At 52.5% G+C, this 115,343-nt stretch carries 85 protein-coding genes, 2 tRNA genes and 2 pseudogenes; 61 read left to right on the top strand and 28 right to left on the bottom strand.

Features of this window, described 5'->3' with window-relative positions:
• Positions 1-98: 98 nt before the first annotated feature.
• A complete protein-coding gene (trhO, locus tag FJM65_RS17545; protein ID WP_140623093.1) occupies positions 99-1,067 on the top strand; it encodes an oxygen-dependent tRNA uridine(34) hydroxylase TrhO in 969 nt (322 codons plus the stop codon).
• Positions 1,068-1,228: 161 nt separating this feature from the next.
• The gene (locus FJM65_RS17540) at positions 1,229-2,083 is read left to right on the top strand and encodes a nucleoside phosphorylase (protein WP_140623090.1); all 855 of its coding nucleotides are present in this window, start codon (positions 1,229-1,231) and stop codon (positions 2,081-2,083) included.
• Between the two features lie 111 nt (positions 2,084-2,194).
• On the opposite strand, the gene FJM65_RS17535 is transcribed toward FJM65_RS17540, so the two are convergent.
• The 3 genes from FJM65_RS17535 to FJM65_RS17525 form a co-directional block, all read right to left on the bottom strand.
• Positions 2,195-2,494, bottom strand: a complete 300-nt coding sequence (locus tag FJM65_RS17535) for a hypothetical protein (protein ID WP_140623088.1) — start codon at positions 2,492-2,494, stop codon at positions 2,195-2,197.
• Positions 2,495-2,622: 128 nt separating this feature from the next.
• Positions 2,623-2,922: a hypothetical protein gene (locus FJM65_RS17530; RefSeq protein WP_140623086.1), complete on the bottom strand. Its 300-nt coding sequence runs from the start codon at positions 2,920-2,922 to the stop codon at positions 2,623-2,625.
• Between the two features lie 82 nt (positions 2,923-3,004).
• Positions 3,005-4,015 carry an acyl-CoA reductase gene (locus FJM65_RS17525; RefSeq protein ID WP_140623084.1) on the bottom strand — a complete coding sequence of 337 codons (1,011 nt, stop codon included), beginning with the start codon at positions 4,013-4,015 and terminating at the stop codon, positions 3,005-3,007.
• Positions 4,016-4,134: 119 nt separating this feature from the next.
• Between FJM65_RS17525 and FJM65_RS17520 the strand changes: the two genes are divergently transcribed.
• The 6 genes from FJM65_RS17520 to FJM65_RS17495 all read left to right on the top strand — a co-directional run bounded on the left by FJM65_RS17520 (position 4,135) and on the right by FJM65_RS17495 (position 9,614).
• Positions 4,135-4,485, top strand: a complete 351-nt coding sequence (locus FJM65_RS17520) for a 4Fe-4S dicluster domain-containing protein (RefSeq protein ID WP_140623082.1) — start codon at positions 4,135-4,137, stop codon at positions 4,483-4,485.
• 338 nt (positions 4,486-4,823) lie between these two features.
• Positions 4,824-7,457 carry a valine--tRNA ligase gene (locus tag FJM65_RS17515; protein ID WP_140623080.1) on the top strand — a complete coding sequence of 878 codons (2,634 nt, stop codon included), beginning with the start codon at positions 4,824-4,826 and terminating at the stop codon, positions 7,455-7,457.
• 158 nt (positions 7,458-7,615) lie between these two features.
• Entirely contained in the window at positions 7,616-8,062 is a 447-nt protein-coding gene (locus tag FJM65_RS17510) for a hypothetical protein (RefSeq protein WP_140623078.1), read from the top strand.
• Positions 8,063-8,067: 5 nt separating this feature from the next.
• Complete coding sequence (locus FJM65_RS17505) at positions 8,068-8,538, top strand: hypothetical protein (protein ID WP_140623076.1); 471 nt, start codon at positions 8,068-8,070, stop codon at positions 8,536-8,538.
• 20 nt (positions 8,539-8,558) lie between these two features.
• Entirely contained in the window at positions 8,559-9,380 is an 822-nt protein-coding gene (locus FJM65_RS17500) for a carboxypeptidase-like regulatory domain-containing protein (RefSeq protein ID WP_140623074.1), read from the top strand.
• Positions 9,381-9,529: 149 nt separating this feature from the next.
• Positions 9,530-9,614, top strand: a tRNA-Leu gene (locus tag FJM65_RS17495).
• 119 nt (positions 9,615-9,733) lie between these two features.
• Here FJM65_RS17495 and FJM65_RS17490 read toward each other — a convergent pair.
• Complete coding sequence (locus FJM65_RS17490) at positions 9,734-11,170, bottom strand: dicarboxylate/amino acid:cation symporter (RefSeq protein WP_140623072.1); 1,437 nt, start codon at positions 11,168-11,170, stop codon at positions 9,734-9,736.
• A gap of 286 nt (positions 11,171-11,456) precedes the next feature.
• Here FJM65_RS17490 and FJM65_RS17485 point away from each other — a divergent pair, with 286 nt between their 5' ends.
• The 5 genes from FJM65_RS17485 to FJM65_RS17465 all read left to right on the top strand — a co-directional run bounded on the left by FJM65_RS17485 (position 11,457) and on the right by FJM65_RS17465 (position 15,369).
• Positions 11,457-12,446, top strand: a complete 990-nt coding sequence (locus FJM65_RS17485) for an enolase C-terminal domain-like protein (RefSeq protein ID WP_140623070.1) — start codon at positions 11,457-11,459, stop codon at positions 12,444-12,446.
• 147 nt (positions 12,447-12,593) lie between these two features.
• On the top strand, positions 12,594-13,046 hold the full coding sequence (locus tag FJM65_RS17480) for a MarR family winged helix-turn-helix transcriptional regulator (protein ID WP_140623068.1): 453 nt from the start codon (positions 12,594-12,596) through the stop codon (positions 13,044-13,046).
• Between the two features lie 33 nt (positions 13,047-13,079).
• Positions 13,080-13,736: a YceI family protein gene (locus FJM65_RS17475; protein WP_140623066.1), complete on the top strand. Its 657-nt coding sequence runs from the start codon at positions 13,080-13,082 to the stop codon at positions 13,734-13,736.
• Between the two features lie 82 nt (positions 13,737-13,818).
• Positions 13,819-14,487: a YceI family protein gene (locus FJM65_RS17470; RefSeq protein WP_140623064.1), complete on the top strand. Its 669-nt coding sequence runs from the start codon at positions 13,819-13,821 to the stop codon at positions 14,485-14,487.
• A gap of 111 nt (positions 14,488-14,598) precedes the next feature.
• On the top strand, positions 14,599-15,369 hold the full coding sequence (locus FJM65_RS17465) for a DUF6503 family protein (RefSeq protein ID WP_140623062.1): 771 nt from the start codon (positions 14,599-14,601) through the stop codon (positions 15,367-15,369).
• Positions 15,370-15,600: 231 nt separating this feature from the next.
• Here FJM65_RS17465 and FJM65_RS17460 read toward each other — a convergent pair whose 3' ends face one another.
• Entirely contained in the window at positions 15,601-16,146 is a 546-nt protein-coding gene (locus tag FJM65_RS17460; RefSeq protein ID WP_140623060.1) for a hypothetical protein, read from the bottom strand.
• 131 nt (positions 16,147-16,277) lie between these two features.
• Complete coding sequence (locus tag FJM65_RS17455) at positions 16,278-18,440, bottom strand: S9 family peptidase (protein ID WP_140623058.1); 2,163 nt, start codon at positions 18,438-18,440, stop codon at positions 16,278-16,280.
• A gap of 231 nt (positions 18,441-18,671) precedes the next feature.
• Between FJM65_RS17455 and FJM65_RS17450 the strand changes: the two genes are divergently transcribed.
• The 7 genes from FJM65_RS17450 (at position 18,672) to FJM65_RS17420 (ending at position 27,206) form a co-directional block, all read left to right on the top strand.
• Positions 18,672-18,959, top strand: coding sequence for an ATP-dependent Clp protease adaptor ClpS (locus FJM65_RS17450; RefSeq protein WP_140623056.1), 288 nt, complete (start codon positions 18,672-18,674; stop codon positions 18,957-18,959).
• A gap of 16 nt (positions 18,960-18,975) precedes the next feature.
• Positions 18,976-19,584 (top strand): recombination mediator RecR, encoded by a 609-nt coding sequence (gene recR, locus FJM65_RS17445; RefSeq protein WP_140623054.1) that lies wholly within the window; start codon positions 18,976-18,978, stop codon positions 19,582-19,584.
• Between the two features lie 271 nt (positions 19,585-19,855).
• A complete protein-coding gene (locus FJM65_RS17440; RefSeq protein ID WP_181163768.1) occupies positions 19,856-21,847 on the top strand; it encodes a gliding motility-associated C-terminal domain-containing protein in 1,992 nt (663 codons plus the stop codon).
• Between the two features lie 18 nt (positions 21,848-21,865).
• Positions 21,866-22,867, top strand: coding sequence for a PorP/SprF family type IX secretion system membrane protein (locus FJM65_RS17435; RefSeq protein ID WP_140623049.1), 1,002 nt, complete (start codon positions 21,866-21,868; stop codon positions 22,865-22,867).
• A 164-nt stretch (positions 22,868-23,031) separates the two neighbouring features.
• Positions 23,032-24,246 (top strand): pyridoxal phosphate-dependent aminotransferase, encoded by a 1,215-nt coding sequence (locus FJM65_RS17430; RefSeq protein WP_140623047.1) that lies wholly within the window; start codon positions 23,032-23,034, stop codon positions 24,244-24,246.
• Complete coding sequence (locus FJM65_RS17425) at positions 24,246-25,265, top strand: bifunctional heptose 7-phosphate kinase/heptose 1-phosphate adenyltransferase (protein ID WP_140623045.1); 1,020 nt, start codon at positions 24,246-24,248, stop codon at positions 25,263-25,265. Before FJM65_RS17430 ends, FJM65_RS17425 begins: the two co-directional genes overlap by 1 nt.
• A 141-nt stretch (positions 25,266-25,406) precedes the next feature.
• On the top strand, positions 25,407-27,206 hold the full coding sequence (locus FJM65_RS17420; RefSeq protein ID WP_140623043.1) for a TrkH family potassium uptake protein: 1,800 nt from the start codon (positions 25,407-25,409) through the stop codon (positions 27,204-27,206).
• A gap of 125 nt (positions 27,207-27,331) precedes the next feature.
• Here the strand turns inward: FJM65_RS17420 and hemE are convergent, their stop codons facing one another.
• The 3 genes from hemE to FJM65_RS17405 all read right to left on the bottom strand — a co-directional run bounded on the left by hemE (position 27,332) and on the right by FJM65_RS17405 (position 30,116).
• Positions 27,332-28,372, bottom strand: coding sequence for a uroporphyrinogen decarboxylase (gene hemE, locus FJM65_RS17415; protein ID WP_140623169.1), 1,041 nt, complete (start codon positions 28,370-28,372; stop codon positions 27,332-27,334).
• Positions 28,373-28,539: 167 nt separating this feature from the next.
• Positions 28,540-29,166: a MarC family protein gene (locus tag FJM65_RS17410; RefSeq protein WP_140623041.1), complete on the bottom strand. Its 627-nt coding sequence runs from the start codon at positions 29,164-29,166 to the stop codon at positions 28,540-28,542.
• Between the two features lie 143 nt (positions 29,167-29,309).
• Entirely contained in the window at positions 29,310-30,116 is an 807-nt protein-coding gene (locus FJM65_RS17405; protein ID WP_140623039.1) for an NYN domain-containing protein, read from the bottom strand.
• A gap of 284 nt (positions 30,117-30,400) precedes the next feature.
• On the opposite strand from FJM65_RS17405, the gene FJM65_RS17400 reads away from it, so the two are divergent.
• The 3 genes from FJM65_RS17400 (at position 30,401) to FJM65_RS17390 (ending at position 34,006) form a co-directional block, all read left to right on the top strand.
• A complete protein-coding gene (locus FJM65_RS17400; protein ID WP_394348144.1) occupies positions 30,401-31,366 on the top strand; it encodes a DUF1028 domain-containing protein in 966 nt (321 codons plus the stop codon).
• 24 nt (positions 31,367-31,390) lie between these two features.
• On the top strand, positions 31,391-31,903 hold the full coding sequence (locus FJM65_RS17395) for a hypothetical protein (RefSeq protein ID WP_181163767.1): 513 nt from the start codon (positions 31,391-31,393) through the stop codon (positions 31,901-31,903).
• A gap of 675 nt (positions 31,904-32,578) precedes the next feature.
• Complete coding sequence (locus FJM65_RS17390; RefSeq protein ID WP_181163766.1) at positions 32,579-34,006, top strand: M20/M25/M40 family metallo-hydrolase; 1,428 nt, start codon at positions 32,579-32,581, stop codon at positions 34,004-34,006.
• An 85-nt stretch (positions 34,007-34,091) separates the two neighbouring features.
• On the opposite strand, the gene FJM65_RS17385 is transcribed toward FJM65_RS17390, so the two are convergent.
• From FJM65_RS17385 to FJM65_RS17375, 3 genes are read right to left on the bottom strand one after another with little or no spacing between them, the layout of a single operon-like run.
• Positions 34,092-35,303, bottom strand: coding sequence for an S-adenosylmethionine:tRNA ribosyltransferase-isomerase (locus tag FJM65_RS17385; protein WP_140623033.1), 1,212 nt, complete (start codon positions 35,301-35,303; stop codon positions 34,092-34,094).
• Positions 35,304-35,359: 56 nt separating this feature from the next.
• Entirely contained in the window at positions 35,360-35,761 is a 402-nt protein-coding gene (locus FJM65_RS17380; RefSeq protein WP_140623031.1) for a DUF2721 domain-containing protein, read from the bottom strand.
• A 14-nt stretch (positions 35,762-35,775) separates the two neighbouring features.
• Positions 35,776-36,318, bottom strand: a complete 543-nt coding sequence (locus FJM65_RS17375; RefSeq protein ID WP_140623029.1) for a hypothetical protein — start codon at positions 36,316-36,318, stop codon at positions 35,776-35,778.
• Positions 36,319-37,258: 940 nt separating this feature from the next.
• On the opposite strand from FJM65_RS17375, the gene FJM65_RS17370 reads away from it, so the two are divergent.
• From FJM65_RS17370 to FJM65_RS21750, 5 genes and pseudogenes are all read left to right on the top strand, one after another.
• On the top strand, positions 37,259-50,521 hold the full coding sequence (locus FJM65_RS17370) for a T9SS type B sorting domain-containing protein (protein WP_140623026.1): 13,263 nt from the start codon (positions 37,259-37,261) through the stop codon (positions 50,519-50,521).
• A gap of 27 nt (positions 50,522-50,548) precedes the next feature.
• The gene (locus FJM65_RS17365) at positions 50,549-51,502 is read left to right on the top strand and encodes a PorP/SprF family type IX secretion system membrane protein (protein WP_140623024.1); all 954 of its coding nucleotides are present in this window, start codon (positions 50,549-50,551) and stop codon (positions 51,500-51,502) included.
• Positions 51,503-52,178: 676 nt separating this feature from the next.
• Positions 52,179-53,246: pseudogene (locus FJM65_RS21755) on the top strand (immunoglobulin domain-containing protein); the annotation flags it as partial.
• Positions 53,247-53,291: 45 nt separating this feature from the next.
• On the top strand, positions 53,292-58,688 hold the full coding sequence (locus tag FJM65_RS17360; protein WP_181163764.1) for a T9SS type A sorting domain-containing protein: 5,397 nt from the start codon (positions 53,292-53,294) through the stop codon (positions 58,686-58,688).
• Positions 58,689-59,205: 517 nt separating this feature from the next.
• Positions 59,206-59,781: pseudogene (locus FJM65_RS21750) on the top strand (immunoglobulin domain-containing protein); the annotation flags it as partial.
• Here the strand turns inward: FJM65_RS21750 and FJM65_RS21555 are convergent.
• Positions 59,772-60,074 (bottom strand): hypothetical protein, encoded by a 303-nt coding sequence (locus tag FJM65_RS21555; protein WP_181163763.1) that lies wholly within the window; start codon positions 60,072-60,074, stop codon positions 59,772-59,774. The pseudogene FJM65_RS21750 and the gene FJM65_RS21555 overlap by 10 nt on opposite strands.
• Before the next feature lie 73 nt (positions 60,075-60,147).
• Here FJM65_RS21555 and FJM65_RS21550 point away from each other — a divergent pair, with 73 nt between their 5' ends.
• Positions 60,148-60,693: a T9SS type A sorting domain-containing protein gene (locus FJM65_RS21550; RefSeq protein ID WP_181163762.1), complete on the top strand. Its 546-nt coding sequence runs from the start codon at positions 60,148-60,150 to the stop codon at positions 60,691-60,693.
• A gap of 444 nt (positions 60,694-61,137) precedes the next feature.
• On the opposite strand, the gene FJM65_RS17350 is transcribed toward FJM65_RS21550, so the two are convergent.
• Positions 61,138-63,027, bottom strand: a complete 1,890-nt coding sequence (locus FJM65_RS17350; RefSeq protein WP_140623017.1) for a CocE/NonD family hydrolase — start codon at positions 63,025-63,027, stop codon at positions 61,138-61,140.
• A gap of 188 nt (positions 63,028-63,215) precedes the next feature.
• On the opposite strand from FJM65_RS17350, the gene FJM65_RS17345 reads away from it, so the two are divergent.
• From FJM65_RS17345 to FJM65_RS17340, 4 genes are all read left to right on the top strand, one after another.
• Positions 63,216-63,470, top strand: coding sequence for a hypothetical protein (locus tag FJM65_RS17345; protein ID WP_140623015.1), 255 nt, complete (start codon positions 63,216-63,218; stop codon positions 63,468-63,470).
• Between the two features lie 17 nt (positions 63,471-63,487).
• Positions 63,488-63,616 (top strand): hypothetical protein, encoded by a 129-nt coding sequence (locus FJM65_RS21655; protein WP_262710950.1) that lies wholly within the window; start codon positions 63,488-63,490, stop codon positions 63,614-63,616.
• A gap of 174 nt (positions 63,617-63,790) precedes the next feature.
• Entirely contained in the window at positions 63,791-63,943 is a 153-nt protein-coding gene (locus FJM65_RS21340; protein WP_181163761.1) for a hypothetical protein, read from the top strand.
• A gap of 83 nt (positions 63,944-64,026) precedes the next feature.
• Positions 64,027-64,818: a TerB family tellurite resistance protein gene (locus tag FJM65_RS17340; protein WP_140623013.1), complete on the top strand. Its 792-nt coding sequence runs from the start codon at positions 64,027-64,029 to the stop codon at positions 64,816-64,818.
• Positions 64,819-65,095: 277 nt separating this feature from the next.
• On the opposite strand, the gene FJM65_RS17335 is transcribed toward FJM65_RS17340, so the two are convergent.
• From FJM65_RS17335 to rpsF, 6 genes are all read right to left on the bottom strand, one after another.
• Entirely contained in the window at positions 65,096-68,398 is a 3,303-nt protein-coding gene (locus FJM65_RS17335) for an amidohydrolase family protein (RefSeq protein WP_239023004.1), read from the bottom strand.
• Between the two features lie 106 nt (positions 68,399-68,504).
• Entirely contained in the window at positions 68,505-70,574 is a 2,070-nt protein-coding gene (locus FJM65_RS17330) for a thioredoxin domain-containing protein (RefSeq protein WP_140623011.1), read from the bottom strand.
• 138 nt (positions 70,575-70,712) lie between these two features.
• Positions 70,713-71,699 (bottom strand): GSCFA domain-containing protein, encoded by a 987-nt coding sequence (locus FJM65_RS17325; protein ID WP_140623009.1) that lies wholly within the window; start codon positions 71,697-71,699, stop codon positions 70,713-70,715.
• Between the two features lie 99 nt (positions 71,700-71,798).
• Positions 71,799-72,242, bottom strand: coding sequence for a 50S ribosomal protein L9 (rplI, locus tag FJM65_RS17320; RefSeq protein WP_140623007.1), 444 nt, complete (start codon positions 72,240-72,242; stop codon positions 71,799-71,801).
• A 12-nt stretch (positions 72,243-72,254) separates the two neighbouring features.
• Positions 72,255-72,506: a 30S ribosomal protein S18 gene (gene rpsR / locus FJM65_RS17315; protein WP_007652662.1), complete on the bottom strand. Its 252-nt coding sequence runs from the start codon at positions 72,504-72,506 to the stop codon at positions 72,255-72,257.
• On the bottom strand, positions 72,506-72,874 hold the full coding sequence (gene rpsF / locus FJM65_RS17310; protein WP_140623005.1) for a 30S ribosomal protein S6: 369 nt from the start codon (positions 72,872-72,874) through the stop codon (positions 72,506-72,508). The genes rpsR and rpsF overlap by 1 nt, the downstream gene beginning before the upstream one ends.
• Positions 72,875-73,431: 557 nt before the next feature.
• Between rpsF and FJM65_RS17305 the strand changes: the two genes are divergently transcribed.
• From FJM65_RS17305 to FJM65_RS17220, 18 genes are all read left to right on the top strand, one after another.
• The gene (locus tag FJM65_RS17305; protein WP_140623003.1) at positions 73,432-74,751 is read left to right on the top strand and encodes a c-type cytochrome; all 1,320 of its coding nucleotides are present in this window, start codon (positions 73,432-73,434) and stop codon (positions 74,749-74,751) included.
• Between the two features lie 42 nt (positions 74,752-74,793).
• Positions 74,794-77,787, top strand: a complete 2,994-nt coding sequence (locus FJM65_RS17300) for a TAT-variant-translocated molybdopterin oxidoreductase (RefSeq protein WP_140623001.1) — start codon at positions 74,794-74,796, stop codon at positions 77,785-77,787.
• 20 nt (positions 77,788-77,807) lie between these two features.
• On the top strand, positions 77,808-79,235 hold the full coding sequence (gene nrfD / locus FJM65_RS17295; RefSeq protein ID WP_140622999.1) for an NrfD/PsrC family molybdoenzyme membrane anchor subunit: 1,428 nt from the start codon (positions 77,808-77,810) through the stop codon (positions 79,233-79,235).
• Complete coding sequence (locus FJM65_RS17290; RefSeq protein WP_140622997.1) at positions 79,228-79,752, top strand: DUF3341 domain-containing protein; 525 nt, start codon at positions 79,228-79,230, stop codon at positions 79,750-79,752. The genes nrfD and FJM65_RS17290 overlap by 8 nt, the downstream gene beginning before the upstream one ends.
• Positions 79,752-80,417: a c-type cytochrome gene (locus tag FJM65_RS17285; RefSeq protein WP_140622995.1), complete on the top strand. Its 666-nt coding sequence runs from the start codon at positions 79,752-79,754 to the stop codon at positions 80,415-80,417. Before FJM65_RS17290 ends, FJM65_RS17285 begins: the two co-directional genes overlap by 1 nt.
• A 25-nt stretch (positions 80,418-80,442) precedes the next feature.
• Complete coding sequence (locus FJM65_RS17280; RefSeq protein WP_140622993.1) at positions 80,443-81,714, top strand: quinol:cytochrome C oxidoreductase; 1,272 nt, start codon at positions 80,443-80,445, stop codon at positions 81,712-81,714.
• Positions 81,715-81,738: 24 nt separating this feature from the next.
• A complete protein-coding gene (locus tag FJM65_RS17275; RefSeq protein ID WP_140622991.1) occupies positions 81,739-82,812 on the top strand; it encodes a cytochrome c oxidase subunit II in 1,074 nt (357 codons plus the stop codon).
• Positions 82,813-82,831: 19 nt separating this feature from the next.
• On the top strand, positions 82,832-84,658 hold the full coding sequence (locus tag FJM65_RS17270; protein WP_140622989.1) for a cytochrome c oxidase subunit I: 1,827 nt from the start codon (positions 82,832-82,834) through the stop codon (positions 84,656-84,658).
• 8 nt (positions 84,659-84,666) lie between these two features.
• Positions 84,667-85,740 carry a COX15/CtaA family protein gene (locus tag FJM65_RS17265; protein WP_140622987.1) on the top strand — a complete coding sequence of 358 codons (1,074 nt, stop codon included), beginning with the start codon at positions 84,667-84,669 and terminating at the stop codon, positions 85,738-85,740.
• Between the two features lie 41 nt (positions 85,741-85,781).
• On the top strand, positions 85,782-86,636 hold the full coding sequence (gene cyoE, locus FJM65_RS17260; RefSeq protein ID WP_394348143.1) for a heme o synthase: 855 nt from the start codon (positions 85,782-85,784) through the stop codon (positions 86,634-86,636).
• A gap of 3 nt (positions 86,637-86,639) precedes the next feature.
• Positions 86,640-87,230, top strand: coding sequence for a cytochrome c oxidase subunit 3 (locus FJM65_RS17255; protein ID WP_140622983.1), 591 nt, complete (start codon positions 86,640-86,642; stop codon positions 87,228-87,230).
• Positions 87,231-87,253: 23 nt separating this feature from the next.
• A complete protein-coding gene (locus tag FJM65_RS17250; protein ID WP_140622981.1) occupies positions 87,254-88,000 on the top strand; it encodes a cytochrome c oxidase subunit 3 in 747 nt (248 codons plus the stop codon).
• A gap of 68 nt (positions 88,001-88,068) precedes the next feature.
• Positions 88,069-88,413 (top strand): cytochrome C oxidase subunit IV family protein, encoded by a 345-nt coding sequence (locus FJM65_RS17245; protein ID WP_140622979.1) that lies wholly within the window; start codon positions 88,069-88,071, stop codon positions 88,411-88,413.
• Between the two features lie 13 nt (positions 88,414-88,426).
• The gene (locus FJM65_RS17240) at positions 88,427-89,086 is read left to right on the top strand and encodes an SCO family protein (RefSeq protein WP_181163760.1); all 660 of its coding nucleotides are present in this window, start codon (positions 88,427-88,429) and stop codon (positions 89,084-89,086) included.
• The gene (locus tag FJM65_RS17235) at positions 89,064-89,618 is read left to right on the top strand and encodes a DUF420 domain-containing protein (protein WP_140622975.1); all 555 of its coding nucleotides are present in this window, start codon (positions 89,064-89,066) and stop codon (positions 89,616-89,618) included. The genes FJM65_RS17240 and FJM65_RS17235 overlap by 23 nt, the downstream gene beginning before the upstream one ends.
• A 30-nt stretch (positions 89,619-89,648) precedes the next feature.
• Positions 89,649-89,915, top strand: coding sequence for a hypothetical protein (locus FJM65_RS17230; RefSeq protein ID WP_239023003.1), 267 nt, complete (start codon positions 89,649-89,651; stop codon positions 89,913-89,915).
• A gap of 253 nt (positions 89,916-90,168) precedes the next feature.
• Positions 90,169-93,873, top strand: coding sequence for a sensor histidine kinase (locus tag FJM65_RS17225; protein WP_239023002.1), 3,705 nt, complete (start codon positions 90,169-90,171; stop codon positions 93,871-93,873).
• Complete coding sequence (locus FJM65_RS17220) at positions 93,863-97,351, top strand: TonB-dependent receptor (protein WP_140622973.1); 3,489 nt, start codon at positions 93,863-93,865, stop codon at positions 97,349-97,351. The genes FJM65_RS17225 and FJM65_RS17220 overlap by 11 nt, the downstream gene beginning before the upstream one ends.
• Here FJM65_RS17220 and FJM65_RS17215 read toward each other — a convergent pair.
• A complete protein-coding gene (locus FJM65_RS17215) occupies positions 97,348-98,085 on the bottom strand; it encodes a LytR/AlgR family response regulator transcription factor (RefSeq protein WP_140622971.1) in 738 nt (245 codons plus the stop codon). The genes FJM65_RS17220 and FJM65_RS17215 overlap by 4 nt on opposite strands.
• Entirely contained in the window at positions 98,082-98,873 is a 792-nt protein-coding gene (locus FJM65_RS17210; protein WP_181163759.1) for a sensor histidine kinase, read from the bottom strand. The genes FJM65_RS17215 and FJM65_RS17210 overlap by 4 nt, the downstream gene beginning before the upstream one ends.
• A 96-nt stretch (positions 98,874-98,969) precedes the next feature.
• Here FJM65_RS17210 and FJM65_RS21335 point away from each other — a divergent pair, with 96 nt between their 5' ends.
• Complete coding sequence (locus tag FJM65_RS21335; protein WP_181163758.1) at positions 98,970-99,125, top strand: hypothetical protein; 156 nt, start codon at positions 98,970-98,972, stop codon at positions 99,123-99,125.
• A 302-nt stretch (positions 99,126-99,427) separates the two neighbouring features.
• Positions 99,428-100,108, top strand: coding sequence for a hypothetical protein (locus tag FJM65_RS17205; RefSeq protein WP_140622967.1), 681 nt, complete (start codon positions 99,428-99,430; stop codon positions 100,106-100,108).
• A 104-nt stretch (positions 100,109-100,212) separates the two neighbouring features.
• Here FJM65_RS17205 and FJM65_RS17200 read toward each other — a convergent pair whose 3' ends face one another.
• Positions 100,213-100,665, bottom strand: a complete 453-nt coding sequence (locus tag FJM65_RS17200) for a YciI family protein (RefSeq protein ID WP_140622965.1) — start codon at positions 100,663-100,665, stop codon at positions 100,213-100,215.
• Positions 100,666-100,953: 288 nt separating this feature from the next.
• Positions 100,954-101,919: an ADP-glyceromanno-heptose 6-epimerase gene (gene rfaD, locus FJM65_RS17195; protein WP_140622963.1), complete on the bottom strand. Its 966-nt coding sequence runs from the start codon at positions 101,917-101,919 to the stop codon at positions 100,954-100,956.
• A gap of 75 nt (positions 101,920-101,994) precedes the next feature.
• On the opposite strand from rfaD, the gene FJM65_RS17190 reads away from it, so the two are divergent.
• From FJM65_RS17190 to lpxB, 4 genes are all read left to right on the top strand, one after another.
• Positions 101,995-102,885: an ABC transporter substrate-binding protein gene (locus FJM65_RS17190; RefSeq protein WP_239023001.1), complete on the top strand. Its 891-nt coding sequence runs from the start codon at positions 101,995-101,997 to the stop codon at positions 102,883-102,885.
• A complete protein-coding gene (locus tag FJM65_RS17185; RefSeq protein WP_239023000.1) occupies positions 102,882-103,892 on the top strand; it encodes a FecCD family ABC transporter permease in 1,011 nt (336 codons plus the stop codon). Before FJM65_RS17190 ends, FJM65_RS17185 begins: the two co-directional genes overlap by 4 nt.
• On the top strand, positions 103,893-104,315 hold the full coding sequence (locus tag FJM65_RS17180; protein WP_140622961.1) for a 6-pyruvoyl trahydropterin synthase family protein: 423 nt from the start codon (positions 103,893-103,895) through the stop codon (positions 104,313-104,315).
• 69 nt (positions 104,316-104,384) lie between these two features.
• Positions 104,385-105,506: a lipid-A-disaccharide synthase gene (gene lpxB, locus FJM65_RS17175; protein WP_140622959.1), complete on the top strand. Its 1,122-nt coding sequence runs from the start codon at positions 104,385-104,387 to the stop codon at positions 105,504-105,506.
• Positions 105,507-106,072: 566 nt separating this feature from the next.
• On the opposite strand, the gene clpX is transcribed toward lpxB, so the two are convergent.
• The 4 genes from clpX to FJM65_RS17155 form a co-directional block, all read right to left on the bottom strand.
• On the bottom strand, positions 106,073-107,296 hold the full coding sequence (gene clpX, locus FJM65_RS17170) for an ATP-dependent Clp protease ATP-binding subunit ClpX (RefSeq protein ID WP_140622957.1): 1,224 nt from the start codon (positions 107,294-107,296) through the stop codon (positions 106,073-106,075).
• A gap of 351 nt (positions 107,297-107,647) precedes the next feature.
• Entirely contained in the window at positions 107,648-108,346 is a 699-nt protein-coding gene (locus FJM65_RS17165) for a ClpP family protease (protein WP_262710951.1), read from the bottom strand.
• Between the two features lie 91 nt (positions 108,347-108,437).
• On the bottom strand, positions 108,438-109,760 hold the full coding sequence (tig, locus tag FJM65_RS17160; protein WP_140622953.1) for a trigger factor: 1,323 nt from the start codon (positions 109,758-109,760) through the stop codon (positions 108,438-108,440).
• Between the two features lie 81 nt (positions 109,761-109,841).
• Positions 109,842-109,923 (bottom strand) — tRNA-Leu (locus tag FJM65_RS17155).
• A gap of 236 nt (positions 109,924-110,159) precedes the next feature.
• Between FJM65_RS17155 and FJM65_RS17150 the strand changes: the two genes are divergently transcribed.
• Genes FJM65_RS17150 through FJM65_RS17135 form a run of 4 tightly spaced genes read left to right on the top strand, consistent with a single transcriptional unit; the run spans position 110,160 to position 114,502 of the window.
• Positions 110,160-112,352, top strand: coding sequence for a RelA/SpoT family protein (locus FJM65_RS17150; protein WP_140622951.1), 2,193 nt, complete (start codon positions 110,160-110,162; stop codon positions 112,350-112,352).
• A gap of 35 nt (positions 112,353-112,387) precedes the next feature.
• A complete protein-coding gene (locus FJM65_RS17145; RefSeq protein ID WP_140622949.1) occupies positions 112,388-112,888 on the top strand; it encodes a Fur family transcriptional regulator in 501 nt (166 codons plus the stop codon).
• Positions 112,860-113,210 (top strand): STAS domain-containing protein, encoded by a 351-nt coding sequence (locus FJM65_RS17140; protein WP_140622947.1) that lies wholly within the window; start codon positions 112,860-112,862, stop codon positions 113,208-113,210. Before FJM65_RS17145 ends, FJM65_RS17140 begins: the two co-directional genes overlap by 29 nt.
• Before the next feature lie 8 nt (positions 113,211-113,218).
• Positions 113,219-114,502: an adenylosuccinate synthase gene (locus tag FJM65_RS17135; protein ID WP_140622945.1), complete on the top strand. Its 1,284-nt coding sequence runs from the start codon at positions 113,219-113,221 to the stop codon at positions 114,500-114,502.
• Positions 114,503-115,343 lie beyond the last annotated feature (841 nt).

Here is a 115,343-nt window from a genome sequence, read left to right as displayed (position 1 = left end):
TAAAACTGCAGTGCAGCCAAATAACAATTAAACAGTAGCTCCGAAGGAGCAAACAATTCAACAATCAATTTTAACACTTAGCGAGAAACTAAGCAGTTATGAACAAACCCTACAGCATATTACTGTACTATTGCTACACGCCGATCGAGGATCCGGAGGCGTTTCGTGAGCAGCATCATTTACTGTGCCTGGAGCTGAATCTGCTCGGCCGCATTATTATTTCCAAAGAGGGCCTGAACGGCACCGTGTCCGGCCTGAAAGAAGACTGCGACAAGTATATGGCGGCCCTGCACGCCGACCCGCGCTTCGCCAAGATCGACTTTAAGGTGGACGAGTCGGACAAGCACGCGTTTGCCAAGCTGCATGTGCGCATCAAAGCCGAGATCGTGCACTCCGGCTTACTGCACCTCGACCCGAACGTGCGCACTGGCAAGCACCTGGCCCCGAAGGAGTTCAGGGAAATGAAAGACCGCGAGGACGTGGTGGTAGTGGATATGCGCTCCGACTATGAGTACACCGTGGGCCGCTTCAAGAACGCCGTCACGCTGGATATCGAGAACTTCCGGGAGTTTCCGGAGAAGATCGATGAGCTGAAGGAGAAGTTCAAGGACAAGAAGATACTGACCTACTGCACCGGCGGCATCAAGTGCGAGAAGGCAAGCGCCTTTTTGCTGGAGCAAGGTTTTGAGGACGTGTACCAGCTGCACGGCGGCATTATAAAGTATGGCAAAGAGGCCGGCGGCGAGGATTTTGAGGGCAAGTGCTACGTGTTTGATAACCGCGTGGCCGTAGACGTGAACAGCGTGAACCCGACCGTAATCTCTACCTGCCACGTATGCGGCACCCCGAACGACCGTATGGTGAACTGCGCCAACCCGGTGTGCAACCTGCACGTGGCCATCTGCGAGAAGTGCGGCTGGGAACTGGACGGCGCCTGCTCTACGGAGTGCAAGGAGCACCCGGAGAAACGCCCCTACGACGGCACTGGCTACTACCAGAAAGAGATGAACGGCTACAATCCGCTCAAAGGGTTCAACCGCAAAAAGAAAACTGACGTACAAGTGTAAGTATTCTCTAAAGCTCAGAAAAGCGTGTGCTCAAACAGCCACGCTTTTCGTGTTTTTAATAATCTGGATGTTAGATTTTAGATGCTAGATAATAGATTACGTTTTCTATTTATCACTTCAGGAGTCTAAAATCTAATGTCTAGAGTCTATCATCTATAGAAATGGCAATCCCAGAATCAGAACTGATCATAAACCCGAACGGCACGGTATACCACCTCAACCTGCTGCCCGAGCACATTTCCGACACCATTATAACCGTAGGCGACCCGGAGCGCGTGGCTAAGGTGAGCAAGTATTTTGATGAGATGGAAGTGCAGGTGGCCAAGCGCGAGTTCGTGACCCACACCGGCTACTACAAAGGCAAGCGCCTCACGGTGATCTCCACAGGTATGGGCACCGACAACATTGATATTCTGATGAACGAGCTGGACGCGCTGGTGAACATCGACTTCCGCAGCCGCGAGGTAAACGAGGAGAAGATCAAGCTGAGCATCGTGCGTATTGGTACCTCCGGCTCGTTGCAGGAAACAGTGCCGCTGGGCAGCCACCTGGCCTCGCACACAAGTATAGGCCTGGATACGCTGATGCAGTTCTACCCGCTGGAGCAGACGGAGGAGGAGCAAATCATCACGGCTAAGCTGCAGCAGGAGCTAGGGCTGGGCTTTCGGCCATACTGCGTTTCAGGCGCACAACGCCTCATCCAAAAGATCGCTTATGACATGGTGCCCGGCAATACCCTGACTTGCCCCGGCTTTTACGCGCCGCAGGGCCGCGTGCTGCGCGGCGGCCTGCGCAACCAAGCTTTGCTGCAGACCTACCAGGATTTCCGCCACAATGCGTACATGCTCACCAACTTTGAGATGGAGACAGCCGGTTACTACAGCATGGGCCGCATCCTGGGCCACGACATGTTATCCCTCAACGCCATTGTGGCCAACCGCGTCACGCAGCAGTTCGCCGAAAATGCGGAGGAGGTGATCGATAGCCTCATCGTAAAAGTGCTGGACCGGATATAAGCCTTATAGCATTGCCCTAAAACAAAAACAGCTTGCTCAGGTGGTCTGGGCAAGCTGTTATACTTTATACTTAATAAAATGTATCCGGGGCGATGGTTTGGGTTTCATATACTAACAGTAATTGATCTCAAGAATCGACCTGATCGGCAAGAACATACCTGATCGTAGCAGTACAAAGTCTTTGTCGAGGCCCCACAGCGCTGCTTCTACGCGCTTCAGCTCACCGGTATCCGTCTTAAACGTGATCATGGACTTCGTGCGGAAGGTGTTGCTCAGGATAGTGGCGCGGTTGGCGGCGTAATAGCGTCGGCTTTTGGCATCAGGGTCCTGCAGCACGTCTGTTTTGCTGAATTTAAGGGTGGCAATACGTTCTTTGTTAATGAGTTGGGTGTTTTTCTTTAGTTCTTGCATATTGTGTATTAGTTGGTTCTGTATATATAGTGCATATATTATGCCAAAAATGCTGTTTAAACACAGGTGAGGCATGGGGATAAAAAAAGCAAGTAGAGTATACTTACCTGCAAAAGGAGGGTGGCTTTTTAGAAAAACTCTATGCCGATAATGGAGGTAACGGGTATGGCGCAGCCGGCCTTCAGGGTCATGTATTTGTCGTCTACGGCCCAAACGGTGGTATCCACGCGGTGCAGCTCGCCATCAGCTGTCTGGAAGGTGATTTCTACTTTGCCGTGGTACACGTTGCCCAGGGAGGTGGCGCGGTTCAGGTCCCACATGCGTTTCTTGCGGGCTTCGGGGTCTGTGAGTACGTCAGTTTGCCCGAAGCGGAGAGTCGGAATCTGCTCCTTCTCCATCATCGGGATAGTGTTGATATAAGTTTCCATGTGCGGTTGGTTTATTTAACTAAGACCTAATATAGGAAACCGCTATCTAAAATGCAATGTTTTAACGCTGGTTTTTAAGGAACTACAGGCGCTGCAGAAAAGCCAGCGTGTCCACGCCGTCAGCATAGTCCCATACCATCGGGCGCTGAGCCTCGCCGAAAGGTATACTTCCCTCCAGCCAGCCGTGCGCCGACACCACCACCTGCGTCTTGTCCTTCACCTCGTGCAGCTTGTGGCGCAGGTCTGCCAGCGAGGTAAAGGTGTCGTAGAACAGCACCGAGATAGGGGACACTAGCTTCTCGCTCTGCTGCACCAGCATAAAGCCGTTGTCAAAGTGCGGCACGCGGTTTACCAAAAGTATAGATTTGTTGTAGTCGTAGTTGTTCTGGTACTTGTGGTGATCCAGTATGTTGGCGCGGTGCTGGTTGGCTTCAAAAAACTTATCGAATGTATACCCTACGGGCACAAATACCTTAGACACGTTGCGGCAGCCCAGGCCGTAGTAGCGGAAAATGTCCTCGCCTAAAGCGCGCAGGTCGTCCGGCTCCTCGTGGCCAGTCAGTATACCGATGCTTGTGCGGTTCTTGCGGATGATGTGCGGGCGCTTGGCAAAGTAGTACTCAAAGTAGCGGGCCGTGTTGTCGGAGCCGGTGGCGATAATGGCGTCTGCCTCCTTCAGCAAATCAACAAACTCGATGCGGTTGCCGAAGGCTGGCTCTATGGCAATGAGCATGTTGGCAATGCGCTTCATCAGCATATCGTCGCTGGAGCTGAGCTTGCCCAGCAGGAAGTGCCCGCTGATCAGCACCGACAGGAAATCGTGGAAACCCACCATCGGAATATTGCCCGCCATCACTACGCCAACCTTCTTTGGTGTAACCTGTTTGAGGTGGTAGGGGTAAAGCCACTCACGGAGGTATTGCTCCTGCAACATGACAATGATGCCATCCAGAGCACTGGATACGTTTTCCTCTGTAAACCAAGGGTTACGCGAGGCTGCCGAGAAGGCCCAGGCCTGTCGCTCATCCGGCGTCAGGTGCTGCAGCTGTTTCCCCAGTTCTACAAAGGCTTCTATCCTGTTCTCTAATGTCATGGCAAATTGCGTGGCTCGTAAAAAATAACTTGATAGGGATACTGTTTGTTCCTAATTTTGTTCGTTTAAAAAAAGAAACAGAAGTACAAAAGTATAAAAAATATACAGGAGATACGACTATGGCTATAATGATAACCGATGAGTGTATAAACTGCGGAGCCTGCGAACCAGAGTGCCCGAACACCGCTATTTACGAAGGCGGCGCGGAGTGGACCTGGGGCGGTGGCACGGCGCTGAAAGAGGTGGAGATTGACGGTGGCGAGGTTGTGCCTGGCGATGCCCCGCAGACCCCTATTTCAGATGAGTTTTACTACATCGTTTCTGATAAGTGTACCGAGTGCATGGGCTTCCATGAGGAGCCGCAGTGCGCCGCCGTTTGCCCCGTGGATTGCTGCGTAGACGACCCCGACTACCGCGAGACAGAGGAAGAGCTGCTGGCCAAGAAAAGCTGGCTGCACCAGGAGGCGTAAGTATAAAGCAACATCAAAGTATAAAACCTGCCCCGCAAAGGCAGGTTTTTTTGTTACCAGCATCAGGATTTACAAGATTTTAGGAGGGACGGGATGCTTTGTTTATACTTTAACAACTATGAAGATTCAGGATGGAGAAGATTATGAGAGTGGTGGAAGGCGATACCTACTGTAGAGACGCAATACCTTGCGTCTCCAACTTTGCCACGGGCAATCCCGTGCATCCTGAAATCCAGAAAATCCTGATCCTGACAACAATCTGCAATTCGCAATTAACAATCAGCAAAATTCCCTAATTTTGCGAATTAAGCTTACACAGTAGCCTAACTAAGTACAAGATGTCGATTTCAACGAAATATAACCCCAAGGAAGTAGAGAAGAAGTGGTACGACAGCTGGATGCAGCGCGGCTTCTTCCACTCAGAGCCTAACCCGAGCAAAGAGCCATACACCATCGTGATTCCGCCGCCAAACGTAACCGGCGTGCTGCACATGGGCCACATGCTCAACAACACCATCCAGGATGTGCTCATCCGCCGTGCGCGCATGCAGGGCAAGGAGGCTTGCTGGGTGCCGGGCACCGACCACGCCTCAATCGCCACGGAGGCCAAGGTGGTGGCCATGCTCAAGGAAAAAGGCATCAACAAAAAAGACCTTACCCGCGAGGAGTTCCTCAAGTATGCCTGGGAGTGGAAAGAGAAGTATGGCGGCATTATTCTGGAGCAGCTCAAAAAGCTGGGCGCCTCCTGCGATTGGGACCGCACCCGCTTTACCATGGAAGACGACATGAGCGCCGCCGTGATCGAGGTGTTCGTGGACCTGTACCGCAAAGGCCAAATTTACCGCGGTATTCGTATGGTAAACTGGGACCCGCAGGGCAAAACGGCTCTCTCTGACGAGGAGGTGGTGCCGAAAGACACCATGGCCAAAATGTACCACCTGAACTACGAAGTAGTGGCGGATGGTGCAGCAGAGCCAACCTATATTACCGTAGCCACTTCGCGCCCGGAAACCATTATGGCCGACGTGGCCGTAGCCGTGAACCCGAACGACGAGCGCTATACCCACCTACACGGAAAATCGGTGCGCATTCCGTTGCTGGGCAAAGTAATTCCGATCATCCTGGATGAGTATGTAAGTATAGATTTTGGTACGGGTGCGCTGAAAGTAACGCCGGCCCACGACCTGAACGACTACGAACTGGGCCAGAAGCACAAGCTGCCGACCATCGACATCCTGAACGACGACGGCTCCCTGAACGAGCAGGCGCAGCTGTACGTGGGGCAGGATCGCTTTGAGGCCCGCCGCAATATTGTGAAGGACCTGAAAGAAGCCGGCCTGCTGGTGAAGGTGGAGGAGTATGCCTCTGTGCTGCAGACCTCGGAGCGTACCGGCGCCGTTATTGAGCCGCGCCTGTCGATGCAGTGGTTCTGCAAGATGGACAAGATGGCCAAGCCCGCGCTGGAGGCCGTGATGAACGATGAGATCCGCCTGCACCCGCCCAAGTTCAAGAACATGTACCGCTCCTGGATGGAGAACGTGCGCGACTGGTGCGTATCGCGCCAGCTGTGGTGGGGCCAGCAGATACCTGCCTACTATTTGCCAGACGGCTCCTTTGTGGTGGCTACTACGGCAGAGGAAGCGCTGAAACTGGCCCGCAAAGAAAGCGGCAACGAAAACCTTCAGCCTGAGGACCTGCGCCAGGACGAGGACGTGCTGGATACCTGGTTCTCTTCGTGGCTGTGGCCAATCTCGGTGTTTGATGGCTTTAAGGACCCGGACAACAAGGACATCTTATACTATTACCCGACCAACGACCTGGTAACTGCCCCTGAGATCCTGTTTTTCTGGGTGGCGCGTATGATCATGGCCGGTTACGAGTTCCGCAACGAGCTGCCGTTCAAAAACGTGTACCTGACTGGTATCGTGCGCGACGCGCAGGGCCGTAAAATGTCGAAGTCCTTGGGCAACTCGCCTGATCCGCTGGACCTGATTGACCAGTACGGTGCCGACGGTGTGCGTGCGGGTATGCTTTTCAGCTCACCGGCCGGCAACGACTTGCTGTTCGACGAGAAACTGGTGGAGCAGGGCCGTAACTTCAGCAACAAGATCTGGAATGCCTATCGCCTGATAAAAGGATGGGAGGTGGACGAGAGCCTACCGTTCCCGAACGAAACGGCGGTGAAGTGGTTCGACTCGCGCTTTAACGAGGCCTTTGTGCAGATAGAGGACCACTTCAGCAAGTTCCGTATTTCGGATGCGCTGCTGGCGGTGTACAAGCTGGTATGGGACGACTTCTGCTCTAACTACCTGGAGATGATCAAGCCGGCCTACCAGCAGCCGATCGACAAGCAGACGCTGGACAAGACAGTGAAACTCCTGGAGAAGGTACTGAAGGTGCTGCATCCGTTCATGCCGTTCATTACCGAAGAGATCTGGCAAGACCTGAAGGTGCGCAAGGATAAGGAATTCCTGATCGTGGCGCCGTGGCCTAAGAAGGATAAGTTCGATAAGCAGATCATCGAGACGATGGAGGTGGTGCTGAACGTGGTGGGTTCTGTCCGCAACATCCGTAACTCCAAGAATATCCCGAACAACAAGCAGCTGGACCTGTATATCAAGGTGATGAAGCACGACCATTACCAACCGTTTTTAGGCGTGATGCGCAAGCTGGCTAACCTGAATGAGGTTCAGTTTGTGAAGGAAAGTATAGACGGCGCGATCAGCTTTATCGTGGCAGGCGATGAGTTCTTCATCCCAATGGAAGGCAACATTGACGTGGCCGCCGAGCGCGAGCGCCTGACCAAGGAGCTGGAGTACACCAAAGGCTTCCTGGCCTCAGTGGATAAAAAGCTGAGCAACGAGCGTTTCGTGAGCGGTGCCCCGGAAGCCGTGATCGCCAACGAGCGTAAGAAAAAAGCCGATGCCGAGGCGAAGATACATGCCATCGAGCAAAGTTTGGCAGCGCTTTAACACGCCTTTAAAAGTATAAAACAGCGGCGGCTGCTCTTGCAAAGGGGCAGCCGCCGCTGTTTTTGCGCCTGGTTTTTCGTCGACTAAAGTATAAAAATCAGAAGCCGTGCAACCCTTGGCCGTGCTTTTGGGCTCTGCAAAGTATAACCCCTATAACTATGGCGAATTATTTCCTGTCTATTTTGATGCTCTTGGCCCTCGGGCAGTGCCACGATGAAATACTGCCAGAACTGGTGCCGCAGAAACCTGCTTACGGCAAACCCTTTACCATGGAGCCGGATGAGCGGGTAGAACTGATAAACGGCGATAGCCTGTACCTGGAGCTGGAGCGGGTGGAGGATTCGCGCTGCCCGCAGGATGTTGTCTGTGTATGGATGGGCAATGCCTCGGTTGAGCTGCGGGTGGGCCAAATAGGGCGCAAAGGGCAAAAGCTAAACTTCTGCATCGGCGACTGCCGCCCCGAGCCTGCCAGAAGTAAACACCCGATTGAGGTGCTGGTGGACGGGAAAGCGTATGAGGTTACGCTGCTGGAAGTACTGCCATATCCCTCCGAGGCAAACACGGATACCGAGAAGCAGGTGAAACTGATCGTCACTAAAAAATAATATACATGCTTTATTCGCTGATCCTCGCCCTGAACCTGTTGCTGATGTCCGAAGCCCCTCTGCAACGGCAGGTGCCGGTTGGGCAAACCTTTACCATAAGCCTGCACGAGCAGGTGCAGGTAGTAGACAGCCTGTCCGGAAGTATAGCTACCATCACGCTGACCGAGCTGAACGATAGCCGCTGCCCCAAAGATGTGCTTTGTGTGCAGGCAGGAGAGGTAACGCTGCAACTGGAGGCAAGTATGGCAGGAAACGCTGCGCCAACAGCCTGGCGGCTGACCAAACCCGCCATGCCCTCCGAAGCGACAGCTACCACAACGCAACCTAGCAAATTGACGCTCTTCGCGCCAGCCATTGCCTTCGGAGACAAGTATAAGCTGTTTTTTCTGCAGGCCCTGCCTTATCCTGAGGCTGAAAAACAAATCTCGGCCAACCTGGTGGAACTGCGGATCGAGCGAACGGAAAACAAATCTTAAAGACTTAAACCCTCCTACAAATGAAGCAAACTTTCACAGTCATACTTCTACTGCTCTCTCTGCTGGCAGAGGCGCAGCACTTAAACCTGCAGGGAACTGTGCTGTCCAGCAGCAGCGAGCCTTTGCCATACGTCAACATCGGCATCCGGAACAAAAACGTCGGGACGGCCTCGGATGAGCACGGTAAGTTTACACTGGAGCTGCCGGCCACCCACGCCACAGACACGCTAACCTTTTCCGCCATTGGCTACCAGGAGCGCAGCGTGCCCGTGTCGGAACTGGTAGGGATGCAGCCGCTGGAGGTGAAGCTACAGGAAAAGACGGAGCGACTGCAGGAGGTGGTGGTGCAAAGCCGCAAGCTAAAAACCAGAAAGCTGGGAGTAACCGGCCGCCTGCCCATGGTGTGGGGCAACCCCGACCAGAGAGAAAGCAAAGACATCTATGAGTTTGCCAACTTCATTCAGGTAAAGGACAGGCCCACCGAGCTGCTTTCCGCACACTTTTACCTGACCAGTTCCAAACTTGACTCCGCCTTGTTCCGCATCAACCTGTACCGCAACCGCGACGGCAAGCCGGGAGAGCGCCTGTTGGAGGAGAGAGTGGTGCAGCGGCTGTCTACCAGCGAGGGGTGGGTAAGTATAGATTTGCAGCCTTTCGCGGTTTATACGGACGAAGACTTTTTCCTGGGCATTGAGTACCTGCCGGCCACAGGGGCCGACAGACGGTCCATTATGCTAGGCGCAAAGCTCGGAGGAAGTAGCTTTTCACGCAAAGCCAGCCTAGGCAACTGGGAAGAGTTTGTGGGGGCAAGCCTGAGCGGCTATGTTTTGGTGCGGCAGTAAAAAATATTCTACCTGAAAGTCAGTGGCTTGAGCGTGTGGAGAGCCCAGTCATACTTTAGAAGAAAAATATCCGGCCGTAGAGGTGTTGCAAATAAGAATATGCGTTGTATATTTGCAGTACCAATCCTTGACCGCGGTTGAGGGGAAATGCGCAAGTGGCGAAATTGGTAGACGCGCTGTCTTCAGGCGGCAGTTCCGTAAGGTGTGAAGGTTCGAGTCCTTTCTTGCGCACCAAAAGAGGCTATCCGGAAACGGGTTGCCTCTTTTTTTATGTAGCCATACCTTTCAGGTATAAATTAAAAGTCCCCTTCTGCCGCACACGGAAGGGGACTTTTAATTTAGAGTAACCAGCTTTACACCAGCTCAGTTTCCCTGTTATCCGCCTCTTGTTGCGGTGCTAGTTCCGGGATAGACGTTTCTACCAGCCCTGTTTCCGGCTGTGGGTTAAATTCACCCTCCCAACGCGCCACCACGGCGGTGGCCAGGCAGTTGCCCGTCACGTTGATAGAGGTGCGGGCCATGTCCATCAGCTCATCTATGCCTAAAATGGCGAAAACAGGCCATACCGGCAAGTTAAATGAGGCCACCGTTCCCAGAAGTATAACCAGTGAGGCACGCGGCACGCCGGCCACGCCTTTAGAGGTGAGCATCAGCGTGAACACCATGACCAGCTGCTGTTTCCAGGAAAGGTCGATGCCGGCGGCCTGGGCCACAAATACCGACGCCAGCGCCAGGTATAAGGTGGTGCCGTCCAGGTTAAAGCTGTAGCCGGTGGGCATCACGAAGGCCACGATGCGCCGCGGCACGCCCAGCTTCTCCATCTCCTCCATGGCGCGGGGCAGCGCGGCCTCCGAGCTGGTGGTGGCAAAGGCGATGGAAACAGGCCCGGAAACGGCCTGCAGAAAGCGCCTTACCGGCACCCGCGCCACCAGGGCCACGGGCAGCAGCACCAGCAGCGAGAAGAGCAGCAGCGCCACATAAAGCGTAGCCAACAGCTGGAACAGGTTGACCAGGATGCCAAAGCCCATGTGCCCCACCGTGTAGGCAATGGCAGCGCCCACGCCCACCGGGGCGAAGTACATGATGATGTTGGTGAACTTGAACATCGTTTCGGAGAGGCTCTCGCAGAAGTCGAGCATGGGCTTGCGCTTCTTCTCGCTCACCATGGCCAGGCCAATGGCAAACAGCACGCTGAACACCACGATCTGCAGCACCTGCCCCTCCGCCACGGACTTGGCGATGTTCTCTGGGAAAACGTGCAGGATGATGTCGGCGGTTGACTGCGGGGGCATGGCCTGTATCTCTTCGTGCGCCTGCGCCAGCCCTGCGTCAATTCCCTCGCCTGCCTTGGTAAAGTTGATAACAGCCAACCCGATGAACAGCGCCAGCGTGGTCACCACCTCAAAGTACACGAGCGCCTTCCAGCCCATGCTGCCCACCTGCTTTAGGTTGGCGTGTCCGGCAATGCCCACCACCAGGGTGGCAAAAATAAGCGGGGCGATGATGGTTTTGATGAGCTTGAGGAACACCTTGCTCAGTACGCTCAGCTCCACCGCAAAGCCCGGGAAGTCGTAGCCGATCTCGGCGCCCAGCACCATGCTTATCAGAATCCAGGCGGTGAGGGAGCGCTTCTGCAGGCCGTAGAGCAGCAGGCTGCCGATGCAGGCCCAGCGAACGGCCGTCAGCACCTCCGCCGGCAGCGCCACGATGCCGTACTGCTGCAGCACGGTGAGAATGGCAGCCACCGTAATGCCCAGCAGCGTGACCAGCGGCAAAAAAGATTTTTTCATATAGAAATTCACAACATGTATGGCCGCAGCCGGTAAAACAAAAAGCCTTGAAGTGAATGCGGCTGAAAAGTCCCTAATGACGTTATTTGCTGACAGGGCACACCTACAAAAGCTTAGCAAATATATACTCTGGAAGCAAAGCTGCAAACACTTGGTGCTGCGGCTGTAAACTATTTTTTCGTGTCCTATTTTTAAGGTAACCGTGTGCTGCCAGCGCAGCAGGTATTGGCTAAATGCGGATAAAAATGCAATTTTAGAACTACAGAAGATAAAGCTAACGCACCCTATGTTAAAATGGCAAATAGAAGTACTGCACCTGAAGCTAAAGCGCTCCTCGGTTAGTGCGCCCGGTACCCAGGCTACAAAGGTTAATTTCCTGGTGCAGGTGTCGGATGGCACGTTCAGTGGCTTTGGAGAGGCTGCCCCCAACCTGCGCTATGGCGAAACGCCGGAACTGCTGCTGCAGCAGTATAAAGTGCTGCTGATGGCGGGGCTGCCGCATGTGCCAAGTATGGAAGAGCTGCTGCAGCTGCTGGAGCAGCACCCACCTATCAACGCCCTGCGCTTTGCCATCGAGGCGGCCTACCTTCACTACTTCTGCCAGCACAAAGGCATACCCGTGCACCAGCTGCTTGGCCAGCCGGCGCCAGAGCCGCAGGCAACCTGTTATACCCTGGCGGTGACCGACCCGGCGCAGGTGGAGGAGTACCTGAGGCAGGAGCGGCTGGAGCGCTTCCGGTATCTAAAATTGAGGGTTAGCCCGGAGCAGGGCGATGAACTGGTGCGGGAAGTGCAGCGTTACACAGACCAGCCACTGGTGCTGGAGGGGCACGAAAGCTGGCAGAACCCGGAGGAGCTGCTGCGCTTTTTGCATGGCCTGGAGCGGGAGCAGGTGCTGTTTATGGAGCAGCCTTTGCCAGCATCTAAAGCCGCCATGTATGCCCAGATCAAAAACATTAGCCCCGTGCCGCTTGTTGCGGATGAGTCGGTAACCGACCTGGCCGACTTTGAGCTGCTGCGCACGCAGTTTCATGGGGTAAGCATCACGCCGATGAAGGCGGGCGGCTACCTGAACACGGTAAGGTTGCTGCAGGAAGCCAAAAAGGCCGGAATGATCACTGTACTGGGCTCAGGACTCGAGACCAGCCTTGGCGCCTGGAGCTCAATGCAACTTAGCAGCGCCTTCAACTTTTTAGCCCTGGATGGGTTTCTAATGCTGGAAGAAGAGCCTTTTGGGCTGGTGCTGGAGCAGGAGGGAATGCTATTCCTGAAATAAAGCCATCAAACACAAAACCCTGCTTACCTGTTTTTTAAAGTATAATCATCTGCAAAAGAAACTTTTTAGAATTATTTCTGTTGATGTGTTTGTACATTAAATGTATGTACATATATTTGTACCAACTTAAGAGGACCAAAGGCAACCATGAAGATAGAAGAAGAGATAAAGCAGAGCGTTTTCAAGAGCGAGTACCAGAAAGCCTACATCAATGTGGTGTATACTTCGGGTTATCTGCAACAGGCACAGTCGACGCTTTTTAAGCCTTTCGGCGTTACGCTCCCGCAGTATAATATCCTGCGCATCCTGCGCGGGCAGTACCCGAAGCCGGCCACCATCAGCCTGTTGATCGAGCGCATGCTGGACAAAACCTCCAATGCCTCGCGCATTGTGGACAAGCTGGAAGCCAAAGGCCTTGTAACGCGCAAGCAGTGCCCCTCCGACCGCCGCACCGTGGATGTGCTGATAACAGAAAAAGGGCTGCAGCTGCTGGAGCAGATGGATAGCCTGGAAGGCGGGAAAGGCACCGGCATCACCAATCTATCGGAAGATGAGGCTGCCCAGCTTAACCTTCTGCTGGATAAGATCAGAAATAAGTAATTCCAAAAATAGAAGCCTAATCCAATAAACCAGATGAAAAAGTACGTTATTCTTGCCTCGCTTGCCAGTGCGCTGCTATTTACAGCCCAGGCCGGCAACACCGACAAAGTGGCTGCTGCAAACGCTACTGAAGTAGCCGCTCCTGCCAAGGCGCGTGCTTACAAAGTAGACGTGGCCAAAAGCAACCTGAAGTGGCACGCCAAAAAAGTTACCGGAGAGCATTTCGGCGACATCCAGCTGCAAAGCGGGGAACTGCAGGTAAACAGCAACAAGATCGTGGGCGGCACCTTCGTGATCGACATGAACAGCATCTCCAACACCGACATCAAAGACGAAGGCTATAACGCCAAACTGGTGAACCACCTGAAGTCGGATGATTTCTTTGGCGTGGAGAAGCACCCCACCGCTACTTTTAAGATCAGCAGCGTGAAGCCTCTTGCCAACGCGGCAGCCGGCCAGCCAAACGCCACCGTTACCGGCGACCTGACCATCAAAGGCATCACCAACCAGGTATCCTTCCCGGCTACTGTATCGGTTAAAAACGGCGTGGCCTCTGCCAAAGCGGAAGTTACCGTGGACCGCTCCAAGTATGACGTGCGCTACGGCTCTAAAAGCTTCTTCGATAACCTGGGCGATAAAGTGATCTATGATGACTTCGTGGTAACGCTGGACGTGACGGCCAAGCAGTAAGCTTCGGTTTATACTTTACTTCCCCGGGATAAACGGGGACCTAATTTTTGTAATCAACTTTTTCATACATAATTAATTACCCATGAAAAGAACAGCCATTTATGCCTCATTTGTAGCCGCCATGTTTTTGGCAGCGTGCAGCAGCGAAGCCGAAAACACCGCTGAAGAGACAACCACGGTAACCTCCGAGGCTGCCGCAGCAACCGGTGAGGGAGAAATCTACCAGATAGCGCAGGAAGAAAGCAGCGTGAAGTGGCACGGCACCAAAGTTACCGGAGAGCACCGTGGAGAGATTAAAGTGCAGAGCGGCGAGCTTACCGTAAACGGTGACCAACTGACCGGCGGCACGATCGTGATCGACATGAACTCGCTTACCAACACTGACCTGGAGGCGGAAGAAGACAATGCCAAGCTAGTAGGACACCTGAAGTCCGACGACTTCTTTGGCGTGGAGAAATTTCCTACGGCCACATTTGAGATCACAGGGGCTTCGCCGATTGCGGACGCGGCTGCCGGTGAGGAGAATTACAACGTAGAGGGCAACCTGACGATAAAGGAGAAGACGGAGAAGGTAAGCTTCCCGGCCACCGTAAACGTGAACGAGGGTACCGTAACGGCTAAAGCCGACATGGTGGTAGACCGCTCTAAGTTTGACGTGCGCTACGGTTCCGAGACGTTTTTCGGTAACCTGGGCGACAAAGCCATCCACGATGAGTTTACCGTTTCTTTTGACGTGACCGCAAAGAAGTAAGCCACAGCGCTGGCAATTATACAAACCGCTCTGGCTCCGGCCGGGGCGGTTTTTCGTTTTATACTTGCCTGCCAATTTTATACCTTTGGAAGCATAACGATGACCTGCCGCATGAAAAACCATACTTATACTTTTGCCTGGCTGTTGGGGCTGCTGTTGCTTGTAACCGCCTGCACCGAAAGTAAAACCCCGGATTCTGAGGCGCAGGAAATTGTGGATGCGGCACTGGCCGCGCACGGCGCGGACAACCTGGACAGAAGCGTGGTGAGTTTCCGGTTCCGGGAGATGCAGTACCGGGCGCTGCGCGACAACGGCGCCTTTGTATACAGCCGCACCTTTACCGACTCTACTGGCCGGCGCGTGCACGATGTGCTGAGCAACAGCGGCTTTAAGCGCACCCTAAACGATGCAGAAGAGCAGCTGGCGGAGGAGGAGCAGCAAAAGTATAGTGCCTCGGTAAACGGCGTTATCTATTTTGCGCTGCTGCCATACTTCCTCAACGATGCTGCCGTGCAGAAAACATACCTAGGCGAGGCCACTGTAAAAGGAGAGCCTTACCACAAAGTGAAAGTAACCTTTGCGCAGGAGGGAGGCGGCGATGATTTTAAGGATGAGTATGTGTACTGGTTTCACAAAGACCGCCATACCATGGATTACCTGGCCTATAACTTCGAGGAGAATGGCGGCGGCTCCCGCTTCCGGGAGGCCATTAACCCCAGAACGGTGGGCAACTTCCGCTTCCAGGACTACAACAACTATAAAATATCAGACAAGGACTTCCCGATAGACAACTATGACAGGGCTTTTGAGGCTGGCAAACTAGAGAAGGTCTCTGAGATCAACCTGGAGGAGGTGCAGGTAGGAACGCTGGAGGAGGAGTAGCGTAGCGCTGATTACGTGGAATTTATACTTGCAGGGGCTGCCGAAAAAGGCAGCCCCTGTCTTTTAGACGCGGGTAAGGTTAGCTTTAGCCGCCATTGTTCCCCCTAAATGCTCTACCTCTTCCTGTATTCCCGTGGCTTAACGTGGCGATAGAGCTACTTCAAGAAACTGTAAGGTTGATGAGGGCAAGCAAGCTTTTAACTCACCCATTCACTCATTCAGAATTGAGCACTACTCTATCTCAAACTCCTGTGGCAAAGCCACAGTCAGGTGCTTTGGGCGGCTGTGGATCTGCTGCAGAAAATCGTCTAGCTCCTGCTTATACTCCAGGTGGTAGTCTTCGTGCAGCTTTTTCTGGATAAGTTGGATAGTGCGCAGCAGCAGGCGGGCGGTGGCAGTATAAAACCCTTTGTAGTAGCTGTCGAACTGGCCGGTAAAGTTTTCGAAGATCAGGCGCAGCGTGTACAGGTGCAGGTCAATCTCGGCCTTTGGCTCTTTGGTGATGCGTTTGAAGCGCGCGATCTCCTTCATGGCCTTGCGCAGCGCTTTGGTAAGGGCCTTGCTCAGGCTGCGGCCGCTGGCGTTTATCAGCAGCTCGTGTATTTTGTCGGCGGCCTCCTCGTATACTTCCTCCAGCGTTACCTCTTCCAATAGCTCATACCGCAGGATGTCGTACAGTTCGGCGTCGCGCCGGGCGGCTTTCAGGATGATGGCTTCTTTCTCTTTATCGCCCAGGTTTTTTACTGCTTGGCGGAAGGCTGGTGAAATGGCAGGCATAAACGCTAAAGTATAAATCTGTTACAAAGGTACGCAATTCAGCGGTTTAGGCTACGGCAACAGCCAGGACAGGCACAAAAAAGGCGCTGAGGGTGTCAGCGCCTTTTCCGGGAAGTATAGCTTGGTGTTTGCTACAGGTAATCCTCAAAGTACTGCGTTACCTTGCGCATCAGGTGCACCCGGTCTTTGCCCCGTACGTTGTGTGGGTGGCCCGGGTAAACAAAGTAGTCCAGTTGTATGCCTTCGTCCACGGCTTTCTTCAGAAACTGCAGGCTGTGCTGCCACACCACCACATCATCCACCGTGCCGTGTATCAGCAGCAGCTTGCCTTTCAGGTCCTGCACATGGTTCAGCAGGCTGGCATCTTCGTAGCCTTTCGGGTTCTGCTCCGGCGAGTCCATGTAGCGCTCGGTGTACATCACCTCGTAATATTTCCAGTCGATAACCGGGCCGCCAGCCACACCTACTTTAAACACGCCCGGATGACGCGTCATCAGGGAGGTGGTCATAAAGCCGCCGAAGCTCCAGCCATGCACGCCCAGGCGGTTGGAATCTACGTAAGACAATGACTTTAGGTACTCCACACCACGCAGCTGGTCCTGCATCTCCACGTTGCCTAGCTGGCGGAAGGTGGCCTGCTCAAATGCCAGGCCCCGGTTACCAGAGCCGCGCGAGTCTACCGTGAACATGATGTAGCCTTGCTGCGCCATCAGGTGCATCCAGAGGTTGGCGCCGCCCAGCCAGCTGTTGGTTACCAGCTGCACGTGCGGGCCGCCGTACACATACACCACCACCGGGTATTTCTTGCTCTTGTCCATGTTCGGTGGCGTGATCATGCGGGCATACAGGTCGGTGCCGTCCTCTGCCTTTATCGGAAAGATGGTCGTTTCGCCCAGGCTGTACTCCGTCAGCGGGTTTTTAGCCGTTAACAGCGTGTGCAGCACCTTGCCGTTGGGGTTCAATACCCAAATCTTGCGCGGCGTTACCTGGCTGCTGTAGTTATCGATGATATACCTGCTGTCGGGGCTTAGCATGGCGTTGTGCGTGCCGCTGCCCTGCGAGATACGGCGGGTCTTGCCATGGCGCAGGCTCACGGCGTAAATGTGGCGCTCCAGCGGACTCTCTGCCGTAGACATATAGTATACTTCGTCTCCCTTTCTGCTGAAGCCCAGAATATCGGTCACCATCCAGTCACCGCTGGTTAGCTGGCGCAGCTGCTTGCCGCTGGTGTTGTACAGGTACAGGTGGTCGAAGCCGGTGCGCTCGCTTACCCACACAAACTGGTCGGGCTTGCCCGGCACAAAGTATAAGCCATGCTCCGGCTCCACATACTTCTCCTGCTTTTCCTCAAACAGGGTTTGCTCAAACTCCCCCGTCGTGGCATTGTAGCGGTTCAGCTTCATGTGGTTTTGGTCACGGTTCAGCACGGCGATGTAGAGGTGCTTTTCGTCGGGGCTCCAGGTCACGTTGGTGAGGTACTGCTCGGCTGGCTCGCCGGTTTTCAGATAAACCGTTTCACCGGATTTTACATCATACACGCCTACGGTAACGTGGTGACTCTTGCCGCCGGCCATGGGGTACTTAATGTTGTTCTGCTGTGCCGGCAGGGGGGCAATATCTACCAGCGGGTAGTCGGTCACCATGGTCTGGTCCATGCGGTAAAAGGCCAGCTTCGTTCCCTTCGGCGACCAGAACGTGCCCTTGGTGATGCCGAACTCCGAGCGGTGGGCCGCCTGCCCGTTTACAATGGCCTCGTTCGGTTCTTTGGTGATGGCCTTTTCGTCCTCGCCGGGCTGCGCCAAGTATAAATTGTTGCCTTTGGTGTAGGCCAGGCGCTGCAGGGTCGGGTCCAGCTCCTTGTTCTCCGCCTCATCGGCATAGTCCATTATCACACGGGCCTTACCCGATTTCAGGTCATAGCCCAGGATTTTTCCCTGCGCATCCATCAGGAAGTTGCTGCCATCGCGCCAGTACAAGGCCGGAAAGCCACCGAGCTTCTCGGCGCCTGCCGCCTCTACCGCTGCGCTCAGCTGCTCCAGCGTCAGGATGCCGTGCTGCCTGCCGGAGGTGGCGGTGCCGCGCACCAGGTTTTGGCTGCCGTTATCGTCCCTTAAAAAGACAAAATCGTTGGTATTGGCTATCCATTGCAGCTGCCGCAGGTCTTCGGGTTGCAGGTTTGGGTTTAGGATAGCATCCTCCATGGTCAGAAGCTTGTTCTGAGCCTGTAGGGGCAGCACAAAAACAAGTAGCAAAAGCAGCGGGGTCAGCTGCCTCTTAATAAGTTCGAGGGTCATTTTTATAGAAGTATAATTCCAGAAATTGATACTACTGCAAGAAACGCTTTATATTCTGATTTAGCAAAATCCCGCTTTCAGGGCGGCGGCAGTAAACTTCGGGGCGGGGAATCATACCTTGCCGGGGATTGTTAAAAACCATACGGCCGTTGGGTTTGCAGCCGTGCCGGAGGCGGCGTTTATACTTTGTGCAAACTTCGTTTAGTGCTTATATTTTAGTAAATTTGCAGTATGAATTGGGATACAGATATTTTTCATAAAGAGGAAGTTGACGTTGAGTTGCTGGAAGAAACCACTGACCTGCGCCACCTTGTAGTGTACAATGATGACGTAAACACCTTTGACCATGTGATAGACACGCTGATCAAGGTTTGCGGCCACACCTCGGAGCAGGCAGAGCAGTGCACGCTCCTCATTCACTACAAAGGCAAGTGCACCGTTAAGGTAGGGGCTTTTGAGGAACTGAAGGGCATGTGCACGGCCCTGCACGACAAAGAGCTGTCAGCCAACATAGAGTAGGGGGAGACGCAATTTGATGAATTTTCCGTCGAAACTGATTGAGAACGCCGTAGAGGAGCTGGCGAAGCTGCCTGGCGTTGGCAGAAAAACTGCGCTCCGGCTGGCGCTGCACATGCTCAAGCAGGAGTCAGAAGACACCTTGTCGCTGGCAGAGGCGCTGGTGAAGATGCGCACCGAGGTGAAGCACTGCAAAGAGTGCCATAACATATCCGATACGGAAGTATGCTCTATCTGCGCCAATCCGCTGCGCGACCGCAGCATGCTGTGCATCGTGAGCGACATCCGTGACGTGATTGCCATTGAGAACACCTCGCAATACAAGGGCCTGTACCACGTGCTGGGGGGCGTTATCTCCCCGATAGAGGGAATCGGCCCGTCGGATTTGCACATTGAGTCGCTGTTGGAGCGCCTGCCGGCATCCGAGGTAAAGGAGATCCTGCTGGCCATCAGCCCCACCATGGAGGGAGACACCACTGCGTTCTACCTGACCCGCAAGCTCCGCGACTTTGATGTTCGGATTACCACCATTGCCCGTGGCGTGCCCGTGGGCGGCGAACTGGAATATACCGACGAAGTAACGCTGGGCAGAAGTATCGTGGAGAGAACTGCTTACGGGAAAGTATAAAATTTAACCAGCGTATACAACCAAGAGGCTTCAGTATCTACTGAAGCCTCTTTTGTGTTTATACTATCTCTTATTTTGTTTGTTTTTAATTATAAATTGAATCAATTTAATTTTTAGTGTAACTAAAAATAAGAAAAGTAGTAATGATTGATTGTGTTTTGATTAATTGCTGCTGCCTATGCATGCATCATTTTTAGCGTTTAGCTGGCAAAAGTACGTACTGTTATCTTTTGTGCACCTTATTTTCTCTTTCATCTATGCTTTAACAGCTGTGCCGGCTTTTAGCCAGGGGACGGGCAGTTCAACTTATGCCACCCAAAGTACCGCTTGCAGCGCCGCTCCCAAACCTAAAATCACGTTAAACGGGCCAGCCACCATCTGTGCCGGTGGCAGCGTATTGCTTACCGCCTCAGAAGGTAAAAGCTACCAATGGAGCAACGGAGCCACCGCCAGGTCCATCACTGTTACCCAGTCTGGCTTGTATGCCGTGGAGGTGACCTATGCGGATGGCTGTGTAAGTAAGTCGGATGAGGTGGAGATACAGGTGGCAGGCAAGTTGAAAGCACCTAAAATTGAGTATACAGACCCCTTGGTGGTATGCGGAGAGGGAAGTATAAAAATGTGGGTGCAGGAGCAGGAGGGGGCGGCCTATGTCTGGAAGAAAGACGGCAAACTGGTCTATGACAGGTCGAACGAGTACACAGCCACCGAGCCTGGGGTATATACCGTGGAGCTTTCCAACTTCTGCGGCTACGTCAGGAGCTCTAATAAGGTGGATTTTCGGGTGCAGCAGCCGATCCCGGACTTTCAGGTGGAGGCAAAGGGGGCGCTGGAGTTTTGCAAAGGCGGCAGTGTGCAGCTGTCGGTTCCGGAGTATAGGGATGTTACTTACGCTTGGTTCCGCGACGGGCATTCAGTTGCAGGCAGCGGCCATACTTTGAGCGCGGAAGAAGCTGGTACTTATACAGCTACTATCACCAGCGAGTGCGGCACTTTTAAAAGCAGTGCCGGCCAAACCGTAGAGTTGTTGAGCCTGCCTTCGCCCCCCACGGTAGTCGATGCCGTAGGCTGCAACAAAGCCTCCCTGACGCTGGAGGCATCCGGGGGGAAGCCGGGTATGTACAGGTGGTACACCAAGGCAAAGGGCGGCGCGGCCATTTCCGGCGCCAGCAACTCTACCTTTACCACGCCCATGCTTACAGGCTCGGCTACCTATTATGTGGCTGTCACGAATGGGCAGTGCGAGAGCGAACGCGTGCCTGTAAAGGCGATTATTCAGTCGCTGCCGCCTGTGCCCACTGTTGCCAGTGCCGGAGAGCTGTCTTTTTGCGAGGGCGGGGCTGTGGAGATCAGTGCCACAGCGTACGCAGATGTAGAGTATGTGTGGCTGCGGGATGGGCAGGAGTTTGCCAGCGGGGCCAACATGGTGCAGGCCACCGAAAGTGGCACCTATACGCTAAAGCTCCAAAATAACTGCGGCAGTACGCTCTCATCCAACAGTATCACTGTTAAAGTATGGCCTTTGCCGCAGGCCCCGGTGGCGCAGCACGGCAGCTCCTGCGGGCCCGGCGAGATTATACTTTCTGCTACCGGCGGAGTGGAGGGCGAGTACCGTTGGTATAGCGATGGCAGCACTCTTAGCCCTATCGCAGGGGCAACAGACAGTTCCTTTAAAACCCCGCACCTAAAAGATTCTCGGAACTACTACGTGTCGCTGGTACGGAATGGCTGCGAGACGGAGCGCGTGCCTGTGGAGGCACAGGTATACGCGGTGCCCCTTGCCTCGGCTACTGTGGAGGGCATGGAGATTGACGCCGGGGAGAGCACAGTGCTGCACGGCAGCGGCGGCGCCTACTTCAGCTGGAGCCCCGCGCAGGGCCTGGACGACCCAACAAGCGCCAACCCGGTGGCCACACCCGCGCAAACTACCCGCTATACCCTTACCGTCACGAACGAGGAGGGCTGCCAGGACACCGCCAGCGTAGTGGTGGAAGTGCGGCAGCTGCTGGAAATCCCGAACGCTTTCTCGCCAAACGGAGACGGCCTTAACGACACCTGGCAGATACGGAACATCGAGTACTTCCCGGAGGCGAAAGTAGCGGTATACAACCGCTGGGGCAGCCTTGTGTATGAGCAGGCAAACTACCGCGGCGACTGGAACGGCACGTACCGTGGCGCCGCATTACCTGTCAGCACCTACTTCTATGTCGTTTCCATACCGGGCAAGGAGACCTACACCGGTTACCTGAACATTGTGAACTAAGCTTAACCTGCCTCGCCTATGAAACTACTTCTACCGCTCCTTTCTCTGCTCATGGTCCCGTTCCTGGCGCTGGCGCAGCAAAAACCGCAGTACAGTCAGTACTCCATCAACAACTATCTTCTAAACCCAGCCATAGCAGGCATAGAGCGCTATGCGGATGTAAAACTGGGCAGCAGGTCGGCCATGTCGGGGGTGGAGGGCGAGCCGACCACTTTTTACCTCAGCGCCCATGCTCCTCTTGGCTATGGGGCAGGTGGTAACAGAGGCCGGTACAGTAAAAATGCACCGTCGTTTGGCGGCAGCGACCGGGGAGGCAGGCAGAGTGAGCGGTTCAGGGCGCACCACGGCCTTGGCTTGCTGGTGGTGCACGACAGGCTGGGAGCCTTTGCCCGGACGGAGGCAAGTATGGCCTATGCCTATCACCTGGCCTTGTCGGGGGAGGTGCGCTTATCGGGTGGCGTAAGCGGGGGATTGATACAACAGCGGCTACGGCCCGAAGAGCTGACGTTCGCTGACCCTGGCGATGCGGCCGGCTCTAGCTGGAGCATGGTGAAACCGAACTTGTCGGCGGGCCTGTGGCTGTACGGCAGCCAGTTTTATTTTGGAGCCTCGGCTACGCAGCTCCTGGGCAACAGCGTAAGCTTCGATAACTCTGTGGAGGACCATAGCCTGCTGTATGAGCACTACTTCCTAACAGGAGCCGTTAAGCTTAACGTGACCGAGGAGGTCAGCCTGGTGCCTTCTATTATGCTGATGTGGCTGCATCCGCTGCCCGGCTCCGTAGACTTTAACCTTCGCGCTGTGTACCAGAACCGCCTGTGGGTAGGGGGCTCCTACCGCCAGAACGGCAATTACGCCCTGCTGGCCGGCGTGACGATAAACCACATCTTCGACCTGGGCTACGCCTACGACAGAGGGGTGCCCGCTAACTACGGCATGGGCAACGGGAACCACGAAGTAGTGCTTGGCATGCGCGTGTTTAACAAAGCCAAAGTGCTATGCCCTAGTAACCTGTGGTAGCGGCCGGGTATAGCTTGGGCAAAGTATGAGCAGGCCATTTAAAGCTTGCGGCAGTAGCCAGTGCCATAAACCCTGTGCAGGTAAAATCCAAAGGCTGATAAACCCCAGCAACTACTGGAAAGTCTGTGGCTTTATAAGTAACTTGCCAGCTTAACCTTAAGCCCATGCAAGATACAGAACAAGTAAAAGCTACCCTCTCTGACAGAATCCTCACCCTGGCGGAGTCGCAGACAATTGCCATGGCCAAAAAAGCACGCGAGCTGGCTGCGCAAGGCTATGATGTGATCAACTTGAGCTTTGGAGAACCTGATTTCCAGACCCCTCAATATATAAAAGACGCTGCAAAACGCGCTATAGACGAAGGGTATACCTTCTATACCCCGGTGCCCGGCTATCCGGAGCTGCGCCAGGAGATCGTGAAAAAATTTAAGCGCGACAACAACCTGGACTTTACGCCCGACCAGATCGTGGTATCTACGGGCGCCAAGCAAAGTATAGCCAACGCGGTGCTTTGCCTGGTAAACCCCGGCGACGAGGTAATTATCTTTTCCCCATACTGGGTTTCTTACGAGGAGATCGTGAAGCTGGCCGAGGGCGTGCCGGTGCCGGTAATGGGTCGCCTGGAGAACGATTACAAGGTAACGGCAGAGCAGTTGGAGAAAGCCATCACCAGCAACACCAAACTCGTGATGTATTCATCGCCGTGCAACCCCACCGGAGCCGTGTTTGACGAGGAGGAGCTGGAGGCCATCGCGCGCGTGCTGGAGAAGCATCCGCAGGTATACATCATAGCCGATGAGATCTACGAGTACATCAACTTTGGCGACAAACACCATAGTATGGCTAGCTTCGATTTCATACGCGACCGGGTGATTACCGTGAACGGCTTCTCGAAAGGCTATGCCATGACGGGCTGGCGCGTAGGCTACCTGGCCGCCAGCCGCGAAATTGCCGCTGCCTGCGACAAAATGCAAAGCCAGATCACGTCCGGCACCTGCTCTATCTCTCAGAAAGCAGCCACTGCTGCCTTGCAGGGCGGCAATGCCAGCGCCCTGGAGATGACCGAGGCCTACCGCCGCCGCCGCGACCTGGTGCTTAGCCTGATGAACGGGATACCGGGCTTTAGAACATACTTGCCGCACGGCGCTTTCTACATCTTCCCGGACATCAGCGCCTATTTCGGGAAGCAGTATGAAGGCAAAACGATAGAGAGTGCATTGGACCTGAGCATGTTTATACTTAGCGATGCCCATGTGGCCGTGGTAAGCGGTGAGGCGTTCGGGGCGCCGCAGTGCATTCGCTTCTCTTTTGCCACCTCCGACGATAAACTGACCGAGGCGCTGGACCGCATTAAAAACAGCCTGGCTAAACTGCAGTAATGAAGCACTATACAAGCCTGGAGGAGATCTTCGGGGCCTTTAGCAACCTGAAAGTGCTGGTGGTGGGCGATGTGATGATAGACTCCTACCTGTGGGGCAAAACCTCGCGTATATCGCCGGAGGCGCCGGTGCCTATTGTAAACGTAGTAAAGCGCGAGAAGCGCCTGGGCGGGGCTGCCAACGTGGCCCTGAACGTGCAGGCGATGGGCGCAACGCCGTTGCTATGCTCTGTTATCGGCGATGACCAGGATGGGGCCGATTATTTGCGCCTGATGGAGGAGAAAGGCCTGCCGACAGAAGGCATTGTGCAAAGCCCGGAGCGCGTAACCACCATCAAGCACCGCATTATTGCCGGGGCACAGCAGCTGCTGCGCGTAGATTCCGAGATTGAGCACAACCTAACGGATTATGAGGAGCGCCACCTGGAAGAGCGCTTTGTGCAGCTGCTGGAGCAGGCCGACGTGGTGATCTTTGAGGACTATGACAAAGGCGTTTTTTCGGAGAGGAACATCAGGCGCTTTCTGGGTCTGGCCAATGCGCGCCAGGTGCCAAGTGTCATCGACCCGAAGAAGAAGAATTTCCTGAGCTATGTAGGCTGCACGCTGTTTAAACCCAACCTGAAGGAGCTGAAAGAAGGGCTGAAAGCTGACTTTGCAGACGAGAACCTGCCTGCCTTTGAGGATGCGGTGGAGGAACTGCAGGAGCGCCTGCAGGTAAAGCAGGTGCTGGTCACGCTGTCGGAGCGGGGGGTGTTTGTAGCCAACGGCCGAGAGAAAACTTATATTGAGGCACACCGCCGCGCTATTTCCGACGTGTCGGGAGCCGGCGACACGGTGATAAGTATAGCGGCTCTGTGCATGGCACTGGGCACGTCGGTAGCTTTTATGGCTGGCCTCAGCAACCTGGGCGGCGGCCTGGTGTGCGAGCAGGTAGGCGTGGTGCCCGTGGATAAGGAGCGGCTTCTGGAAGAGGCTGGCCGCCTCCGGCTGTATGGCCTGCAAGAAAATAAAGTAGCCTAAGCTATAGTGCGTTAGGCCCTCGCGGGCAGCAGGTGCAGGCCTTAAAGTGGCGGGCTTCGTATGCACAACGTTGAAACCGCGCGTGGCTATACTTCAGAATAAATTACAACTTAGCAGCACAGGGTAAACCTGATAATTTGCATGAACACAGAATCGCTGAACAGGTTTTTGTACGATAGTAAACTGAGAGCCTACAGTATCATGCGCCGAACGACGTATGTGCTGACCCTTACGGCCATTGCACTGCTTGTGCTGGGGCACGGAGTGGTGAAAGACCCGGTGATGCTGCGCATGCTCTTCCGCGCTATCGACGGCATCTTCTCTATCTTCGTTCTGATCTACCTGCTGCGCATACTTTATACTTTTGAGCGTCGCAAGTTTCTCCGGCGGACCTGGTTTGAGGGTGTTCTGATGCTGATCGTGTTCATTAACCAGGTCTTTACCTATGGCCTGGACATCCCGATCATCTATGATCTTTTCGATAGGATAGGGATCCCGCTGTCCGTGGAGTGGTACCGGGTGCTGGTGTCTATGTTCATGCTGGTGTTTCTGGTAGTGGAGCTGCTCGAAACGCGGGTACACCTGCTTACGCTGCAGCTAAAGCCTGCGCTTACCTTCCTGCTGAGCTTTGTGCTGCTGGTGCTGCTGGGTTCGGGCCTGCTCATGCTGCCCAAAATGACCAACTCACCGGATGGTATGCGGTTCATAGATGCGCTGTTTATGGCCACGAGCGCCTCCTGCGTAACAGGTTTGGCGGTTGTGGACCCAGGCTCATACTTTACGCTGGCAGGACAGGTAGTGCTGTTGCTGCTTATCCAGATGGGCGGCTTGGGCATTCTTACGTTTGCCTCTTTCTTTGCCTCGCTGATGCGGCAGGGCGTGGGGGTAAAGCAGCACGTAGCCTTGCACGAGTTGCTGGAAAGCGAGTCGCTGTTTACGGCCAAAAGCCTGCTCCGAAATCTCATTCTGCTCACCCTTACCATAGAGGCAATCGGTGCTGTCATGGTTTTTCTGACCTGGGGGCCAGATGTGCGCTTTACAGATTTGGGTAGCAAGATTTTCTATTCTCTTTTTCATGCCGTCTCAGCCTTTTGTAATGCCGGGTTCTCTCTGTATCCGCAAGGGCTTTACACAGAGCCGGTGCGGTTCTCCTACTTACTGCACCTAACGCTGTCACTGCTCATTATCTTTGGGGGCCTGGGCTTTCCGGCCATTATCGACCTGTTTTCGCCGCAGGCCATGCGCAGCCGCATGAGGGCACCCTGGCGTAACTGGAAAATGCTGACGCGGGTTACAGTTTATACTACCGCCACTTTGCTGGCAGTGGGCACCATAGGCTTTTTTCTGCTGGAGTACTTTAACACCCTCTCGCAAATGAACTTTGCCGAGGCCTTGGTCACGTCGTTCTTTCAGTCTGTAACCACGCGTACGGCAGGTTTCAACACCGTAGATATCTCAGCGCTGACAGTACCCACACTGATGATGTTTATCTTCCTGATGTTTATCGGCGGCTCGCCGGGTTCAACGGCTGGAGGCATCAAGACTACCACTTTTGCAGTTATACTTATTGCGGTTTCGGCCACGGTGCGCAACAAGCGCAACATGGAGATCGGGCGCCGCACCATACCGCACTCTGTGGCTTACAAAGCTTTTTCGGTGTTCACTTTTGCCGCGGTGCTCAACATCATTTTCATCTTCATACTTTCCATCTCCGATTCGCAGTTCGACATCATGAAACTGGCCTTTGAGCAGGTGTCGGCCTTTGCCACGGTTGGCCTTAGCACAGGCATTACGGCCGGTTTATCGGATGTGGGCAAATCAGTCATCATCCTATCGATGTACCTGGGCAGGGTGGGTACTCTGACCCTTGCACTGGCCCTGAGTACCCGTGCCAGTTCTGTGGCATACAAGTACCCTGCCACGCACCTGGTGGTGGGGTAAGAGAAATATGGAAGTTATACAGTCCTTCTGAAAAGCAAAAAGGTCCGGTTGTGTTCTACAGCCGGACCTTTCTTTTTTGATATGGGTAAGTATAAAGTCAAAAATTATACTTCACTTTCTAATTTTTAACCCTCTATGATCGGGCTGAACTCCTTCACCGTCTGCACAAAGCATTTCACTTTCTCCGGGTCGGTGTCGGGGTAAACGCCGTGGCCCAGGTTGGCGATGTGGCGCTGCGGGCCAAACTCCTTCAGCATTTTAATTGTCTCCTCCTGGATGGTCTCAAAAGAGCTGTAGAGCAGGCATGGGTCCATGTTGCCCTGCAAGGTTTTGTTCGGGCCAACCTGCTGGCGGGCCTTGCCCACCTCCATGTTCCAGTCCAGGCCAATGGTTTCGCAGTTGAGCTTGCTGAAATCCTCCAGGGCAAAAAATGCGCCTTTGGCAAACACCGTTACCGGCACGTTGCGGATGGCGTTGCAGATCTCTGAGATGTAGGGCAGCGCAAACTCACGGTAGTGCGCCGGCGAAAGTATGCCCGCCCACGAGTCAAACACCTGGATGAGGTTGGCACCTGCCTCCACCTGCGCCTTCAGGTAAGCAATGGTGGTGTCGGTGATCATGCGGAGCAGCTGATGCGCCAGCTTAGGGTTGGTATACAGCATGCCACGTGCATGCGAGAACGTTTTGGAGCCGCTGCCTTCCACCATGTAGGCCAGGATTGTCCAGGGGGCGCCGGCAAAACCGATGAGCGGCACACGGCCGTTCAGGGCTCTTTTGGTCACCTTGATGGCATCCAGCACATAGTGCAGGTGCTCGTGCGGGTCGGCCACGCGCAGCTTCTTCAGATCCTCTTCGGTGCGCACCGTTTTCGGGAAGATGGGGCCGCGCTTCTCTATCATTTCATAGGTGCAGCCCATGGCCTCGGGCACTACCAGAATATCCGAGAAAATAATGGCGGCGTCCACGTCCAGAATGTCCACGGGCTGTATGGTCACCTCGGCGGCTAGCTCCGGTGTCTCTACCAGTTCCTTAAAGCCGCTCAGGCTCTCGCGCACGGCGCGGTATTCCGGCAAAATGCGGCCAGCCTGGCGCATCAGCCAAACAGGGGTTCGCTCCACGGCTTCACCCCGCGCAGCTCTCAAAAGCAGGTCGTTCTTCAGTTGCATGGCACAAAGATACGTTAAAAATACCGACTCCCGGAAGATGATTGTTATCATCAACAAGGCAGCGGTTAAAGTTGTAAATGGCGTTAAAGGACTTGTACTGTGCTTTGCGCTATGTGGTTGGGTTTGGCATGGAAGGCACCTGGCATTGCGAAGCAAGAGCGTATACCTTACCTGCCTCCGAAAAACAAGGCAAGAATCCCCGTGCTCACAAAATTTACCCCGATGGAAAGTACGATAAAGCCCATGATGCGCGAAAGCGCCGAAAGACCGGCTTTGCCCAGGTAACTCACCAGTTGGTGCGAAAAAACAAGTATGACAAAGGTAACCCCTGCTACCAGGGAGATAGAGGCAAGTATAAGGCTGATATCGGAGTAGGAGAGGGCAGAGGTGAACATGCCGATACTGACGGCAATGGAGCCCGGACCCGAGAGCATGGGCATCGCCAGCGGCGTGAAAGAGATGTCATCCTTCTCCAGCCCCTCTTTCAGTACCCCTTTGGATACTTTCTTGCCCCGGTGCGCTTTGCTGGTGAGCAACCCGAAGCCCGCCCGCATGATCATCAAGCCACCGGCAATGCGAATGTCTGCCAGGCCTATCCCGAAGAAGTTGAGCACGTACTGCCCCGCCAGGAAAAAGACTGAAAGGATAAGCGCCATGTAGATGCAGGCCCGCAAAGCCTGCTGATTCCGGTTGCCGGCCGAGTCGTCCTGGGTGAGGGTGATAAACACAGGCATCGCGCCAAAGGGATTCACGACCGTGAAAAGCGCTGTAAAAGTAGCCAGTACCAATTCCATAGGTTGCTGTAGTAGTGGCCACAAAAGTACAGGGCAAAGATTACCGCAGCGTTACAGCTATGTTGTATATAGGTTAAGAGGGGGAACTACAGCCTGAGGTAAAGCTGCTGCACCTCAGGCCATTTTTATACTTTCAGCTTTGCTCAGCCTTTTTCCGGGGCGGCCTCTGCAGCGGTTTTTTTGCGGGCGGGGCGGCGGCGCTTTTCCTTTCGCTTGATGTAAACGGCTGAGCGGCCCTTGTCTTCTTCTTTGCGGATGGTGAAAATCTCCTTGTAGGCGTTGATGAGCTGCAGCAGCTGCCCATAGCCAAAGGTGCGCGGGTCGAAGCTGGGGTCCAGCTGGCGCAGGTTGCTGCCCATCAGGCCTAAATGTGCCCATCCATCCTCATCAGCCGACATGGCAAAGGCTTCTTTAAGCAGCGGCAGGGGGTTGGGGCGCTGATGACTGCTGCCGTTTTCGCCGGATTTCTCTGCCTGGTCTATTTTTTCGTCTATGTCGTCGGTCAGGTTCTCAGTGAAGATGAACACGTTGCAGGCGTTTACAAAAGGCTTGGGCGTTTTGCGCTGGCCAATGCCCATCACAAAAATACCCTCTTCCCGGATGCGGGTGGCCAGGCGGGTGTAGTCGCTGTCGGAGGAGACGATGCAGAAGCCATCCACCAGGCCGGAGTGGAGCAGGTCCATGGCGTCGATGATAAGGGCGCTGTCGGTGGCGTTTTTCCCGACGGTGTAGCGGAACTGCTGGATGGGCTGTATGGCGTGGTTGTTCAGGCAGTCTTTCCAGCCGTTCATTTGCGGGGTAGTCCAGTCGCCGTAGATGCGGCGGATGGTGGGGGCACCATACTTGCCGGCTTCGGCCATCAGCTTCACAATCAGGCTGGGCTGCGCGTTGTCGCCGTCAATGAGCATGGCCATTTTCTCAATCTTATTGTTCTTTGGTAAATTCTTCATGTATAAAAAAGGGTTAAAAGCGGCGGGCAGTTGCATCCGCAGAAGGTAAGCGTGGCTTCATACATAGTTATACTACTATTCTTTACGGAAGTTGTGGCGGAAGAAAGTCGGCGCCTAAACGTATAAAAAGCTATATTTGCTTTAGGCTGATTATCAGGCTGGAGCGTGCCGCTTAGGAAGTAGGTTTAATCGCCTCCTGCCAATAGGCCGTTGCCAGTGCAAACGCATATTCGACAACTAAAGTATAAAGCTGCATGAAGAAGTATAAAATCACACTTTTAACAATGGGACTATCCTTACTGGCGGCATTAGGCCCGGCCAAGGCACAGGTTTTTAAAGCTGAGGAGCCGCTGGCGCATACTTACTCTATTGTAGCCCTCGACCCAAAAACCGGTGAGATGGCGGTTGGCGTGCAGAGCCACTGGTTCTCGGTGGGAACGGCGGTGCCATGGGCAGAGGCAGGCGTGGGCGTGGTGGCTACCCAGTCGTTCACGAACAAATCGTTTGGCCCGCGCGGGCTGGCGCTGTTAAAAGAAGGCAAAAGCCCGGAAGAGGCGCTGAAGATACTACTGGCGGAAGATGAGGCCCGGGAGATGCGGCAGGTAGCGATACTGGATGCCAAAGGCAACGTGGCCACCCATACCGGCGACAAGTGCATCCGCTACGCTGGGCATATTACCGGCAAAAACTTTTCGGTGCAGGCCAACATGATGCTGACCGACAAAGTATGGCCGGCCATGGCCAAAGCCTTTGAAAAGAGCGAGGGGCAGCCGCTGGCCGAGCGGGTACTGCTGGCCCTGAAGGCCGCTGAGCGCGAGGGCGGCGATATACGGGGGCGGCAGTCGGCGGCGCTGGTAGTGGTGCCGGGGCAGAAAACAGAGCCCTGGGAGGGCAGAACAATAGACCTACGCGTAGACGACAGCGAGCAGCCGCTGGAGGAACTGGAGCGCCTGCTAAAGGTTTTTCGGGCATACGAGCACATGAACGCCGGTGACCTGGCCATCGAGAAAGGGCAGATGCAGCAGGCGATGGAAGAGTATGGCAAGGCAGAGGCTATGTTCCCGAACAACCTGGAGATGAAGTACTGGCACGCCATTGGGCTGGCCAACAGCGGCAAAACCGACGAAGCTGCCAAAATCCTGAGTGAAGTATACAAGAAAGACCCGAACTGGCGCGAGCTCACCAGCCGCCTACCAGAGGTTGGCCTACTGGATGTAAGCAAGCAGCAGATGCAAAAGCTGCTGAAGTAAGTCTCTTCACCACTCAAATTAAGTTTGATGTCTGTAATTTTGCGGCTAAAGCACTGGCAGGTCTTTCTTATTCTGTTGTTTATCCAGCTTCTGAATAACTTTTCCTACACGGATAACCCTGCCGTGACCCAGGCATGTGTGACAGCAGGATATCTGCTGTTTTTATCGATGCTGCTTCTCTATGGCCACCAGCTCTATGATTACCTCCCTCGGAAAGTAGAATTAAGTTATACTCTGTTTGTGCTTAACTGCTTCTTGTTGGCCGCGGTTGCTTTGGTTGCCCTGGTGCTAACAGGTAAACCGGATGTTCATTTTACAGGGATTTACGCGTTGCCAGCTCTATACTTGTTGTATGCGATGGTACACGTTGTCGCTTTTCCCGCTAAGGTGCTGTGCTCCGCTGAGCTAAAAAGAGAGGCAAAAGCTGCAGAATATGTTGGTACCTTCTTTATGATTGTCTTTTGGCCTTTCTGTATCTGGGTTCTCCAGCCAAGAGTCAATAAGTTAGTTTATTATAGCCAGCCGGTGCTTGAGTAAAGTTTATGCTACAGCAAGACGCTGATGAAGTAAAGCTGATCGAAGTATAAAGAGAAAGGAGCAATGGCAGAAAAGCTGTTGCTCCTTTTTGTTGAATAGTAGTACTGGTCGAGGGGAATTAACTCCTACTCAGCCCTGTCAAACCACCCCTGGCCCCTCCTTGCCTAAGGAGGCAAATTTCTGAAGACGATTAACCCACCCCTACCCCTCCGAGGAGGGGAATTATACTCTGTCATCTCGAGCAGCGCGAGAGATCTATCGGGGATACTAAGAAATCTCTCCTGAAGGTCGAGATGATAAAACGGTAGCTATCGAACCTGATCCCAGCCTTTCCGTGGGGGTAGGGGCCCTCGAAAAAGAGCGCCTTCTAGATTTCCGGTGCCGAAGGCATTGCGACGCAGGAGCAAAGGAAATGTAGACAGCGCGATGCGGGAAGACGAGGCCTCCCGGCCTTGGAGGGAGCCGAGTATGAGATGAAACTTTAGATTTGTAAGACTATGGATGAACAGCGGCCAGAAAAGATAGCTTGGCTCTAGTTGCAGGAAGCGGCGGCAAAGCACAAGCGGACGCTTGCGCTAGAGAAGGTTATCTGTTACGCCTTAACCAAGCATCTCTGAAATAAAATCCTTAAATTAAAGCCCGCTAACTATACCTTATTTCACCTAAGTTATAAAGATGTTTAACACAAGGAACTTACGCTGCCTGCTAACGGCGGCGGCTGCAGCGCTTACCCTGCCGGCCATGGCCCAGCAGCAGTATGCGCAAGACTCAGCCACTATCAAAAAGATTTACGACAACGCTCTCACCAGCTTCGAGAGCTATGAGAACCTGCGCTACCTGACCAAGCAGATAGGCGCTCGCCTGAGCGGATCACCGCAGGCCGCGGCAGCCGTGGAGTGGAGCCGCCAGCTGATGGAGAAAATGGACCTGGACACGGTATACCTGCAGGAGGTGATGGTGCCGCATTGGGTGCGTGGCGAGAAAGAGATCGGCCGCGTTACCAACTCCAGGCTTCTGGGCAACGTGGACATGCACATTGTGGCCCTGGGTGGCTCGGTGGGCACAGGCAAGCAGGGCCTTAGCGCAGAAGTGGTAGAAGTAAAGAGCTTTGAAGAGCTGGAGAAGCTGGGCAAGAAAAAGGTGAAGGGCAAGATCGTGTTCTTCAACCGGCCTTTTGATAATACCCTGATCCAGACAGGATCTGCGTATGGCGGGGCTGTGGACCAGCGTGGCGGCGGCCCGGTGGCAGCGGCTAAGCTGGGTGCGGTGGGTGTACTGGTGCGCTCCATGACGAACGATTACCAGACAATAGCCCACACGGGCAGCACCCGCTACCAGGATGACGTGGAAAAGATACCGGCGGCGGCCATCAGTACGGTAGATGCAGAACAGCTAAGCAGCCTGCTGAAGGAAGATTCTGAGCTGAAGTTCTACATGCGCATGACATCCGAAACCCTGCCGGACGTGCTTTCTTACAACGTGATCGGCGAAATTAAAGGCTCTGAAAAGCCCGACGAAATTGTGGTAGTGGGTGGCCACCTGGATTCCTGGGATTTAGGCGAGGGCGCACACGACGACGGCACAGGCTGTATGCAGTCGGTGGAGGTGCTGCGGCTGTTTAACGAGCTGGGCATAAAGCCGAAGCGCACGGTGCGCGCTGTTTTGTTTATGAACGAGGAGAACGGCTTGCGCGGCGGAACGAAGTATGCAGAGCTGGCCAAAGCCAGAGGCGAGAAACACGTTGCCGCCATTGAGTCTGATGCCGGTGGGTTCACGCCGCGCGGCTTCGGGCTGGATGGCTCTAAAGAGCAGCTGCAGGCAGTGCTTGCCTGGAAGCCGCTGCTGGCGCCCTACGGCCTGCACGAGATCGGTCCGGGCTATGGAGGCGCCGATATTGGTCCGCTGAAAGGCCAGGGCTCTGTTGCCCTGATCGGCTTTAAGCCAGACTCACAGCGCTACTTCGACTACCACCACACTGAAATTGATACATTTGAGCAGGTGAACCGCCGTGAGATGCAGCTGGGTGCCGCTTCTATCGCCTCATTGGTATATCTGCTGACAGAGCATGGACTGGATGGCGGAGGAGCAAAGGCTTCCAAATAAAAATTTTGGCAAGCGGTTCGCGCAGCTATATCAAGTATAAAAAGAAAGGCCTCCGCAACCGGAGGCCTTTCTTTTTATAGTTATGCTAGGGCAGCAATAGCGAACTGTCGCCGTAGCTCAGGAAGCGGTAATCGTGAGCCAGGGCGTGCTGGTATACGTTGCGCCAGTTCTCCCCGATCAGGGCTGAGACCAGCAAAAGCAGCGTGCTTTCCGGCTGGTGAAAATTGGTTACCAGTCCCTGGCACATCCTGAAAGTATAACCTGGCGCAATGATGATTTGCGTGGAGGCGTGCAGGTGGTCGGTGTTCATGTTGTCCATAAACTGCAATAGCGCTTGCAGGGCCTCTGCGGCAGCCGGCGGATTTATACTTTCATACGCTTGCCACTGGCTTACGTGCAGCTCCTGCAAGGGCAGGTCCGGGTGGGCCAGTACTTTCGCGCCCAGCCAGTAAATGCTCTCCAGACTGCGCATGCTGGTGGTGCCAACCGGTATTACCGGGTCGCCTTGCTGCTGCAAAAGCCTCTCCAGTACACTTCTGGTGATGTACAGCTGCTCGGCGTGCATTTCGTGCGCCTCCATGGTGTCGGCTTTTACCGGTTTAAAGGTGCCGGCGCCTACGTGCAGCGTCAGGTAAGCGGTATCTATACTTTGTGCCTTCAGTGCTTCCATCACGCGGTCGGTAAAGTGCAGGCCAGCAGTTGGGGCGGCCACAGCGCCTTTCTGGTTGGCGTAGATGGTCTGGTAGCGGGTATGGTCGTCGGGGGTGAGGTCGCGGTTGAGGTAAGGGGGCAGGGGCAGGCGACCGCAGCGCTCCAGCACCTCGGCAAAGGTCAGCCCGGCAGGCTCCCACGTGAAACGTATCAGAAAATGGCCTTCCTGCTGCGCCTCGCGCTCTGCCTGCAGCATGCCGCCTTCAAAGTATAGTTTTACCGGACCGCTCTTCCAACGCTTATTGTTGCCTACCAGGCATTTCCAGGTGCTGCAGCCGGTCTGCTGCATGGCTAGCTGCACCTCGCGGTGCGGCGCCACAGGCTCCAGGCAAAAGATCTCTACCAGGCCGCCTGTCTCTTTCTGCATCAGCAGCCTTGCCTGCACCACCTTGGTATCGTTAAAAACCAGCAGCGTGTGCGGGGGCAGCAGCTGCGGCAGTTCGGTAAACGTATGATCCGCTATCTGGCCATGGCGGTAGAGCAGCAGTTGAGACTGGTCGCGCTCCGGCAGCGGAAACTTGGCAATGCGCTCCTCGGGCAGGTCATACACAAAATCCTTTATCGCCAGCTTCTTCGGGTCGGTCATGTAATCAGGTAAGGGTTAAGAGTGATGAGTAGTTGCAGGTGATGGTTTGCCGGGCGCTACTTTTCTGCTGTTCCCTGCAAATCGTTTAGCTCCAGTTCCAGCGCCTTCACCGAGATCTGTATCTCGCGGATGGCCAGCGCCAGGGAAATCAGCATCATGATCAGGCTGAAGGCAAAAACATACTTGCCGGCCTCGGTATAATCAGCAAAAAGAAGAAACATACAAAGTACGCACCCAAACATGCTCAGGCTGCCGAATATCTGCATGTTCCGGATCAGGAGCAGGCGCTCGCGCAGGTTCTCTATCTGGCCGTATACCTGCTGATTTGGGTAACTGGCATAGCGGTCCTTGAGGCTGCGGATAAGTGTGGCTAGCCCCAGAAAACGGTTGGTGAAGGCCAGCAACAGCAGCGAGAGCGCCGGGAACAGCAGGGCAGGCGTCGTCAGGGTGATTTCCATACTTTATACTTCTGTCACAGGTTCTTCAGAAACTCCTCGTCCAGCGGCTCTTCGTCATCGTCGTCTTCCTGGTTGTGCGGCGCGTCCCAGTCTACCTCGTGCAGCAGCTCCAGTCCGTCCAGTATCAGCTCGTCCAGCTCCTCTTTGGTGCCGGCGTCCAGGGTCTGCTCAAACAAGTGCAGGATCTCCTCGCGCTGCGGGTTCACAAAAATCTCGTGGTACAGGTTATCGAACGTGGCGATGCGCTTTTGCACGATCTTATCGATTTCGCGGGTGTTCTTTGCCTGCACGGCTTCCTGCAGCACCTCCAGCACCTCTTTGCTTTTCTCGTTGTCGGCCAGGCGCAGAAAAGCCTTTACAAACGCAATGGCCACCCCCAGGCGCAGGCGCTCAAACCGGTAGCTCAGCTGCTCGCGGGCAGGGCCGTTGGAGAATTTTGCCTCGCGCAGGGCGCGTTCCAGGTCGGTGTACACGGTAGTGGCTCCTTCCGCAAACACTTCCGGCGAAGGGCTATCGAAGGCGGTCTCTAGTAACAGTTCAAAGCTTCTGGCACTCATGTATAGTATGGTTTAGCATCCGCAAGTATACCTGCAAAGGTAATGGTTTATACTTTCTTACACTACGCCTGGTTAAGCTCAGTGTGCTGCAACTAAAGCAGTCTGGTTATAATTGTACTTTGGCCTAGCCAAAAAAGGAGGGATGAAAGCTGTGAAACGCAAGGCAGAGTAGAGGTGGACGAGAGGCTTGTTAGCGTAAGTTGCCTGCCAGGTTCGGAAAGTGACAGCGAAGGGATATTGAATTTTGCTAAGTGTCTTTTTAGTAGAAGGAACGCGCTTTGCCTGTTGTTGCGCAAAATCAATTATCAGAAAAGTTATAGTTACGTTTAGGTGCAGTTTTGGATTGCAACAAACTTAGTAATTGCATTGCTTGCTAAGGCAATTACCGCTTACTTTGATTCTGCAAGTATAAAACGTCAATAATATTGCATTGTTGCTGTTGCTTTGATTTTTATTTTTGGATTGGCTTTTGGCTTACCAGGTGAGCTTTATGCCAAATTAGTTTCCTTAAGTGCTTGATAAGTTCAAATGATTTAGGAATGTGGGTGCTGCGATGGGCTTTGGGTTGTGTGGTGGAAGAATAGTATAAAAAGCCATTAAGCTAATTGAAAGTCAAGTGCCGCAAAGCCTGGGGTTACGAGGCATTAGACCAGAGTGAACAGCGCTTATCCCGCTAATTGCCAATGTGATGTAGCCAGCGGAGCTAAAGAAAAACAAAGGCAAAAATAGAAATAAAGTGACTTTGCAAGTGCCAGCTATAGCAATTGAAATAGTTTTAACCGGTAGTGTATGCGCATAACCTTTACCCGAAAGATCTCCCTAGCATTTGCCATTTCCCCAACAGGGCTGCTGCAGCGTGTGGCATCCCTTTCACGCGTTTGCGGAAAATAAACAGCTTCTCCGCTTTATAAAATCTCAACTCCACCCTACTAGCTACTATATGAATAGACTTTTATCCACTCTCACAATCTTCTTCCTTTTATCCTTGTATTGCTCCAAAGCATTGGGGCAGGATATAAACTGGGTAGAAACCGCAGGAGGTGTCAGCAACGACCATGGGCGGGCGATACAGACGGACGGAGCAGGTAACCTATACGTGCTCGGTCATTTTTCAGCTCCATCGGCCACATTCGGCTCTACTAGCCTGACGACCGCTGGCACAGGTACCTACCTTGCCAAGTATAGCAATACCGGTAAGGTTTTGTGGGTGAACAAGATATCTGACACGAATGTGCTGGATGCGGGTGACCTGAAAATCGATGCATCCGGTAACAGCTATGTTGTTACAACCTTTGCAGGAACTACTGCCTTGGGCGGGAAAAGCCTGACAAGCAGTGGCGCGAGCGATATTGTAGTAGCTAAGTATAATACGAACGGCGGAGTAGTATGGGCTACGCTCGCGGGAGGAGCCGCCTCCGAAACAGGTTTTGGGATAGCCATAGACGCAGCAGGTAACAGCTTTATAACAGGCAGCTTTTCAGGGGCCTCCTCGTTTGGCAGTGCCAACCTGAGCAGTGCCGGAAGCACAGACGGCTTCGTGGCGAAGTTGAACGCAGACGGCAGCTTTGCCTGGGCCAAAAACGTGGGCGGCAGCGGTGAGGATAATGGGAGAAGTATCGTAGCCGATGCAAGCGGCACGGTATACGTGGCAGGCAACTTCAACGGTGATTTTTCGCTGGGCACTACTACGCTCACGCATTCCGGCAAACAAGACATCTTTCTGGTAGCTTACAGCAGCGCCGGTGTGCTGCGCTGGGCAAAAAAGGCGGGCGATAGCAACGCAGACGAAGTAACCAGCCTGGCGATAGACGGAGCCGGCAATTTATACTTAGGCGGTAACTTTACCAGGTCAACCTCTTTTGGAGGTATCTCTATTTCAGGCAATGGTAATAGCCAGGACATCTTTTTGGCAAAGTATACCAGCACGGGCACAAGTGTTTGGGCCAAGGCGGCAGGTGGCAAGAACCTTGACGAGTTAGGCGATATACATGCCGACACCAATGGGAATTTATACCTGACAGGAAGCTACAGCGGAGCAGTTACGCTTGCAGGGATGCCTTTAAAAGAATTCGGAGGGCTCGATATTTTCGCAGCGCATTATTTAAGCGACGGCACCGCGCAATGGGCGATAGGTGCAGGAAGCGCCGTAGACGACCGCGGGCTAGGCATTTCGTCGGATGCAGGCCGGAATGTATACGTAACGGGCTATTTTCAGGGAAACACGACCAATTTTGGTGGCATCGTCATCCCGAACAGGGGCGGAGAGGAGATTTTTGTCTCCAAGTTAATACCGGCTTTGGTAACCACAAATGTTACTCCAGGGCCATATTGCGCAGGACAAGCCATTACGGTTAGCTATAAGGCCTCGCAAAATTTTAACACTTACTCCGTTCAATTGTCTGATGCAAACGGAAGCTTTGCCAACCCGGTGCCCATAGGCGCAACGGTTAGCAATAACACGACCGGCACTATCGCGGCCACAATTCCTGCCGATACCCCGGCGGGCAGCAAGTACCGTATCCGTGTGGTGGCATCCGCATATGGCCTTGCCGGCACCGACAACGGCACCGACCTAACCGTAAACCCGGTGCCTGCGCCACCTGTGGTTTCCGCGAGCAGCCCTGGCGTAGGAGGAAACCTTTTTCTGACAGCATCGGGCGTTCCCGGTGCCACCTACAGTTGGACAGGCCCGAACGGGTTTACCTCGAACGAGCAGAACCCTACCCGCCCTGGCATGACCGCTGGTGATGCGGGCACTTATACCGTCACCATGAGTGTGAACGGCTGCACCAGCACTGCCTCCGTAACGGTTGTGCTGGCGGATGTGCCGACCTTTGATGTGGACCTCCGGGGTAACCCGAATGGCTTTTGGGACTCGCCTGCGGTAAAAAGGGCCGGATCGGTGTGCGGAGACGACAACTGCGTTGTGTTTAACGTGCTTCTGGATCCCGCTTCAGCCGGTTTGGAACTAGAGATTCCCGATGGTTCTATTCCTCCAGGCTCTATGTTCTATGAGATCAACTGTGATATGCAGGCACCGGTAGGTGAGCCTATTTGTATCGAAAACACCGGCATTATTCAGCTCTCGCTCTGCAAGCCCGGTAACAATAAGAATGTTTTCCGCATCAAATCCATCTCTCCTTATGATCCGCAGGGCGATATTTCGGTAACGGCAGGGTGCTCCGCTTCTTTAACGGCCCCGCTGGCTTTCAATGAAGCATCCATTGTATGGAAAGATGTAACAGGCGGAGGGGAGTACCTGAAGTACCTGGATTATACTTCCGGCAAACGGACTGTAACGGTAAGCCCCGACGATAACGCCCCAGCCTATGTAGACTACGCCGTTTCAGGCACTTCTATGCAGTCGCCTTGCTCCAGCACACCTTACGAAGATACCATCAGGGTGTACTTCTATCCGCCGCCAACCATTACCATCGGGCCTGAGCCCGCCATTCTTTGTCCGGATGGTAGCGGTGTAACGCTGGTGAGCGAAGTGACCGGCGGCGACGGCAACTGGGACTACATCTGGACGGACCCTTTTGGCAATGTAGTAGGCACCCAACCTGATTACACGGCCACGAATGTTGGTACTTATAAGCTGGAAGTCAGAAATTCAAACTACCCTAACTGTCGGGAGTTTTCGGCTTCGGTAGAAGTGGTGTCAAACCTGGCGGCAGATGCCGGTCCGGACCAATTGGTGTGCTCCCAAAATGGGGTGCAGCTAAACGGAGTGGTAACTGCTGCGCTGGGCGGTGTGTGGAGTGGGGGAGGCGGCTCCTTTAGCCCAAGCAATACCGACCTGAACGCGGTTTATACCCCAACGGCGGCAGAGCTTGCCGCAGGCTCTGTGAACCTGACCCTTACCTCTACCGGCAACGGCTCGTGTTCGGCTGTGTTAGATGATGTGCTCATCACCTTCTATCCGATAGATGTGGAACTGACCGGAACGCCTGTGATCTGTAGCGGCACGCTGGGCACGGTTACCGCAAATGTTACTGGCGGAAACGGCACCATCTCCTATAAATGGAGCTCCGGCGAAACAACCCCGACCATTACTGGCAAGGCAGCCGGTACCTATACTGTAAGCATTACGGATGGGCAGAGCTGCGCTGTGGAAAAATCATTTACCGTAACAGAAGTAACAGGTCCTAGTGGCTTTACCGCTGCGGCTGCCTCTTCTACCTGCGGCGCCAGCAACGGCAGCGTATCCGTCAGCAGCATCACTGATGGCACCGCGCCTTATACCTATAGTATAGACGGAGCTACCTATCAAGCCCAAGCCACTCTTTCTGGCCTGGCCGCAGGCAATTATACTGTTTATGTAAAAGATGCCAACGGCTGTAGTGTTGCCCAGAGCGTTACCATAACCGACATCGCCGGACCAACAGCAGTGGCGGCCACTTCGGTAGCTGCATCCTGCGCCAACAACGACGGCAGCATTACGGTCGGAACTGTAACGGGTGGCACTTCAAGCTATACCTATAGTATAAACGGCACCAGCTTCCAGAGCGCCGCCAGCTTTACCGGGCTGGCCGCCGGAACGTATACTTTAACTGCCAAGGATGCCAACGGCTGTACCGTTACCACATCTGTAACAGTTAGCCAAAACGTACTTTCCAGCTTTGCCAGCACCACCGCCCCCTCTACCTGCGGCAGCGACAACGGCAGCGTTACCCTCGGGAAAGTGACGGGCGGTTTCGCTCCCTATACCTACAGCAGGGACGGCGTGAACTTCCAGGCCTCTGCCACGCTCACGGGCTTTGTGGCCGGCTCCCACACTATCACGGTGAAGGATGCCAAAGGCTGTACTTTCTCCAAATCGATCACGATAACGGATGTGGCTGGCCCTACGGATCTGGCGGCCACAGCCAAGGCCTCAACCTGCGGTGATAGCAACGCTGAAATTACAGTAACAGGCGTAACCGGAGGCACAGGTACTTATACTTATAGTATAGACGGCACAGCATTTCAGAGCTCGGCTACCTTTACAGGCCTTGCTGCCGGCAACTATACCGTTTACGTGCAAGACGGCAACGGCTGTACCTACTCAGAAGTCATCCGTGTAACCAACATTGCCGGCCCTGCATTTACGGCGACAGCCCAGGCCTCTACCTGCGGCGCGAGCAACGGAAACATAACCGTGAACAGCCCAACTGCCGGCACGGCTCCATTTAAGTATAGCAAGGATGGCTCCACTTTCCAGGATGCAGCTACCTTTACTAATTTGGCAGCCGGCACTTACAACATCACGGTAAAAGATGCCAATGGCTGCACGCTGACCCAAGCTGTGGAGGTTACGGACATTGAAGGTCCAAGCGATGTTGCTTTAACGTCTGAGTCCTCTACCTGTGGCGCGAGCAATGCAAGTATAACCGTAGGTGCCGTAACAGGAGGAACACCTACCTATACTTATAGTATAGATGGCAAAACCTTTCAGGCATCAGCTTCTTTTGGCTCACTTGCCGCAGGCGATTACACCATCACGGTAAAGGATGCCAACAGCTGTACTTTCTCCAAAACCATCACGGTAACAGATATTGCCGGGCCGACTGACTTGACAGCCACCACTCAGGCCACCACCTGCGGCAGCAATAACGGCGAGATTACCATAACAGGCGTGACTGGAGGAACAGGAGACTATACTTACAGCAAGGACGGCGTGAACTTCCAGGCAACTGCCACGCTCACGGGTTTTGTAGCCGGCTCCCACATGATCTTTGTGAAGGACGCCAACGGCTGTACTTTCTCGAAAAGCTTCACCGTTGCTGACATTGCCGGACCGACGGCGGTGGCGGCTACCTCGCAACCGGCCAGCTGTAACAACAATGATGGCTCCATATCAGTTGGAAAAGTAACGGGTGGCACTTCAGGCTATACTTACTCGATTGACGGCACCAACTTCCAGAGCGGCACCAGCTTTACAGGACTTGCCTCCGGAAACTACACCGTAACGGCCAAGGACGCCAACGGCTGTGCTGTCACTACTTCTGTAACGGTTACAAAACAAACCCTCACGAGCTTTAACCTTACGGCGCAGCCTTCTACCTGCGGCGCGAGCAACGCAAGTATAACTGTGAGCAATGTGTTGGGTGGTTTCGCTCCTTATACTTATAGTACAGACGGGGTGAACTTCCAGGCTTCAGGCACACTTTCCGGCCTGGCTGCCGGGGCGCACACGGTTACCGTGAAAGACGCCAGAGGCTGTACCTTAACCAAGAACATCATTATAAGCAACATTCCGGGGCCAGCGGATCTGCGGGTAACAACCAAAGCTTCTACTTGTGGCGCGAGCAACGCTGAAATCACTGTAGCGAACGTAACCGGAGGGTCAGGCGCTTATACTTATAGTATAGACGGTGTTAATTTCCAGGCTTCAGCCAGCTTTACCGGCTTGGCCGCAGGCAACTATACCGTGTCTGTAAAAGACGGAAACGGCTGCGTATACGCAGAAGCAGTTGACCTGACCAACATCGCCGGGCCTGAATTTACGGCTACGGCCACGGCCTCTACCTGCGGCGCCAGCAATGGCAGCATCAGCGTGAACGACATAACGGGCGGCACGGCACCTTATACCTATAGTGTAGACGGCTCAACATATCAGACATCAAATACTTTCGGTCAGCTGCTTGCCGGCACTTACAACATCACGGTAAAAGACGCGAATGGCTGTACCTTGGTAAAAGCCGTAACCGTGTCTGATGTGGCGGGGCCAAGCGACGTTGCGCTCACAAGCCAGTCCTCTACCTGCGGCGATAGCAACGGCAGCATTTCGGTAGGAGCGGTAACAGGCGGAACATCCACTTATACTTATAGTATAGATGGCAAAGCCTTCCAAACCTCATCCACCTTCGGGAACCTTCTTGCAGGAGACTACACTGTAACAGTGAAAGATGCGAATGGGTGTACGATCACCAAAACGATTGCTGTAACAGATGTGGCTGGGCCATCAAGCCTCACTGCAAATGCTACGTCCTCTACCTGCGGCGCCAGCAACGGCGAGTTGACCGTAACCGGCGTAACCGGCGGCACGGCGCCTTATACCTATAGCAAGGATGGTACTGCCTTCTCCGCCTCAGTTACGCTAACTGGCTTTGCGGCGGGTACGCATACGATCTATGCCAAGGATGCCAACGGCTGTGTGGTGTCAGGTGCGTTTACCGTTACTGATATTGCCGGACCAACGGCTGTAGCGGCTACTTCGCAGCCTGCCAGCTGTAACGACAATGATGGCTCCATATTAGTTGGAAAAGTAACAGGTGGCACCTCAGCGTATACTTATAGTATAGACGGCGCCAGCTTCCAGAGCGCGACCAGCTTTACCGGGCTGGCCGCCGGAACGTATACTTTAACAGCCAAGGACGCGAACGGATGTACGGTTACGACTACCGTCACGGTCAGAACCAACAAACCAACAAACTTTGCCAGCACCACCGCCCCCTCTACCTGCGGCAGCGACAATGGCAGCGTTACCCTCGGGAAAGTGACGGGCGGTTTTGCGCCTTATACTTACAGCAGGGACGGCGTAAACTTTCAGGCCTCAGCCACGCTCACAGGCTTTGTGGCCGGCACGCACACCATCACGGTGAAGGATGCTAAAGGCTGTACTTTCTCCAAAGCGATTACGGTAACGGACATCGCTGGCCCTTCTGATCTGGCAACAGCTGCCACGGCCTCTACCTGCGGCAACAGCAACGGTGAGTTTAAGGTGAGCGGCGTAACAGGAGGCACTATGCCTTACGCCTATAGTATAGACGGCACGAACTTCCAGGAATCCGATACCTTCGCGGCACTGGGTGAAGGCATTTACATAGTTACCGTAAAAGACGCCAACGGCTGTACTTACGCTGAGGAGGTGGCCGTGAGCAACATTGCAGGTCCATCGTTTACACTTTCTGCCCAGGCCTCCACCTGCGGCGCCAGCAACGGAAGTATAACCGTGAACAGCCCAACCGGCGGCACGGCTCCTTATAGCTACGCCATTAACAACGGCAGTTTTCAGAGCTCCGCTACCTTCTCCGGCTTGGTTGCAGATGATTACAACATCACGGTAAAAGACGCTAACGGCTGCACGCTGACCCAAGCTGTGGCGGTAACGGACATTGCCGGCCCGAGCGGGCTGGAGCTGGCCAGTGCTTCCTCTACCTGCGGCGCTGCCAACGGTAGCATCACAGTAGGAAAAGTAACCGGCGGCACGGCTCCTTATACATACAGTTTAGCGGGGGCTGCCTTCCAGAGCTCCCAGGAATTTGAGAACGTGCTGGCCGGAACCTATACTATAACAGTGAAAGACGCCAACGGCTGTACCTTCTCGGCAAGTATAACGGTTACAGACATCGCCGGGCCAACTGACTTGACAGCTACATCGCGGGCCTCTACCTGTGGTAGCAACAACGGCGAACTGACGGTTTCCGGGGTTACTGGCGGTGTGGCTCCTTATACTTACAGCAAGGACGGCGTGAACTATCAAGCCTCTGCCACCCTAACTGGTTTTGTAGCCGGCTCGCACACGATCTTCGTGAAGGACGCCAACGGCTGTACCTTCTCGAAAAGCTTCACGGTGACGGATATTGCCGGACCTACGGCGGTGGCGGCCACTTCTCAGCCAGCCAGCTGTCAGGACAACGACGGCAGCATCACGGTAGGAGCTGTGACGGGCGGAACATCAGGCTATACTTACTCCATCAACGGCACAGATTTCCAGAGCGCGACCAGCTTTACTGGACTGGCATCCGGAACGTATACTTTAACGTCCAAAGATGCCAATGGCTGTATTATCACTACTTCTGTAAAAGTAAACCAGAACGTGCCGAAAGCCTTCGCCAGCACTTCGGTGGCGGCAACTTGCGGTCGTCCGGATGGTGAGCTGACAATTGGCAACGTGACAGGCGGAACCGCTCCTTATACTTATAGTATAAATGGCGGCAGCTTCCAGGTTTCGGCAACCTTTACCGACCTGGCTGCCGGGTCTTACAGCATCACCGTAAAAGATGCCAAAGGCTGTACGTTTACCGATGAGGTGGGCGTAAGCAACGTGGCCGGTCCTGTTATCACAGCCAAAACCGTGGCTTCTACCTGTAGCGCCGCCAATGGCAGCATCCGGGTGAGCAACACAAGCGGTGGCGTTTCGCCTTATACTTATAGTATAGACGGAGAGAACTTCCAGTCATCTACCACATTTGCAAACCTGCAGGCAGGCACTTACACGGTTACCGTAAAAGATGCGAATGGCTGTGCAGGCACCGTTTCTGTAGTGCTAGAAGACATTGCCGGCCCAAGTGATTTCGCGCTGGCCGGAGCCTCTTCTACCTGTGGCGCGAGCAACGCGACTATATCAGTAAGCGATGTAGATGGTGGCACGGCTCCTTATACTTACAGCAAGGATGGATCAAACTTCCAGAGTTCGGCCACTTTCGCTAGCCTGGCAGCCGGAGAATATACCATCACGGTGAAGGACGCCAACGGCTGTACTATTACCAAAGACATTGAGGTTGAAGATATCGCTGGTCCGGATAACCTGGCTTTAGCATCTACAGCCTCTACCTGCGGCGACAGCAACGGTAAGATTGAAGTTGCCGGCGTTACCGGTGGCACGGCTCCTTATGTGTTTAGCCTGGATGGCGGCAGCTTCCAGAGCGAACTTGCCTTTGAAAATGTGCTGGCCGGGGAGTATACCGTTACGGTGAAAGATGCCAACAGCTGTACCTTCGCGACAAGTATAACAGTAGGCAACCTTCCAGGGCCAACCAGTCTTACCGCCAGCGCCACCGCCTCTACCTGCGGCGCCGCAAACGGCACCCTGACAATTACAGAAATTTCCGGGGGACAAGGCCCTTATACGTACGCACTGGATGGCGGTAATTTCGGGGAGGAGTTGGTGTTTGAGTACCTGATGGCCGGAAGCCACACCATCACCGTAAAAGATGTGAATGGCTGTGTGCTCTCCAAATCCTTCACGGTGACGGACATTGCCGGCCCTTCAGCGGTGGCGGCTACCTCGCAACCGGCCAGCTGCCAGAACAACGACGGCTCTATCTCAGTTGGCAAAGTAACCGGCGGAACATCAGCTTATACCTACTCCATCAACGGCACTACGTTCCAAAGCTCAACCAGCTTTACAGGTCTGGCTTCCGGGGATTACACCGTAACGGTGAAGGATGCGAACGGCTGTACCGTGACCACCTCTGTAAAAGTTAACCAGAACGTACCAACGAACTTTGCCAGCACCACGGTAGCCTCTACCTGCGGCGCGAGCAATGCAAGTATAACGGTAGGTTCTGTAACGGGTGGCACAGCACCTTATACGTACAGCACCGACGGTAAGAACTTTCAGGCATCCGCCACACTCGATAACCTGGCGGCTGGTACGCACCGGATCACGGTAAAAGATGCCAAAGGCTGTACCTTCAGCAAAGAGGTGTCGGTAGAGGATATCGCCGGACCATCTGCACTGGCACTGGCTGGCAAGGCCTCTACCTGCGGAAGCACCAACGCCACCATCACGGTAAGCGGCGTAACCGGCGGCACGGCTCCTTATACTTTCAGCATCGATGGCTCGAACTTCCAGAGCGGCACCAGCTTCGGCTCGCTGCTGGCCGGAGACTATACCGTGACGGTGAAAGACGCGAACGGCTGTACTTATGTGCAAGCTATTACTTTAGAAGATATCCCGGGTCCATCTGCTTTCACTGCCTCAGCCACAGCCTCCAGCTGCGGTCGCGCGAACGGAAGTATAACCGTAACTGCCGTGACCGACGGCACCGCTCCGTATACGTACAGCGCAGACGGTACGAACTTCCAGGAAGCCTCCACACTGACCGGTCTGCTGGCCGGCGAGCACATCATCACGGTGAAAGACGCCAACGGCTGTACCGTAACAATGGCGGTGACTGTTGAAGACGTGGCCGGACCTTCAGGACTAGAGCTGGCAAGTACGGCCTCTACCTGCGGTGCGGCTAATGGCAGCATCACAGTGGGCAAGGTAACGGGTGGTACGGCTCCTTATACCTATAGTATGGATGGATCAGCTTTCCAGAGCGGGCTTGCCTTTAGCGAGGTGCTGGCCGGAGAGTATACCGTAACGGTGAAAGATACCAACGGCTGTACATTCTCAGCCAAGGTCACGGTAGAAGACATCGCCGGACCAACGAACCTGACTGCCTCCACTACTTCTACTACCTGCGGTGCCAGCAACGGCGCGATAAGTATAACCGGTGTAACCGGAGGAACAGCGCCTTATACCTATAGTATAGACGGCACAAACTTCCAGGCTGCCGCTGCCTTTGCAGAACTGGCTGCCGGTACGCACAACATCACCGTAAAAGATGCCAACGGTTGTACCTATGTTAAAGCCATCGAGGTAACGAACCTGGAAGGCCCAAGTGCCATAGCGGCTACCACCAGAGCGGCCAGCTGCGCCGACAACGACGGCAGCATCACGGTAGGTAACATCACCGGCGGCACGGCTCCTTATACTTACAGCATCAACGGAAAAGACTTCCAGAGCGCAACCAGCTTTACAGGTCTGGCCTCCGGAGAGTATACTATCACCGTAAAAGATGCCAACGGCTGCGAGACGACAGAAACTATGAAGGTGAGCAAGGAGGGTCCGGCAGACTTTGCCGCCTCTACCGCTGCCTCTACCTGCGGTGGCGAGAACGGACGTATCTCGGTGGTGTCTGTGGAGGGTGGCGTCGCTCCTTATACCTATAGTATAAACGGCGGCAGCTTCCAGAGCTCAGCCAGCTTCGTTTCACTACTTGCCGGTACTTACAGCATTACGGTTAAAGACGCCAACGGCTGTACTTACACCGATGAGGTGGAGCTGACGAACATCGAAGGCCCGTCTGACCTGACAGCCTCTGCCACTACGGCGACCTGCGGCAACAGCAATGGCCAGATCAACGTGTCTGCTGTAACCGGCGGCACGGCTCCTTATACCTACAGTAAGGATGGTGTAAACTTCCAGGCCTCTGCCACTATCTCTGGTCTTGCCGCCGGCGAGTACCAGGTAACGGTGAAAGATGCCAACGGCTGTACGGTGGTGAAAGCGGTAACAGTGGCCAACGCCTCCGGTCCGGAAGGATTTACGGTGGCAGGCAAAGCTACTACTTGCGGTGCTGCTAACGGCGAGGCTACGGTAAGCGCAGTAGTGGGAGGTAAGACGCCTTATACATACAGCAAGGACGGCACAAACTTCCAGCCGGAAACTACACTGACAGGATTAGCCGCCGGCTCCCACACCATCACGGTAAAAGATGCCAACGGCTGTACTTTCATCAAACAAGTAGTCATAGAGAACATCGCCGGACCAGCCAACTACGAACTGGCTACTGTGGCCACTACCTGCGGCGCGGCCAACGGTTCTATCACGGTAAGCAACGTAAGCGGCGGCACGGCTCCTTATTCTTACGCCCTGAACGAGGGTAGCTTCCAGACTTCAGCTGCCTTTGCAGAAGTAAGTGCCGGCGAGCATACCATCACGGTAAAGGATGCCAATGGCTGTACCTTGGTGAAGCAAGTGACGGTAACCGATGTCGCTGGTCCTGCTGAGATTGCGGCGGCTACCACGCCAACTGCCTGCACGGCCAATAACGGTACTATTACCGTGAACGGCGTAACGGGCGGCACGGCACCTTACTCTTACTCATTGGATGGCAACAGCTATCAGGCAGCGGCCAACTTTGGCTCGCTGGCGGCAGGGGAGTACGAGGTATACGTGAAGGATGCGAACGGCTGCAGCTTTTCAATAAAAGTAACGGTAGGCGTGAAAGGTCCGAAAGAGGCGGCCGTGGCTGCCACAGACGCTACCTGCGGCGAGGAGAACGGTTCGATCACCATCACATCGGTAACGGACGGCACCAAGCCACTGGCCTATAGTATAGACGGCACCACCTATCAGGCTTCGGCTACTTTTGCCAGCCTGGCGGCAGGTGTATACACCATCACGGTGAAAGATGCCGAGGGATGTACGCTGGAAGTAACGCAGGAAATAAGCAACAGCGGCGGTGCCACCTTTGTCGCAACCGGCACCGATGCCAGCTGCGGAACTACAAACGGCCGCATCGTGATCAGCGACGTGAGTGGCAGCGTGAGCCCTTATACGTACAGCGTGGACGGAATCACCTTCCAGAACTCGCCTGAGTTTACTGGCCTGGCCGAGGGCGAGTACCAGGTAACGGTGAAAGATGCCGCCGGCTGCATGAACTTCGAAGCAGTAACCATCGGCAACACACCGCCCATCACCGATCTGAAGGCTACAGTTTCCGCACCAACATGCGACCAGCCAAGCGGCCAGATTAAGGTTGATGAAGTAGTGGGCGGCACGGCTCCTTATACTTATAGTATAGACGGCACCAACTTTACAGCCTCCACTACCCTGGCCGATGTAGCGCCGGGCGCTTATACCCTGACCGTGAAAGACGCTAGCGGCTGTACTTATAGTATAGAGGTGCAGGTGGAAGAGGGCGTGAGCAGCGAACTGGACTACGTGCATCACCTGGCTTGCTCCGGCGGCAACACCGGCGAGATCGCCTTCAAATCTACAGGCGCCAACGACCAGACGCAGTACAGCATCGACAACGGCAAGACTTTCCAGAAAGACGCTGTGTTCAAAGAACTGGCGGCCGGCACATACCAACTCATTGCCAAATTCTCGGCCTCGTGCACCATTCAGGTGGGCACAGTAGAGGTGAAAGAGGCAGAGCAGATGGATGTGGAGGTAATGCCGCTCACCAAAGCGATCGGTTTTGAGAAGTCAGGCAGCGCAGCCGTAACGAAGATCAGCGGCGGCGTTGGGCCTTATACTTACTCCCTGGATGGCGGCAGTTTCTCTTCCGACTCTGTGTTCACGAACCTGGGTGCCCAGGAGTATACGGTGCGGGTAAGAGACAGCAGAGGCTGCGAAGCAGAAGCCACCTTCGTGATAGAAGGCATAGACGACATCGACATCCCGAACGGCTTTACGCCAAACGGCGACGGCAGAAACGATACCTGGGTGCTCAAGAACCTGGCGAGGCTATACCCTAACTGCAGCGTGTCGGTGTACAACCGCTGGGGCAGCCCGGTGTTCACTTCCAAAGGCTACGCCAAACCATGGGACGGCACCTACAACGGCAAGCGCCTGCCCGATGGCACCTACTACTGCATCATTGAGTTGGGCGACGGTTCTGCGCCAATTAAATCATCTATTACCATTATGCGATAATCGCCCAATTGCCTAACAAAGAGCGTTATGAAGAATTACATCCTGATATTTTGCTTTATGCTTGTAGGTTCGGTAGCTGTGGCGCAGCAGAAGGCGCTTTACAGCCAATACATGACGAACTACTTTCTCCTGAACCCGGCGGTGGCCGGGGCAGAGAAAGACCTGAACGTGAAGGCGGGTTACCGTAACCAGTGGACCGGCTTTGAAGGGGCGCCCAAAACCTACTACCTGAGTGCCGAAATGGCCCTGGACCGGGGACCGTCGCGCAGCCGCAGGCTGAGAGCTTACCATGGCGGCGGCGGCTACGTCTACAGCGACCAGGTGGGGCCTATTACACAAACCGGGCTGCAGCTGTCGTATGCCTATCACGTGCCGATAAACAGGAGCATGTACCTGTCGTCGGGTATTTTTGCGGGTGTGCAGCAGTACCGTTTCGATGAGAACAAGATACACCTGGCAGATGGCACCAACGACGAAGACCCGGTGACGCAACAGGGAAGCTACAATGCCTTTCTGCCTGACCTGAGCGTGGGCAGCTACCTGCACTCAGAGGAGTTTTTTGTGGGCGCCTCGCTGTTTCAGGTGCTGGGTAACAAGATCAACAAAAACAGAAACAAAGACATTGATGACCCGGCGCGGCTGTCGCGGCACTTGTTCGTGTCGGGCGGGTATAATGTTGATGTGAACAGGAACATCACGGTTACGCCTTCGGTGCTGATAAAGTATGTAAGCCCTGCCCCGATACAAGCAGATTTCAACGTGCGGGGCGAGTACCACTTTACCAATCGCCGGAAAAACGCAAACGACGACATGGTATGGGCGGGCCTTTCCTACAGAACGCAAGACGCCATCGTTGGCCTGGTGGGTGTACAGTTTAAAGAGCAGTACCGCCTGAGCTATACGTATGACATTACCGTTTCGCCGATGCGCCACTACAGCGCCGGCTCCCACGAGATCGTGCTGGGCTTCCGGATACCCTAGCCACTCTTTAGAAGATATAGCCTACCAAGAGCCAGTGCAAATAGCGCTGGCTCTTTTTGTTTATGCCTAATATGATACCATATTGTACAGAGGCAAGTCTGCGTTTCAGATGCCGGTCCCGAAAGTATGGCATCCTCAAAGGAAAGGGCTAAAAACCAGTGAAATTATGTAAGTGCCTGATAAGTGTTGTTTTGTATGCTGTGTTACGCTCGCTGCGTTTTTTAGTGCTTTCACCACAGTTAGAAACACGAAAGCAAGATATATGGGTGCAAGTTTATAACTTTATATATAATTAATTTTGTTTTTATAGTGCTGTGAGTGTAACAAATCCAATTAATAGTTGTATAAGTTCTTTAAATAGTAAAATTTAAGACTTAACCTACAACTGTTATGCCTGCAATAGCTTCTGTTTATTCCAGTTACGGGGGGCCGTAAGGATTTTTGCCGCCGTTGTAGCCCTATCACCTGCATTTCTGGCGCCTCTTTCTAGCCACAAGTAAGCGATAATTATACTTTAAATCGTCTGCAATATGGTTTTAGCTGTAAAAAAACGGCTTTTACCTATTGCCCAGCCTTGTATTGCCCTACCGCAAAGCCCTGCGCTTTTTTCTACTGACACTCTGAACCCAAGGCCAACGCAACGCAGCCTTAAACCCAAACCTTATCCATTCATTCTATGAACCAACGTTTTACCCATCTTATTGCCAGGGCTGTTAATGCCCGCTTAAGCAAAGCTTACCTGTCCTACTGGCTCTTTTTCCTTTTCCTGATAATAGGAAATGTAGCCTGGGGGCAGACAATATCTACTATAAGTCCTCAGTGTAGAACTGCAGGTGGAGGCGAGTTTGTATTAACAGTTACTGGATCAGAATTTAACGGAAGCTCGGCAATTTGGATAAATGGAACTCCGATCGCAACATCTAGAAATGGTAACACACTGACTGCAACTGTACCGGCCAGCTTTACTGCAAGTATAGGAGTGCTGAGCGTGCAATCATCATCAAGTAATAAGCCCTCTGCAGCATCAATACCTCTTGTTGTAATAGGAGCACCTTCAGTGGCTCAGACAAGTGGCCCAGCATGCGGACCAGGACAGGTAACTTTAACGGCTTCTGGAGCTCCTGCCGGAGCAAGTTACAGATGGTATACTGCTGCCTCAGGCGGTACAGCAATAAGCGGTACTTCTGGTGCAACTTATTCACCAATCATCACGACAACTACAGACTATTGGGTGTCAATGGCAGCGCCAGGAGGGTGTGAGAGTGAAAGAGTGAGAGTGACGGCTACAATTAACGCTATTCCTGCGCCACCAACTACCACAACAACAACATTTCAACGATGCGGCCCTGGCGAGGTGACAGTAAGTGTTGAAGGAGCCCCAAGTGGCGGCAGCTACCGCTGGTACACACAACAATCAGGGGGGACAGCCATAGCTGGTGCAACAGGGCCAAGTTATACAACAAGTGTAACTAATAGTACTACCTTCTTTGTGAGTGCGGTAAGCCCGGCAGGATGCGAGAGTACATCCAGAACTACTGTTAGGGTAACTGTAAATAATATTCCAAACACGCCGACTGTTACTCCCGGGTCAAGTTGTGATGCGGGCCCGGTTACATTAAGTGCTACACCTGGTACAGGTGCAAACATTGTTAATTGGTATGCCGCTGCTTCAGGAGGTGACCCCATTGAGACAGGCTTAACCTTTACAACACCAGCCATCACCGCTACTACAACATACTATGTAGCAAGCTACAGTACAGCAACTACCTGTGAGAGTGAAAGGGTGCCCGTGACAGCCACTATCATCCAGACTCCCACTGCCTCTATCTCCACCTCAACCCCAACAACAGTTTGCGAGGGCGGGTCGGTTCTTTTGACTGCTGTAGCCACCCCGGCTACCCCTGCAGTTGGCAGTTATACTTACCAGTGGTACGATGGCGGCCAAGCCATTGTGAACGCAACAGCCTCTACCTACACAGCTTCAGCCACTGGTAACTATACCGTGGTTATCACAAACACGGCCGGGCCGTGCGTGAGTGCTGCCTCTGCGCCGGTTGCTGTTACTGTTAATCCTTTCCCGGTAGCTGAGGTAACCGCAGCAACGGAGACGGAGCTATGCGAGGGTGAGTCGGTTATTCTGAACGTAACACCTGTGGAGGGAGCTACCTACCAGTGGCAGTTAAACGGTGCAGACATCACAGGCGAGACAGGAACATCCTTTACTGCAGACGCACCAGGAAGCTACACCGTAGTGGTAACGACCAACAGCTGCCCCACTACCTCTAATGCCATCGCGGTATCTGTTAATCCAATGCCTGTGGCAGTTATTACGCAAGGCCCCGAGGCATTGCTCTGCGAAGGCGGACAAGTTACCCTAACTGCGCAAACAGGGGCAGGTTATTCCTATCAGTGGTACCTGGATGGAAGCCCGATAGCCACGGCAACTGAAAGCGCCTATAACGCGACAGAGGCAGGTGCATACACCGTGGAGGTAACGCTGGGAAACTGTACTGCAAGCTCTGAAGCAACCACTGTTACAGAGCAGCTGTTGCCAACCGTAGCTATTCTGGCCTCGCCAGACGAGCCTGTTTGCGCCGGCGAATCGGTGGTGCTGACCGCCAGTATAAACCCGGAAACACCGGCTACTGGCAGCTATACCTACAGGTGGTTTGAGGCAGGAGCGCCTGCCACCACACTAGGTACAGATGCTACTTTTGCGGCATTTGCCTCAGGAGTGTATAATGTAGAGGTTACGGTGAACACTTGTAGCGTAACGGCTATAAGCCCGGTAACAGTAACCGTTAACCAACGGCCTGCAGCTAACATTACAGCAACAGGGCCATTAGACTTTTGTGAAGGAGGGTCTGTTACCTTGAACGTGTCTGATGCGGTGCCGGTAGGCGATTCGTATACCTATGAATGGTTTAACGGCAGCACCAGCCTGGGCAATAACAGCCCGAGCCTGAACGTGACGGCATCCGGTACATACACGGTAAGCATCACCAACAGCGCAGGCTGCACCAACACCGCTGAGGCTGTGATTGTTCGGGTAGGCACCATTGAGGAGGCTGCCATAACCTACTCAGAGCCAACCGAATTTTGTGAGGGCAGCAGCATTGTGCTGGAAGCAACGCAGGCCCCGGCCGGGCAAACCTATACATATCAGTGGTTATCGGGTGGAGTTGAAATAGAAGGTGCCACTGACCGCACGTATACCGCCACTGCCACAGGTAACTACAGTGTGCTGGTAAGCAACAACGGCTGCTCTAAATCCTCGGCGGAAGTGTTTGTAAATGTGTTGCCGCAGCCATCTGCCGCCATTGAGGGCGGTAACCAGGAGACCTGCTTTGTGCCAGGTAGCACCGCAAGTTTTAGCCTGGAAGCTACATTTACAGGAGAAACAGCAGCGTGGAGTTCATCAAACCCAAATTTTGCCATCACCAACCCTGTTTATGATGTTGAGAACGGACGTGCCACTGCAACGGTAATCGTGACGGGCACCGGAAACGCCACTATTACCCTTACTTCTTCTAGCGCAGTGGCAGCATGCGGCATTGGCACCAGTTCAGTAGTGCTGCTCGTGAAGCCACTGCCTGAAACAACCATAACACCTGGCGGGCCTGTTGCTTTCTGCCAGGGAGATGAAGTTGTGTTGAACGCGCCGGAAGGCACTGGCTATACATACCAATGGCTGCTGAACGGGGAGAGCCTGAACGCTGTAGGAAGAAGCTATACTGCCAGCGTAGCCGGTGATTACACGGTTATCGTTACCAACAACGAGTGCTCTGCCGTGTCAGCGCCTGTCACTGTTACCGTTAACCCGCTTCCTTCAGCCGAAATCATTCCATCCGGATCAACTGTGTTTTGCGAGGGAGGCTCGGTTACGCTTACGGCAAGTTCCGATCTGGGCACCAGCTTTACCTGGTTCAGGGATGGCGTTCAGGTAGGAGAAGGGGAGACCTATACCGCATCAACAGCTGGTAGTTATACGCTGCAGGCTTTGGCTGAAGGCACAGGCTGTATCAACACGTCAGACCCCACGGTGGTGGTTGTAAACACAGCCCCAACGGTATCCATCCAAACCAGCGGATCTACCACTATCTGCCAGGGCAGCTCGGTTACGCTAACCGCTCAGGCTACGCCGGCAGGGGCAAGCTATACTTATCAGTGGTTTAGAGGCACCACCCCGGTTGCCACAACGCAGCAGTTCACCGCCAGCCAAGCCGGAGACTATAGCGTGCGCGTAACAAATACCGCCACGAACTGCGCTACTACTTCTAACGTCACTGTTACCGTTACGCCGAATCCGGTGGCTGATGCCGGCGGAAACAAAACCGTGTGCTCGGGCCAGCCTGTTGTTTTAGGTGCGCCTGCAGTTGCCGGTTATACGTATAGTTGGAGCCCATCCACCGGCTTGACCAGCGCAACAGCTGCGCAGCCTACGGCTACTATCACCAATACGGGTACCAGCAGCATAACCCGCACCTATATATTAACTGTTACTGCCAATGGTTGCACCTCTACCAGCAGTGCTATTGTAACGGTTACGCCAGCCATTGCCCAAAATACGATCTCAACCACTACAACTACTGCCTGCGCCGGAACTACTCTTAGTGCCATCACAGGCAGTACGCCGGTTGGTGGCAATGGCCCGTATGCGTATAAGTGGGAGAGCAGCATTACTTCAGCAACGGCTGGTTTTAGTGCGGCTACAGGAAGTAACGCTGGGCAGAGCTATAACCCCGGCACACGAAGCCAGACAACGTGGTTCCGCAGATTGGTGACTTCAGGTGGCTGTGCCGTGAGTGTAAGTAATGTGGTGCAGGTAACGGTAACCCCAACTACCACTTATACGCTGGTGCTCACAGCTAATCCGTTCCCGGTTTGCCCCGGCCAGAATACCACCTATACCGCTACAGTGCTGGCAAACGTAACTTCTGTGAACTATCCCGCTAACCCGCGCTACGAGCAAATTACCTGGGAAGGTGGAACAGATGTGACGAGCCAATTTGAGTTTGACTGGTGGAAAAATGATAACAACGACCGATCGGAAGGCCAAACCGGCCCAACCATTAGCCTGGCCGGCCTGTCTTCTACCGACTACTACACGGTTCGGGCCAAGCCGAAGAGCGGCGTTAATTTGTCTTGCCCGGTTTATGCAAACCCGCCATCGCTTACACCACCTACTAACCCCGACGGTGCTGTGCTGTTCTCCAACCGCATTTACCTCGGCAGGCCTAGCGATTACGGCGTTTCCATTAGCAGAACACCTATAGGCTCTATTTGCCCAGGTACGCCGGTTACGTTTACAGCTACACCCAATGCGGAGTATGTAAACCTTACCATAGAGTGGATCGTGAGGAACAGTGCCGGAAACATTGTAGCGAGCAGGCCAATGAATGCGAGCAGGACCTTTACCAGCAACACCTTGCAAAACGGGGATGTGGTGAGCCTGAACTTTACATCGGATGAAAACAAATGCTCGCCGGTAGCCTCTAGTAACGCTATTACCATGGTGGTAGTAGTTGACCAGCAGCTAACAGGCGGAGGCGCTTACTGCGTAGGCAGCACCTCCAATGTACCAGTGGGGCTTGCAGGTTCTCAGGTTGGGGTATCATACCAGCTAAGACGCAACGGAAGCGACATTGTCAGGACTGTGGAAGGCACAGGCGGCCCTATCAGTTTCGGTCCTCAACAGGCTGGCATGTATACCGTGTTGCCTGTTTCTGCAAACGGTTCCTGTACTCAGTATCCTGGCGCTGTAACCATTTACGAAACTCCGCTACCAGTTACCAGCTACGAGGTGACGGTTACAAATAACGGGCAGTACTGCGAAGGCGGCGCAGGGGTAACAGTAGGGCTAAATGGCTCGCAAGCGGGCGTACGGTATCAACTGGTAAAAGACGGGGTGCTGCAAACAGGTTCAGGGGCCATAGTAGATGGCACAGGAGGAGCAATTAGCTTCGGCACCAGAACAGCAGGCACCTATACTGTCAGGGCCACTACCATCCAAGGCGGCACCGCTGCCTCCTGCTCGCAGGATATAACAAATGGTAAAACAGTGGTTATGAACCCGCTTCCGTTGGCCCAGAGCGTAGAAGGCACCTCTTACTGTACAAACCAACCTGGGGCACAGCTGAGTTTGGCTGCCAGCCAGGCAGGGGTAACGTATGCGCTCTACAGCGGCGGAACTAAACTGGCAGACGGCGCTAACGTAAACGGCACGATTACTTTTGATTATGCCGCAGTGGCTGGCACCTCGTACTACATTGTTGCAACCAACACTACTACAGGTTGTTCCAGTCAGTTTAATGTGCCAGCGATCAGCACAGAGACACCTCAGCCGCAGTTTGTGGAGATAAGCATTGACCCTAACCCGCTTGAGTTCGGGAAGCCGGCCAAGTTCACGGCGCTGCCTACTAACTCCGGCAGTTCTCCAACTTTCCAGTGGTACAAGTATAACTTCGAAACGTTTGAGTTTGAGGCTGTGGAAGGAGCGACTGGCAGTGTGTATGCGGTAGATAACCTGCAGGACGACCCGATTAAGATGCGTGTGGAGGTGACGGCCAGCGCCGATGCTTGTGTAACAAACGCGGTGGCCTTGGCCGAGACCGGTACGCTTGATCCGCTGCCTGTGGAGATCATGTACTTCAGGGCTGTTCGTCAGGGCAACGACGCGGTGCTGGAGTGGGCCACGGCGATGGAGGAGCGCAACTCGGGCTTCGAGGTGCAGGTGTCCGAGGACGGCTTCAGCTTCCGCAAGCTGGCCTTCGTGCCGACGCAGAACGGCAACACGGTGCTCAAGCAGGTGTACCGCTACACCGACCGCGAGAACGGCAAGCGGGGCACGCGCTACTACCGCCTCAAGCAGGTGGACGAGGATGGCGCCTTCGAGTACTTCACCACCAAGGCCCTGAACTACGGCGAAGTGGCCAGCCAGGTAAAGGCGTTCCCGAACCCATTTACCACACAGATTACGCTGGACATTGCTGCCGAGCAAAGCGGCATGGCGCAGGTGGCGATGTACAATGCAGTTGGCCGGCAGCTACTAGAGCGTACCATAGAAGTAGAGGCTGGGTTTAACACAGCAGTGCTGCAGGTTAGCCCGGATCTACCACATGGGGTATATTTTGTGCGGGTGCTGCTAGAGGGTAACGTGTACAACCTGAAGCTACTAAAAGAATAATAAAGGAAATTAATAGGGTTTAAAGCTGAAAGAGCCGGGTATTTTATCCGGCTCTTTTGCATTAAAGCTAAAATATTTTAGTGCAATATAACATAGGATGTTTAAACATATATAGGTAACGTAATATTTGCTAAGGCTTTGATGCTACGTTAGTTGCTGTAAATTGTTGTATAATATTTAAAATTATTGTTTAGTGATGTTTTAGTGCAATTATACTTAGGGTATTGTTAAAATATGCTTTCTAGTATATATAAAGTGTCACAATTTTAATTTATACTTGTGTTGTTGAATTGGCTGTTTCTTTAAATAAAGATAAAATTTTTTAGGAGCCTGGAGATGGGGAGCCATCGAAGATGAAAATCAGTAGGATGAAAAAAGCATCCTATTGCATACGTGGCTGTCATTAATTTTAAATCCTATAACTATTCCACTTTAAAAACTACGCTTTAGAGCGTGGGCGGAATTCTATTGCCCGAATAATCTGATTACGAACGCTTAACCTATAAACCCTACCCTTATGAAACGAAGTTTTACTAGAACTACTTACCTACTCTTGGTTATGTTGCTTTTGGTATTTTTTTCAAAAAATAGCTGGGCCCAACAGAGCCCGTCAATTGCAGTTACAAATAGTTGTGCTAATCAAGGTACGGCATTTACATTAAATATAAGCGGGAGTGGCTTTATTAATGGAAATAATAAGAATACGCTTCAGGTTTCAACGACAAATACATTTGGAGAGATTATATTTAGTGATACAAATTTAAACCCAGGCAAAAATGATGGTAGTTTTGTTGATTATGCTATAACTTTCACCAGTACCTCTGTTGTTGTAAGTAGCATTAGGACATTATACGTTCGAGTTGTTAAAGGAATTTCGCCTAATACAGATCCCTCTTCTAACATAGTACCTTTATACATTATTGGGCAGCCTACTGTCCAAACGCCCCAAACAGGATGTGGTTCACTAGCACTAACAGCCTCCGGAGCGCCAACAGATTTCACCTATAATTGGTATACAGCAGCTACTGGAGGATCACTTTTAGGCACAGGAGCAAACTATACTGCATCTACTTCAGGCACGTATTACGTTTCTATGACTGCACCAAGTGGTTGCGCAAGTGCAAGAGTTCCTGTAACAGCAACTGTTAATCCATACTTAACATCCAATAACACGATTAATGTACCAGCTGATATTGAAATAGGTAAGCCTTCAACGATAACACTTAGCTCAGAGGCAGTAGACAGAGGAGATGCAGAGGCATATACTTGGGAGATGCTTGTTGATGGAGCTAGCGCAGGCACGGTTGAAAAAACAACTGTACCTGAACTTACTATAGATGAGGTGCCTAATGGAGAACTTGTCTTTAAATGTACAATAACTCCCAAGGCTGGTACTTGCTATGAATCATATTCATTATCAGCAACCACTGAAACCATCACCCCCCTCCCCGTAGAGATCATGTATTTCAGGGCGGTTCGTCAGGGCAACGACGCGGTGCTGGAGTGGGCCACGGCGATGGAGGAGCGCAACGCGGGCTTCGAGGTGCAGGTGTCCGAGGACGGCTTCAGCTTCCGCAAGCTGGCCTTCGTGCCGACGCAGAACGGCAACACAGTGCTCAAGCAGGTGTACCGCTACACCGACCGCGAGAACGGCAAGCGGGGCACGCGCTACTACCGCCTCAAGCAGGTGGACGAGGAAGGCGCCTTCGAGTACTTCACCACCAAGGCCCTGAACTACGGCGAGGTAAACAGCTATAGCCTGCAAGCCTATCCTAACCCTTTTGAGGGCGAGGTGAGCATGGAGCTGCACGCCGACCAGGATGGCCAACTGAACGTGCAGGTGCTGGATGCTATGGGCAGGCCCGTGCTGACAAAGCAGTTTACCGTTAGCCGCGGCCACTCCGCCGAGAAACTGCAGCTGCAGCAGTCGCTGGCCAGGGGCGTATACTTTGTGCGCACCGAAATGAACGGCGAAGTCAGCAACTTTAAATTATTGAAAAAATAGAGTAATAGGGTTTATCCAAAAGAGCCGGGCATATTGTCCGGCTTTTTTGCGTCTATGCGGGTTGGTGAGATTATTTGTAGGGGCAGATCGCGGCCTATCCGTGCGGCAGGCTTATCTATACTTCGTGGACTTGCGCCTAAAGTATAAAACTAGCTTTGGCTGTTGTGGCCATAGGCAAATGTGCAGGCGTTCTTTTCCTGCATTTTGAAGTGCCGGGTCCATCCAGTTTACCCCTCACAGCTATGCTCGGTCTTGCCTTCTCAGTAGGCCAAGGAGGAAATTCTGTAGCTGCCATTTCAGAAGTATAGGTTTCATAGCAGCTGGTATAGCGCGGACAAGTCGGGACCTGCCCCTACAGGTAAACACTTCAGATTTATACTTTAAAAAAGAGCCCGCTGCGGCTCAGGCGCAGCGGGCTCATACTTTATGCTTATCAAGTATACGTTACAGCACCTTCACCTTCAGGCTGGTGGGCTGCTGCGGCGAGTGGTATACTTTATGGGTGGCCTTGATGAAATCCTCCTCGTTGGCCTCAAAGATGTTGTCCACGTACTTCTGCGGGTTGCGGTCTACGAGCGGGAACCAGGTGCTTTGGATCTGCACCATCACGCGGTGGCCCTTCTTAAACGTATATAGCACGTCCTGCAGCTCCACGTTTACCGGCGTTACCTGGTTTGGCGTAAAAGGCTCCGGCTTCTCAAAGCTGTTGCGGAAACGGCCACGAAACACCTCGCTGCGCACCATGGCCTGGTAGCCGCCCATCGGTTTGTTCGGCTGGTGCGGGTTCGCCTGCGCTGAGTCTGGGTATACATCAATCAGTTTTACAACCCAGTCGGCGTCGGAGCCGGTGGTGGCCACTTTCAGCTGCGCCAGTATCTCGCCTGCCAAAGTCAGGTCCTCCGTCAGCACATCCGTCTGGAACGTCAGCACATCCGGGCGGCGGCTGGCGAAGCGCTGGTCGTCAGCCATGTACTCGCGCGTCATGCCAAGGGCTACCTCTTCCGTAAAAGGCACTGGTTTGGCGGGGTCAGAGATATACGCGCTGGCTTCTGCCTCGCCGGCTGCAGGCGCTTCAAAATTCAGCTTACCGTTCTCGTGGAAGTATAGCGTTTTCTCCTGCGCCTGCTTCGGCGGCCATACTTCAAACTCACGCCAAGTGTTGTTGCCTCCCTCAAACATGACAGCCTCCGGCAGTTTTACCGGCGTTTTGGCACCTTCTTTCAGGTAATGGTTAAAGAACCTGGCCTCCACTTCCTGCTGGTACCACGGCGAGTTTTTCTGGCCAAAGTATACCCCGCTCAGGTTGGAGCCGTCGGTGCGGGCCCAGCCACCGTGTACCCAGGGGCCCATCACAATCATGTTCGTCAGCTTCGGGTTGTTCTTTTCAATGGTCTGGTAAATCTTCAGCGGGCCGTACAGGTCCTCGGCGTCGTACCAGCCGCCTACGGTCATCACGGCCGGGCCTTTAATGTTTTTGAGGTGAGGGAGCAGGTTGCGCTTCTGCCAGAACTCGTCGTAGTTCGGGTGCGCTACTATGTCGTTCCAGAAAGGCACCTTGCCCTTCAGGTACTTCTCGTTGGCGTTTTTCAGCGGACCCATCCGCAGAAAGAATTCGTAGCCATCGGGCGTGCCGTGGTCGAAGCGCGGGTTGCGTTGCGTGGTGGGCTCGGGGCGCGGCAGGCCAAAGCTGGACAGGAAGTTAAAGGCGTGCGGCAGGAAAAAGGCGCCGTTGTGGTGGAAATCGTCCCAGAACCAGTCGGCAATAGGGGCCTGCGGCGATACCGCCTTCAGGGCAGGGTGGTTGCTCATGAGGCCGGCGGCGGCATAGAAGCCGGGGTAGGAGATGCCCCACTGGCCCACGTTGCCGTTGTCGTTATCCAGCTTTTTCACCAGCCAGTCCACGGTATCGTAGGTATCGGTGCTCTCGTCAATGTCTTTTTTGCCTTTCTTTTTGTCCAGGTGCGGCGTCATGTTCACAAACTCACCTTCCGACATGTAGGTGCCACGCACATCCTGGTACACAAAAATGTAGCCCTCGCGCAGCAGGGTAGGGCTGGGGCCGAGGCTGGTCTTGTAGCCTTCGCCGTAAGGGCCCACCGAGTAAGGCGTGCGGTTCATCAGGATGGGGTACTTCTTGCTCTTATCCTTGGGCGAGTATACTACCGTGAACAGCTTTTTGCCGTCGCGCATCGGTATCTGGTACTCTGCCTTCTCGTAGTTTTGCCGGATGTAGAGCGAGTCCTGGTTTACCTGCTGCGCCATACTTTGGGCCGCGTACAGGCAGAGCGCCAGCAGCAGCACAAGTGGCCGGAGCAGGTCTTTTGATAGGGTCATAGGTTTAGTTTAGAGGTGATAGGTTAAGGTTTAAACCCTGAAGGTAAGCATTCTAGACGATATGTAGTAGGGCAGCGGCGGCAGTATAAACCGAAAGTATAAATCTGTACTTATATAGTATAAGCGTAATGCTTTCTAAGGAGTTATTGTTATATTGAAGGGAGTTTAAAGTCTAATATCAATCATCTATGAAAACAAAAGTTTTTTTGATCAAGCTGATCGGAGTGAGTGCAGTGATAGTAATATTAGCGTCAGTCTATCTCACTGGCGAAAAGTTCGGCCGCTTTTTGGCTGGGCTACAGGGGAAGCCCGAAATATCAGCTACTGATACAGCTTTTAATATCGGTTACAGCCTTGGCTACCTTGCCATCCCGACCGTGACGCTTCTGGCGCTGTACACGGCTTACCGTTATACCCAGAAGCGTAATAAGAAGCACGCCTAAGGTTTATATTAATCCACATGAGAAACTTAAAACCACACCTGCGCAAGGCACTATACTTTGCGCTGGGCTTTATGCTAATGGCCTTTTTTATAGAAGGCTGGCCTGAGATAAAACACGGATTATTAGACGGATATTTTATACGCTAGCACATGAAAAGATATGGAATAACCGCCCGCGATGTATAGTCTTCTTGCTAGGAGCCATTACACTGTTTGCCCTTGAGGTAGCAACGGATTGGGAGGCGCATCAACAGGCTTTCCTGGACGAGTACGAGTCGGCGAGAACAAACTAAATACAACTAGAAAATTGAATCTCATCACATGAAAACAAGAAAGAAAACGAACCTGCGCTACCTGCTGCTAGGGGCTGCTGTGGCTTTTGCCGCTTACCTTATCTCGGGTTGGGATGATGTGGTACGGGGTTTCAACGATGCGCAGGAAGGAAAGCCATATCAGTATGAGGAAACGAAGTAACGTATAAATCCTGCCGATGCCGGTGGTGCTAACTCTGTTTTATACTTCGCCGTTAAAGCAAAGCACACCAAGCATGAAAACAAATGGAACAGGAACAAACTACGTTACTAAAAGACTACCCGATACAGGAGAAAGGCGCCTACTTTTGCGTGCTCGCCACCATGGCCTCTGCCGACGGAAACGCCTCGGATGAGGAGCTGGAGTTTCTGGATATGATGGGGGAGGCGGCCGAACTGCCCGAGAACCTGCGGCAGGAGGTGGAGCAGGTGGCAAAGAACCCCTCGCAGATCAGCTTGCAGAAGTGCATGGATGTGCTTAAGAACAGCACCCTCCGTTTCTCGCTCGTCACCGACATCATCAGCTTTGCCAAATCCGACGGAAAGTATACGCAGGAAGAGCAGCAGCGCATTGAAGAAATTGCCACTTACCTGGGCGTAGACCACAAGCAATACAGCCTGCTGGAGGAGTATGTGAACAAAGCCGGGGAGGCGCAGCAGCAGGGCGAAGACCCTACCTCACAAAGTTTCCTGAACAAGAACGGTTTTGGCGATATGTTTAAGAATGCCGGTATCTCCCCGCAGATGGTGCAGGGCATGCTGGGTATACTGGCGCCCATTGTGCTGGCCAAAATGATGGGCGGCCGCAGAAGAAGCCGGTATGGCGGTGGCATGATGGGTGGTTTGCTGGGCGGATTGCTTGGTGGCGGTATGATGGGCGGCGGCATGATGGGCAGAAGTACCGGTGGCCTGGGCTCTATCGTATCTATACTTGGCGGGCTGAACGGACGCAGGGGCTACAGCAGCATGGGGTCCGGCGGACTAGGCAGTTTGCTGGGCGGTATCCTGGGTGGCGGTAAGCGCCGTGGCGGCTGGTAAACACTCAAGAACTGAAGCATCAAGCTAACTGCTCAGCAGTAACAGTAGCTTGCCCCTTCCCTCTAGCGGCAGCAAAAATTGGCAGTTGAATTCTACCTTGATGCTGTTAACTAAAAGCTAGAGCTATCTTTGCTAACATCACAAGAAATCTATCCGAAACATCCTGAAAAGGGCTCTCCCAAAGGGCTGGTTGACAGAATAGCGCACCAACGAAAGTATAAAAAAGCGGCTGCCCCATCGCTGGAGCAGCCGCTTTTTTTATACTTAGTATGCAGGTTTATTGGCGGCAAACGCAGTGTTCGCCGGCAATGCCTTGCAGGCGGGTATCGGTGCCTTCGTGCCAATCAAAAGCAGAGGCATACTTGTTGTTCTCCCACCAGAAGTTGCCCGGTTTCTTATCGTAGTTGCCAAGCTCGGTCATGGTGGCGGCATCATACAGGCGGCCGTTGATCATGGTATACTTTACCTGCTCCGAGTTACGGATGTTCTCCAGCGGGTTAGCGTCCAGCACAATCAGGTCGGCTAGCTTGCCTGCTTCCAGAGAGCCTATTTCAGTGCCCATGCCCAGGTATTCCGCACCGTTCAGCGTGGCGGCCCGCAGCGCCTCGTGGTTGGTCATGCCGCCTTGCTGCAGCATCCACAGCTCCCAGTGCGCTCCCAGTCCCTGTAGCTGGCCATGTGCCCCCAGGTTCACTTTCACGCCGTTGTCGGTTAGGACTTTGGCTGCCTTGGAGGTGGCGATATGGCCATTCTCATACTCTTCGTCGGGCACCAGCGTTACGCGGCGGGATCTGCCATCTATAACAGAGCGTGGCGTAAACTTCAGCAGGCGCTCTTTCTCCCATACTTTGCTCTTCTGGTACCAGTAGTACTCGCCTGAGTTGCCGCCGTAGTTCACGATCAGGGTAGGGGTGTAGCCAACCTTAGAGGCTTTCCATACTTCCTGCACATCTTTGTAAAGCGGGGCCACCGGCAGGTTGTGCTCCACGCCAGAGTGCCCGTCCAGCACCATCGTCATGTTATGGAAGAAGGTAGAGCCTCCCTCCGGGTACACGCTCATGTCCAGTTCGCGGGCGGCCTCAATTACCTGCTGGCGCTGCTCACGGCGCGGCTGGTTATAGCTCTTCACCGAGAAACCGCCCACCGCTTTCAGGCGGCGCAGGTGCGAGCGGGCATCGTCCAGGCTGTTGATCACGGCCTTAAAGTTACCGTCGGCGCCATACAGGATGGTACCCGTAGAGAAAATGCGCGGCCCCACCATCGCTCCTGACCTCACGGCCTCCGACTGGCTGAACACCATTTCGGTAGTGGAAGACGGGTCGTGGGTGGTGGTAACGCCGTAGGCCAGGTTGGCAAAGTATGACCACTGCTTCTGCGGGCTCATACCCAACCGGAAAGTGCCTAGGTGCGCATGCACATCCACAATGCCTGGCATAATGGTTTTACCGGCTGCATCCACCACTTTGGCGTCTTTCGGCACGTTCACGTCCTTGCCTACAGCCACAATGCGGTTGCCTTCCACTACAATCGTGCCTCCTTCAATCACCTCATCGCCTTTCATGGTGATGATGCGGGCGTTGGTGAAGGCTACTTTGCCCTCCGGCACATCCGTTTTCAGCTCCAGCCCGATCTTAGTGCCTGTCGTGTCTACGGCCGGAAGCTCTTCCGGGGCACCCGGAACAAAGGCAAAGCGGTCTTTCAGGTCGTTGGAGAAGTACTCGTCGCCCAGCACCCAATGCACCTTCTTGCTATCGGCTGACCAGTGGATGCTGGTGCCGGCGTCACGGGTAAAGCGGGCCACCGGAACTGCTTTGGTGTCGGCGCTCAGGTCCAGGCCGGAGCCGTTGGCGGTAAACGGAGCGATGTAGCCATTGAACAATTCCACAAAGCCGATCCACTTGTTGTCCGGGCTTGGGTAAAACTGATCGGTATACTTGGAAGTATAATGCGTCTGCTCATTCTTGCCGTTCAGGTCTACGCTCTTAAACGCATACTTGCCGCCTTCATAGCCGGTATAGAAAATGCGGTCGGAGGTAGCGTTGAACAGGGGAGACGCGCCATGCTCCTGCACCAGCGTTGCCTTGCCTCCGCTGGCCGGCATATAGTAAATGCCCTGGTGCTTGCCGTGCACATAGCCCATGTGGTTGTTGCCGCCCTCTTTGGTGTACACAATATACTTGCCGTCCGGCGAGAACTTTGGCTCTGTGTAAAAGCCTTTCTCTGTCGTCAGCTTTGTCGGTTTGGGGTTTTTCCTGCGGATGTCGAGCTTGTAGAGCGCCCCGAAGTTATCATCGTTCCAGGTGGAATAGACAATTGACTTGCCATCCGGCGAGAAGGAAGGATAGAACTCAAAGTCCCGGCCTTGTGTAATGCGCTCCGGCTTGCCGTTCGGCAAATCCTTTTTATAGATGTAGCCGGCCGCGTTAAATACCAGCGTTTTACCGTCCGGCGAGGTAACGGCATGGCGTATGGCTTTGGCCGTGAAGGCTTTTGGCGCAATGCCTCCGTCTTTGCTGTGGTCGTGGCGCACGGCTTCGGTCAGGTAGTGTGTGGCAGTGGCCTCAAACGGAATGTTGGCCACTTCTCGCGTCGCCACATTCACTTTGTTGATCTTGCCACCAGCCCAGAACACGATGTTCTTGTTGTCAGGCGTCCAGGAAAAGTATGGATAGACGCCGAAAATGGCCCAGGCCTCCTGCTGGTCGTGGTTCAGTTCGTCGTAAATCGGCCACTCCTCGCCGGTGCTCAGGTCGTGCACAAACAGCACCGACTTGGTACGCACCCGGCGCACAAAAGCCACATACTTGCCGTCGTGGCTCAGCACAGGGCGCACCGAGCCGCCGTTGCCGGTAATCACGTTGTCAATCTCCCCGGTGTGGCGGTCCACGCGGCGGATGACGTAGATCTGGCCGTTAGGGTCTTTGTTATACTCAAACGTAGAGCCGCCACTCATGTCCTCCGAGAAGTATACATACTTGCCGTCCGGCGAGGCAAAGGGCTCCCCGGCGTCTTGCTGGTCGTTTTTGCGCTTGGTTAGCTGCACGCCGGTGCCGCCGGTGCGGTGGTACATCCACATCTCGCCGGCGCCCAGAGAGCGGGTGTTGGTATAGTGCTTGCGCGCAATTAGGTATTCCCCGTCCGGTGTCCAGACGGCGTTGTTCAGGAGGCGGAAATTCTCGTTGGTGATCTGCTTGGCCTCTGAGCCATCGCGCTTCATCACCCAGATATTGTCGCCGCCGCCGGCATCCGACGTGAAGGAGATATACTTGCCGTCGGGGCTGAAGCGCGGCTGTACCTCGTAGGGGCGGCCACTGCGCAACACTTTAGCCTTGCCACCCGAGATAGGCATGATAAAGATGTCGCCGAGCATGTCAAAAACGATCTCTTTGCCGTCCGGGCTTACGTCCACGCTCATCCAGGTGCCTTCGTCGGTGGTAAAGGTGATTTCTTTCTGAGGACCGTGGGCGGCATTTACCTGCCACTTTTCGTCTTCTTTCTTTTTTTCCTGAGCATGTGCCGCGCCGAAAGGGAGCAATAGCGCAGCGGCCAGTACCATACTCAGATAGGTACGTTTCGTCATCAGTAGGTTGGAAATTAGTTAGTTTACGCCTCTAATTTACACACTAGCCGGCACAGTAGAAAGCACTGAGGCTAATGATAAAAGTATAAGCTGGGCAATAAACGAACTATAGCGTAGGGAATTTCGGCGGCAGCTCGGCGTCCCTTAGCTGTTTCAGCGCCTCGGCGGCCGTATGCACCGGCAACTGACAGGTTTTGTTATAGCACACGTACACGGTGGTTTTTCCGTTGATGGCGGGCCTGTCGTGCAGCAGCGGCAGCCTGCTTTGGGTGGCCTCGGTGGCGCCGGCCAGCACAACGTTGGGCAGGTAAAAGGAGGTAAGCTCTGCGCGCATTTCCGGGGCTTTGGGACCCACAATCACTACCTCGGCGGTGGGCGTTAGCTTCTGGAAGTATAAAGAGGCCCAGTTGCTCAGGTGAGACGGCTCTTTTAGTAACAGCTCCTTTACCCGCGCCAGCATCTCATCAGAAAGCAACGCGTAGCGGCCTTCATCAAAGTATAAACCTAACAGGTGCAGGTTGGTGGCCATAACCGAGTTGGAGGAGGGAACAACGTTGTCGAAGATCTCTTTTTTGCGGGCTACCAGTTTGCCGGCGTTCTTATCGGTGAAGAAGAAGAGCCGCTCCGCCTCATCCAGAAAATTATCCAAGGTATAATCCGCCAGCTGTTTGGCCTCCAGGAGCCATTTCTCGTCAAACGTTACTTCATACAGGCGTAGCAGCGCCCGGATCAGCAGCGCATAGTCTTCCAGGAAGCCCGTTATTGTGGCCTTGCCCTGTTTGTAGTTGTGGTAGAGCCTGTCGCCTTTCTTTAGGTTGTCAAGTATAAAAGCCGCGTTTTTCAGGGCCAGCTCTAAGAAATGCTTGTTCCCGAACGTATAATAAGCATCCGCCAGCCCCTTTAGCATCAGCGCGTTCCAGGAGGTCAGGATCTTGTCGTCGAGGGCCGGGCGGGTGCGTTGGGCGCGTACCTGCATGAGCTTTTGTTTCCAGTCGCGCACCATCTCCTCCAGCACGTCCTGCTCCAGCTCGTTTTCCTCGGCAAACTTTTCGTCCGGGATGCGGCGGTGCAGGATGTTGCGGCCATGCTCAAAGTTGCCGGTGGCGGTGGCGTGGTAATATTTTGAGAATAGGGGCTCCTCGTCACCTAAAACAGTGTGCAGTTCATCTTTGGTATAGGTATAAAATTTGCCTTCCTCGCCCTCGCTGTCTGCATCCAGCGAGGAGTAGAAGCCTCCTTCGGGGCTCATCAGTTCCCGCTCCACAAAGGCTATGGTTTCAAACACCACATCATGGTACAGCGCCTCGTGCGTGGCCTGGTAAGCCTCCGCGTACAGACTTACCAGTTGACCATTGTCGTACAGCATTTTCTCGAAATGCGGCACCAGCCACTGCTCATCCACAGAGTAGCGCGCAAAGCCTCCGCCTATCTGGTCGTAAATGCCGCCGTAGGCCATTTCCCGCAGCGTCAGGTTGATGTGGTTTTGGATCGTTTGGTCTTGGGTGTGGTGAAGGTAGCGCAGCAGGAACAGGTAGTTGGAGGGCATCGGGAATTTAGGCGCCTGGCCCATGCCCCCGTACCGCTTGTCAAAGTTCCGGCTGATGTTGTGCCCGATCAGCTTGAAATCGTCCTCCAGCACATGGTAGTTCGGCTGCTTTAAACCATACTTCTCCAGCTCGCTCAGGTTCAGGTGTGCCACAAACTGCTCGGCAGAGGCGTCGAGGTCTGCTCTGTTTTTCTGGTAAGCCTCGGCTATGCTGGTAAGTAGCGCCTCCCACTGCTTCGGCGGAAAGTAGGTGCCGCCGTAAAAGGGCTTGGCTTCGGGCGTCAGGAAAACATTGAGCGGCCAGCCGCCCTGTATGCCCATGGCCGCCAGCGTGTCCATATAAATCGCGTCCACGTCGGGGCGCTCTTCGCGGTCTACTTTGATGCACACAAAATGCCGGTTCATCGCCTGGGCGATTTTGGTGTTCTCAAACGCCTCCCGTTCCATGACATGGCACCAGTGGCAGGCGGCGTAGCCAATGCTTACCAGTATGGGTTTGTCCTGCTGCTTTGCCTTCTGTAGCGCCTCGTCGCCCCAAGCGTGCCAGTCTACAGGGTTGTAGGCGTGCTGCAACAGGTAAGGGCTGCTTTCATGTATAAGCCTGTTCGGTTCTCTGTTCTTCTCTGCCATAGCGTCAAGTGGTTAACAACGGCCATACTTGCAGGATTTAAAAGTATAAACCTTCGTCTGCAAGTATAACCACGGTGCCATTTGTAGGTTTGTGTGGTTTGGTTTACGCACCAGCCAGGCAAAAGTGTTTTAGGCGGGCTACGGCTTGGGCAGCAGCTGCTGCCGGAGGGATTCTTTTTCCTGGGTTGCCTTGATGTTATACTTCTGTTCCAGTGCCTGTAGCTGCTGCAGCGTGCGCTGCACAAACTGCTGGTGCGCCTCGGCCTCGGGGTGGAAAGGCCTGTGCGCCACGGCTCGCTGCAGTTTCTCCCATTCTTGCATAAATTGCCGGAAAGCAGGCGCGTAGCAGGCGTCTACAAACTTCTGCCAAATGTAGTCTTCGGCCAGGGCGGAAGGGTGCAGCATGTCTTCTTTGTAAAAGCGGTAGTCGCGCAGGTCGTCCATCATGATTTCGTACGCCGGAAAGTATAAAACCTCCTCGTGCGCCTGCTGCAGCTGGTGGCACAGCACCCGTAAACTGGCCTTGCTCACGCTGTTCAGCTCTATCGTTTCCTTTATATGCCGCACCGGGCTCACGGTCAGGATCACTTTCAGCGAAGGGTTCGCCTGCTTCAGATGGTCCAGCATTTGCTCAAAGGCAGTTTGCATTTCCCCGATGGGCAGCAGCACACGCTCAAAGAGGCTGGCGGGTAGCTTGTGGCAGTTAGCTACTACCTCGCCGGTTTGCCGTAGCCGGTAAGCGATGGCGGTGCCTAGTGTGATGACCAGGAGGGAGCTCTGCTGCAGCTGCGCTTTTGTTTCCTGCATCCGGCTTTGCACTAACTGCAGCAGCTCTTCTTTATGTGGGCTGGAGAGGGATGAGTGCAGGTCATACGCGTACCAAATGCCGTCGCGCTGCACCAACTCCGGACTATACTTGCCGGTATCTTTCGCCGCCGCCGATAACAGCGAGCAGACAGAAAGTGGGTTAAACAAAGTGCCGAAGGGGTTTACCAGAGCATCCACCTTGTGCTGCTGCAGTTTATCGCCTATCACAGTGGCAAAGCACGAACCAACGGTCAGCACCTTGTCCTGCAGGCTCAGGTCGAGGTCGGTTTGCGCCACTTTAACTTCTGTCCGGAACATAGCTTCTGCTGTTATACTTGTTGTATACGGTGCAATATGGCAAAAAAAAGCGTCCTGCCGGTGGGGCAGGACGCTTTGGTAGTAGTCTTTTCAGAATGACTATTCAGCCACCACGTTAAACTTAACCTGGTGCTTCACTTCTTTGTGCAGGTTCAGGGTAGCGGTATACTCGCCAGCAGTTTTCACGTCCTGGTCAAAAGAGATACGCTTACGGTCTACGTCAAATCCTTTTGCTTTCAGGGCGTCAGAAAGCTGCAGGGTGGTTACTGAACCGAAGATCTTGCCAGTCTCACCCACTTTAGCAGGAAGCTCCAGTGTGATGTCGCCGATGCTGTTAGCCAGCTCCTGCGCGTCGTTCTTGATCTTCTCAGCTTTGTGCGCAGCCTGACGGATGTTCTCAGCTACTACTTTTCTGCTTGATTTGTCAGCGATAACTGCCAGCCCCTGCGGGATCAGGTAGTTACGGCCGTATCCTGGTTTTACCTCAACAATATCGTTCTTGTAGCCGAGGCCTTTAACGTCGTCTTTAAGTATTACTTCCATCGTTCGACCTCCTTATTTTAAAGAATCCGTTACATAAGGTAAAATGGCAAGGTGTCTTGCACGGGCCACAGCCTGAGACACTTTGCGCTGGAACTTCAGGCTAGTACCTGTCAGTCTTCTAGGAAGGATCTTGCCCTGCTCGTTCACGAACTTCAGCAGGAAGTTGCCATCCTTGTAGTCGATATACTTGATACCGCTCTTCTTGAAACGACAGTATTTCTGACGGTTCTCTTGTTTGTGTACTCTTTCGTTAACTAAGCTCATTATCCTTTAACCTCCTCTTTTTTAGCTTGTGATTTGAACTCGCCGTTTCTTCTGCGCTCGTTGTAAGCCACAGCGTGCTTGTCAAGGGCAGTTGTCAAGAAACGAACTACTTTTTCATCACGGCGATAAGCCAGCTCAAGCGCGTCTACTACGTTAGTAGGTGCCTTAAACTCGATCAGGTGATAGAAACCTGTAGACTTCTTCTGGATTGGATAAGCCAATTTGCGAAGACCCCAGTTTTCTTCGTGGATAACGTCGGCGCCATTTTCCTTTAGCACCTCTCTGAACTTCTCGACCGTTTCCTGCATCTGAGTCTCGTTGAGCAACGGAGTCAGGATGAAGACAGTTTCGTAATTTCTCAATTCCATCGGTTCGATTTATGGTTATAAATTTAGCCTGCAAAGGTATGTTGTTTCTTTCTCAATAGCAATACTTTGCTGCAGTAAAAAGAGTGAATGGAGCTGAATAGGTAGCGCAAGCAGTCACTATACATGATCATGGGCCGGGTGATAGGCAAGGGCAGGGCGCTATACTTATATATATAGGTACAAAGAAGGGCGGGTGGTGCCGCTCAGGTGACAGGCAAAAAAGGAGCTTAGAAAGTCCTCAAGATTAGGGAGAATAGCACTGATAATATGCAGCAAGACAATGCTGAATATATGGTGCGATAACAGGAGTAATTGTAACTTTTCCTGTTTGGGTAAAATTGCTGAAAAGCAGCTTTTATTTAGAATGAATATAAATAAATGCGCCATAAAACCATCGGGAAGGGCATTATTGGGTGTTAAAGAGTAGAGTAGGAGAGGGAGTGCCGGGAGGGGGAAATAATAAACTTATTATGTTTGATTAATGGATTTCGCATAGTAGATTTGTGCCCGTAAAGTAAATTCTCCATATCATATACTAAACACACGTAATCTTGGCTATGATTAGCTGTATACTCAAAACTCAATCAAGATTTTTCTGCGCCTTCCTGTTGTCCCTGGTGGTGTCATTTGGTGCTCTTGCTCAAGAGGGAGCCAGTGAGCAGGCGGATGTGGCTACAAAAGGGGTTGACCCGGGAGCTACTGCTGGTGCGGAGGCTTCGACGGGAGACCCTGCGGTAATTTCGGCAGGAGAGTCTCTGTTCAAAAACAACTGTGCTGTTTGCCACTCGGCAGGGTCTGATGTGATTGTTGGTCCTGGTTTGCAGGGTGTGACAGAAAGACGCAGCGAGGCATGGCTGCTCAAGTGGGTGAAAAATTCACAGGCGCTTATCCAGTCTGGCGATGCCGACGCGGTAGCGATTTATAACGAGTTCAACAAGCAGGCGATGCCTTCTTTTGCTTTCTCTGATGACGAGATCAAGTCTATTCTGGCTTATATCTCCTCTGGTCAGGGTGTGACATCTGCTCCGGCAGCTGGCCCCGAAGGAGTAACGGCAGGCGAGAGCGTTGGAACAGAGGCGGTTGGCGCAGCTAGCGCTATCGGCGGATACCTGGATATCGTGCTGGTGGTGCTGATTATTGTGCTGATCGTGCTGGTGGTGACGCTGTTGCTGATCACATCGCTTCTGAAAAACTACCTGAACAAGAACCGCACGCTGAACGAGTATGACACAGAGGTGGTGAACCAGCGCTTTGACTTCTCTAAAGTATACAAGTCTAAGGCTGTTCGCGCACTGGTGCTGCTGATCTTTGTGGTGGTGCTGGTTGATTTAAGTATAGATAAAGTAATGGGTATCGGTATTCAGCAAGGGTACCAGCCAAAGCAGCCGATCGCTTTCTCTCATAAGCTGCATGCCGGCGATCACCAGATCGACTGTAACTACTGCCACTCTACTGTGTACAAGAGCAGAAGCGCCAGCATTCCTTCAGCTAACATCTGTATGAACTGCCATAGCCAGATTAAAACTGAGTCTGCTGAGATCCAGAAGATTTACAAGGCTATAGAGCGTAATGAGCCGATCCAGTGGGTGCGTATCCATAACCTGCCGGACCTGGCATACTTTAACCACTCACAGCACACCAAAGTGGGTGGCATTGAGTGCCAGACCTGTCACGGACCTATCCAGGAGATGGAGGTAGTATACCAGTACTCTCCGCTTACCATGGGCTGGTGTATTGACTGTCACCGCGAAACTCCTCTGAATACGGAAGGCAATGAGTACTATGATAAGTTAGTAGAGCTTCATGACGCCTCTTCTAAAGGAGCATTTACCGTGGCTTCCAATGGTGGTACAGAGTGTTCTAAGTGCCACTACTAATAACCCTTTTTCAAATAAGTAGTCGAGTTTTCTAGATATAATATGCAAGACAGAATAAAATACTGGAAAGGAATTGAGGAGCTGGAGAACGCTCCGGAATTCGCAAAGCATGCTCACAATGAGTTTCCAGAATTCCTGCCGGTTAATGAAGTGGAAGGGGGAGAGTCGTCTTCAAATGGCAAAACTCACCGCCGCGACTTCCTTAAATTATTAGGCTTTAGTATGGCTGCCGTGTCATTGGCCTCTTGCGAAGCGCCAGTGAGAAAGGCTATCCCATACCTGAACAAGCCGGTAGACGTAGAGCCAGGCACTGCAAACTGGTATGCTTCTACTTTTTTCCTAAACGGTGATTACAACAGCATTCTGGTAAAAACACGTGAAGGAAGACCTATTAAAATCGAGCCAAACCCAAGCTCATCGCTAACCCCGCTGGGCACAAGCTCAAAAGCACAAGGCTCTCTGCTGGGGCTGTATGACATCAACCGTCTGCGCTACCCACTGGCTGCCGAGAAAGAGGCGAAATGGGAGGACGTGGATAAGCAGATCAAGTCTCGCTTAGCCAATGTGAACGGCAAAGTGGCCTTTGTTTCTACAACTATCATCAGCCCATCCACCAAGAAGCTGATCGACGAGTTCGGAAGCCGTTTCTCTAACTTTGAGCACGTAACGTATGACCCGAACTCTGCCTCAGGACTGCTGCAGGCAAACGGCGGCGTTATACCAGGGTATGACTTCAGTAAAGCAAATGTTATTGTGGGCATCAACGCCGACTTCCTGGGCACATGGGTTGCTCCGGTTCCGTTTGCTAAGCAGTACATCCAGACAAGAAAATTAAATCCGGATAGCCCGGCTATGTCGCGTCACTATCAGTTTGAGACCATGCTGTCGCTGACTGGTTCAAACGCAGACGTACGTGTGCCTATCAAGCCTTCTGAGGAGGCTGACCTGGTGAAGGCGCTGTACAATGCCATCACGGGCGGCGGAGCGGCCTCTGGCCCTGGAGCCAGTGCGAAAGCGTTGGCTGCAGCTGTAAAGGAGCTGAAAGCGAATAACGGCAAAGCGCTGGTGGTGTCAGGGTCAAACGACCCAGGCATACAGGCGATGGTAAAAGCGATTAACAGCGCCTTGGGTGCTGAAGGCTCTACAATCGATACCGCTGCGCCATACTATGTGAAGCAGGGAAGTGATGCGGATATGATCCGCCTGGTGAACGAGATGAACGCAGGTTCTGTAGGGGCCGTGTTCTTCTACAATGCCAACCCGGTTTACAACCACCCGCTGTCTGCTAAAATCGTGAGCGGCCTGAAGAAAGTTGGCCTGAAAGTATCTTTCGCTGACAGAGTGGAGGAAACTTCTAAACTGGCTGACTTCATTACACCAGACAGCCACTACCTGGAGTCCTGGAACGACTTTGAACCTAAGAAAGGCTTCCTGAGCCTGGCGCAGCCAGCCATCAGCCCGATCTTCACTACACGCCAGATGCAGGACAGTCTGCTGGTGTGGAGCGATCAGAAGACTGACTTCTATGAGTATATTCGTAGCAACTGGAGATCAGTGGCAAGCGGCGACTTCAACAAGTTCTGGGAGAAAGCGGTGCACGACGGCGTGCTTGAGAACGGTACGAGCCTGTTGAAGGTGAAATCCAGCACTGCAGCTGCAAGCACAGCTTCTGTTAAGAAAATTCAGCCAAGCGCTATTGAGGCCGTTCTTTATGAGAAAGTGAGCATTGGAGCGGGTGAGTTCTCGAACAACCCATGGCTGCAGGAGCTGCCAGATCCGGTTTCTAAGGCTACGTGGGGTAACTATGTTGCCATGCCTCGCCAGATGGCAGAGGAAATGAGTGTAGTGCAGGGTGATGTGCTGAAGGTAACATTTGCCAACAACGAAAGCATTGAGCTGCCAGCCCTGGTACAGCCAGGCCAAGCGCCAGGCACTGTGGCTATCGCCATGGGCTACGGCCGCGAACTGGACACTATGCCGGTGGCAAAAGGATTAGGTGCAAATGCTTTCCCTATTGCAACGGTAGCAGATGATGTGGTATTGTATACCAGCGGTGTAAAGCTGGAGAAAACAAATGCTACTTCTCCTATCGCCCAAACGCAGACGCACCACACGATCATGGACCGTATCGTGGTGCAAGAGAACACACTAGCGAAGTATAAAGAGAATCCTAAGGAAGTAACGGAGTATGTAAGGCTGGCTACCCATGAGGGGCCTGCCAAGCCTGCCACTATCTCTCTTTGGGACGATTACGAGTATAAGAACCACCACTGGGGAATGGTGATCGACCTGAACTCATGTATAGGCTGCGGTGCCTGTACCATGAGCTGTAACGTCGAAAACAACATTCCTGTAGTTGGTAAAGCTGAGATCTTGAACCGTCGTGAAATGCACTGGATGCGTATCGATAGATACTACAGCGCAAGAGAGCACGAGGAGAAAGACTACGCGACAATGGAGCATCCGGCAGATAACCCGTCTGTGATCTTCCAGCCGATGCTTTGCCAGCACTGTAACCACGCTCCGTGCGAAACGGTTTGTCCGGTGGCTGCAACCATGCACAGCTCCGAAGGCCTGAACCAGATGGCGTACAACCGTTGCGTTGGTACACGTTACTGCGCAAACAACTGCCCTTACAAAGTGCGTCGCTTTAACTGGTTCGCTTACGCGAACAACGACAAGTTCGGGTTTAACGAGCCGATGAACAATGACCTTGGTAAGATGGTGCTGAACCCAGACGTGACCGTACGTGCCAGAGGTGTGATGGAGAAATGCTCTTTCTGTGTGCAGCGTGTGCAGCTTGGTAAGCTGGAGGCGAAGCGTGAGAACAGAAGACCGAAAGATGGAGAGATCGTAACAGCCTGTGCACAGTCTTGCCCGACAGAGGCCATTGTGTTCGGTGACATGAAGGATCCGGAAAGCCGTATCTCTAAGGTTCTTGCGCGTCAGCAGGGTGAGCGCGCCTTCCACGTACTGGAAGAGCTTAACACCCAGCCAAACGTAACGTACCTGACTAAAATTAGAAACTTAGCTTAACTTTAAATACTGAGAGCAATATGCAGCATGTATCTCCGATAAGAGAGCCTCTTGTAACGGGGGGGAAAACTTACCACGACATCACTGAAGATGTCTGCAGACAAGTGGAGGCGAAGCCCAACGCACGTTGGGCAGCTGCCCTTGCCGTTGCACTGGTTGGCTTAGCTATATTTATCTACTCAGTATACCGCACACTTTGGTTCGGTATCGGGGAGTGGGGCCTTAACAAAACAGTAGGCTGGGCATGGGACATCACCAACTTCGTGTGGTGGGTAGGTATCGGTCACGCCGGTACACTGATCTCGGCTATCCTCCTGCTGTTCCGCCAGAAGTGGAGAACTTCCATTAACCGTGCAGCTGAGGCGATGACGATCTTCGCCGTAATTTGCGCCGCGATGTTCCCGGTACTGCACATGGGCCGCCCTTGGCTGGCTTACTGGGTACTGCCTTTGCCAAACACATTCGGCTCGCTTTGGGTAAACTTTAACTCGCCGCTTCTTTGGGACGTATTCGCGATCTCCACATACTTCTCCGTATCACTGGTTTTCTGGTACATCGGTTTGGTTCCAGACTTTGCGACCATCCGCGACAGAGCAACCGGACCAATTGCCAGAAGAGCGTACGCTGTGCTTTCTATGGGTTGGACTGGCTCGGCTAAAGCCTGGTCACGTTACGAAACGGTATCGCTGATTCTGGCTGGTTTGGCAACGCCACTGGTACTTTCAGTACACACCATTGTATCCATGGACTTTGCAACGTCCGTAATCCCAGGCTGGCACACCACGATCTTCCCTCCATACTTTGTGGCAGGTGCGATCTTCTCCGGCTTCGCCATGGTACTGACGCTGATGATTATTACCAGAAAGGTTTTCTTCCTGGAAAATTACATCACGCTGGAGCACGTGGAGTCGATGAACAAGGTAATCATCCTGACAGGCTCTATCGTGGGTATCGCCTATACGACAGAGTTTTTCATTGCCTGGTACTCAGGCGTAGAGTATGAGCAGTATGCCTTCATCAACCGTGCCTTCGGTCCTTACTGGTGGGCCTACTGGTCCATGATGACGTGTAACGTGATTACGCCACAGCTGTTCTGGATCAGAAAGATCAGAAGAAGCTTAACGGCAACGTTCATCATCTCCATTTTCGTGAACATTGGTATGTGGTTCGAGCGATTCGTGATTATCGTAACCTCGCTTCACAGAGACTACCTGCCTTCTTCGTGGGCCATGTTCTCTCCAACCATTATCGACATCGGTGTATATGTTGGCACAATAGGATTGTTCTTTACCCTGTTCCTGTTGTTCTGTAAATTTTTCCCAGTAATAAACATGGCCGAAGTGAAAGCAATTCTGAAGTCTTCTTCAGAAGTGAAGCACCACGGGCATGCTGCTACAATGCACGCTACTGAAAAGGGTTTGAACACTAATAGACATCACAATGAATAAGAAGTTTGTTCTAGGTATTTATGATGATGAAGATGTGCTGTTAACAGCCATCGAGAATATCCGCGCAGCCGGTACCAAAATTTACGATGTATTTTCTCCATACCCTGTGCACGGAATTGATGATGTGTTAGGTATAAAGCGTTCAAGACTTCCTATAGTTGCTTTCTTCGGTGGCCTCTTCGGTATGTCGTTCGCCTTATGGATGCAGATTTGGATGCTAGGCTTTGACTGGCCGATGATCATTGGCGGTAAGCCGCACATTGCCATACCGTCTTTTATTCCGGTAACATTTGAGCTGACCGTACTCTGCAGTGCCTTCAGCATGGTAATTACGTTCTTTATCGTGTCCAGGCTAAAGCCTTCGCTGAAAGTGAACGTGTTCGACAAACGCTCTACAGACGATAAATTCGTGATGGCGATAGAAGTGAAAGACGGAGTAACCAACATGGATGCTCTTAATGACCTGCTTCGCTCTAACGGTGCCATAGAAGTTAATGAGAAGGAGGTAGTAAAATAATGAAAAGACTTACTAAAATAGGCTTTAAAGCCTCTGCTATACTTTTCTCAGCTGCAGCGCTTATCTCCTGTAGCAATGAGCAGGATCCTGGGTTGGAATATGCTCCGGATATGTACCATTCCATTCCGCTGGATCCATATTCTCAAATAAAAGAGAACAAGTTTAACCCGGCAGGTATGAACCTGCGCGAGCCTGCAAAAGGAACAGTGGCCCGAAACAAAATGGGGTACAACCTTTACTTATCAGAGAACACCGCTGAAGCGGCTGGACAGGAACTGAAAAACCCTCTGCAACTGACAGAGGCGAACCTTACAGAAGGTAAAGTGCTCTTCACCCGTTTCTGCTCTCCTTGCCACGGTGCTGAAGGAGACGGACAAGGACTGGTAGGGCAGAAGTTCAAAGGTGTTCCATCTTATACTTCCGGCCGTGTGGCTGAGTTGCCGGCTGGTCACATCTTCCACGTGATTACTTACGGAAGAGGACGTATGATGCCGCACGGCTCACAGGTTAACCCGGAGGAACGCTGGAAAATTGTGATGTATGTGCAACAGCTGCAGAAAGGCGAGACAGGGACAGCCGTTTCAACGGATGCTTCTGAGGAAGCCGCACAGGATGCTGCAGAGGCCGGAACAGAGAACCCTGTAACCGGAACCCCAAATAATTAAGACGAAGGCATAATATAAAAGGATAATGACAGAAGAAAGACTCATCATTTCCAGAAAAACGAATAATAAGTTTTTCCTGATGATAGCTGTAGGTGTTGTTTTACTTATAGCAGGTATCATTTTTATGGCCGCAGGCGGGGGAGCAGAGCATCATGCAGAAGGACACGGTGAGGCTGCCGCCGCAGGGCATGAGGCTGCCTCCTGGACGAAGCGCCTGTTTGTCAACCTATGGCTGAATAACGTATACTTTACAGGCATCGCCCTGATTGGTACGTTCTTCGTTGCTGTACAGTATGTAGCTTATGCAGGCTGGTCTGCACTGGTAAAAAGAATACCGGAGGCAATGGCTTCCTATTTGCCGATCGGTGGTATCGTGATGCTGTTGGTGTTCCTGTTCGGTGGCCACGACATCTTCCATTGGACGCACGAGTACCTGTACGATGTTAACGACCCACGCTACGACCCAATCATCGCCGGTAAGTCAGGTTATCTGAATACAGTGTTCTTCCTGATCCGCATGGTGGTATACTTTGGTCTGTGGATTCTGTTTACCAAGTGGCTCAGAAACCAATCGCTTAGCGAAGACCTGAACGGCGGCACATCATACTACCACAAGAGCATTCGCATCTCAGCCATGTTCCTGGTAGTATTCGGTATCACTTCCTCTACGTCTGCCTGGGACTGGGTGCTGTCAATCGACACACACTGGTTCTCGACCATGTTCGGATGGTACGTGTTTGCCAGCTGGTGGGTATCAGGTTTGGCTGCGATCACGCTTACAGTAATCATCCTGAAGCAGAACGGCTATTTGAAAATGGTTAATGCTAATCACATACATGACTTAGGCAAGTTTGTGTTTGCGTTCTCTATTTTCTGGACCTACATCTGGTTCTCTCAGTTCCTGCTTTACTGGTATGCCAACATTCCGGAAGAGTCAATCTATTTCATCGACAGATTAGGTGGAAACGAAGGCCATTTTGCCTGGATCTTCTTCTTTAATCTTGTTATAAACTTTGTATTCCCATTCCTTGTTCTGATGACAAGAGATGCGAAACGCCAGATGATCATGCTGAAGATAGTAACTATTGCTATTCTGATTGGCCACTGGTTTGACTTCTACCTGATGATGATGCCAGGCACGTTGCGCACAGATGCGGGCATTGGCTTCATCGAGATTGGTACTACGCTGGTGTTCCTGGGCGTGTTCCTGCTAACTTTCACCAAAGGACTTGCCAAAGCGTCTCTGGTGCCTGTTAACCACCCGTTCCTGGAGGAGAGTGTTCATCATCATGTTTAGAGACAATACTAAAAGCGTTATATAATGATTACGATCGCCATTGGTTTATCCATTATACTTCTACTGGTCATCCTGTTCCTGCTTTTCAGGATTGGGACTCTAACCTCCATCTTCCGGGGTTCAACGGAGCGTGCGGCCGGTACAACTAAAACAAGTAACCGTGTAAACAGCGTCATGCTGTTGCTTTTCCTGATCGTTGGTGGAGGAGCTTTCGCATGGTCTTTTGCTGACGCATGGGATGACATGACTCTTCCGCTTGCTTCAGTACATGGGGCCTGGACAGACAACCTGTTCTGGACAACCATGATCATCATCGGTGTTGTGTTTGTCATCACGCAAGTGCTGCTTTTCTTCTACTCGTACAAGTACCAGCACAAAGACGACAAGCGTGCCTACTACTACCCGCACAACAACAAGTTGGAGATTATCTGGACGATAATTCCGGCAGTTGTGATGGCAGTGTTAGTATTTGGTGGCTGGAAGACATGGACCAAAATCACAAGTGCTGCCCCAGAGGATGCCGTTGTGATCGAGATCATGGGTAAGCAGTTTAACTGGATGGTACGTTACCCTGGTCCCGACGGCAAGCTTGGCGTAGCCCGCCATACCCTGATTGACGCTACAAATGAGCTTGGAGTAGATTTCAGTGATCCTGCTTCTAGAGACGACATCATTAACCCGCTTCAGATTCACGTTCCGAAAGGAAAGCCGGTACTGCTGAAGATCCGTTCCCGCGACGTGATCCACAGTGTGTACATGCCGCACTTCCGACTGAAGATGGACGCAGTGCCAGGTATGCCAACCAAGTTCTGGTTCGTGCCAAGCAAATCAACCAACGAAATGGCCAATGAGACAGGTAACCCTGACTTCAAGTATGAGCTGGCTTGTACGGAGGTTTGCGGTCGTGGTCACTTTGCTATGCGTTACGTGATCGTGGTAGACGAGCCGGAAGATTACGAAGCGTGGCTCGAGCAGCAGACTCCGTTTGTGGAGCAGAACCCGCAGGTGTTGGCTAAATTCACTTCTGAGAACGCTGAGCAAGCAGTTGCTGAGGCCCCACAGGTGGAGAAGGCAGAAGAAGTAAAAACTGAGTTGTAGCATTTAAATCCTATTGATCATGTCTAGTACAGATATTTCTATAAACCAGGATGTGCATCACGTTCATGAGGAACATGATCATCATCACGATCAAAACTTTTTTCAGAAGTACATCTTCAGCCTAGACCATAAGGTTATTGCCAAGCAGTTCCTGTTCATGGGTATATTGTGGGCCTTTATCGGAGGTTTCCTATCTATCCTGTTCCGACTGCAGCTGGGCTGGCCGGAAGCTACTTTCACGTTTCTGGAGCCAATCCTGGGCGGTTGGGTTGAAAACGGCAAGCTGAACCCAGAGTTTTACCTGGCGCTGGTAACGATGCACGGAACCATCATGGTATTCTTCGTGCTGACAGCAGGCCTAAGCGGTACATTCTCAAACTTCCTGATTCCATTGCAGATCGGTGCCCGCGATATGGCCTCCGGTTTTATGAACATGCTCTCTTTCTGGATCTTTTTCATCTCCAGCATTATCATGTTCTTCTCCTTGTTCCTTTCGACAGGCCCTGCCGCTGGTGGCTGGACGGTATATCCGCCGCTAAGCGCCTTGCCTGAGGCTATTCAGGGTTCTGGCAGCGGTATGACCATGTGGCTTATCTCTATGGCGCTGTTCATTGTTTCTCAGCTACTGGGTGGTGTTAACTACATCACCACTGTTATCAACCTGAGAACAAAAGGTATGTCGATGACAAAGCTGCCACTGACAATCTGGGCGTTTTTCCTGACTGCCATTGTAGGTCTTTTGGCCTTCCCAGTGCTGTTCTCAGCTGCCTTGTTGCTGATCTTTGATCGTAGCTTTGGAACAAGCTTCTTCTTGTCTGACATCTATATCGCCGGACAGGCGCTAACCAACACAGGCGGTAGCCCGATCCTGTTCCAGCACTTGTTCTGGTTCCTGGGCCACCCGGAGGTATACATCGTGATTATGCCAGCCATGGGTCTGGTATCAGAAGTTATTGCTACCAACTCACGTAAGCCAATTTTCGGTTACCGAGCCATGATCGGCTCCCTGTTCGGTATTACAGTGCTGTCCTTCGTTGTATGGGCGCACCACATGTTCGTAACAGGTATGAACCCTTTCCTGGGATCGGTCTTCATGTTCCTGACACTGATTATTGCGGTGCCATCGGCGGTGAAGGTATTTAACTGGCTGGCCACGATCTGGCGCGGTAACATAAGATTTACTTCTGCCATGATGTTTGCCATCGGATTTGTGTCCCTGTTTATCTCTGGTGGTTTGACTGGTATTATCCTGGGTAACTCTGCCATTGACATCCAGCTGCACGATACATACTTTGTGGTAGCACACTTTCACCTGGTAATGGGTGCGGCGGCCTTCTTCGGTATGTTCTGCGGCGTTTACCACTGGTTCCCGAAGATGTTTGGACGTATGCTGGATGAGAAGCTTGGTTTCGTACACTTCTGGGCAACGTTTATAGCGGTTTACCTGGTGTTTATGCCAATGCACTACATCGGTATCGCTGGTTTCCCTAGAAGATACTACAACTGGACAGGTTTTGAAACCTTCAATATTTTTACTGACCTGAACACGTTCATCAGTATCGCAGCTATCCTGGGCTTCTCTGCGCAGTTTGTTTTCCTGTTCAACTTTATCTATAGCATCTTCCGTGGTAGAAGAGCTACTGAGAACCCATGGCATTCTAACACACTAGAGTGGACTACGCCTGTGCTTCCAGGTCACGGAAACTGGCCGGGAGAGGTGCCAACTGTTTACAGATGGCCATATGATTACAGCAAGCCTGGTGCCGCTGAAGATTATATTCCACAGACAGTTCCTTTTTCACAGACGCAGTCATCAAACCTGCCAAGTGAGAGAGACTTTGAGTAACGTTTTTAATGGCTAACAAATCTTTTCACAGAAGATTTAAAAAGGTTGGAGTATTAACAGTATTCACTGTTTACTTCCTGATATTAGTCGGAGGGATCGTCCGGAGTACGGGGTCAGGCATGGGCTGTCCAGACTGGCCAAAGTGTTTCGGCAATTGGGTTCCTCCGACTGATGTTAGCCAATTACCGGATGATTATCTGGAGGTATACAAACAGAAGCGGATAGAGAAAAATCAAAAGTTGGCTGGCTATCTGGATAATATGGGCTTTACAGAGCTTTCCAACACTATTTTCTCTCATCCCACCCAATACCTGGAGACTGAATTCAATGTGACCAAAACCTGGATCGAGTACCTGAACCGGTTGGTAGGAGTGCTTACCGGAATTCTGATCTTCCTGACGTTGGTATATGCAGTGCCTTTTCTGAAAGAAGATAAGCCAGTGTTTTTTCTGGCGCTGATAAGTTTTATACTTGTCGGGGTGCAAGGGTGGCTGGGGTCTATTGTGGTATCAACCAACCTTCTGCCGGTTACAATTACCATACACATGGCGCTCGCGCTGGTTATTGTGGCAATTTTACAGTATGCGGTAGCACGTGCCGAAAAGCAGTCTTTCCGCTCCACGATCAAGTATGATGCGAAGCTGAACCTCGTAATGTGGACGCTGGCCATACTAACGTTTGGACAAATACTGTTAGGCACGCAAGTGCGCGAGGAGATAGATTTGGTGGCATTTATGATGGGAGGGATGCAGCGTGAAACGTGGATTGACAAACTCGGGATGAGTTTCTACTTACACCGGTCGTTCTCAATTGTGTTGGTTGCCCTGCATGTTTATGCCGCCATCCTGCTGTACAAGCTTAACAACGAGCGTCTGCACAATCTAACACACCTAATGCTGTTTTTTATTGGGGCAGAAGTGGTGATAGGCATACTAATGGCGTATTTTGCGATTCCGCCCGTTTTGCAGCCGCTCCATCTTACCCTAGCGTCGCTTCTGTTTGGTGTGCATTTTCAGCTTTTGATTATTTACTATTACGCCTCTAAAAAGGCAACAAACCCGCAAGTAGTTGTTTATAACTAATGTTTACAGCAAAGTCTGAGGCACTACTGCAATACTCTACCATGGCTCAAAAAGCATCGGCATATTTTCAGCTGTTAAAGTTCCGGCTAAGTTTAACTGTTGCTTTCTCTAGTGCCATAGGTTTTATTTTAGCAGACCCTAATGGCAGGTGGTATGAAATAGCGCTTGTCATGCTCGGCGGGCTCCTGGTAACAGGCTCGGCTAACATCATCAATCAGATACTGGAAAAAGATCTGGACAAGATGATGAAACGCACGGCGAAGCGACCGCTGCCAACAGGGCGACTGTCGGTGTCTGAAGCGGTCATCTACGGCGTGTTCTTAGCAGTGGCAGGAACGCTGCTGTTAAGCTGGTACTTTAACCCACTGACAGCTGCGCTCTCGCTTCTTTCCATGGTCTTGTATGGCTTCATCTATACACCGTTAAAGAGAATCAGCCCGATTTGCGTGTTTGTAGGAGCGATACCAGGCGCCATGCCCCCGTTGATAGGATGGGTCGCTGCTTCTGGTGCTATTGAAGTAGAAGCTATTATACTGTTTGGCATTCAGTTTTTCTGGCAGTTCCCGCACTTTTGGGCAATTGCTTGGGTGCTGGATGATGACTATAAGAAAGCAGGCTTTAAGATGCTGCCCATGGAAGGCGGAAAAAACTTAAAGACTGCGATTCAGATCATGAGCTATACCTTAGTGCTGATCCCGTTGAGCCTGCTGCCCCTGCAGTTTGGCATGACAGGTACAACCTCAGCAATGATAGCTGTTGTATGCGGGGTGTTGTTTTTAGCTCAGACTTTTTATTTGATGCGCACTTGCTCTAAAAAGGCTGCGATGAGCATCATGTTTGGTTCTTTTTTATATCTGCCGATTGTGCAGATAGCCTTTGTATTAGATAAAGTTTAAAAAATGGCAATGGCTAACTTTCAAATAAACGATCAGGACAGCAGAACGGGCTTACATCCGCTGAAGTTTTCGCTGTGGTTGATAATCATAAGTATAATCATGATGTTTGCGGCCTTTACAAGCGCTTACATTGTTAGAAGGGAAGAAGGGAATTGGCTTGAGTTTGAGCTTCCGACCATACTTCTCGTAAATACAATTGTGATCGTGCTCAGCTCTGTTACCATGCAGTTGGCGCATAATGCCGCGAAGAACAATAACCTTGGCCTGCTAAAGGTATTGCTGCTCCTGACCTTAGGGTTAGGCACAGCGTTTCTGATAGGCCAATGGTACGGATGGGTAGACCTCGTGCAGAATAATATCTATTTTGGAGGTACAGGAAGTAACCCTTCCGGTTCATTTCTGTATGTTTTAACCGGAGTACACGGCTTTCACCTGATTACAGGGCTGGTATTTGTGGCAATTGTTTATTTTAGCAGCCTGAAGTATAAAGTACATTCTAAAAATATGCTGCGTATACAATTGTGTACAGTATACTGGCACTTTTTAGGCGGACTTTGGGTATATTTGTACATCTTCTTAAGAATAAATCACTAAACACGTTTTTCATTATATAAACTATGTCTACTTCAACTACGCTGGAAGCACCTAACACAGGTACATGGGACGGTGGCAATGAACCGATGAAAGCGAGCTATGGTAAACTCATGATGTGGTTTTTCCTGCTCTCTGACGCCTTTACCTTCGGTGCCTTTCTTATTACTTACGGACTAGCTCGCCATGCACACAAGCCCTACACGGGAGAGGCAGAGGCTTTCACTTTCTCAACAGAGTGGTGGCCAATCCCGGAGAAAGTATTCAACGCTTTCCCTGGTTTCCACGGAGTAGACCTGCCGCTGGCCTTCGTAGCGCTCATGACCATGATCCTGATCCTAAGCTCCGTGACGATGGTACTTGCCGTGGAGGCAGGCCATAGAATGGATAAGAATGACGTGCAGAAGTGGCTGCTGTGGACAATCCTGTTTGGTGCAACTTTCCTGGGTTGCCAGGCTTGGGAGTGGTCTCACTTTATAGCCGGTACTGATCAGGGCATGCTATTGGCTGACGGAACGCGTGTATTTGGTGCGAACCTTACAGTAAACCAGTATGGCCCGCCCTTGTTCGCTGATCTGTTCTTTTTCATCACGGGCTTCCACGGCACGCACGTTTTCACAGGTTGGATACTGCTCTTAATTGCCTTTATCAGCACTGTGAACGGCGTATACCAGAAGCGCGGCCATTACGAAATGGTGGAGAAGATTGGCTTGTACTGGCACTTTGTAGACCTTGTATGGGTATTCGTTTTCACATTCTTCTATCTGATCTAATCAATTAGCAAAATATAACGGTGCTGCCCATGAAGGTGGGCACGCATCTAAAAAATACATCACTGGATATGGCACACCATCATACAGAAGACAATTTTCACCAGACAGGTGAGATTCCAAAACCGCAGACAAAGGCGATCTGGAGAACTTTCGTAATACTTGTAGCTATCACAGCGCTAGAGTTCCTTATTGCCTTTACCATGGATGCAGGCACAGCGCGTAATGCTATCTTCATTATCCTCACCATCTTCAAGGCGTTCTACATTGTAGCAGAATTTATGCACATGAAGCACGAGACAAAGACGTTGATGTGGTCTATACTGATACCCTTGGCACTTGTAGTATGGCTGATGGTAGCTCTGTTGGCAGAGGGAAGCTATTACTACGAGTCGATAACGAACTACTTCAGATAAGTTTAGAGCATTGATGAAACCTGTTAAGGCACTAATACTAGGATTCCTATTATTAGTGCCTATTCTTGTTTTTATATTTATCAGTGTCTTTGGCACGCATCATTTTTCTCTAAACACCTTTTACCCGAAGATGGACGATGCCGGTAAGGTCGTATACAACGCTGCCGGCGACACCGTTTTTCAAACAGTTCCCTTCTTTAGCCTGACAGGGCAGGAGGGCCAAAAGGTTACACAAGCAGATCTTGCCGAGCGCATTACAGTAGTGAGTTTTTTTGCACTGCCTTGTGCCGATTCGTGCCAGCGGGTTTTCTCCCAGCTAGTAAGAGTGCAGGAAGCTTACGAGAACAATCCTCAGATCAACCTTGTTTCCTTTGGAATAGCGGCGCCAGAGCAAAATCAAGCTGTAGCGGAATTAGCCAGGGAGTTTGGCGTGCAGAAAGAAAAGTGGTTCCTACTTACCGGCGACAGCTCTACACTAGCTGCGTTTGCCGCAGAGGGGTATCATGAGCCATTCCAAAAGCAGGGGGATCGAATAGAGGCCAGTACCAAGCTGGTGCTGGTGGATAAAGAAAAGAAAATCCGGGGCGTGTATGATGGTACGGACGCGGAAGAAGTAGATCGATTGGTATTAGAAATTAACGTCTTGTTGGATGAATACAGCAAACGAAAATAAGCTCACAAGTAATAAGGATAAACGGATACTCTCACTGATAGCAGTGCTGTCGGTGGTGATACCGGTAGTGGTGGCGGTGCTTTTCTTTATGCCGAAGGCTCACACACCCGGAATAGATGTGTCGTATCTGCCAGGCTTCCACGCCATCCTGAATTCCCTTACGGCTATAACCCTCGTGATTGGGTATGTAAACGTTAAAAAGGGCAATACCAAAGCGCACCGTGCCGCAATGCTAACAGCTTTTGGTCTTTCTGCTATTTTCCTGGTATCTTACGTGACATACCACTTTTTAGGGCAGCGTACCGTGTATGGCGGCGATGGAATACTGAAGTATATCTACTATTTTATACTTCTGACACACATTGTTTTAGCTGTGGTTATTGTCCCGCTTGTGTTGCTGTCAGTTTACTTTGGCATTACGAACCAACTGAAGCGCCACCGCCGTATCTCTAAATGGACGTTTCCGACTTGGTTATACGTAGCAATAACCGGTGTGCTGGTTTATATATTGATATCACCATACTACGCATAGTTTTTTATTACCATTATAGTTAGAGGAGTGATGAGACAGAAAATAAGCAAAATTTTAGCGGCAACAGCCATGGCCTTTATGCTGCTGATTGCCACAACAGATGCCTACAGCCAGTGCGCCATGTGCCGTGCCACAGTAGAGTCTAACGCGGGAACCGGTAGAGGAGAGGCCGATAATGAAGTAGGCATGGGCTTGAACACAGGTATACTTTACCTGATGGCCATTCCATACTTGCTGATTGGTACCGTAGGCTTCCTGTGGTACAAGAACAGCCGCAAAAAAGAGGCTAAAAACTAATTTTATATCGCAGCGGCCTCCTGCAGTTCATGCAAACTGAGGGTGCCGCTGCGATGTTTTTTCTCCAAAGCTGTTACGCTAATTCCCTGCCTTTTCCTCTCAAAGGCAAAGCAGCTCCCTCTCATTCCTTATCAGGTAATTCCTCTCAGTCACTTACAAGGGCAGGCGATAAACTAGCGACCCTTAGCATGATTCTTGATACATTAGCGCTTATGCCGCGTATTATGTAAATTCGTGGATAAACTGCGCTGTTTTGAACCGGAAAGTCACCTCATTTCTTTTTCTACTGGTATCGCTCTTAAGCTTTGCGGCTATTGCAGCGCTGCACTATAACATCCTATTTTCCGGAGCCGCCCCTGAAGGCCATGCAGAAGAGATAAAAAAAATATCCCAACGGGTACAGCAATGCCTGGACAATGCCGATGCACAAACCAGGGAGCTAGGAGCAGTATTGGGCGACAACACCGTTTCCTTCTCGGAGCTACTGGAGAAAAGCCATTATCCTGTTTTCATTTTCCGCGCTGGAAAAATTGTTTTCTGGTCTGACCATACCATAACGCCGCAACCTGACGTGCCTGAAAATTTAGATGGCGCAATGGCCGTCGACAATGAATATGGCCGGTTTATCGTGCAGCGGCGCCAGGTGCGGCAGTATAAGGTGGATGTATACATACCGTTGCAGATCAACTACCGCATCCGCAATGAGTTTCTGACCCCGAAACTTGATGAACAGGTTTTTGGGCAGGCGAATTTGCAGCTTGTGCTAGACCCGGATGCACCGTTGCCGCAGGTACGCACCCGGAGCGGGAAGTTTTTATTTGCCTTAGATTTTGAGCTGTCCCATAAAACGGAAGGGTACAAAACCATACAGGTAGGCCTGTTTATACTTGCGATCATCTTTTTTGTGCTGTTCGCGCTTTCGTTGAGTGATACTTTTCTGCAGCAGCGCAAGTATAGCCAGGGCATACTGCTGCTTCTGATGCTGCTTACCGGCATGCGCATTGCCTTACTGCTACTAAACTTGCCCTTCTCGGTAGTAGACCTGGAGCTGTTTGACCCAAGGCTGTACGCCGCCTCTTTCTGGTCGCCCTCGGTAGGGGATTTGTTGTTGAACGTGCTGCTGCTGACAACAGTGGCAAGTGCCGGCATCTACCTCTTTAAAAAGAACCGGGTGGCCGCACAAATGGCCGCCATGCCGCAACAACGAGGGCGGGTACTGCTGGTGGTATGTATGGTGGCGTTCTTTTTCCTGCTTCTGCTGCTCTTTAAGTTCTATTACGATATCTTCTACAACACCCCCTTGGTGCTGGATATTACCCACTCGCTGAGCCTGAGCAAGTATAAAGTGGTGATGTACGGCATCATGCTGCTGCACACGGTGGCTCTTTGCATGTTCTCCTACATACTGGCAACAGCTGTTTCGGTGCTGGTGCCGAAGGAGCCGTGGTCGTGGCCCTATAAAACACTGCTGGTGTTGGCCAGCCTGCTTTTGCTGGTTACTGTTCTTTTTGCTGCCGAGCTGTTTTTAGTTGTGCTGCTCGGGGCCGTGTTCTGGGCAGTGGTTGTACTGGCAGCACAGCAGCAGCATGCCGTTAGCCTGGCCTACCGCACCTATCTGCTTTTTTTCCTGGTAGCCATTGTGAGCGCCGTGACAGGGGCGCTGGCGCAGTATGCACAGTATCACAACGACCTAAAGACCTATAAGCAGAACCTGGCTTTTAACATTCTGCAGGAGAATGACGTGCTGGGGGAGTACCAGCTGAACCAGGTGGCGCAGCGCATTGCCGAGGATGAGCTTATCCGCATGAAGATGATGGGGCCGTACGTAGACGCTTCTTTCATCGAGAGGAAAATAGTGCGCCAGTACCTGAGCGACTATTTTGATAAGTATGAGATACAGGTGTTGCTGTTTGATGGGCGCGGGAGAACGCTGGAGACTGCAGACACAGCGGTGGCAACCCTGCAGGAGCTCCGGCAGCGTTTCGACCAACCCCAATCGCGCACCGAGCATAAGGAGCTGTACCTGCTGAAAGACCCTGCCCGCTACAATGCCCGTACGTACTTAAAGATTATTCATGTGCCGATCAGCCGCGGCATGTATGGCACCATCGCCCTGAAGCTAACCCTGAAGAAACTGCTGCCCAACAGCGTGGTGCCTCAGCTATTGGTAGACCAAAAGTATAACCAGCCGCTCGGGCTGGATAAATTAAGCTATGCCATCTACAGCCGCGGGAAGCTGCTCTACAGCGAGGGAGAGTATGACTATGCCATCAACTTTAACCGCCGCTTGTTGCGTAACCCGGAGCTTTACCGGCAGGGACTAGCACAGAACGACTCCCACCACTTTGGCGTTCGCACCGACAATGGGCGTATCCTTGTTATCACCACCGATAAGTATGGCGGGCGGGAGGTGCTGTCAAATTTCTCTTTCCTTTTCCTGATTTTTGTGGCCGGGCTGATTCTGCTTGGCCTGCTGTACCTGCTGTTGCAACGGCGCAGGTTAAGAGAGTTCAGCCCTAACCTGAGCACCAAGATCCAGCTGTTCCTGAACTTCGGGATCCTGCTGCCCATGCTGCTGGTAAGTATAACGACCGCCGGTCTGGTAACGGGCTCCTATAAAAAAGACCTGATGCAGCGCTATGAGCAGCGAGGGGAGGCCATACAGGAGCATCTGTCGGAACAGCTGAGCAGGAGGCTGCTGCAAGGGAAACTGCGGCAAAGTATAACGGAGGTTGCAGCCATCGCCGAAACCGACGTGAATGTGTATGACCGCAACGGAAAGCTGCTTGTTACAAGCCAGCCGCTCATCTTTGAGGCAGGGCTACAGTCGAGGCTGGTGAACCCGGCGGCTTTTGCGGCTATATCGGAGCGGCAGGCCCTGCGGGTGCTGCTGCAGGAGCAGGCCGGCAACCTGAGCTTCAACGCTATCTACCTGCCGCTGCGCGACGAGGAGCACCCGGCGGAACTGTCGGGCTTTATCGGCATACCTTTCTTTGATTCTGAGCGCGAGCTGGACCTGAAGCTGATCGACCTGATCACCACCACTATGAACATCTTTTCGGTGATGTTTATCCTGTTCATGGTGCTCACTTTCTTCGCCTCCCGCGCCCTGACAGTGCCGCTCAGACTGCTGGCCGAAAAGCTAAAGCGCACCACCCTGACCGGTAAAAACGAGATGCTGGCCTACGAGGGCGCCGACGAAATCGGGATGCTGGTAAATGAGTACAACCGCATGCTGCTGACCTTGGAGCAGAACAAGCAGGATTTGGCCATGCAGGAAAAAGAGGCCGCATGGCGGGAGATGGCCAGGCAGGTGGCGCATGAGATCAAAAACCCGCTTACCCCCATGAAGCTCTCGCTGCAGTACCTGCAGAAAGCCATTGCCGAGAAACGCCCGAACGCCGACCAGCTGATAGCGAAGATCTCTGATACGCTCATCACGCAGATAAATATCCTAAACGACATCGCCTCTTCGTTTTCCAGCTTCACCTCTATGCCAGAGCCAAAGGCGGCCCCGATGGATGTGGCGGCAGCTTTACGCAAGGCAGTGGACCTGCACAACGACCCGGCCACAGCTATTGTAAGCAGGCAGGTGCCGGACCAGGAGGTTATCGTGAAAGCCGATGAAAGCCTGATGGTACGTACCTTTAATAACCTGTTGCTAAACGCGATACAGGCCGTGCCGACCAGCAGAAAACCACAGATCAAGGTGACGCTGGAACTACAGGACAGCCGAGAGGTGTTGATTTCCATCCAAGACAATGGCAGCGGCATTCCGGAAGAGATCCGGGGCAAGGTATTTATTCCGAACTTCAGCACCAAGTATACTGGCTCGGGCATTGGCCTGGCTGTTGCGAAAAGGGGCATCGAAAACGCTGGCGGTAAAATATGGTTTGAGACGCAGGATGGCACTGGTACCACGTTTTTTATTCAGCTTCCGTTGGCCGATGGGCGCTAAGAGCTGGTGCTTGCTGCTGGTGCTGTGGCTGCTAAGTGCACCGCTGCTTGCCCAGGTGCCCCTCAATAACAAGCGCTGCAAATGGGTGCCGGTAACCAACAGGCCCCAGCAACTAGACACGCTCACGCTGCTGCCGGAGTCCATTACGCTGCAACATCCCCAAAAAGAGCTGTTTAAGTATACTTACAGCTATACCTCCAACGAGTTTACTTTTACAGACTTTCCCGCCCCCGACTCCGTAGCTATTGATACCTTAGGTACGATGAAGCCGCTGCCGGACTCGGTGCTGGTTTGTTTCCGGGTATTGCCCCTGAACATCACCAAGACAACTTTTAAGCGAGGCATAGACCAGCTGGAGATTGGCGCGCGTCGAGGGGTGCCGTACCAGGAGGAGGTCAGCACGAAAGAAGAGATCTTCCGGACGCCAGGGCTGAACAAGACCGGCAGCATCTCCAGGGGCGTGTCGTTTGGCAATACGCAAAATGTGTTTGTGAACTCAGCCCTGAACCTGCAGCTCGACGGAAAGCTAACCGACGACATAAGTATAACGGCGGCCATCACCGACCAGAACATCCCGTTTCAGCCGGAGGGCAACACGCAGCAGCTGCAGGAGTTCGATAAAGTATACATCACGCTGCAGCACCGGCTGTGGCAGCTAACGGCCGGCGATGTGGTGCTCAAGAGCAAGCCCTCCTACTTTATGCAGTTTTACAAAAACGTGCAGGGCGGCGCATTTAGCTACATTACCGGAAAGGAGCCGGAGCGGCAGGGGGTAACCACAGTGGCCGCCTCCGTCTCAAAGGGCAAGTTCGCTTCCCAGACCGTTACGCCGCAGGAAGGGGTGCTGGGGCCCTACCGTTTGCGCGGGCCCAACAACGAGCTGTACATTATCGTGCTGGCTAACTCGGAGCGGGTATACCTGGATGGCGTGCTGCTGCAGCGAGGCTATGACTACGACTATGTGATCGACTATAACCAGGCTGAAATCACCTTCACCACCCGCCGTGTCATCACCAAAAACTCTCGTATACGGGTTGATTTTGAATACTCCGACCAAAACTACAGCCGGGGCATCTATCACCTGAACCATTACCAGAACCTGGGCAAGCTGAAAGTATACGGCAATTACTACAACGAGAGCGACAACCCCAATAGCCTCCTTAACCTGACGCTGAATAACGAGCAAAAGCGCCTGCTGGCAAGTATAGGCGACAGCCTGAACCAAGCGGTTTCCTCGGGTGCCGACAGTGTGGCCTTTGACCCGGGGCAGGTGCTGTATGCCCGCCGCGACACATCCTATAATAATGGCCAGAACCTGGACCGCATTTATGTATACTCCACCAACCCCGACTCGGCGCACTACAGCGTGAGCTTTACCAACGTTGGTCTTGGCAACGGCGATTATGTGGCCGTGACCGGTGCCGTAAACGGACGCGCCTACCGCTGGGTAGCGCCTGTTAATGGCAGAAAGCAGGGCAGCTATGCGCCGGTGCGGGTGCTGCCCACGCCGCGCAAGAAGCAGCTTATAAACTTTGGCGGTAGCTACGAACTGCAGAAGGGGATCAGTTTTTTTGCCGAGGGGGCCGCCTCTGAGTATGACTTGAACCGCTTTTCGGAGAAGGACGCGCAGGATGATAGCGGAAAAGGCTTGCGGGTAGGGTATGTGGTGCAGGAGAAGCCTGTCTCCTTTCTGGGCAAGTATAAACTCAACAGTACGCTGAACTATGAGTATACAGATGCGTTTTTTGAGCCGATAGACCGCTACCGCCCCATAGAGTTCGACCGCGACTGGAGTTTATCGAACACAGCGAAAACGGAGGACCATATTTTTAACTTCTCGGTAGGCGCAGCGCAGGACCCGGCCAACCTGGTGAACTACCGCATTAGCCGGCGCCACCGCGAAGGGCAGCTGGACGGCGTGCAGCACCACCTGGACCTGATGAAGAAGCTGGGGAAGCTGGAGCTTCGCAACCGCTTTTTTATACTGAACAGCACGCAGCAGGAGCGGGAGTCGCAGTGGTACCGTGGCGATATGAATTTGGAGTATAGCATCGGAAAAGTCTCGCCCGGTTATACTTATAGCTTTGATAAAAACCGACTAACGGCTCTCAACACGGATTCTGTGGTTGGCTCTGCGCAGTATTTTGAACAGCATCAGTTTTACCTCGAAAGCGGCGATACGGCAACAACAAAGTTCAGGCTAGACTATGCCCACCGCCGCGACAGGTTTCCGACGGGCAACGGCACCATGGGAAACCTGGAGGTGGGGCAGACCTATAACGCCATACTTCAGAAACGGATAGACCAAAGCCAGCTGTTGGAGGTGCAGGCCACCTACCGCAAGCTAAACCTAAGCAAAGGCAAAAACGAGGAAACGATACAGTCGCGGGTAGACTATAACGGCACTTTTGTGGATGGGGCCTTTCGGTCGGAGCTGAGTTATGCCACCGGCACCGGGCGGGAGCTGAAGCGGATTTATGTTTTTCAGGAGACGCTGCCGGGGCAGGGAACCCACTACCTGCGCGATGGCGGCGACCCTAACAACCTCAATGACTACCTGGAGGCCCAGACCGTGGACCAGCGCCTCTACATTAAAATTTACCTGCCCACCGACGAGTACATCAACGCTTACACCAACACCTTTACCTATCGCCTCACTACCTCCACGCCCCGCAGCTGGCGCACAGAGCCGGGCATAAAGGCGTCGCTTTCCAAATTCTCGATGCTGAGCTTTGTGAGCGTGGATAAAAAGACAACAGACAACGACCTGAGCCAGCGCTTCAGCCCCTTTAGCCAGGAGGTAGAGGACCAGTTCCTGATCTCGCTGGTGAAGCAGCTACGCCATACGGTATACTTTAACCGCAGCAGCCCCAGGTATGGCCTGGAGTACACGGTGCAGCAGAACGAGCAGAAGCAGTTGCTGACGAACGGCACCGAAACCCGCAACGTGCTAAACCACCTCGTAACCGGAAGGTTGAACCTGAATGAGGTGCTGAGCTCGCAGCTGACGGTGGGGTATAACGTGCGCGAGAATCAGTCTAATTTTCTGAGCTCCAAAAACTTTAAGATACAGTCGCGGGAGCTGTCGCCGGAGCTGGCGTACCAGCCTAACGCCAAACTGCGCTTTACAGGCAAGTACCAGCTGTCGCTGAAGCAGGACGTGCTGGAGGCTGCAGAAGTGGAGCAGGAGGGTACTTTCCATGAGCTGGGGCTGGAGACGAAGCTAAGTCAGGTGGGCAAGCGCACTGTAACCGGCAACATCAAATACGTGAACATTGACTTTGACGGGGATGAGGCCTCTTACGCGGGCTACGAGATCCTGAATGCCCTGCGCCCCGGCAACAACATGACCTGGTCGTTGGTGATGCAGCAGCGCCTGAGCAACGGCCTCAATATCTCCCTGAACTATGACGGCCGCAAAGCCAATGGGGTAGGGGCGGTGCATACCGGCAGAACGCAGGTGTCGGTGCTGTTTTAAGACGCGCGCTTGCTTTTCAAAAGCTTGGCGTTGATCATCTCAAGGAATGCCGTCCGGTAACTGCGGCCCAGCGAAACCGTGTTTTCATCCGTCAGCATAATCAGGTTCCCCTCCACAGACCTTACTTTTGCGTTACTCACAATAAAAGACTTATGCACTCTGGTAAATTCTGCTGCCGGCAGGTGCTCCTCAATTTCTTTCATGCTTAGGTAGGTAGTCAGCTTTTCGGAAGGGGTTTGAATGCGCACGTAGTTTTGCATTGCTTCCACATAGATGATATCCGCCAGGCTTACCTTCACATACTTTCCTTTCACATCCGCCTTGATATAAAAATACTCATCGTTCTGTTCTTCGGCCGGTGCTGTTTGCTTTCGCTTCAAAGCTTCTTTCACCTTGGCAATGGCACGTAGAAAACGCTCATAGGAGATCGGCTTGAGCAGGTAGTCTACTGCATCCTTATCAAAAGCCTGGTAGGCATAATCAGGGTATGCCGTCGTAAATACGACGGTGGTACAACCGTTAATGAGTCCAGCCAGGTCTATGCCTGAAAGCTGCGGCATGTCAACATCCAGAAACGTTATGTCTGCCGATGCTTTGCCCGAGGTAATAGCGTTTAGGGCGTGCAGCGGGTTATCTTCTGCTCCCTTTAGTTCGAGGCCAGGCGTGTTCTGTATGTAACGTGAAAGCACATCAATGGCGTGCTGCTCATCGTCCACTATGTAGCAAGTTGTCATGTAAGTTTGATTTTTAGGCAAACGCTGTGCTGCTGTTCGTCTTCCTGTATCGCTAGGGTATACTTGTCTTCGCTGTAAAATTCGTCGAGCCTGGTTTTGGCGTTTTGTATGCCGATGCCATACCCACGTCCGGGCCGATGCTTCCGCTTTTTATTCTTAGTGCTAAAATGGAGCTGGTTCTGGTTATATGAAAGTATAATGCTGGCAGCCTGAGAAGGGTCGGTCAGGTCGCCGTGCTTGAAAATGTTCTCCACAAAAGTCAGCAGGATTAGTGGTGGAATCCTGCCCTGTAATTGGCCGGAGCACTTGAGCTGCAGATGTAGCGGGTAACTGAACCGAAGCTGGTTGAGCTCAATGTATCGTTCAATATGCTCTATCTCGTGCTGGAGGTCGGTTTTACCGTCTTCATGCACCCGCTGCAGCGCATAATGCATGACTTCAGAAAGCAGTAACACACCCTTAGATGCTTTCGGAGACACATCTTGCACGGAGTTGTAAATAAAGTTTAGCGTGTTAAAAAGCAGGTGCGGACTGATCTGGGCTTGGAGCAGCGCGTTCTGAGAGCGGGCCAGCCCTTTGGTGAGTTCTGCCTTGTCCTGCTCGGCCTGCAGGCGCTGCAGCTTCATGTGATTGATGTGCTTGGTATTACGGATTGTTTGGCGGGTGAACCAGTAAGCTGTGCTAAATCCGAGAAAGTAGATGCACCTCCAGGTAGAGCGCAGTAAAAACACCTTGTTTAGGGTAAAAGACTTGGGTGTTTCGCGAAACAGGTTGATAACATCCTCCATGCCTACTTGAATGGTAATATACCCGGCTATAATTGCCGGAACCAACAGCGGTAATAACAAAAGTTGTTTATGCTTGACGGTATACTGCAGCACCACATGAGCAAAGAAGTAAAACAGGCAGATATTAACCGTATACCAACAGGCCCACTCCCACCAGGCGGTCTTGGTGGGGCTAATAAGCTCGACCAGCAGAACTTCGTAGGTAATAAATACAGCCCAGGCAAGTATGTGGTAAAGAATGGTGCGGTATGAAGTGCTATTAGGCATGCATAAAACAACACATTCCTTAGGTAAGTCGCAACACATTTCGTCTACAGCAAACACCTGTTCGTGTAAAATTTTTCACAGATGATGATGAGCTTTCTACCTTAACACTGTGAGTTTTGGAGAAAGTGATTCAAGGGAAACAAGTAACAGCCTTCCGTAACAACTTACACTGACCTTTGCCCCCAAGCGCTGATTGAGAATAAACTTAAGATAAGGCCGTTACTTGTTTCCTTTTTTAATTGCCCGCATAAGGTGGCTAACGATAAACTGAAAATGATTTTAAAGCTGTGAAATGTCTTTTGCTTTTATTTCCCCTCGCCTTCTTTACCGTACTATCTGTTCATGGGCAGGAGCCAGACTCCAGCCAGTCTTTGCCCAAGGTAGAGAGGAAGCTCTTTGTCGGGGTGGAGGCAAACTCGGTATCCTATATGCTCATGTTCAACAGCAAGACAGGTGGAAGCATAGAGCCTATCGTAACGCCACACATAGGGTATAAAATTAACCAAAGGCTGAGCGTACAGTTAGGGCTAGGGTATGGCAAAGACAAGTTAGACTTTGGGGGCACATACTATGCAAATGAAGAAGATCAGCAGAAGCATGTGCTGACTTTTGAAAATAGAAAAAACACTACTTCGGGATGGGTTGTACCCGTTAATTTTCAGTTTACCCCCTTCAACCCGAACAGACGCATCCAACTCTATGCAACAGCCAGTCTCGTGCCCACTTATGGCGAAACAGATTGGACATTCACACGGAAGAGAGCAGAGGCTACAACCGTGTTGGAGCAAAGGCACGGCTCTGGCTTCAATAGTTTTTTTATAGGAGGATTGCTTCTAAAGTACAAGTGGGGCAGTAGGTTGGAGGCTAACGCGAAAGTTAACCTGCTTTACCGCCATCTTGGCAAGTTTAGTGAATATGCGGAGTCCAAACCTTTGTCGTTGGGTATAGGAATTGATTATAGACTATAGGCCACTCTGAAGAGGCTAAAAGAAACATAGGTCACAGAGCCCATCTGCCTAAATGAAAACGGATGGGAGCTAGATTCTATGGCAAGTGCTGCAAAGTCTACCGTCTATGGCTTTGCTTTCTCTATCTTACGATGCGTTTCCAGGTATACCGGCAGCGCGGCGGAACCATACCAGGGGTAAAGCTCTACTTCAAAGATCTTTGCCTGAACGGCCGGGTCCGTCTCTACCAGCTTTTGCGCTTCTTCTACTGTCTTGGCATCCAGTATAAAAATGCCGCGGTAGTTTTTCTCGTTTTTGCCCAGCGGACCTGCCACGATTAACTTTCCCTCTTTGGCCAGCCTGCCGATGTTCTCCATGTGGCCGCGGAAATAGGCACTCAACTTTTCTTTGTCGGTAGTCGTGTTCGGGCCGGTTTTAAGTATGGCCAGCACATAGGATTTCATGCCATAATCATCGGCGCCTAAAGAGTCGGCCAGGGCTTTGTTATAGCTAGGGTTTTGCGCCTGGGCGACAAAGGCAAGGCAGCAAAGTATGGTCAGGGCGAGAAAGTGCTTCATCTAGTATAGGTAAAGTATGGACTCCTGAAGATACGGCATCTAAACAAAAGAGCAAGTATAACCTAAAGCCATACTTGCCCTCATAAAATCATTCCAGGAAATCATAGGAATCCTTATAATCCGCTTAATCACTTAGGGCCGTTTCATTCTAAAAAAAATACCCAATTATTACTGTCATTCTGTAAAGGATCTTGGTAGAAAGTTTGATAAGCTGTTGCTATTGGCTCACAAGATCCTTTCAGGATGACAAAAAAGAGAGAATGAAACGGCCCTGCCTTAATCACCGGTCTAGTAATACCTCCCCTCCATCAGGTAGTTCTGCACGTAATCCTTCACGCCTTCCTCTAAAGTATAAAACGGCTTTTCATAACCAATGGAGCGCAGCTTGCTCATGTTGGCCTCCGTGAAGTACTGGTAGTTGTCGCGCAGGTTCTCCGGGGTGTCCATGAAGTCGATGTTGGCCTCTACGCCCATGGCCTCGAAGGTATTCAGGGCCAGCGCCATAAAGGTACGGGCCTCGCCGGAGCCGAGGTTGTAGATGCCGGAGTTCTTGCGGTGGTGCATCAGGAACATGCACACGTCCACCACATCCTTCACGTACACGAAATCGCGCATCTGCTCGCCGTCGGCGTAGTCCGGGTTGTGCGAGCGGAACAGCTTCATGCTGCCTTTCTCCTTGATCTGGTTATAGGCATGGAAAATAACCGAGGCCATTTTGCCCTTGTGGTACTCGTTGGGACCGTATACGTTAAAGAACTTGAGACCGGCCCAGTAGAAAGGCTTGGCTGTTTGCTGCAGCGCCCAGATATCGAAATCGTTCTTCGACTCGCCATACGGGTTCAGCGGCTTCAGCAGCGGAATGGTCGCCTCGTTGTCGTCGTAGCCCAGCGTGCCGGAGCCGTAGGTAGCCGCAGAGGAGGCATATACCAGCGGGATCTGGTACTCGGCGCAGGCGTTCCACATCTGCTTGGAGTAGTTCAGGTTCAGCAAATCGAATACGTCCTTGTTAAACTCGGTGGTGTCGGTACGGGCGCCCAGGTGGAAGATGAACTCCACGTCCTCATAATGCTCGTCGAGCCACTCAAAAAAGTTCTCGCGGTCCACGTACTCCTTAATCTTCTTGCCCTTCAGGTTATTTTCTTTTTTGGCAACGGAGAAGTTGTCCACCACCACAATGTCGTTGAAATTGTCCTGGTTCAGCCTGCTGACGAGGCAGCTGGCGATAAATCCGGCGGCACCTGTTACTACTATCATGTTTCCTGTATCTAAAATTGCGTTAAATTTACAAAAATAAACCGAGCCGCCTGCCCCGTGTCAGGCATCTATACTTTGAGACAAGCCAGATTTATACTTCCTGCTATACTTTGCCTGCTGCTGTTTGGGTGCAACCAAAGGCAGAAACAGGCAAAAGAGACGCTGGTGCTGAAAGATGACCTGGGGCGGGAGCTTATACTTCAGAAAAAGCCGGAGCGCGTGTTCTCCTTCGCCTCCTCTCTTACCGAAATGCTCTACGCCGTGCTCGACACCAGCACCATCATCGCCCGCACCCCCACCGACGACTACCCTGCAGCCGTTTACCGGAAGCCGCTGGTAAGCAACTACCCGGTGGATTATGAGCAGGTGCTGGCCCTGAAACCGGACCTAATTTTTACCGTGGAGGGTATTACGCCGCTGGAGGTGGCCGAGCGCCTGCAGCAGCTGGGTGTGCCGGTATACTATCAGAAGTATAGAACTGTTGAGGACATTTTTACAGGCCTGGAAGATATTGGCCGCATCATGGGCCGGAAGCAGGAGGCAAAGCAGCTGACGGACTCACTGCGGCAGGAGGTGGCGCAGCTCAGACAAAAGTATAAACAGCGCGAAAATCCGCTGCAGGTGCTGGCCATTACCTGGAGCGACCCGATTTATGTATACGGGCAGAACACGATACTTTCCGATAAGCTGCGCATACTGGGCGCGGAGAACGCCGTGCAGGAAGTGTTTGAGCAGCCGTACCCGGCCCTGACGCGGGAGTATGTGCTGAAGCTGAACCCGGATGTGCTGCTGGGGGGCACGAAGGAGGAGCTGGAGGAGAGCTTCTTTAGCCTATACCCGGAGCTGCGGCGCATCAAAGCGTATCAGAATAACCGCATCTATAAACCAAACGATAACCTGATGTCGCGGCCCAGCCCGCGGGTGGTGGAGTCGCTGCGGGAGCTGGAGGGCTTCCTGTACCCATGATGCGGCGCGGTTTATACGTTATACTTGCCCTGCTGCTGATTCTGGTGGTGATGCTGCTGGGGCTGCAGGTCGGCTCCTTCGATACGGGGGCGGGTACTATTTTCGACGCCATCTTTCACTATAACCCCGATAACACCACACATTTTGCCATACTTCACCTGCGCCTGCCGCGGCTTATACTTGCCTTGGTGGTGGGGGCCTCGCTGGCTTTCTGCGGCTATCTGATGCAGGCGATGGTGAACAACGGGCTGGCTGATCCATACTTGCTGGGCACGGCTTCCGGTGCATCGCTGGGTGCCGTGATCGTGTTCTTTGGCTTTGTGCCGATGACCGTAGCCGGTGTATACTTGCCGCCGGTGTTTGCGCTGGTCGGCGCCTTTGTGGTAACGCTGGTGGTGGTGATGCTGGGCTACCGCAAACGGCAGATCATCCCGGCGCAGCTGTTGCTGGCGGGCATCGCGCTCAGTTCCTTGGTAACGGCTATGGTTGGTCTGCTTACCTTCCTGTCTGACTCCGAAGGCAAGCTGCGGTCGGTGGTGTTTTGGTCCATGGGGAGCTTTGAGCGGGCCAGTTGGGAGATGGTGCCCTACCCGGCGGCGGCGCTGCTGGTGGCCTTGCTGCTCTTTGCCTTTTATCAGAAACAGCTCAATATACTTTTGCTGGGGGAGGAGCGGGCGCAGGCGCTGGGCATACAAGTCGCGCAAACGCGCTGGGTGATTCTGGCCACGGTGTCGGTGGTGACGGGCTTTGCCGTGGCTACCTCCGGGCCTATTGGTTTTGTCGGGCTGATCATTCCGCACGTAACCCGCGGGTTGCTGGGAGCCACAGGCCGGGGCAACCTGCTGCTGTGCGCTTTTATCGGCGGCTTGTTCATGCTGCTCTGTGATCTGCTCTCCCGCATAATTTATCCGCCCGCCGGGCTGCCAATCGGAATTATTACATCGTTCTTTGGTGTTCCTTTCTTTGTATATTTGCTGTTCAAAAAGAATTACAATTTTAGAGGATAAATGATTTACGTTAGCAGGTTAGAGCACTTTAACGCGGCTCATAAGCTTTTCAACCCGAACTGGTCGTTGGCTAAGAATAAAGAGGTTTTCGGGCCATGCGCCAACACCAACTGGCATGGGCATAATTACGAGCTGATCGTGACGGTAAAGGGCAAGCCCGACCCGGACACAGGCTTTGTGATCGACCTGAAAAAGCTCAGCACCCTCATCCGCACGCACATCATCCAGAAGGTAGACCACAAGAACCTGAACCTGGACGTGGCCTTTATGGAAGACAAATTGGCCAGCACCGAGAACCTGGTGGTGGAGTTCTGGAAAATCCTAGAGCCGCGCGTAAAGGAGATCTCCAACAACAACGCCACCCTGCACAGCCTGAAACTTTACGAAACCCCACGCAACTACGTGGAGTATTTTGGAGAATAATTTAGTGAGCGGCTTATACTTTACAGCCGCTATACTTATTTTACCAGCTCCAAAAGAAACCCTTACCCCATGAAGTACTACATTATTGCCGGGGAGCGATCCGGCGACCTGCACGCCTCCAACCTCATCAAACAGCTCCGCAAGCAAGACCCGGAGGCGCAGATAAGGGGCTGGGGCGGTGATATGATGCAGGCTGCCGGCATGGACCTGGTGCGCCACTACCAGGAGATGGCTTTTATGGGTTTTGCCGAGGTGTTCAAGAGCCTGCGCAAGATCCTGGGCTTCCTGAGCGAGGCGAAGGCGGATATCAAAAAGTATCAGCCGGATGTGGTGATACTGGTGGACTATGCCGGCTTTAACATGCGCATCGCCCGGTTTGCCAAGAAGCAGGGGCTGAAGGTGTTCTACTACATCTCCCCAAAGATCTGGGCCTGGAACCAGGGGCGCGTGCACGGCATCAAAAAAGTTGTGGACCGCATGTTCGTGATCATGCCTTTTGAGGAGGACTTTTACGGCAGGTTCGACTATAAAGTGGATTACGTAGGCAACCCCGTGAACGACTCTGTGTCAGACCATGTGCCGACGGATGATTTCAGGGCCAAAAACAAACTCTACAACAACAAGCCCATCATTGCCATACTTCCGGGCAGCCGGCGGCAGGAGATAGAGAACATGTTGCACGTGATGCTAAGTGTGCTGCCCAACTTCCGCGATTTTCAGTTTGTGGTGGCGGGCGTAAGTAACTTCTCGAAAGAGTATTACGAGCAGTACAACAAGGATTCCAACATCAAGATCATCTACGACCAGACCTATGACCTGCTCTCGCAGGCCAAGGCGGCGCTGGTAACATCGGGCACAGCTACTTTAGAGACGGCTTTGTTCGGGGTGCCGCAGGTGGTGTGCTACAAAACCAGCCCAATTTCTTACAGCATTGGCAAAATGGTGATCAAGGTGCCCTACATCTCTTTGGTAAACCTGATTGCAAATAAGCCGGTGGTAACGGAGCTGATACAGGAGAACTTTACGGCCAAGCAGATCACGGCGGAGCTGAAGCGGGTGCTGTTCGACCAGCATTTCCTGAAGCAGCAGCAGGAGGGGTATGCCCTGGTACGGAAGAAGATCGGCGACTACAGAACCGCCGAGCGCGCCGCCGAGCTGATGGTAAAGTACCTGCAGGAGGAGAAAGTATAGAATAGTATTCTTACGCAATCGCCAACCTGTCTTCAGTTTCTTCCCGTATAGAGTTATACTTTAAAATTACTGTTTCACGTGGAGGCAGGGGTATACTCTATAAACATTTAAGCAAGAGACTATGAAATCAATATTTATTGCGTTAGGGCTAACAGGCGTAGCTATCTCCTTTTTAATTATCGGTGCAGGTGCTGCTCCTTTCCTGGAGGAGGCGGAGCTAGAGTCGCCAGGCTTACAGTAATACCGGTAGCCTGGCATAGCTCGCAATTGGGCGCATATCCTATAAAATGAGAGCTTTGTAAGCCTTTCTAGGAGAATCAGAATCCCTGTGCAAACTAAAAATCAAAAACTATGAAATCGCTATTTATCGCCTTGGGCTTGACTGGTCTAATGATATCTGTTCTTTTGATTCGAGCCTCATCTACAGGGCCGCTTGCGCTGGATGACAGGGAGGAGGAAGACGATCTGCTGGGTTAGGGGCAGCGGAGAACCGTAAAATGTAAAAAGGAGAGGGGCTAACCTGTAGCAGGCTAGCCCCTCTTTTGTAAGTATACGTTATACTTGCCTTAAGCCACTTTCAGCTGCTTGAGGTTCGATTTTTCAAATTTCTCGCGGGCATAGTCACCGGTAATCACCAGTTCCTTAGTGCCTTCCTCTGACGGCAACTCAAACATCGCGTCAGTCATGATGCCCTCGCAGATGGAGCGCAGGCCGCGGGCACCGAGTTTATACTCTGCCGCTTTCTCCACAATGTACTCCAGGGCGCTATCATCAAAGCTCAGGTTGATGTTCTCCATCTCAAACAGGCGCTTATACTGCTTCACGATCGAGTTCTTCGGCTCCAGCAAGATCAGGCGCAGCGTTTCCTTGTCCAGCGGGTTCAGGTGCGTGGCAACCGGCAGTCGGCCGATCAACTCCGGTATCAGGCCAAAGTTCTTCAGGTCCTGCGCTGTCAGGTACCTCAGGAAGTTCTCGCTCTCCTCGGCCTCATCCATTTTAGACTTCGAAAAGCCGATAGGGCGGGTGTTCAGGCGGTTTTTGATGATGCGGTCGATGCCCACGAAGGCACCACCACAGATGAACAGGATGTTCTCGGTGTTCACCGTGATCATCTTCTGCTCCGGGTGCTTGCGGCCTCCTTGCGGCGGCACGTTTACTGTCGTGCCTTCCAGCAGCTTCAGCAGGGCCTGCTGCACACCCTCGCCACTCACGTCGCGGGTAATAGATGGGTTGTCGCTCTTACGGGCAATTTTGTCAATCTCGTCGATGTATACGATGCCGCGCTCAGCTGCTTCCACGTTATAGTCGGCAGCCTGCAGCAGGCGGGTAAGTATGCTTTCCACGTCTTCGCCTACATAGCCGGCTTCAGTCAGCACGGTAGCGTCGGCAATACAGAACGGCACCTGCAGGATTCCGGCCATCATGCGGGCAAGGTAAGTTTTGCCTGTACCGGTTTCACCCACCATGATGATATTTGACTTCTCGATCACCACGTCGTCTTCGGTGGGCTGCTGCATCAGGCGCTTGTAATGGTTATACACCGCCACCGACATCACCTTCTTCGCTTCGTCCTGCCCCACCACAAACTGATCCAGGTAAGTCTTCATCTCCTTCGGCTTCATCAGGTTAAACTTCGGAGTACGGCTGCTTGCGCGAATCTTGTTCTCCTCGTTCAATATCTGCTGAGCCTGCCCGATACAACGGTCACAGATATGCGCGTTGATACCGGAGATCATTACCGATACATCCTTCTTGTTTTTGCCGCAAAATGAGCACGTAATTTCTGCCATAAGAAACGATTGGTCCAGTGTAGTTTACGCATCTTTTACAAATGCATAAAGCAAAGGTACAAAATTGCATACTTATACAAGAATAAAAATTTCAATGCAAAGCCCAACACACTGTTAAAACACAAGTATAAATTTTAAAATAAGTATTTTTATATTTTTTTATAAGTCGTTGATTATTAATTAACTATCTGTTTAAGATGTGCACAGTTGGGTGTGGATAATTTTTTTGCAAAATCCTAAAATCCCTTCTCCGGAAATGCCTGAACACGGCTAAGTAACCTAAAAAGTATACAAATAAAAACCCGACCAGCGCACCAGTCGGGTTTTTCATATATTGTAAAAGATAGATGCTTAAGCGTTCTTGCGGATAAGCACTTCGTCTATCAAGCCATACTCCTTCGCCTCTTCGGCGCGCATCCAGTAGTCACGGTCTGAGTTGTCGTATACTTCCTGATAAGATTTGCCAGAGTGCTCGGCCAAGATCTCATACAATTCCTTCTTCAGCTTCAGGATCTCACGGGCCGTGATCTCGATATCAGAGGCCTGGCCTTGTGCGCCACCCATTGGCTGGTGAATCATGATACGGGCGTGCGGCAGGGCAGAGCGCTTGTTCTTGGCGCCACCGGCCAACAGCACAGCACCCATAGAGGCAGCCAAACCTGTACAGATCGTGGCAACATCCGGGCTAACATACTGCATGGTATCATAAATGCCGAGGCCGGCGTATACCGAGCCGCCCGGGCTGTTGATGTACAGCAGGATGTCCTTCTTCGCGTCAGCAGACTCCAGGAACAGGAGCTGCGCCGTGATGATGTTGGCGATAAAGTCGTCTACCTGCGTGCCCAGGAAGATAATGCGGTCCATGATCAGGCGCGAGAACACGTCGATCTCACGGAAGTTGGTAGGGCGTTCCTCAATCACCGAGCGAGTCATGCTCTCGATGGTGTGCATGGCGCGGCCTTCTACGTGGTTAATATATTGGTCTACGCCCAGGCTGCTCATGCCCTGGCCTTTTACGGCAAACTTGCGGAACTCGTCTTTGTTAAACATCATGTTGTTTAGGTTTACGGTTTTGTCAAAAATAAAAAAGTCCTTCGGTTTTAGAAGGACTTTTTTATAAAGTTATATATGTGCGTTCTGCTTAGAACGACATATTTCTGAAGTCCTCTGATGTGATTGTCTTCTCCACAACAGTCATCTTCTCCTTAAGTTTAGCGAGCACCTTCTCGGCCAGCAGTTGCTCGTACTCGTTGATGTAGTTACGGCCATTCTCCTGCTGCAGATACTGCTGGGCATAATTGTTCATGCTTTCCATCAGTTCCTCAGGCACCTCCGGCATGTTAAACTGCGCCAGCATCTTCTCCTTCGTCGCTTCCACTACCTCATCGTTCGTCACCTTCAGGTCGTTCTCCTCTACCACCTTGTTCTTGATCATAGACCACTTCAGCTCACGAACATACTTGTCGAAGTTCTCCTCGATCTGCTCAGTAGTCAGTTTGCCTTCGTTGGTTATCTGAATCCAGCGCTTGAAGAACTCTGTTGGCAGTTCCACCTCTACGTTATCGATCAGGGTATCCATGATGTTGCGGTAAAGCACGTTGTCTGCCTCACGCTCATAGTTCTCCAGGATCGTCTCGCGGATCTTGGCGTCAAACTCTTCCTCCGTCTTTACTTCGTCTTTACCGAAAAGCTTGTCGAAAAGTTCTTGGTTCAGCTCGGCAGGCTCTGTGCGGTTGATCTTCTCCACGATGAACTCAAACTCACCGTTCAGGTCAGCGGCAACTTCTTTGCTCAGGCCGGTAACGTGCGCCAGGGCAGCGTTGTCGTCGCCAAAAGTCTTGCGGATATCGAAACGGATCACGTCATCCACTTTAGCGCCCACAAACTTGTCTGCACCTTCTACAATGCGGCTAGTCGGGATAAGCGTCTTAGACTGGAACTCGCCGTCTACCTGCTTCAGCTCACCGGAGATAAAATCGCCTTGCTCTGCTGTGTCAGGGTTAGTGGTTTTGCCGAACTGGCGCTTCAGGTTCTCGTAAGCCTCGTCTATCGTTTTCTGGTCCAGCTCAACTTTGACACCCTCTACGCTTTTATCCAGCGGAAGGTTGAAGTCTGGCAGCAGGCCAACCTCGTAGTTAAACTCAAATGTTTTCTGGTTGTCCCAGTCTATTTCTTGCTGGTCTTCAGCCGGGAGTGGCTCGCCCAGCAGCTTCACGTCGTTCTCACGGATGTACTTCGAGATCTCCTCCTGCAGCGTTTTGTTGATCTGCTCCACCAGGATGCTCTTGCCGTACATTTTCTTTACAAGCCCTGCAGGCACTTTGCCAGGTCTGAAACCCTTAATCTGGGCTTTTTTGCTGTACTCCTTTACCTGCTGGTCTACTTTTGGTGCGTAGTCCGCCTCTTCCAGTACCACCTTCAGTTGCGCATTGGTGCTGTCGGTTTGGTTTAATGTAATATTCAAGGCTTATAAATTTTAAAGATTTTAGAAATACCTACTAAAAACAAACCCCCAACAAGGTATGTTGAGGGTTCGTGATGTTAGTGCGGATGGAGGGACTCGAACCCCCATGCCTCGCAGCGCTAGATCCTAAGTCTAGTGCGTCTACCAATTTCGCCACATCCGCTTGATTGTGCTTCTTTTTAGTGTTGCAAAGGTAAACAACGTTTTTTTAAATGCAATACGCCAATTTAATTTTTGTGAAATAATTTTTGCGGCAGCCAAACCCGCTCCGCATGCCCCAGGTGTTGGTTGCATCTTATAATCAGTTATATTTGAAACTTATAAAGCAGCCAGCTTATTTATACTTATAGAGAGGGCGCTACCAGCAAACTGGCCGCGCCGCTATCATAGTTGTAAAACATGATCGATTTAGAAGCAGAACGCAAAGAGATACTCAGGCACTACAGGAGGCTACTCAGGTATGCCAAGCCTTTTCTGAAGGACAACGACGCCAAGATTATCAAGAAGGCTTTTAACACCTCGCTGGAAGCGCACAAAGACATGCGCCGCAAGTCCGGGGAGCCTTATATTTTGCACCCACTGGCTGTGGCACAGATTGCCGTGGAGGAAATTGGCCTGGGCACCACCTCTATTGTGGCGGCCTTGCTGCACGATGTGGTGGAGGATACCGACCTGGAGATCTCGGATATCGAGCGTGACTTCGGCCCGAGCGTGGCGCGTATCATTGAGGGGCTTACCAAAATCTCCGGCGTGTTCGACTACGGCAGCTCACAGCAGGCCGAGAACTTCCGCAAAATGCTGCTCACCCTGAGCGACGACGTGCGCGTTATACTTATAAAGCTGGCCGACCGCCTGCACAACATGCGTACGCTGGACAGTATGCCGCGCCACAAGCAGCTCAAGATCGCCTCCGAAACGATGTACCTGTACGCCCCGCTGGCGCACCGCCTGGGCCTCTACGCCATCAAGTCGGAGTTGGAAGACCTGTACCTGAAGTATACCGACACCGATACCTACAAGGATATATCGAACAAGATCCGGCAGACGCGCAGCGCCCGTAACAAGTTCATCAAAGACTTTATACACCCGATAGAGGACGAGCTGCGCAAGTATGGCTTCAAGTTCAATATCAAGGGCAGGCCGAAGTCAATCTACTCTATCCTAAAGAAGATAAAGAAGCAGAACATCACCTTTGATGAGATTTACGACCTGTTTGCCATCCGGATTATACTGGACGTGCCGCTGGAGAACGAGAAGGCCGCCTGCTGGCAGGTATACTCTATTATAACAGACTTCTACCAGCCCAACCCCGACCGCCTGCGCGACTGGGTGAACACGCCCAAGGCCAACGGCTACGAATCGCTGCACACAACCGTGATGAGTAAGTCGGGGCAGTGGGTGGAGGTACAGATCCGCACCCGGCGAATGGACGAGATTGCCGAGCGCGGTTACGCGGCCCACTGGAAGTATAAAACAGAAGGCGCGGCCTCGGCGGAGTCGGGGCTGGAACAGTGGATAAACAAGGTGCGCGACATGCTGGAGAACAACACGGCCAACGCGCTTGAGTTTATGGATGAGTTCCGCAAAAACCTTTTCGTGGAGGAGGTGTTTGTATTTACGCCGAAAGGCGAGCTCATCATACTTCCGGACAAGTCCACCGCCCTGGATTTTGCCTTTGAGATCCACTCGCAGATTGGCCTGCACTGCCTCGGGGCTAAGGTAAACCAGAAGCTGGTGCCGCTGAGCTACAAACTGAAGAACGGCGACCAGGTGGAGATCCTGACCTCGCAGAAGCAGAAGCCGAACGAGGAGTGGCTGCAGTATGTGGTTACCTCCAGGGCCCGTACCCGCATTAAGGATGCCCTGCGCGAGGAGCGCAAGAACAAGGCCGAGCAGGGTAAAGCGATGCTGGATGCCAGGTTGCAGCACATTGGCATAGCCGAGAATCAGCAGAACCTGAACAAGCTGCAGGCCTTCTTTAATGTGCCAACGGTACAGGACCTATACTATAGAATAGCCACCGGCCACATCGAGATAAAGAACATTAAGGAAGTGATCTTTACCGCTGCCACAGACAAGGCCGGCTCGATGCTGGAGCCAAAGTCCTTTGACATGGAGGTGCAGAAGATCAGGGGCGTGAATTCGGATATGCTGGTGGTAGGGGAGAAGACCGCCAACTGGAATTACCAGATGTCGAAGTGCTGCAACCCGATCCCCGGCGACGATGTGTTTGGCTTTCAGACGGAGGAAGACGGCATAGAGATACACCGCACCAACTGCAAGCGAGGCATAGAGCTGATGTCGAACTACGGCAACCGCATCATCAAAGCCAAGTGGACGGAGCAGAAAGAGCTGGCCTTTCTGGCAGGCATCCGCATTAAAGGCACCGACCGCGTGGGCCTGGTAAACGACCTTACCAAAGTGATCTCGACCAGCTTAAAGGTGAACATGCGCTCCATCACCATCGACTCCAACGACGGCATCTTTGAAGGGAACATTATGGTGTTTGTGAATGACACAGGCCACCTGGACAAGCTGATGCAGCGCATGAGCAAGGTAAACGGCATACTTACTGTGGAGCGCTTCGATTAATAAAGTGGCCTGGATTTATACTTTAGAAGAAGAAAATGGCATTAGATAAAAAGAAGTTCGAAGAAGTAAAGAAGATATTTACAGCCTACCTGGAGAGTAAAGGCCTGCGCAAAACGCCTGAGCGCTATGCGATTCTGGAAGAGATCTACTCCAGCGACGGGCACTTTGATGTGGAGTCGCTCTACATTAACATGAAGAATAAAAACTACCGCGTGAGCAGGGCCACCGTATACAACACCCTGGACCTGCTGGTGGAGAATGACCTGGTGAGCAAGCACCAGTTCGGGCGCAACCTGGCGCAGTACGAAAAGTCTTACGGTTACCGGCAGCACGACCACGTGATCTGCACTGAGTGCCATAAGGTAGTGGAGTTCTGCGACCCGCGGGTGCATCAGATACAAACTATGGTGGGCGAACTGTTAAATTTTCATATCTTGCACCACTCCCTGAACTTATACGGTATTTGCGGCGATTGCCGCGCTAGAAAAGCGACAGAGGAACAAAAACATGAAGTATCAGACAGAGCAGAAGGATGACATCCTGTTTATACGGATGGAAGGCGACCTGATTGCAGGCAAAGACACGCAGCAGATGATTGACAGCGTGGATGGGCTGCAGGAGGGTAATTTGCAGCTTTGCGCCGTGGATCTGTCGAACGTACGGTTTATGGATAGCAGTGGCATGGGCGTGCTGGTGTCGCTACTCACCAAGTTCCGCAACCGTGGCGGAGAGCTGGTGCTCATCAAGCCATCCGACCACATCCGCAAGTTGCTTATAGTAACAAAGCTGAACGCGATATTTACGATAGCTGAGAACGACGACTTCGCAGCGCAATTCTTAAAGGAATCAACATACTAAACACTTAAATGGCAGTTGACATTTTAATAGGTCTGCAGTGGGGCGACGAAGGCAAAGGAAAGATTGTAGACGTACTTGCCCCGACCTATGACATTGTAGCCCGTTTCCAGGGAGGCCCGAACGCGGGCCATACATTAGAGTTTGAAGGCACTAAGCACGTGCTGCACCAGATCCCGTCCGGCATTTTCCACTCGGAAATCAAAAACATCATCGGCAACGGCGTAGTGCTGGACCCGATAGTTTTCCGCACGGAGATGCAAAAGCTGCAGGACAGGGGCGTGGACGCTGCCAAAAACCTGTTTATCTCCAAAAAAGCCTCGCTTATACTTCCATCGCACAAGGTGCTGGACCGTGTTTCGGAAGAGGCGCTGGGAAGCGGTAAGATCGGCTCGACCCTGAAAGGCATTGGCCCAACTTACCAGGACAAGATTGGCCGAGTTGGTTTGAGAGTAGGCGATATACTGGCGGATGATTTTAGAGACCGCTACAATAAACTGGTGGAGCGCCACCGCAAAACGGTAGAGTTCTATGGCCAGGAGCTGGAGCTAGGTGAGCAGGAGCAAATTTTCTTTGAGGCTGTGGATTACCTGCGTTCCCTGCAGCTGGTGGATTCCGAGTACATGATCAATGAGGCGCTGCAGAGTGGCAAGCGTATTCTGGCGGAAGGTGCACAAGGAGCACTACTGGATGTTGACTTTGGAACCTATCCCTTTGTCACTTCCTCAAGCACCATCGTGGCTGGCGCCTGCACTGGCCTGGGCGTTGCGCCGAGGCACATCGGCGAAGTATACGGTATCTTTAAAGCGTACTGTACCCGTGTGGGCAGCGGCCCTTTCCCGACAGAGCTTCTGGATGAAGTAGGGGAGGATATTCGTCAGGCCGGACGTGAGTTCGGATCGACTACGGGCCGTCCGCGCCGCTGTGGCTGGGTAGATTTGCCAAGCCTGAAGTATAGCATCATGCTGAATGGCGTTACGCAGCTGAACATGATGAAGGCCGACGTGCTGACGGAATTCGATACCATACAAGTATGTACACACTATAAGTTACCATCTGGTGAGATAACAGATAAGGTGCCGCACTCTATGGAAGCTGGAGAACTGGAGCCGGTTTACGAATCACTGCCAGGCTGGAAAGTAGACCTTAATAAGGTAGAGGCTGTAGAAGATCTGCCTGAGGCATTCAATAACTACCTTACTTTCCTGGAGAAGCATCTGCAGGTGCCTATTACAATAGTATCCGTAGGACCAGACAGGAAAAGCACCCTCAAAAGAGAGGCAGTAAGTGCATAAAGTATAAAGCTAGAAATAATAGCTATAATTCCAGAGAAGCCCCAGCCTATAGCCGGGGCTTTTTTGATGCCCCATAGGGAAGGTAGGGAACAGGCGCAGGTGCTGCTTATAAGCAACCGGAATAGTAGAGAGAAGAAAGTATAAAACTTTTGCCGCTCTCTATCAGCGGATTCCGGTGTTTCCACATCTTTTTTGAGGGGTGCCCCTTGCAGAAATTAAAACTTTTCGGACCTTTGCACTCCCAACACGGACAAACGGTCTGGAGGGAAAAGAAAAGAGGCAGCCGGCAGGGCGGCCACCGGTGCGGAAATCGCAAGATAAAACATCGGGAAGAGGAGAATGAAAAAAAGTTTTGCAAAGTTGTTGCCACTTCAAAAACTCTTCTTACCTTTGCAGCCCGCTTCGGCAGGAGGCGGCAAGGGGGAGGCGCTGGTAACACAGCCCGCAGGTTGCTTTTGAGGCGGCCGGCCCCGGGAAAAAAAACTTCGCCGGGTTGCTTGGAAAACGGAAAGGGTTCCTTACCTTTGCAGCCGCTTCCTGAGGGAGGCGCTTCGGGGAAGGCCCGGAGCGAAAAAAAAGACTGAAAAGTTTGCCGCGGATCGGAAAGAAGTTCTTACCTTTGCAGCCCGCCCCGAGGCGACAGGCCGAAGGGAAACAGAGAGAAAAAAATACCGCAGATTGTTTGGAAGTTAGGTTTGGCTTTCGGACCTTTGCACCCCGCCAGAGAGCGAACGGCTCGCAGGGGGAGTGAGAGACAACATCGTTGAGATGGCAAGCGAGGAGAGTAGCTCCTCGGAAAGTTCTTTGAGAGATTGCTTGAGACAGAAATTAAGATTAAGGT

The sequence above is a fragment of the Pontibacter mangrovi genome (assembly GCF_006385705.1).
Taxonomy (GTDB): Bacteria; Bacteroidota; Bacteroidia; order Cytophagales; family Hymenobacteraceae; genus Pontibacter; species Pontibacter mangrovi.
This window is presented reverse-complemented; position numbering and strand designations above follow the sequence as displayed.

Bases quoted from the DNA above. Each gene is read 5' to 3' on its own strand.
- trhO (WP_140623093.1), top strand. From the start codon at position 99: ATGAACAAACCCTACAGCATATTACTGTACTATTGCTACACGCCGATC.
- FJM65_RS17540 (WP_140623090.1), top strand. From the start codon at position 1,229: ATGGCAATCCCAGAATCAGAACTGATCATAAACCCGAACGGCACGGTA.
- FJM65_RS17535 (WP_140623088.1), bottom strand. From the start codon at position 2,494: ATGCAAGAACTAAAGAAAAACACCCAACTCATTAACAAAGAACGTATT.
- FJM65_RS17530 (WP_140623086.1), bottom strand. From the start codon at position 2,922: ATGGAAACTTATATCAACACTATCCCGATGATGGAGAAGGAGCAGATT.
- FJM65_RS17525 (WP_140623084.1), bottom strand. From the start codon at position 4,015: ATGACATTAGAGAACAGGATAGAAGCCTTTGTAGAACTGGGGAAACAG.
- FJM65_RS17520 (WP_140623082.1), top strand. From the start codon at position 4,135: ATGGCTATAATGATAACCGATGAGTGTATAAACTGCGGAGCCTGCGAA.
- FJM65_RS17515 (WP_140623080.1), top strand. From the start codon at position 4,824: ATGTCGATTTCAACGAAATATAACCCCAAGGAAGTAGAGAAGAAGTGG.
- FJM65_RS17510 (WP_140623078.1), top strand. From the start codon at position 7,616: ATGGCGAATTATTTCCTGTCTATTTTGATGCTCTTGGCCCTCGGGCAG.
- FJM65_RS17505 (WP_140623076.1), top strand. From the start codon at position 8,068: ATGCTTTATTCGCTGATCCTCGCCCTGAACCTGTTGCTGATGTCCGAA.
- FJM65_RS17500 (WP_140623074.1), top strand. From the start codon at position 8,559: ATGAAGCAAACTTTCACAGTCATACTTCTACTGCTCTCTCTGCTGGCA.
- FJM65_RS17490 (WP_140623072.1), bottom strand. From the start codon at position 11,170: ATGAAAAAATCTTTTTTGCCGCTGGTCACGCTGCTGGGCATTACGGTG.
- FJM65_RS17485 (WP_140623070.1), top strand. From the start codon at position 11,457: ATGTTAAAATGGCAAATAGAAGTACTGCACCTGAAGCTAAAGCGCTCC.
- FJM65_RS17480 (WP_140623068.1), top strand. From the start codon at position 12,594: ATGAAGATAGAAGAAGAGATAAAGCAGAGCGTTTTCAAGAGCGAGTAC.
- FJM65_RS17475 (WP_140623066.1), top strand. From the start codon at position 13,080: ATGAAAAAGTACGTTATTCTTGCCTCGCTTGCCAGTGCGCTGCTATTT.
- FJM65_RS17470 (WP_140623064.1), top strand. From the start codon at position 13,819: ATGAAAAGAACAGCCATTTATGCCTCATTTGTAGCCGCCATGTTTTTG.
- FJM65_RS17465 (WP_140623062.1), top strand. From the start codon at position 14,599: ATGAAAAACCATACTTATACTTTTGCCTGGCTGTTGGGGCTGCTGTTG.
- FJM65_RS17460 (WP_140623060.1), bottom strand. From the start codon at position 16,146: ATGCCTGCCATTTCACCAGCCTTCCGCCAAGCAGTAAAAAACCTGGGC.
- FJM65_RS17455 (WP_140623058.1), bottom strand. From the start codon at position 18,440: ATGACCCTCGAACTTATTAAGAGGCAGCTGACCCCGCTGCTTTTGCTA.
- FJM65_RS17450 (WP_140623056.1), top strand. From the start codon at position 18,672: ATGAATTGGGATACAGATATTTTTCATAAAGAGGAAGTTGACGTTGAG.
- recR (WP_140623054.1), top strand. From the start codon at position 18,976: ATGAATTTTCCGTCGAAACTGATTGAGAACGCCGTAGAGGAGCTGGCG.
- FJM65_RS17435 (WP_140623049.1), top strand. From the start codon at position 21,866: ATGAAACTACTTCTACCGCTCCTTTCTCTGCTCATGGTCCCGTTCCTG.
- FJM65_RS17430 (WP_140623047.1), top strand. From the start codon at position 23,032: ATGCAAGATACAGAACAAGTAAAAGCTACCCTCTCTGACAGAATCCTC.
- FJM65_RS17425 (WP_140623045.1), top strand. From the start codon at position 24,246: ATGAAGCACTATACAAGCCTGGAGGAGATCTTCGGGGCCTTTAGCAAC.
- FJM65_RS17420 (WP_140623043.1), top strand. From the start codon at position 25,407: ATGAACACAGAATCGCTGAACAGGTTTTTGTACGATAGTAAACTGAGA.
- hemE (WP_140623169.1), bottom strand. From the start codon at position 28,372: ATGCAACTGAAGAACGACCTGCTTTTGAGAGCTGCGCGGGGTGAAGCC.
- FJM65_RS17410 (WP_140623041.1), bottom strand. From the start codon at position 29,166: ATGGAATTGGTACTGGCTACTTTTACAGCGCTTTTCACGGTCGTGAAT.
- FJM65_RS17405 (WP_140623039.1), bottom strand. From the start codon at position 30,116: ATGAAGAATTTACCAAAGAACAATAAGATTGAGAAAATGGCCATGCTC.
- FJM65_RS17400 (WP_394348144.1), top strand. From the start codon at position 30,401: ATGGGACTATCCTTACTGGCGGCATTAGGCCCGGCCAAGGCACAGGTT.
- FJM65_RS17390 (WP_181163766.1), top strand. From the start codon at position 32,579: ATGTTTAACACAAGGAACTTACGCTGCCTGCTAACGGCGGCGGCTGCA.
- FJM65_RS17385 (WP_140623033.1), bottom strand. From the start codon at position 35,303: ATGACCGACCCGAAGAAGCTGGCGATAAAGGATTTTGTGTATGACCTG.
- FJM65_RS17380 (WP_140623031.1), bottom strand. From the start codon at position 35,761: ATGGAAATCACCCTGACGACGCCTGCCCTGCTGTTCCCGGCGCTCTCG.
- FJM65_RS17375 (WP_140623029.1), bottom strand. From the start codon at position 36,318: ATGAGTGCCAGAAGCTTTGAACTGTTACTAGAGACCGCCTTCGATAGC.
- FJM65_RS17370 (WP_140623026.1), top strand. From the start codon at position 37,259: ATGAATAGACTTTTATCCACTCTCACAATCTTCTTCCTTTTATCCTTG.
- FJM65_RS17365 (WP_140623024.1), top strand. From the start codon at position 50,549: ATGAAGAATTACATCCTGATATTTTGCTTTATGCTTGTAGGTTCGGTA.
- FJM65_RS21550 (WP_181163762.1), top strand. From the start codon at position 60,148: ATGTATTTCAGGGCGGTTCGTCAGGGCAACGACGCGGTGCTGGAGTGG.
- FJM65_RS17350 (WP_140623017.1), bottom strand. From the start codon at position 63,027: ATGACCCTATCAAAAGACCTGCTCCGGCCACTTGTGCTGCTGCTGGCG.
- FJM65_RS17345 (WP_140623015.1), top strand. From the start codon at position 63,216: ATGAAAACAAAAGTTTTTTTGATCAAGCTGATCGGAGTGAGTGCAGTG.
- FJM65_RS21655 (WP_262710950.1), top strand. From the start codon at position 63,488: ATGAGAAACTTAAAACCACACCTGCGCAAGGCACTATACTTTGCGCTG.
- FJM65_RS21340 (WP_181163761.1), top strand. From the start codon at position 63,791: ATGAAAACAAGAAAGAAAACGAACCTGCGCTACCTGCTGCTAGGGGCT.
- FJM65_RS17340 (WP_140623013.1), top strand. From the start codon at position 64,027: ATGGAACAGGAACAAACTACGTTACTAAAAGACTACCCGATACAGGAG.
- FJM65_RS17335 (WP_239023004.1), bottom strand. From the start codon at position 68,398: ATGACGAAACGTACCTATCTGAGTATGGTACTGGCCGCTGCGCTATTG.
- FJM65_RS17330 (WP_140623011.1), bottom strand. From the start codon at position 70,574: ATGGCAGAGAAGAACAGAGAACCGAACAGGCTTATACATGAAAGCAGC.
- FJM65_RS17325 (WP_140623009.1), bottom strand. From the start codon at position 71,699: ATGTTCCGGACAGAAGTTAAAGTGGCGCAAACCGACCTCGACCTGAGC.
- rplI (WP_140623007.1), bottom strand. From the start codon at position 72,242: ATGGAAGTAATACTTAAAGACGACGTTAAAGGCCTCGGCTACAAGAAC.
- rpsR (WP_007652662.1), bottom strand. From the start codon at position 72,506: ATGAGCTTAGTTAACGAAAGAGTACACAAACAAGAGAACCGTCAGAAA.
- rpsF (WP_140623005.1), bottom strand. From the start codon at position 72,874: ATGGAATTGAGAAATTACGAAACTGTCTTCATCCTGACTCCGTTGCTC.
- FJM65_RS17305 (WP_140623003.1), top strand. From the start codon at position 73,432: ATGATTAGCTGTATACTCAAAACTCAATCAAGATTTTTCTGCGCCTTC.
- FJM65_RS17300 (WP_140623001.1), top strand. From the start codon at position 74,794: ATGCAAGACAGAATAAAATACTGGAAAGGAATTGAGGAGCTGGAGAAC.
- nrfD (WP_140622999.1), top strand. From the start codon at position 77,808: ATGCAGCATGTATCTCCGATAAGAGAGCCTCTTGTAACGGGGGGGAAA.
- FJM65_RS17290 (WP_140622997.1), top strand. From the start codon at position 79,228: ATGAATAAGAAGTTTGTTCTAGGTATTTATGATGATGAAGATGTGCTG.
- FJM65_RS17285 (WP_140622995.1), top strand. From the start codon at position 79,752: ATGAAAAGACTTACTAAAATAGGCTTTAAAGCCTCTGCTATACTTTTC.
- FJM65_RS17280 (WP_140622993.1), top strand. From the start codon at position 80,443: ATGACAGAAGAAAGACTCATCATTTCCAGAAAAACGAATAATAAGTTT.
- FJM65_RS17275 (WP_140622991.1), top strand. From the start codon at position 81,739: ATGATTACGATCGCCATTGGTTTATCCATTATACTTCTACTGGTCATC.
- FJM65_RS17270 (WP_140622989.1), top strand. From the start codon at position 82,832: ATGTCTAGTACAGATATTTCTATAAACCAGGATGTGCATCACGTTCAT.
- FJM65_RS17265 (WP_140622987.1), top strand. From the start codon at position 84,667: ATGGCTAACAAATCTTTTCACAGAAGATTTAAAAAGGTTGGAGTATTA.
- cyoE (WP_394348143.1), top strand. From the start codon at position 85,782: ATGGCTCAAAAAGCATCGGCATATTTTCAGCTGTTAAAGTTCCGGCTA.
- FJM65_RS17255 (WP_140622983.1), top strand. From the start codon at position 86,640: ATGGCAATGGCTAACTTTCAAATAAACGATCAGGACAGCAGAACGGGC.
- FJM65_RS17250 (WP_140622981.1), top strand. From the start codon at position 87,254: ATGTCTACTTCAACTACGCTGGAAGCACCTAACACAGGTACATGGGAC.
- FJM65_RS17245 (WP_140622979.1), top strand. From the start codon at position 88,069: ATGGCACACCATCATACAGAAGACAATTTTCACCAGACAGGTGAGATT.
- FJM65_RS17240 (WP_181163760.1), top strand. From the start codon at position 88,427: ATGAAACCTGTTAAGGCACTAATACTAGGATTCCTATTATTAGTGCCT.
- FJM65_RS17235 (WP_140622975.1), top strand. From the start codon at position 89,064: ATGAATACAGCAAACGAAAATAAGCTCACAAGTAATAAGGATAAACGG.
- FJM65_RS17230 (WP_239023003.1), top strand. From the start codon at position 89,649: ATGAGACAGAAAATAAGCAAAATTTTAGCGGCAACAGCCATGGCCTTT.
- FJM65_RS17220 (WP_140622973.1), top strand. From the start codon at position 93,863: ATGGGCGCTAAGAGCTGGTGCTTGCTGCTGGTGCTGTGGCTGCTAAGT.
- FJM65_RS17215 (WP_140622971.1), bottom strand. From the start codon at position 98,085: ATGACAACTTGCTACATAGTGGACGATGAGCAGCACGCCATTGATGTG.
- FJM65_RS17210 (WP_181163759.1), bottom strand. From the start codon at position 98,873: ATGGAGGATGTTATCAACCTGTTTCGCGAAACACCCAAGTCTTTTACC.
- FJM65_RS21335 (WP_181163758.1), top strand. From the start codon at position 98,970: ATGAGCAAAGAAGTAAAACAGGCAGATATTAACCGTATACCAACAGGC.
- FJM65_RS17200 (WP_140622965.1), bottom strand. From the start codon at position 100,665: ATGAAGCACTTTCTCGCCCTGACCATACTTTGCTGCCTTGCCTTTGTC.
- rfaD (WP_140622963.1), bottom strand. From the start codon at position 101,919: ATGATAGTAGTAACAGGTGCCGCCGGATTTATCGCCAGCTGCCTCGTC.
- FJM65_RS17185 (WP_239023000.1), top strand. From the start codon at position 102,882: ATGATGCGGCGCGGTTTATACGTTATACTTGCCCTGCTGCTGATTCTG.
- FJM65_RS17180 (WP_140622961.1), top strand. From the start codon at position 103,893: ATGATTTACGTTAGCAGGTTAGAGCACTTTAACGCGGCTCATAAGCTT.
- lpxB (WP_140622959.1), top strand. From the start codon at position 104,385: ATGAAGTACTACATTATTGCCGGGGAGCGATCCGGCGACCTGCACGCC.
- clpX (WP_140622957.1), bottom strand. From the start codon at position 107,296: ATGGCAGAAATTACGTGCTCATTTTGCGGCAAAAACAAGAAGGATGTA.
- FJM65_RS17165 (WP_262710951.1), bottom strand. From the start codon at position 108,346: ATGTTTAACAAAGACGAGTTCCGCAAGTTTGCCGTAAAAGGCCAGGGC.
- FJM65_RS17150 (WP_140622951.1), top strand. From the start codon at position 110,160: ATGATCGATTTAGAAGCAGAACGCAAAGAGATACTCAGGCACTACAGG.
- FJM65_RS17145 (WP_140622949.1), top strand. From the start codon at position 112,388: ATGGCATTAGATAAAAAGAAGTTCGAAGAAGTAAAGAAGATATTTACA.
- FJM65_RS17140 (WP_140622947.1), top strand. From the start codon at position 112,860: ATGAAGTATCAGACAGAGCAGAAGGATGACATCCTGTTTATACGGATG.
- FJM65_RS17135 (WP_140622945.1), top strand. From the start codon at position 113,219: ATGGCAGTTGACATTTTAATAGGTCTGCAGTGGGGCGACGAAGGCAAA.